A 114,094-nucleotide genomic window follows, 5' to 3' on the forward strand; every position below is an offset into this window, starting at 1 on the left:
CCAAAAGCCAAAACGGAGCGAGACCTCGCGACCAAATCGCTCCGCGAGCCTGTCCTCGCTAACTGCGCAACAGGCCCCTTGCGGGAGAAGGGGAAATGCGCTCTCTACTCCGGCACGTTCCGCACCGCGCCCTTGTCGGCGCTGGTGGCGAAGGCGGCGTAGGCGCGGAGCGCCGTCGTCACCTTTCGCTTGCGCTTTTCGGCCGGCTTCCAGGCGTCGGCGCCCCTGGCGTTCATCGCAGCCCGCCGGGCATCGAGCTCGGCATCGCTGATGGCGAGGCGGATGGCGCGGTTGGGAATGTCGATCTCGATCGTATCGCCTTCCTGGACCAGGCCGATCGCGCCGCCTTCGGCGGCCTCGGGCGAGACATGGCCGATCGACAGGCCGGACGTGCCGCCGGAGAAGCGGCCGTCGGTGATCAGCGCGCAAGCTTTGCCGAGGCCCTTCGACTTAAGATAGCTCGTCGGGTAGAGCATTTCCTGCATGCCGGGGCCGCCGCGCGGTCCTTCATAGCGGATGACGACGATGTCGCCGGCCTTGATCTCGTTGCCGAGGATCGCCTTGACGGATGCGTCCTGGCTCTCGAAGACGCGGGCCGGGCCAGTGAATTTCAGGATCGACTCGTCGACGCCAGCGGTCTTCACGATGCAGCCGTCGAGCGCCAGATTGCCCTTCAGCACGGCAAGGCCGCCATCCTTGGAGAAGGGCGTCTTGGCCGAGCGGATGACGCCCTTTTCACGGTCGGTGTCGAGCTCGTCCCAGCGGCGGTCCTGGCTGAAGGCCACCTGCGTCGGCACGCCGCCCGGAGCGGCACGGAAGAAGTTACGGACATTCTCGGCCGAGGTGCGCGCGATGTCCCAATGGTCGAGCGCCTCGCCGAGCGTGGCGGTATGCACGGTCGGCAGGTCGCGATTGATCAGGCCTGCCTGGTCGAGCTGGCCGAGGATGGCCATGATGCCGCCGGCGCGGTGGACGTCCTCCATATGCACGTCGGACTTGGCCGGCGCCACCTTGCAAAGCACAGGCACCTTGCGCGACAGCCGGTCGATGTCCTCCATGGTGAAATCGACCTCGCCCTCATGGGCGGCGGCAAGGATGTGCAGCACCGTGTTGGTCGAGCCGCCCATGGCGATATCGAGCGCCATCGCGTTCTCGAACGCGCCCTTGGAGGCGATGCTGCGCGGCAGTGCTGTTTCATCGTCCTGCTCGTAATAGCGCTGGGCGAGATCGACGACGAGATGGCCGGCCTCGACGAACAGGCGCTTGCGGTCGGCATGGGTGGCCAAGGTCGAGCCGTTGCCCGGCAGCGACAGGCCAAGCGCTTCCGTCAGGCAGTTCATCGAGTTGGCGGTGAACATGCCGGAGCACGAACCGCAGGTCGGGCAGGCCGAGCGCTCGATGATCTTGACGTCCTCGTCGGAGATCTTGTCGTCGGCGGCCGCCACCATGGCATCGACCAGATCGAGCGCCTGCGTCTTGCCGGCCAGCACCACCTTGCCGGCCTCCATCGGTCCGCCCGAGACGAAGACAGTCGGGATGTTGAGGCGAAGCGAGGCCATCAGCATGCCGGGCGTGATCTTGTCACAGTTGGAGATGCAGACCATGGCGTCGGCGCAATGCGCATTGACCATGTATTCGACGGAATCGGCGATCAGCTCGCGCGACGGCAGCGAATAGAGCATGCCGTCATGTCCCATGGCGATGCCGTCGTCGACGGCGATGGTGTTGAATTCCTTGGCGACGCCGCCAGCCTTCTCGATCTCGCGTGCGACAAGCTGGCCGAGGTCCTTCAGATGCACATGGCCCGGCACGAACTGGGTGAAGGAATTGACCACAGCAATGATCGGCTTGCCGAAATCACTGTCCTTCATGCCTGTGGCGCGCCAGAGGCCGCGGGCGCCGGCCATGTTGCGGCCATGGGTGGTGGTGCGGGAACGATAGGCAGGCATTGTATGGTCCTTGCTGGCTGGCCACGCCGATGCGCAGCGGGCGGCGCTCGAATTTAGTCGGCAGCGGTTATAGCGGCCATGATCCGGCCTTGCCACATTTTTGCGCTGCACCAGCACGCTTCGGGAAATTTGAGCTGTTCAGGAAATTTTCTCTGCCGCTGTCGGATGATACCTCGGCGAAGCGTCCTTGAGGCAGACGGCATCGAAACGGCACGAAATCGCCGGCGAACCGTTTGACAACAAAAGCCGACTTGAAGCCCGAGGAGCAAGGCATGCAGAAGATCACCACCTTCCTGTGGTTCGACAACCAAGCCGAGGAGGCCATGAACCACTACATCTCCATCTTCAAGAATTCGAAGGTGCTGAGCGTGACGCGCTGGCCCAAGGGCCATCCCCAGGAAGGCCAGGTACTGGTGGCCTCGTTCGAGCTCGACGGCGTGCAGTTCCAAGCTCTCAACGGCGGGCCGCAATACAAGTTCACCGAAGCGATCTCGCTGTCGATCGACTGCAAGACGCAGGAAGAGGTGGATCATTTCTGGACCAGGCTCACCGAAGGCGGCGGCGAACCGGGACGCTGCAGCTGGCTGAAGGACAAGTTCGGCGTTTCCTGGCAGGTCGTGCCGGAGCAACTGCCGCGCCTGCTTCAGGATCCGGACCGGGCCAAGGCTGGTCGTGTGATGTCGGCGATGATGCAGATGGGTAAGATCGAAATCGACAAGCTGGAGGCGGCGGCAAAGGGGTGAGCGCGACTTTCCCTTCTCCCCTTGTGTGGGAGAAGGTGGATTGGCGCGTCAGCGCCAAGACGGATGAGGGGTGCTCCAGCGAAGTGAGACGTTGGCTTTCCCTGGAACACCCCTCATCCGTCCTCGCTTCGCGAGGCCACCTTCCCCCACAAGGGGGGAAGGGAAAAACAGGTTACGCCGCTTTGTCGCGCACCTGGTAATCCTTGACCGCAGCGAAGCGGATCGCTTTCCAGCGCTCGGCTTCGTAGTTCAGCGAGAAGGCGTGCTGGGCCAGGAACACCGGATCGTTGTCGAGGTCGCGGGCGATGTCGCCGCGATGCGATTGGATGAAACGCTGCACCTCCGCCTTGTCGTCGGCCGAGATCCAGCGGCAGATCGAGAAACGCGACATCTCGAAATCAACCGGCAGCGTGTATTCGACGTTCAGCCGCTCCTTGAGCACGTCGAGCTGCAGCGCGCCGACGACACCGACGATGGCCGGCGAGCCATCCTCCGGCGAGAACAGCTGCACGACGCCTTCCTCGGCCATCTGGTGCAGCGCTTCCTTTAGCTTCTTCGCCTTCATGGCGTCGCCGAGACGCACGCGGCGCAGGATTTCCGGGGCGAAATTCGGCACGCCGCGGAACAAGATCTCCTCGCCTTCGGTCAGTGTGTCGCCGATGCGCAGCGTGCCGTGGTTGGGGATGCCGACGACATCGCCGGCGAAGGCCTCGTCGGCTGTGACGCGGGTGCGGGCGAAGAAGAACTGCGGCGCCGACAGGCTCATCGGCTTGCCGGTGCGCACCAGCTTGGCCTTCATGCCGCGCTCCAGCTTGCCTGAGCAGACGCGCACGAAAGCGATGCGGTCGCGGTGGTTTGGATCCATGTTGGCCTGGATCTTGAAGACGAAGGAGGTCATTTTGTCCTCCGTCGCCTCGACCAGACGTTCGTCGGCTTCCTGGGCGCGCGGCGGCGGGCCATAGGCGCCGAGCGCCTCGATCAGGTCGCGCACGCCGTAATTGCGCAGCGCCGAGCCGAAATAGACGGGCGTCAGATGACCTTCGCGAAAAGCTTCCACGTCGAGGGGACGGCAGGCCTCGCGCGCAAGTTCCAGTTCCTCGATGAAGGCTTCGCGCTCATTGTCCGGCAACAATCCCGCGACGCGGTTAGAATCTGGGCCGTTGACCGGCGTGCGCTCCTTCTCGTCGTCATTGCGGCGCACCGCGTTCTGCGCCAGGTGGTAGGTGCCCGAGAAGGTCCTGCCGCGGCCGATCGGCCAGGTGACGGGCGCGGTGTCGAGCGCCAGCTTCTGCTCGATCTCGTCGAGGATCTCGAATGGATCGCGGCTCTCGCGGTCCATCTTGTTGACGAAGGTAATGATCGGAATATCGCGCAGCCGGCAGACCTCGAACAGTTTCAGCGTGCGCGGCTCGATGCCCTTGGCGGCGTCTATGACCATGACGGCCGAATCCACCGCCGAGAGTGTGCGATAGGTGTCGTCCGCGAAATCCTCGTGGCCGGGCGTGTCGAGCAGGTTAAAGACGTTGTCGTCATATTCGAAGGTCATCACCGAGGTGACGACCGAGATGCCGCGCTCGCGCTCGATCTTCATCCAGTCGGACCGCGTCTGGATGCGGTCCTTCTTGGCCTTGACCTCGCCGGCGAGCTGAATGGCGCCGCCGAACAAAAGCAGCTTTTCGGTGAGCGTGGTCTTGCCGGCGTCGGGGTGGGCGATGATCGCGAAGGTGCGGCGGCGCGATACCGCCTGTTCGATGTCTTCTGCCAATTTTTGGAATCCTGTCTGTGGCGCGGGCTTCTAGCAGCGCATTGCCAACCTGTCGACGGTTTTGGACAGACCGGTTCGACCGGCGCAGCAGAGAGACGTGCCGTCGGCAAAGACCGTGGTCCTCAATTCCACATACCGTCGCGATCGGTCTTGCCGCCAAACCGGGTAACCGACGAGATTTCGGAGCGTTTGATACCGATGTCGCGCAACAGGTAGTCCGGCAACTCGTCCAGCCAGGCGCAATCCCTGCGGATGCGGATGATCCGCGCGACGATGCGCAGGCCGGAACGGCATATTTCGACCGCTGTCGCGATCAAACGCTCGTTAACGGATGGGCGGGCGACGGGCTTCATTCCGATGCGAAGGGTTGGCATGATCATCTTCCTTTTGTTTGAACGAAGGGATCGGGAGGGCCGTGCAGGCCCTCCCGAAGACGCTGCGCGTGTCAGGACCGGTCGTGCTCGCAGCTCACATAAGGGTTCCAGTCGGCGAACATGCCGGCCGGGTTGTGCCGCCAGTGCCAGACATGGAGCTCGTAATACGGGTCCACCGGGTGGGCGCCCACCGTCGTCTTGCGCTGCAGGGTGCGGCCGAGGAACTCGGGTACGCCTTTGCCCTTCCAGTCTTTTTCGAAGACGATGTATTCCATGCCGACGAGCTGCATGGAGCCATCGGCCTCCGGCTCGTAGGTCAGCACGTCCGGCTCGCCGAGCACGAGCCTGCCGTCGCCGGCCCGCCCGGGATGGATGAAGTGGACGCCCATCGTGCCGTGCTCGTCATGCGTCGTGCATTCGAACAGCTGCCGGTAGCCATCCGCCTTGGCGACCTCGATGTCGAGATACTTGGCCGACATCTCCCGAGACCGGTTGAGCACCGGATCGGGCATGTCATGGGCGAGCGCGGTGCCGCAAAACAGCGCGGAGGCGCCGACGGCAAGGACAATTTCCGCAAAGCGCTTCACGATCGATCCTCCCCGTCAGGCTGCGGCGTAAGCCGTCGTCGGATCGATCAGGCGCTTGACCTGCGTGATCTTCGTCGCCGGGAAGCCGCTCATCTTGGCATGACGCTGGATGATCGCCTCGTCCTTGGCGAGATAGACGCAAAAGGTCTTGTCGTCCGCCACGAAGGATTCGACCCACTGGATGTCCGGGCCGAGCTCGGCCAGAACGGCGTTCGAGGCCTTGGAGGCGTCGCGAAGCTGCTCGCGCTCGAAGGTGCCGACGTTGGGAATCTCGCGTTCGATGATGTATTTCTGCATGTCACAATCTCCTTGATCTGGGTTCAAATGCCACCGGCGCCCGACCAGGTCGGTGCCCGTGACATCCCGGGGGCCGCTGAGCTAAACTGCAGCTTGGCCCGCCAGGCAGACGGAGAATTACGAAAGAGGCGGCCAACAGTCCTTATGCCGCCCTGATCTTATTCTGATCCTTTGCCTATTGCCGTTACAGGGATTGCTGCCGATGGGAATTTATTGCTTCGGCGACTTCGAACTCAATGAGGACTCGCGCGCCCTTCGCCTCGCCGGAAGCGAGATCGAGGTGCAGCCCCTGGTCTTCGATTTCCTCGCCGTCCTGCTGCGCCATCAGGAGCGCGCCTTGAGCAAGGACGAATTGCTTGAGACGCTGTGGCCCGACGTGACGGTGACCGAGGCTTCGCTGCAGCGCGTCGCGAGCCTTGCCCGCGGCATTCTTCGCCAGGGCGGCATGGAGACGGCGCTGCGCAACCTGCCCCGCTTCGGCTACCGGATTTGCCTGGATCAACCGGCCGCCTTGCAAACCAGGCCGGCGCCGGCCGATTTGGGCGGCAAGCCCTCGATCCCCGGCCTGCCAATTCTGTCGGCGCGGGCTGCCGTTGCAGCGAGAAAATGGCATGACGCCGCGGCCTCTTTCACGCAAGCGGATGCCGCCGACGAGCTGCTGACGGCCGATCTCGAGGAATGGGCGCTGGCGCTGGAATGCATGGGCCGGCCGGCCGAAGCCATCCCGCTTCTGGCGCGCGCGGTGACGGCTTATGGCGTGGCCGGCGAGCGACTGCGCGCGGCCTCCCCTGCAATCACCCTCGCCAGGATCCATCTCGAGAGAGGCGAGCTTGCCGTCGCCAAGGGCTGGCACAAGCGCGCCGCGCAGTTGATCGATGCCGCTTCCGACAGCAGAGAGCACGGTCTCTGGTGCTGGATGGGGGCGCGCATCATGGGCGCGGAAGCCGAGCCGGAACAGGCGCTTGCGCTGGCTGAACAGGCCTTCGCGGTCGGCAGGCACCTCGACGATCCGGTAGTGGAGTCGCTCGGCCTTATCTATCGCGGCTTCTTCAAACTGTGTCTCGGTGAAACCAAAGCCGGGCAGGAGGATCAGGACCTTGCTGCCGCCCTCGGCCTGTCCAGCGACGTCGACCCGGTCGTCGGCGGGATCCTCTACTGCAACATCCTATGGGCCTGCCGGAATTTCGGCGACTGGTCGCGCGCCAACCAATGGACGCTTGGCTACGAAGACTGGTGCAGGGGACACGGGCTGGAAGACCTTTCGGGCTCGTGCCGGCTGCATCGCGCCGAAGTGCTCGGCGTTCATGGCACGCTGAAGGAGGCGGAAGCGCTTGTGCGCGCGGCACTCGACCAGCTCGCGCTCGACGCGCCCTGGGCGACCGGCGACGCCTTGCGCGTGCTGGGCGACATTCACCTGGCGGCCGGAGAATTCACGGAAGCCGAAACGGCGTACCGCGCATCGCACGCGGCAGGCTGGGATCCGCAGCCCGGACTTGCGCTGCTGCAACTCGAGCAAGGACAGGCGGAGGCCGCTTTCAGCGCTCTCGAACGTTCCCTGGTGGGCAATGGCTGGCCGACCCTGCAGCGGCGAGGCATCGTCCTCGCCACGCTCGCCAAGGTGGCGGCGCGGACCAATCGGCGCGAGCGGGCGAAAGCGGTGATCGCCGAATTGGAGACCCAGCCGCAGCGCTGGCCGATGGCCTCCATCCAGGCGCTGACCGCGGAAGCCAAGGCGGAGCTTTTCATGCAGGAAGAGCGCCTCGCCGAGGCCGCGCGGGAGCTGCAGATCGCATGCTCGCGCTGGAACGAGATCGGCTCGCCTATTAATGTTGCCGACACCAGGCTGTCGCTCGCGGCGCTGCTCATCAGGATCGGCGATCGTTCCGGCGCTGAGCTGGAGCTCGGCACCGCGCTGGCGATTGCGAAGAAAGTCGACTCTTCACGGCTCATGCGGCGCTGCGACGAGCTGAAGGGCCTGATTGCCGGAGCGCAGGCGGTAGCGGTGGGCAGCGTCTAGCTCTCACTTGAGGTCTGGCCGGCGCGGTGGCATGAGAGGGAAATCTCTCTCAAAGGTCCGGCATGAGCAGCGCAAAGCAAGTCATCGTCATCGGCGCCGGCATCATCGGCGCCTCGATCGCCTGGCACCTGACGAAAGCCGGCGCGCGGGTGACGGTGGTTTCGGAAAGCGGCGCCGGCGGTGTCGCAACACCCAATTCCTTTGCCTGGATCAATGCGAGCTGGGGCAATCCGGAAACCTATTTCCGGCTGCGTGTCCGCGCCATGGCCGAATGGAAACGGCTGGCGAATGACCTGCCGGGCCTGCCGCTCGCCTGGTGCGGCGGCCTGTGCTGGGATCTGCCCGCGGACAGGCTCGAAGCCTATGCGGCCGAGCATTCGTCCTGGGGCTATGGCATCGAGCGAGTCGGGCCCGAACAGGCGGCCCGCATCGAACCCAATTTGGCGGAGCTTCCCGAGTTTGCACTTTATGTCGCGCATGAAGGCGTGGCCGAGCCTGTGGCGACCGCAAAGGCGCTGCTGACCGATGCCGAACGGCGCGGCGCGCGGATCGCTAAGGGAAGCGTCGACAGGCTGGCGCTGGTCAACGGCAAGATCACGGGCGTCGTCGCTGCGGGCGAGATCATCGCCGCCGACGAGGTGGTGATCGCGGCGGGCGCCGGCGCTCCGGCGATCGCCGCGACGGCAGGCATCAAGCTGCCGATCGAGACCCCGCCCGGCCTGATCGTGCATTCGCGTCCGCACCCAAAGCTGCTCACCGGGCTGGTGCTGGCCGACAGACTGCATATGCGCCAGACCGCTGAGGGCCGTATTATCGCCGGCTCGGATTTCGGCGGCGGCGATCCGGGCGAAAATCCGGAGGCCGCCGCGCACGCGCTGTTCGCCGCGACGAAAGCGATGCTGCGCGGCGCCAACGGACTGGAATTCGACTTCCACACGATCGGCTACCGTCCGACGCCGGTTGACGGTTTCCCGATCGTCAGCCGCGCGGAAGGCGTCGGCGGCCTCTACGTCGCCGTCACCCATTCCGGCATCACGCTGGCGCCGGCGGTCGGCCTGTTTGCGGCCGGCGAAATCCTCAACGACAAGCGCGATGCCTTGCTTGAACCCTACGCGCTGTCGCGTTTCGCTCAGTAGCCGGGAGGCCGGCGAAATCCTCCGGTGAGCGGCGCAATCGCGGCTGCAATGCCGAGCAGCCGCGCTTCCGACCATTTCCTGCCGGCTAATTGAAGGCCGATCGGCAAGCCGTCGAGGTCCTGCCCGCAAGGGAACGCGAGCGCCGGATGGCTGGAATAATTGAAGACCGCTCCATAGGCCGGCAGCATCCAGTAGCTTTCTTCCTTGCCGTCGACCTTGAGCGGGCTGCCCGGCTTGCAGTGCGGGAAGGCCGTGGTCATGGCGACCGGGCAGAGCAAGGCATCGCAGCTGTCAAAGAACCGCTCCCAGGCAAGGGTCGATCGGTCGCGGCGGGTAAGCGCGGCGAACCAGCGCGACACCGGCGTCGGGTGCTCCGGCGGTTCCGGCTGCACGGCTTCCAACATCATGCCGATCAGCTTGCCGCCCTCGGCGAGGTCGTCGTGCAAGTCGAGTTTCGGCAATTTCGCGTTCTCCACAACCGCGCCAGCCGAGGCGAGCTGCGCGGCCAGGCTTTCGACGGCGGCACGGACTTCGGTGGCAACCGGGAAGCCCGGGAAAGATTCGGCCACGGCGATGCGCAGCGACTTGAGTTCGAGCTTCGGCATCGGCTCAACCGGCACGGGCGCCAAGTCGGTGTCCGCCCGGTCCGATCCGGCAATGATCCGATAGATCAGCGCCAGATCCTCGAGGTTGCGAGCAAGCGGGCCAACACATGACATCAGCCGCACGCTGCGCGGCATACCGCCCGGATCGGGAAAGGCGCCGGCCAGCGACACGCGATGTTCAGTTGGCTTCAGGCCATAGACGCCGCAGAAAGCAGCGGGCAAGCGTATGGAATCTTGCATGTCGGTGCCGACTTCGAACGGAGTCATGCCTGTCGCGACTGCCGCGGCCGCGCCACCGCTTGAGCCGCCCGCCGTGCGCGACAGATCCCACGGATTGGAAGTGCGCCCGAACAGCGGGTTGTCGGACTGCCAATCGCCCAGCATAGCGGCGACGTTGGTCTTGCCGACCAGTATGGCGCCGGCTGCTTTCAGCCTTTCGACCACAGGGCTGTCCTGCCTAGCCATGTAGTCGGCGAACGGCGGAAAACCAACGGTGGTCCTGATACCCGCCGTCTCGTGCGCATCCTTCAGCGTGAATGGCACCCCGTGCAGTGGACCGAGCGTGTCGCCGCGAGCCTGCGCCGCATCGGCCAGCACGGCACGTGCCTGCGCCTGTTCCCGATCGAGGATGACGACAGCGTTGACCGCCCCGTTGTGCCGGTCGATCTGGGCAAGCTGCGCATCGAGCGCCTCGATCGCCGAAATTTTTCGCTGGGCAATGGCTGCCGCGAGCTCGGCAGTCGAGGAAAACCCGATATCCATGTACACACTCCGGCTGCTTGCCGCGCTTCGCCTTGAACATGGCGGATGAGGGCGCGGCTTCAAGCCGAATTCAGCATCCGAAGCTTACGGGCGCTTGATCGAAATTGCGCCAAGTGCCGATTTCCCTCACCCTGCCAGAGCCAACCGGACGGCCGCCGGCGCGAAAGGCTTGATGCTGGTGCTGTCGCGGGTCATGGTGACGAAACTCGACTGCGGAATCTCGTGCCAGGTGCGGCCGTCGCGATCGAACGGCTCGGAGACGATGCAACGGCCTACTCCCTTGGCGACAGCGCCGATATAGAGCGTCGGGGCATGCTCGTCGGTGGCGTAACGAACGGCGTGCAGCGCCCGACCGTCGCTGAAGGCGGCCGTCAGCTTCAGTGAAGGTTCGATGCCGGCCTGGCGCGCGGCCTCGATAACTCGACTGGTGGCGTGCGACACCGCACCTTGTGGATCCTGCGCCAGGCCTTCGCCGATCATAAGCTGAAAGAACAGTTCGGAATCCGTGCTGCCTTCGATCTGGTCGAACAACGTATCGGAGAGCGAATTCTCGAGCGCGCGACGGATCTTCTCGAAGCCGCCGATCTGGCCGTTATGCATGAACGACCAGCGGCCCGAAACGAAGGGATGGCAGTTCGCGCGGGTCGTGGCGCCGCCTGTCGAGGCGCGCACATGGGCCAGGAACAGGCCGGATTTTATCTGGCGTCCAAGGCTCCTGAGATTGGTATCGGACCAGGCCGGCAGGACATCGCGGTAAAGGCCGGGTTCCGGCCGGTCGCCATACCAGGCTACGCCGAAGCCGTCGGCATTGATCGGCGATTTCGCCTCCTTCGCGCCATGGCTCTGAACGATCAGCGAATGGGAGGGTGCGGCGATGACGTCCTCCAGGAAGATCGCGTCGCCGAGATAGGCTGCCCACCTGCACATTGTTTGATCCTCTGTCGATGCGTTCTGGGCGCGAATGGATTCGCGACCCGTCGAGTGCCACAGATGACAGTTAGGAAGCCTGGGCGTCCTTACGCCGCGCTTACGTTTTGCTGATCTCTGCCTGAATCGGGCAGCCTGGATCTTGCTTCAGCCGACCAGCGCCAGCGGGGCCGCCGCCGGCGCAAACGGCCGGATGCCAGTGCCGCCCCTCGTCATGGTGACGAAGCTCGATGGCGGGATCGTCTGCCAGTCGCCACCGTCGCGGTCGAAGGGCTCGGAGACGATGCAATGGCCGGCGCGTTTCGCAAAAGCTCCGGTATAGAGCGTCGGCGCATGGTCGTCGGTGGCGTAGCGCACGGCATAGAGCGCCTCGCCATCGGAAAAGGCCGCGGTCAGTTTCAACGCAGGTTCGATGCCGACGCGGCGCGAGGCCTCGATGACGCGACCGGTTGCCCGCGACACCGCGCCCTGCGGGTCGCTCGCCAGTCCCTGGTCGATCATCAAGAGGAAAAAGAGCTCGGAATCGGTGGTGCCCTCGCGCTGGTCGAAGACCTCGTCGGAGAGCGAGTTCTCCAGCGCGCGGCGGATCTTTTCGAAGCCGCCGATCTGGCCGTTGTGCATGAACGACCAGCGGCCGGAGACGAAAGGATGGCAGTTCATGCGGCTGGTGGCGCCGCCGGTCGAAGCGCGCACATGGGCGAGGAACAGGCCCGACTTGATCTGCCGGCAGAGGCTCTTGAGGTTGGGATCGGACCATGCCGGCAGGATGTCGCGGTAGAGTCCAGGCTCGGGCCGGTCGCGATACCAGGCCAGACCGAAGCCGTCGCCGTTGGTCGGCGACTTGGCTTCCTGGGCGCAGTGGCTTTGGGCGATCAGCGAATGGCAGGGCGCGGTGATGATGTCTTCGAGGAAGACTGCTTCACCAAGATAGGCCGCCCACCGGCACATCGCATTCCACCATCTATCAGGCGCGGTCCAGGAGAGCCTTTGGCTCCTTCGCCGCATGCGAACCTCTGTTGTGCGTGCGCTCATAGAGCTCGCGAACGATTCGGCTGGCCGTAGTCTCGAACAGAAATGGCAAGAAAGCGTGAACGAGCGCGGCGCCCGCCGCCATCGACAGGCGCGAGCAGAACCAGGCGGCGAAAGCCATATGGCCGAAATAGGTCTCGCCAACCTTCTCCGGGTGAGCCGTGAACAGTGCCGTAAACCGTGTCGTCATGGTGATCCCTCCTGCCGGGACGAGCCCCGATAATGAGTATCGTGCCATACGGCTTTGGTTCATTGGTCCCAAATGATCCTTGCTTTTTGCTATTTTGTGGGACATTCATCCCAACATGTCGACAGAAATCGATGAGATTGATCGAAGATTGCTGGCCGAGCTGCAACGCGACGGCACGCTTTCGGTCGACCAGCTGTCGGAGCGGGTGGCGCTGTCGCGCAACGCCTGCTGGCGGCGCGTCAAGCGGCTGGAGGAGGATAGCGTCATCACCGGCCGCGTCGCGCTGGTCGATGCCGACAAGCTCGGGCTCGGGCTGTCCGTCTTCATCCTGGTCCGCACCTCCAACCACGATCCGGACTGGCTGCAGAAATTCCGCGCGGCGGTGACCGGCTTTGCCGAGATCACCGGCGTCTACCGGATGTCGGGTGACCTCGACTACGTGCTGAGGGCCCGCGTCGCCGACGTCAAAGCCTACGACCGTCTCTACCAGCGGCTGATCGCCAAGGTGGCGCTGTCGGACGTCTCGGCCTCCTTCGTCATGGAGGAGATCAAGGAGACCACCGTGGTGCCGGTGGAACTGCGCTGACCGGAACTGCCTTGAAAGAAAGGCGTTGATAGCGTCACGGCCGGGTTGACTGAATCGGTACCCGCGCCGATAGGAGTGGGCTCATGCGCACGGCTGTCCATTCTTCCTCCGTCATCGGCCCCACCGTCGGTTTCGTCAGGCTTCCGCATGGCGAAGGCCTGCCTCTGCCGGTCTATGAGAGCGCGGGCGCCGCCGGCATGGATTTGCGCGCCGCGGTGCCGGAGGACCGGCCGCTGCTCATCCTGCCAGGAAAACGCGCTCTGGTGCCGACCGGGCTTGTCCTGGAAATCCCGGAAGGCATGGAAGGCCAGGTGCGGCCGCGCTCGGGTCTCGCCTTCAAGCATGGCCTTACCGTCCTCAACTCGCCCGGCACCGTCGACAGCGACTATCGCGGCGAGGTGAAAGTGCTGCTCGTCAATCTCGGCGACGAGGATTTCCCGGTGACGCGCGGCATGCGCATCGCCCAGATCGTCTTCGCCCCCGTCACCCAGGTTACGGTCGAGGAGCGCGCTCTCGCCGGCGGCACGACGCGCGGAGCCGGTGGGTTCGGATCGACCGGCACCGCTTAATGCCGGGCCGTATTTCAATCATATTGAACCATTCTGCCGGGTGAATTCGAGCCAAATCCTTCGCCCTTCGGACTTGGCCGTGCTACCAGCACGGCCTGCGCCGAAGGTCTCGGCCTTGCTCGAATCTCCACCGACAGAATTGCTTCAATATGACTGAAACTCGACCCCTTCCAAAGCTGGTCATCTTCGACTGCGACGGGGTTCTGGTCGACACCGAGAATCTTGCCAATCGGCGCCTTGCGGAATGGCTGACCGCCGCCGGTTTTGCGACCACATTCGAATATTGCCGCAAGCATTTCTCCGGCCGCAGCATGGTCTCGGTGCAGAAGGAGATCGAAGAGACGACCAAGGCCAGGCTCGGCGCCGACTTCGTGGAGCGCTGGAATGCCGGCCTGCCGGACCTCTTTTCGCACGGGTCGAAGCAATCCCCTATGTGCGCGACTTCATCGATAAGGTGCGGGCCTCGGGCATCGCCTATTGCGTCGCTTCCTCGGCGCGGGTTTCGAAGATGTACATCACGCTCGGCCAGACCGGGCTGTTGCCGCTGTTCGAGCATGCGATGTTCTCATCCACCATGGTCAGCCGAGGCAAACCGTTCCCGGATCTCTTTCTTCATGCGGCGAAGACGATGGATTACGCGCCGGCCGACTGCATCCTCATCGAGGACAGCGTCGCCGGGACCGAGGCCGGCATCGCCGCCGGCATGCGGGTGTTCTCCTATTACGCCGATCCGTTCTCCGATCGCGATGGCCTGGCGGCGGCCGGCGGCATATTGTTCGACGATATGCGTGAACTTGCCGGGCTCGTGCCGATCCGCTGATCGCACCCGGCTGCGCATCGCAACGCGCCGTGCTAGCGTGAGCGCATCCGAGGGGGCGCGGTCGGTGATTTCCACCTTATGCCGTTTCATATTTGCATGCCTGCTGCTGCCATGCGTGTGCGCGGCCGCGCTGGCCCAGGCCGTCAGCTTCCCGGAACTGAACAGCGCCATTCCCGGGCACCAGGACGTTGCCTATTTCGACCTCGCCAAAATGATCGTGCCTGATCTCAAGCCCGGCAACGACGGCTTCTACAAAGGCGGCGCGCCTATCGAGATGCGCGACATCCTCGGCGGCAATGATGGCGGATCGCCGCCCGAGATCATCAACCTGCCGAATGCGGCGGTGCTGGCCATCAAGGCCGGCGGCAAGGACCGGCTGGCGATGCTTCTCGATCTCGGCCAGTCGCAGGACAGCGCCGAAGGATTTGCCGTGCTGGCCCTTTACGACCTCACGGGTAAGCCGAAGCTGCTCGACGCGGTCAATGTCGGAACCGACCAGAGCACCTATTTTCGTGATCCAGGAAAACTCCCGATCAGTGCGGATGACGACGCGCTGATCACCATGAGCACGCATTTCAATTCGAACCAGGGCTATGTCGGCACGATCCTTATCCTCGTCCGGAATGACAGGTTCGAGGCGATCGACCAGATCAATACGTTCGACGAGAATGTTTGTGCCTACAAGCGCACGCAGGACCTGTCCTTCCAGACGCACGGTGGCGACAAGCCCTACGCGGCGATCGAAGTAACGGTGACCGATGCCACCAAGCCGAGCGGGGAAAGCTGCGAGGAACCGGCGGCCAAGGCCGCCTCGCACGACATTTCCGTCACCTATCGCTGGGACGATGTCAGGTCGCGCTATGTCAGGAATTCCGATGCCTTCGAGAAATTGTCAGCAGAGAACGAGAAACGCTTCTGAACGAAACGCATCATTTGCCCGGTCCCGGCCCGCGCGATAGATTTCTCCCCACAACCCGATCATGATTGAGGATCCATCATGGACAAAGGCAAGATTTTTCGCGATCTGCATGCCTCCACCTTCGTCATGCCCAACCCTTGGGACCTAGGCACGACCAAGCTTCTCGCTTCGTTCGGCTTCAAGGCGCTGGCGACGACCAGCGCCGGCTTCGCCTTCTCGCGCGGCCTGCCGGACGGCGCCGTGACCTTCGAGGCCATGATCCATCATTGCCGCGAGGTGACGGCGGCGACAGACCTGCCGGTTTCGGCCGATCTGGAGCGCGGCAAGGGCGACAGCCCCGAACAGGCCGCCGAGACCATCTTCGCGGCCGAAGCCGCCGGCCTTGCCGGCTGCTCGATCGAGGACTACACCGGCGACCCCTCCAATCCGATCTACGATTTCTCGCTGGCGGCCGAACGCGTCGCGGCCGCCGTCGAGGCGGCCCGGGCGCTCAAGCATGATTTCGTCTTCACCGCGCGGGCCGAGAATTTCCTGTGGGGCAAGAGCGACCTCGACGACACCATCAAGCGACTGCAGGCCTTCGAGAAAGCCGGCGCCGACGTGCTTTACGCGCCGGGCATCGGCCACGTCGAAATGGTGCGCACGATCTGCTCGTCGGTGAGCCGGCCGGTCAATGTGATGGCCCGACCCGGTTTCACCACCGCCGACCTTGCCATGGCCGGCGTCAAACGCATTTCGCTCGGACCGTGGCTGACCAATTTCGCCTATGGCATGCTGGAGACGGCAGCGCGCGAAATCCAGCAGGACGGCACCTTCGGCTTCACCCGCGCGGCGATGCCGTTCGGCAAGCTGCAGGCGCTGTTCCGTGGCGGCGACACCGACTAAACCAGCTCCTTCGCCGCAACCGCCTTGTGCAGGTGCACCATCATGGCAGCCGCGAAGAGCGGCGTCAGGAGGTTGAGCAGCGGTACGGCGAGGAACAGGGCGATGACCAGCCCGGCCAGGAACACCGTGCCGACATATTTGCGGCGCAGCGCCTTGGCCTCCGCCTCGGGGCGGAAACGCATGGCGGCGAACTCGAAGAATTCGCGACCGAGCAGATAGCCGTTGACGATGAAGAAAGCGGCAATGTTGATGCCCGGCACCAGAAGCAAGAGCAGCGCGATGATGTTGCCGAGGACGACCACGCCAAAGAATTTGATCGCCAGCACAAGCGAATGCAGAGCCGGCACGGCATGGCCGGGCCGTTCGTTGGGATAATCGGTGCGCTCGATCACTTCGGCGACATCGTCGAGGAACAGGCCGGCGATGATCGCCGTCACCGGCGCGATGAGCAATGCCAATCCCACGGCCAGAACGATGCCGGCGATGATGCTGCCCAGCCACCCGGCCCAGGACGGCAGGCCCGGGAACAGCGTTTGCAGCCAGGGCCAGGCCAGCCATTCGATCAGGCTTTCCAGGCCGACCCACAGCGCCAGCAGAGCGAGCAGCGTCAGCCCCAGCGTCTTCAGGAAGACGGAGCGGAATTCAGGCGAGAACAGCCGGCTGGCGGCGGCACGGGCGGCGTCTAGGATCACGGCAGGTCCAAGCCCTCATCGAGAAACGACGCCTCGCAGATAGGCCGGCTTGATCCTACGCGCAACTATTGGGCGAGCCGGGTCTGTCGAGCCGGAATCGTCATTGCCGCGACTCCGGCGACGACGAAGGCCATGCCGACCCAGGCCGTGGTCCCGAGGCTTTCGCCGAGGAAGACGGCGCCGATGCCGACGCCGATCGGCACGCGCAGATAGGCCTGCGAGGTGGTGCCGACCGAGCCCAGGGTGTGGATCAGGCGGAAATAGATGACGAAGGCCAGCGCCGTCGAGAAGACCGACAGGCCGAGCAGGGCCAGGATCGATGCGCCCGACGGCGCAAGCGTCCATGGCCGGTCGACGACCAGGCTCAGCGGCACAAGGATGACGGCGCCGCAAAGCATCGAGCCCGCGGCGGGTATCATGGGATCGAGGCCCTTGAAGCCGCGGCCAAAGATCGCCGCCCCGGCATAGGAGATCGTCGCGATGACGATCGCAAGCTGCGCCCACAATTGATGGCCAAGCCCGCCAAGCGCCTGCGTGCCGATGATGAGACAGATGCCGACGATGCCGGCGCCGACGCCGACCAGCTTGCGCGCCGTTACGGGCTCATGGCGCGTGATCAATGCCGTCAACAGGAAGGTGAAGATCGGCGACGTCGAATTGAGGATGGTGGCGAGACCGGCATCGACCGAGCGCTCGGCAGCGGCGATCAGCGTGAACGGCACGACGCTGTTGAGACAGGCCTGGAAGGCGAACCGGCGCCATGTGGCCGTATCGGCGGGCATGGCAAGGCCGCGCCAGCGGATGATCGTGAAGAGAATAGCCCCGGCGATCAGGGTCCGGGTGGCGATGAAGGTCACCGGCGGGATCGTCTCGACCCCGACCTTGATGAAGGTGTAGGAAGCGCCCCACAGCACCGCCAAGACGCCGAGCAGCGCGAGGTCGGTGGACATTTCGGTCTTTTCGGACATTTCTGCGCCTTCCGTTACGGAAACGATCCGCTTTGTTGTTACGCAATTCCGGACGGAGAGCCGCTCGCGCTTCTTCCTGGAATTGCTTCTAGCCCACGGCGACGCGGAAATGTTTCGATCGCCGTGAAACCATAGCGGCGAAGATCGCGGCCGATATGGGCCAGTTCGATGCGAACACTGCCGCAGCCGGCGAACAATCGGCGCCAAGGTCGGCCAGACGGAAGACGACGGCGATTTTCGGGGTAGGCAAAGCAATGCCAAGTCGCTAGACCCGCGCCCGGCCGGCATGCCAGATAGCCGGGTAGGTCCTTGGCGGAGACTTTGATGCCGGAATATGACGTGCTTTGCATCGGCAATGCCATTGTCGACATCATCGCGCAGTGCGACGAAGCCTTTCTCGAGACCAACGGCATCATCAAGGGCGCGATGAATCTCATCGACGCCAGGCGCGCCGAATTGCTTTACAGCCGCATGGGACCGGCGATCGAGGCTTCCGGCGGCAGCGCCGGCAACACCGCGGCCGGGGTCGCCAGTCTCGGCGGCCGCGCCGCCTTCTTCGGCAAGGTGTCGAACGACGCGCTGGGCGACATCTACACCCACGACATCCAGGCCCAGGGCGTCGCATTCGATACCAGGCCGCTCGAGGGCGCCCCCCCGACGGCGCGCTCGATGATCTTCGTCACGCCCGACGGCGAGCGTTCGATGAACACCTATCTCGGCGCCTGCGTCGAGCTTGGCCCGGAAGACGTCGAGGCCGATAAGGCGGCCGGCGCCAAGGTGACCTATTTCGAGGGTTATCTGTGGGATCCGCCGCGCGCCAAGGAAGCCATCCGCCAGACGGCGAAGCTGGCGCATGCGGCGGGCCGCGAAGTGTCGATGACGCTGTCGGATTCCTTCTGCGTCGACCGCTACCGCGACGAATTCCTCGAGCTGATGCGTTCGGGCACCGTCGACATCGTCTTTGCCAACAGCCATGAGATCAAGTCGCTCTACCAGACCGCTTCCTTCGAGGAGGCGCTCGCGGCCATCCGCAAGGATTGCAAAATAGCCGCCGTCACCCGTTCGGAAAAAGGCTCGGTGATCGTGCGCGGCGGCGAGACCGTCACCATCCAGGCCACGAGGATCAAGGAACTCGTCGACACGACAGGCGCCGGCGATCTCTATGCCGCCGGCTTCCTCTACGGCTACACGACCGGACGCAGCCTCAAGGATTGCGGCGACCTCGGCTCGCTGGCCGCCGGGTTGGTGATCCAGCAGATCGGCCCGCGTCCGCGCCAGAACCTGCGCCGCGAGGCCGAGCAAGTGGGGCTTCTTTAGAGCTGCCCAACAAGTACCGTTGCGTCACCGCCAATAGGGTCAAAACCGGCTTCCCTGTCGCGCCCCTGTCACAGAGCGCTCCTACACGCAATCTGGGCGTTCCGCGACTGACATTGCGGCACGCCAAACCAGGGATGTGAAGATGCAAGCCAGCAACCTGCCGGGCCGCGGGGCCCGATGCCGTCTCGATTTTTGCTTTCCGCAATAAGATTTTCAGCAATCGCCGGCGCCTGGGAGGAGCGCGGGCCGCAAGACAGATTGATGACCAGATTCCAGAACCCGTCCGACGGGATTTCACAAGAGGCATTGGCAGGCCTTATAACCGAAGCCGTGCACGAGGCGCTGACGCAGCATGGCGTCATGCTGGACGCCGAGGCGCTTGCTTCAGCAAGCAAGATCGCGGGCCATGTGGCTGCCGCCCTGCCCTTCCTGCCGCAAGCACAGCGCCTTGCCATCAGCTCCTTCAAGGGTGAGTGGACCGACCTTGCCTACGACTTCTTTCGTGTGATGACGAACAAGGCCGCGGGCGACGGTGCGGCCATGTCCGGCCGCGCTCTTGAGCGCTCGCCGCCGAAATCGGAGACAGAGAGGCCTGCGGCCCAGCCGATCGCCGAGCGCGCCGCGGAGCTCCAATCGATGCTGATCGAGGATTGGGCCGGCGAGGTCGCCGGCTCGACCTATCTGGAAGAGAAGCTCCGCATCCCGCGTTCCACGCTGCATCGCTGGCAAAGGCGCGGCGAGGTCGTTGCGCTGCGCAAGGGCGGCCGCAAACATGTCTTCCCATTGGCCCAGTTCGTCGACGGCAGGCCGGTTCCTGGGATCAGCGACGTGCTTTCGGCGATCGCCAATCCGAGGCTTGCCTGGTTTTGGCTGAGCCGGCCTTCGCCCGAGCTCAATGGCCGCGTCCCCATCGAGATGCTGAGGGAAGACATGGTCGAGGACGTCATCCGCGCCGCCCGCACCCTATCCTGACTCCTGTTTCGCTGAGTCGATTTTTCTATGTTTATCCGGATTTTTAAAAGTTTATCCGGCAAATCATTCGTCATAACTGTAACAATTGGCACATTTGGCACATTTCGAAGGTTGCCTTGGCGTTCCGACTGTACTTATTGTTCAGAATGTCCCATCATTGCATTTATATGACGTGATATTTGCGCAACAAGACTTCCATAAGAGTTCAAAAAGCCGCCCTTCCGACACAATCCCTGTTGTCTGAGGCCAACGATTGGGCCATGTCCAGGGCGAAGAAGCGGCGCCGGTGCGCGTGCTTTTTCAACGATGGGGACGGGGGTGGCAAAGCCGAACGGCACGTCAGGCCTGTCTTGAACCTTTGACTGGAGATTCAAGAAAATGAACATCAAGAGCCTTCTACTCGGCTCCGCTGCGGCTGTGATCGCAGTTTCGGGCGCCCGCGCCGCCGACGCGGTCACCGTCGCCGAGCCGGAACCGGCCGAATACGTGAAGATCTGCGACGTCTATGGCGCCGGCTATTTCTACATCCCCGGCACAGAGACCTGCCTGCGCATCGGCGGCTACCTGCGCTATGACATCGGCGTCGGCGATTCCGGCACGCTGGACGGCGTCAATAACGTGCCGGATCACCAGGACGGCCGCGACCACGACACCTATTACAAGAACATGCGTTTCACGCTGAGGACTTATACCGGCCAGGAAACCGAGCTCGGCACGCTGAAGACCTTCACCGAAACCCGCTTCCAGTTCGGCAACTCCTCGGGCGACTACGAATTTGGCGGCTCCGGCTGGCAGGCCGGCAACAAGACGACCACCCTCAACTTCGCCTGGATCCAACTCGGCGGGCTGCGCGTCGGTAAGGATGAAACGGCATATGACCAGTTCATCGGTTATGCTGGCAACGTCATCCAGGACACGATCATCCCTTACGGCATCAAGGACACCAACGTCGTCCAGTACAATTTCGACGCAGGCAACGGCATCACCGGCGTGGTCTCGCTTGAAGAGGGCACCGGCGTCAACACGATCGACAGCTATGTTCCGCATGTCGTCGGCGGCCTGAAGTACAAGGGCGACTGGGGTGCCATTACCGGCGTCGCCGCGTATGACAGCAACTACGAGGAAGTGACCGGCAAGGTTCGCTTGGACGTCAACGTCAGCAAGAAACTGACGCTGTTCTTCATGGGCGGCTACGGCACCACCGACAACAGTGACGACTTTGCTCCGAGCGGCCGTACCCAGTACAAGCCTTGGGGCGGCAACTGGGCTGTCTGGGGTGGCGGCACCTACAAGTTCAACGAGAAGACGGCGTTCAACGTTCAGGCTTCGGCCGACGACGACAAGAATTACGCTCTCGCCGCGAACGTCGCCTACACCATCGTGCCCGGTTTCACGGTCACGACCGAAGTCGACTGGGATCACTACGGCAACTTCGGCAATCCCTCCATCTACGGCAACTTCACCAAGGCCGACAAGAAAGACAGCATCGGCGGCATCGTTCGCTTCCAGCGCAACTTCTGATCGAGCGCAAAAATCATAAACGAAAGGCCCGCGGCACCGCCGCGGGCCTTTTGCTTTGGCTCAAATAAAGAAACAATCGCCGCTACCGCGTCAATTCCCCGCCGTATAGGCCGCGATCGCCGCCATGTTGACGATATCGCTGTCCTTGGCGTTGAGCGACACGATCTGCACGGGCTTGTTCAATCCCACCAGCAGCGGACCGATAACGGTCGAGCCGCCAAGCTCCTGCAGCATCTTGGTCGAGATCGAGGCCGAGTGGAAGGCGGGCATGACGAGCACATTGGCCGGGCCGGTCAGGCGAATGAAAGGATACTGCGCCATGACGCGCGGGTTCAGCGCCACGTCGGCCGCCATCTCGCCGTCATACTCGAAATCGACGCGGCGCTTGTCGAGGATGCGCACCGCCTCCTGCACGCGCTCGGAACGTTCGCCCTGCGGATGGCCGAAGGTCGAGTAGGCAAGCATGGCGAGCCTTGGCTCGTAACCCATGCGGCGGGCAAAACCGGCCGCCTCCTCGGCGATGTCGGCGATCTGCTCGGCGTTCGGCATGTCGTGTACGGCGGTGTCGGCGACCATCACCGTCCTGCCACGCGCCAGCACGATCGACACGCCGATGACGCGGTGGCCGGGCTTGGCGTCGATGATGCGGCGCACGTCGTCGAGCGCGGTGGAATAGTTGCGGGTCACACCCGTGACGATGCCGTCGGCGTCGCCCAGCGCCACCATGCAGGCGGCGAAATGGTTGCGGTCGTTGTTGATCAGCCGCTGGCAGTCGCGGAACAGGAAACCCTTCCGCTGCATGCGCTCGTAGAGATAGTCGGTGTAGATGCCGTTGCGGCGCGACAGCCTGGCATTGATGATCTCGAGGCCCGGCTTGTTCAAGTCGATGCCGGCGTTGCGAGCATTGTCCTTGATGACGTCGTCCCGGCCGAGCAGGATCGCCGTGCCGAGCCTCTGGTTCACATAGGAGACGGCGGCGCGCATCACCTGTTCCTCCTCGCCCTCGGCAAAGACGATGCGCTTGGGCTGGCGACGCACGCGGTCATAAATGCGCTGCAGGGTGGAAGCGATCGGGTCGCGGCGGGCGGACAGTTCCTGCGCGTAGCGGTCGAGATCGAGGATCGGCTTGCGGGCGACGCCGGATTCCATCGCGGCCTTGGCCACCGCCAGCGGGATCGCCGAGATCAGGCGCGGATCGAACGGCACCGGGATGATGTAGTTGGGGCCGAATTTCGGCCGGTTGCCCTGATAGGCGGCGGCGACATCGTCAGGCACGTCCTGGCGCGCCAGCTCGGCCAGCGCCCTGGCGGCCGCGATCTTCATCTCGTCATTGATGGTGGTGGCGCGCACATCCAGCGCGCCGCGGAAGATATAAGGGAAGCCCAGCACATTGTTGACCTGGTTCGGATAATCCGAGCGGCCGGTGGCCATGATGGCGTCGGTGCGGATCTCGGCCACTTCCTCCGGCGTGATCTCGGGATCTGGATTGGCCATGGCGAAGATGATCGGATTTTTCGCCATGGATTGCACCATGGCTGGCGTCAGCATGCCCTTGGCGGACAAACCAAGGAAGACGTCGGCGCCGTCCAGCGCTTCGGCGAGGCTGCGCAGATCGGTCTTGACCGCATGCGCCGACTTCCACTGGTTCATACCCTCGGTGCGGCCCTGGTAGACCACGCCCTTGGTATCGCACAGGATGACGTTTTCGGGCGGAAAGCCCATCGCCTTCATCAGTTCGATACAGGCGATGCCGGCGGCGCCCGCGCCATTGCAGACCATTTTGGTAGTCTTCATGTCGCGGCCGGTGATCTCCAGCGCGTTGATCAGTCCGGCGGCCGAGATGATGGCTGTGCCGTGCTGGTCGTCATGGAAGACGGGAATGTCCATCAGCTCGCGCAGGCGCTGCTCGATGATGAAGCATTCCGGCGCCTTGATGTCCTCGAGATTGATGCCGCCGAAGGAAGGGCCGAGGAAGCGCACGCAGTTGATGAACTCGTCGGCGTCCTCGGTTGCCACTTCGAGGTCGATCGAGTCGACATCGGCGAAGCGCTTGAACAGCACCGCCTTGCCTTCCATCACCGGCTTGGAGGCCAGCGCGCCGAGATTGCCGAGACCAAGAATGGCGGTGCCGTTGGAGATGACGGCGACCATGTTGCCGCGCGTCGTGTAGTCGAAAGCGCGGCTCGGATCCTCGGCGATAGCGCGCACCGGAACGGCGACGCCCGGCGAATAGGCGAGGCTCAGATCGCGTTGCGTCGCCATTGGCTTGGTGGCGACGATCTCCAGCTTGCCCGGCCGTCCCATGGCGTGGAATTCTAACGCCTCCTCGGGACTGACGGAGGGGCCGCTGCTTTCGGTTTTCCTGGCCATAATGCTTTTTGGTTTCCTCACCCTATGCGGGCACCGCTTGGATGGGTGCTTTCCTTTTGGAATTCCAGGACTAAGGCCACAGGCGGCGGCTGTAAACGGGCAAGCGCGGGAAAGCTGCTTCAACATGGACAGTGCCGGTCAGGGACGATGATACGTCCTCCAGGACCGAGCAATCTCGCGGGCGTGCTCGCGCACCATTGCCCGCTTTCCCCTGCTTTTCGAGCGGCCGGCATTATACCGGACTGCCACTTCTGCTAGCGTCCGGGCATGAACATGCACATGCCGAAAGACACCGACGCCCAGGAGACGCCAGCGCCCGCCACGGCCGGCGTCACGCCGATGATGGAGCAATATATCGAGATCAAGGCGGCGAACCCCGATTCGCTGCTGTTCTACCGCATGGGCGATTTTTACGAGCTGTTCTTCGACGATGCGGAGAAGGCAAGCCAGGCGCTCGGCATCGTTTTGACCAAGCGGGGCAAGCACCAGGGCAATGACATCCCGATGTGCGGCGTGCCGGTGCATGCGGCGGACGATTATCTGCAGAAGCTGATCGCGCAAGGTTTTCGCGTCGCCGTCTGCGAGCAGATCGAGGACCCGGCCGAAGCCAAGAAACGCGGCTCCAAATCGGTGGTGCGGCGCGACGTGGTGCGGCTGGTCACGCCCGGCACCATCACCGAGGACAAGCTGCTCGCGCCCTCGGAATCGAGCTTCCTGATGGCGCTCGGCCGCGTGAAGGGAGGCGCGACCAGCCAGGCCGGCTTTGCGCTGGCCTGGATCGACATTTCGACCGGCGCCTTCCGCGTTGCCGAGACGAGCGCCGAGTGGCTGCTTGCCGACATCTTCCGCGTCGACCCGCGCGAATTGATCGTCGCAGAGCCGGTTTTCCATGATCCGGAGCTCCGGCCGGTCTTCGACGTGCTGGGCCGGGTCGCCAACCCGCAGCCGCCTTCGCTGTTCGATTCGGCTTCGGCCACAAGTCGCATCGCGCGCTTCTTCCAGGTTGCGACGCCCGACAGTTTCGGCACCTTCTCACGCGCGGAACTATCGGCGATTTCCGGTGCCATTGCTTACGTCGAAAAGACGCAAAAAGCCGAACGCCCGCCGCTGTCGCGCCCCGAGCGCGAGGAGCAGGGCTCGACGCTGCTCATCGATCCGGCGACCCGCGCCAATCTGGAACTGCTGCGCACGCTGTCCGGCAGCCGCGACGGCTCGCTGTTCAAGGCTATCGACCGCACCGTCACGGGCGGCGGCGCGCGACTGCTCGCCGACCGACTGATGGCGCCGCTGACCGACCCGATGGCAATCGCGGCCAGGCTGGATTCGGTGTCGTTCTTCCGCTCCGAGACGCGGCTTTGCCAGGACCTGCGGGCGAGCCTCAAAAGCGTCGCCGACATGCCGCGCGCGCTGTCCCGGCTGGCGCTCAACCGCGGCGGACCGCGCGATCTGGGCGCGCTGCGCGCCGGCTTCGAGGCGGCCGCCGCAATCGCCGAATTGTTCGCGGCGGCCGATCTGCCCGCCGAACTCGCCGCGGCACTGGCCGCGATTCACGCCTTGCCCGTGGCGCTTGCCCGCCACCTCAGCGAAGCGCTTGACGACGAGCTGCCGCTGATCAGGCGCGACGGCGGCTTCGTGCGGTCGAGCTACAATGCCGAGCTCGACGAGATGCGGGCATTGCGCGACGAATCGCGAAAAGTGATCGCCGGGCTGGAGCGCTCGCTGATCGAGGAAACCGGCATCCGCTCGCTAAAAATCCGGCACAACAATGTGCTGGGCTATTATATCGAGGTTACGGCCAACCATCATTCGATCATGACCGGCAGCGACGCCGCCAAGGCGCGTTTCATCCATCGCCAGACCATGGCCAACGCCATGCGCTTCACCACGACGGAACTGGCGGAGCTGGAATCGAAGATCGCCAACGCCGCCGACCGGGCGCTGAGCATCGAGCTCGCCGCCTTCGACCGGCTGACGGCGGAAGTGGTGAGCGAGGCCGAACGGATCCGCGCCGGCGCCGACGCGCTTGCGGCTCTGGATGTTTCATCGGCCTTGGCATTGCTTTCCGAAAGCGAGGGCTGGTGCCGGCCGCTGGTGGACTCCAGCCTCGCCTTTGAAATTGCCGGCGGGCGTCACCCGGTGGTCGAACAGGCGCTCCGGCGTTCCGGCGAGGGCCCGTTCGTCGCCAATGATTGCGACCTGTCGCCCCAGGGCGGCGCCAAGGCCGGAGAGATCTGGCTGCTCACCGGCCCGAATATGGGCGGTAAGTCGACATTCCTCAGGCAAAACGCGTTGATCACCATCCTCGCCCAGACCGGCTCCTTCGTGCCGGCGCAAAGCGCCCATATCGGCGTGGTCGACCGGCTGTTCTCGCGCGTCGGCGCCTCGGACGACCTGGCGCGGGGCCGCTCGACCTTCATGGTCGAGATGGTCGAGACGGCGGCGATCCTCAACCAGGCCGGCGAGCGGGCGCTGGTGATCCTCGACGAGATCGGCCGCGGCACGGCAACTTTCGACGGGTTGTCGATCGCCTGGGCGGCGGTCGAATATCTGCATGAGAAGAACCGCTGCCGGGCAATCTTTGCCACGCATTTCCATGAGATGACGGCGCTGGCCGGCAAGCTCCCGCGGCTTCACAACGTCACCATGCGGGTGAAGGAATGGGAAGGCGACGTCGTCTTCCTGCACGAGGTCGGCAAGGGTGCCGCCGACCGCTCCTACGGCGTGCAGGTGGCGCGGCTCGCCGGACTGCCCGAGGAGGTCGTCGCCCGCGCCAAGGAAGTTCTGCATCAGCTTGAGGAAGGCGAGGTTTCGGGCAAGACCAACCGGCTCGTCGACGACTTGCCGCTGTTTTCGGTGGCGGTGAAGCGGGAAGCGCCAAAGCCGGTCAAGAGCGATGCGCTGGGCGACGCGCTCGGCGCGATCAATCCCGACGAGATGACGCCGCGCGAGGCGCTGGAGGCGCTCTACCGGCTGAAGGGGCTGGCAACGAAGCGGTAGAATCAGGCGTGGCCATTGACTCATTGTACCGATCGGTACAATGTCGGTTGTCGACGATCGGAACCGACAGGAGATTTTTCATGAGCCGTCCGCCATTGCCGCCCTTCACGGCCGAGACGGCGGCCCAAAAGGCGCGCCTCGCCGAGGATGCCTGGAACAGCCGCGACCCGGAACGGGTTTCGCTCGCCTATACCGAGGACAGCATCTGGCGCAACCGGGCCGAATTCATCTCGGGCCGCGGCGAGATCGTCGGCTTCCTCAAGCGCAAATGGGCGCGCGAGCTGGATTATCGCCTGATCAAGGAGGTCTGGACCTGGAACGACAACCGCATCGCGGTGCGCTTCGCCTATGAATGGCGCGACGACAGCGGCCACTGGTTCCGCTCCTACGGCAACGAGAACTGGGAATTCGACGAAGCCGGCCTGATGCGCCGGCGCGTGGCGAGCATCAACGACCTGCCGATCACAGAGCGCGAGAGGAAATATCATTGGCCACTCGGCCGCCGGCCGGACGATCATCCGGGCCTTTCGGAACTCGGGCTTTAGAGCATGATCCCAAAAAGTGTGTAGCGGTTTTTGGAAAAGATCATGCTCAAACAAGAACACTAAGCATGCGACGCATCGCTCCGGACCGCGACCGGTTGCTGGCGATCGTGGCCGAAGTCTTTCGCGGGCATGGCTATGAGGGCGCCAGCCTGGCCTTGATCGGCGAGGCGACGGGGCTCGGCAAGGGGAGCCTCTATCACTTCTTTCCGGGCGGCAAGGAAGAGATGGCGAGGGCCGTCATTGCCCATATCGACGGCTGGTTCGAAGACAATGTCTTTGCACCGCTGCGCGAGGGCGCCGATCCGTCGGCAGGGATCGAGCAGATGCTCGCGGCGACGGACAGCTATTTCCGCTCCGGGCGGCGCGTCTGCCTCATTGGAGCCTTCGCGCTGGATGACTCGCGCAACCTCTTCGCCGGCCAGATAAGCGACTATTTCGGCCGCTGGGTCACGCATCTGGCCGATGCGCTGGCGCGATCCGGGCAGCAACCGGACGAAGCCAGCGAACTGGCCGAGGAAGCCGTCGCCGCTATCCAGGGCGCACTCACGCTTGCCCGCGCCGCGGCCGAAACCGATCTGTTTTCCCGCGCGTTGCGAAGGATCCGCAAGCGGCTGGGCGTCCCGGTAAGCGGCTAGATCATTTCCAGGCCGCGCTTGCGCGTCGGCGGCGGGAAGGCGCGGTCGAGCTCGGCAAGATCTTCCGCCGTCAGAGCGATGTCGAGCGCGGCGGCGTTCTGGCGGACATGCTCCTGGCGACCGGCCTTCGGGATTGCGATGACGCCGTCCTGCATCATTATCCAGGCAAGCGCGATCTGCGCGGCCGTGGCGTTGTGTCGGGCGGCGACCGCCTCGAGCCGCGCATTGCGGGCCAGCGCGCCCTGCTCCACCGGCGAATAGGCCATCAGCGGTATGCGGCGCCGCCGGCTCCACGGCGCAAGGTCGAATTCGAGCCCGCGCCGCGACAGGTTGTAAAGCACCTGGTTGGTCTGGACATTGCCGCCGGACGGCAGACTGACAAGATTCTCCATCTCGTCCGTGTCGAAATTGCTGACACCCCAATGGCGGATCTTGCCTTGCGACTTCAGCGCCTCGAACGCCTCCACGGTTTCGGACAGCGGCACGCTGCCCGGCCAGTGCAGCAGATAGAGATCGATACGATCAGTGGCGACGCGCTTCAGGCTGGCCTCGCAGGCGCGCTTCACGCCGGCTCGCGAGGCGTTGGAGGGCAAAACCTTGGAGACGAGGAAGGTCTCGTCGCGGCGCCCCGCGATGGCCTCCGCCACCACTTCCTCGGCGCCGCCGCTCGCATACATTTCGGCGGTGTCGATCAGCGTGATGCCAAGGTCGAACCCGAGCTTCAGCGCCGCGACCTCGTCGGCGCGGCGGCGCCGGTCCTCACCCATCTTCCAGGTGCCTTGGCCCAGCACCGGAACGGCTTCGCCGGACGGCAGCTTGAGGGTTCTGACTGTTGACGGCATGGCTTTCTCCGCGTGGGGCCAGATCGCAGCACAGCCAAAATCGGAAATCCAGACCAAAGCCGCCTGGCTGCCTGGATTTCCCGGAGTGGGTTAGAGCGGTTCAGCGTTTCGCGGAATCGCCGAACCGCTCTAAGTATTTGTTTCTTCGCAATTTCCGGACGGAAAACCGCTACACACTTTTCCTGGAATTGCTCTAGTTCGCCGGGTGCTTGGCGAGCCAGTCCTGCATCTCCTTGATCTCGGCTTCCTGCGCCTTGACCACGCCTTCGGCGAGCTTGCGAATTTCGGGATCCTTGCCATTGGCGATCACCACCTTGGCCATGTCGATCGCGCCCTGATGATGCGGGATCATGCCGCGGACGAAGTCTACATCGGCATTGCCGGTGTATTTGATCGCCATGTCCTTGTGCATCTTCTTCATCGCCTTCTCGTAGCCGACGGTGGCCGGGCTCTGGGCGCCGATCGCCATCTTGGACATGTCATGCTTCATCTCCTCCGACGAGGCGGGCACGCTTTCGAGGAAGACGGCAAGCAGCATTCCGGCGGCCATCAGCAGCAGCACGACTTTCTTGGCCAGGGTCATTCAAGCTCTCCTTATGGTTGGGGTTCGTATCTGGGGGTTTTGCTCAGAGTTTCAACGTTCTCAGCCGCAAGGCATTGGCGATGACCGACACCGACGACAGGCTCATTGCCGCCGCGGCGATCATCGGCGACAGCAATGTGCCGGTGAGCGGATAGAGCACGCCGGCCGCGACCGGCACGCCGAGCACGTTGTAGAGGAAGGCGAAGAACAGGTTCTGGCGGATGTTGCGGATCGTCGCCTGGGCGAGCGTGCGCGCCCTGACGATGCCGTTCAAGTCGCCCTTGACCAGCGTGATGCCGGCGCTTTCGACGGCGACGTCGGCGCCGGTCCCCATGGCGATGCCGACATCGGCGGCGGCCAGCGCCGGCGCGTCGTTGACGCCGTCACCGGCCATGGCGACGACAGCGCCCTTGGCACGCAGTTCCTCGATCAGCGCGCCCTTCTCATCCGGCAGCAACCCGGCGCGGACCTCGTCGATGCCGAGCCTGCCGGCGATCGCTTTTGCCGTGCGCTTGTTGTCGCCAGTGGCCATGATGATCTTCAGGCCCTTGTCGTGCAGCGCCTTGATCGTCTCGGCCGTCGTTGCCTTTACGGGATCGGCGACAGCGACGATGCCGGCGAAGCTGCCGCCGACGGCCACGAACATGGCCGTCTTGCCGTCGGCCTGCAGTGCCTCGGCATCGGCCGCCGGCGTTTGGACGCCGAGATCAGCCATCATCGCTGCATTGCCGAGCGCGACCTTCCGGCCCGACACCATGCCAGAAACGCCCTTGCCGGTGACGGCTTCGAAACCGACGGCATCGGCCAGCTTCAAGCCGCGCGCGGCGGCCCCCTCGACGATCGCCTCGGCCAGCGGATGCTCCGAGCCCTTTTCAAGCGCGGCGGCGAGGCCCAGCAGCTCGTTCTCATCGATGCCGTCGGCCGCAACGACGTCGGTCAGCCGCGGCTTGCCCTCTGTCAGCGTGCCGGTCTTGTCGACGATCAGCGTGTCGACGGCGGCGAAGCGCTCGAGCGCCGCGGCTTCCTTGATCAGCACGCCGGCATGCGCGCCGCGCCCTGTCGCCGTCATGATCGACATCGGGGTGGCGAGGCCAAGCGCACAGGGACAGGCGATGATCAGCACCGACACCGCCGAGACGATGGCGAAGATCAGGCTGGGCTCGGGACCGAAGAGCGCCCAGGCGATGAAGGCAATGACGGCCACCAGCACGACAGCCGGGACGAAATAGAAGGACACGCGGTCGGCCAGCCCCTGGATCGGCGCGCGCGAGCGCTGCGCCTTGGCGACCAGCTCGACGATGCGCGACAGCGTGGTTTCCGCGCCGACCTTCTCCGCGCGCATGACCAGCGACCCGTTCTTGTTCAGCGTGCCGCCGGTGAGCGCGTCGCCTTCCGTCTTTTCGATCGGCAACGGTTCGCCGGTGATCATGGATTCATCGATCGCCGAGCGGCCTTCCAGCACGATGCCGTCGACCGGCACCGCATCGCCGGGGCGGACGCGCAACCGATCGCCCGACTTGACGCTGTCGAGCGGCACGTCCTTCTCTGAGCCGTCGGCGCCGATCAACCGCGCCGTCTTCGGCGCAAGGTCCAAAAGCGCGCGAATAGCCGAGCCGGTGCGCTCGCGAGCGCGCAGCTCCAGCACCTGTCCAAGGAAGACCAGCGCGACGATGACGGCGGCGGCCTCGAAATAGACCGGCACGGCGCCATCATGACCGCGGAACTGATGCGGGAAGACGTCCGGGAACAATGTCGCGACGAGGCTGAAGAGATAGGCCGCGCCGACGCCCAGCGAGATCAGCGTCCACATATTGGGGCTGCGGTTGAGGATCGATTCCCAGCCGCGATGGAAGAACGGAAACGCCGCCCACAGCACCACCGGGCTCGCCAGCGCCAGCTCCATCCAGGTCTTGCTGCGGCCATCGATGAGGGTTTCGAAGCTGAAGCCCAGCATCGGCGCCATTGCGACGATCAGGAGAGGCACGGAGAGCGCCGCACTGACCCAGAAGCGGCGCGTGAAATCGACGAGCTCGGGGTTAGGGCCTTCATCGCCTGTCGGCACGCCCATCGGCTCCAGCGCCATGCCGCAGATCGGGCAGGAACCTGGCTTGTCGCGGATGATCTCGGGATGCATCGGGCAGGTGTACTGCGTGCCCCTCGGCATCGGCTGCGGCTCGGGCCGGCCGGCGAGATATTTTGCCGGCTCCGCCTCGAACTTGGCCTTGCAACCGGCGGAGCAGAAATAGAAGCCCTGCCCTTCATGGCGAACGAAGTGCTTCGCGCTCGCGCGGTCGACGCTCATGCCGCAGACGGGGTCTGTGGCCGTCAGGTAGCCCTCGGGCTCGGCCTGGAATTTCGTGCGGCAGCGCTCGCTGCAGAAATGAAAGGTCCGGCCGCCATGCTCGGCCGTCGGCTTGCCGGCGGCCGGATCGACCGTCATGCCGCAGACAGGATCGCGAATCACCGGCTCGCCGGCAGGCGCGGTGTTCTTCGCGGAGCAGCAGGCGTCGCCATGCGCGTGATTGGGGTGATGGTCGGAATGGGTCATCAGCAATGCCTCGGAATTCTCGAATTGAGGCGGAGGTAGTCCTTCCAGTAACTGGAAGGTCAAGGGGCGGTTTCGACTTTTGCGAAAATCGGCCGGGGCGATTGCGGTACGCCTCGCCGCGCGATGGCAATCGTGGCCGCAGGCCCATACACAGCGCCGCGAAAACAGGCTATAGACGCCGCCGAATGGCAAAGATCTCCTTGAAACTCGACGAAATCATCGATGGCGACGCGCTGCGCCGCGACTTGACCGCGCTGACGGCGGCGAGCGCCGGCGACGGCTCGGGCCCGGCTGTTCGAACGGCCGTCCTCCAGCTGCTCAAGGCCAGGATGGCCGAAGGGCGAAAGATCGCCGAGGCCATGCTCAAGCAGGATGGCGGCGGCAATGCCTGCGCCGAGCGGCTCTCGCACCTGATGGATGATCTGATCCGGGCGCTCTACGATTTCGCCGCCACCCATGTCTACCGGGTCAAGAACCGGTCCGCGGCCGAGCGCATGGCGGTCGTTGCCGTCGGCGGCTATGGCCGCGGCACGCTGGCGCCGGGCTCCGACACCGACCTGCTTTTCCTGCTGCCCTACAAGCAGACCCCATGGGGCGAGCAGATCGTCGAATACATGCTCTACATGCTGTGGGACATGGGGCTGAAGGTCGGCCACGCCACCCGCAACATCGACGAGTGCCTGAGGCTGTCGCGCAGCGACATCACCATCCGCACATCGATCCTGGAAGCGCGTTTCCTGTGGGGCGAACGCAAGCTCTATGACGAGTTGCTAACCCGCTTCGACCACGAGGTGGTTCGAACGACCGGGCCGGAATATGTGCAGGCCAAGCTTGCCGAGCGCGACGAGCGCCATGCCAAGGCTGGCGAAAGCCGCTATCTGGTCGAGCCCAACGTCAAGGACGGCAAGGGCGGGTTGCGCGACCTGCAGACGCTGTTCTGGATCGGCAAATACTTCTATCGCGTGCGCACCGGCGAGGAACTGGTCGAGAAAGGCGTTTTCACCCAGGCCGAATATCGCGAGTTCCAGAAGGCCGAGGATTTCCTGTGGGCGGTGCGCTGCCACATGCATTTCCTCACCGGCAAGGCGGAAGAGCGGCTGCATTTCGACATCCAGCGCGAGATCGCCGAGCGGCTGGGCTATACGACGCATCCCGGCCTGTCGGCAGTCGAGCGCTTCATGAAGCACTATTTCCTCGTCGCCAAGGATGTCGGCGACCTCACCCGCATCTTCTGCGCGGCGCTCGAGGAAGAGCAGGCCAAGCATGTGCCGGGCTTCAACCGCATCTTCCTCACCTTCCAGCGGCGCAAGCGCAAACTTGCCGGCACGTCCGACTTCATCGTCGACAATCACCGCATCAATGTCGCCGACGACAGCGTCTTCGAGCGCGATCCGGTCAACCTGCTCAGGCTGTTCTGGTTCGCCGACAAGCATGGGCTGGAGTTCCACCCCGATGCACTGAAGCTGCTCACCCGTTCGCTCGGCCTGGTCAACAAATCGCTCCGGCGCGACGAGGAAGCAAACCGGCTGTTCCTCGACATATTGACCTCGGACCGCAACGCCGAACTCAATCTCAGGCGCATGAACGAGGCGGGACTGCTCGGCCGGCTGATCCCCGACTTCGGCAAGATCGTCGCCATGATGCAGTTCTCGATGTACCACCACTATACGGTGGACGAGCATCTGATCCGCTGCATCGGCGTGCTGGCCGAGATCGAGCGCGGCGACGGCGCCAAGGTGCATCCGCTGTCGCATACGCTGATGCCGGGTCTGAAGAAAAGCCGCGAGGCGCTTTATGTCGCGGTGCTCTTGCACGACATCGCCAAGGGCAGGCCCGAGGACCATTCGGAGGCCGGCGCCCGGATCGCCCGGCGCATCTGCCCGCATATGGGGTTGTCGGCGGCCGACACCGAGACCGTCGCCTGGCTGGTCGAGAACCACCTGGTGATGTCGATGACCGCGCAGACACGCGACCTCAACGACCGCAAGACGATCGAGGATTTCGCCTCGATCGTGCAGTCGGTCGAGCGGCTGAAGCTGCTCTTGATCCTCACGGTCTGCGACATACGCGGTGTTGGGCCCGGCGTGTGGAACGGCTGGAAAGGCCAGCTGCTGCGCACGCTTTATTTCGAAACCGAGCTGCTTCTGACCGGCGGTTTCTCCGAAGTGTCGCGCGCCGAGCGTACGGCGGCGGCGCGCGAGCGGCTGGCTGAGGCGCTGTCCGCCTGGCCGGCGAAGGAGCGCAAGCGCTATGTCGCCCAGCATTACGAGAACTATCTGCTGACCGTCGACCTGCCCGACCAGCTGCGCCATGCCGAATTCATCCGCGAGGCGGATGGGGCAGGCAAGAAGCTCGCCACCATGGTCAAGACGCATGAGTTCGAGGCGGTGACGGAGATCACCGTACTGGCGCCGGACCATCCGCGCCTGCTGTCGATCATCGCGGGAGCTTGCGCCGCGGCGGGCGGCAACATCGTCGACGCGCAGATCTTCACCACCTCGGACGGGCGCGCGCTGGACAGTATCCTGATCTCCCGCGAGTTCGACCGCGACGAGGACGAGCGCCGCCGCGCCGAGCGCGTCGGCCGGCTGATCGAGGACGTCCTTTCGGGCAAGAGCTGGCTGCCCGAGATGATCGAGAAGCGCACCAAGCCGAAGCGCGGCGCCAAGGCTTTCCGCATTCCGCCGCGCGCCGAAATCCGCAACACGCTGTCGAACCGCTTCTCGGTGGTCGAGGTCGAGGGGCTGGACCGGCCGGGGCTTTTGTCCGAGATCACCGGAACGATCTCCGACCTTTCGCTCGACATCGCCTCGGCGCATATCACCACTTTCGGCGAAAAGGTCATCGATACGTTCTACGTCACCGACCTGACCGGACAGAAGATCGACAGTCCGACGCGCACCGCCGCCATTCACAAGCGGCTGATCGATACGCTGGAAGGCAATTCGTCGGAACGCAACGGCAAGGCCAAGGCGGCGGCCGAGTGACCATCCATTTGACGCAATTTTTCTGGCAGTCATTCCCAGCATGAGCCTCGTCAAGAAATTTGCCACCGTCGCGTCCGGCACGCTGATGAGCCGCGCGCTGGGCTTTGGCCGTGAGATGCTGATGGCGGCGGCACTCGGCACCGGGCCGGTCGCCGATGCCTTCAACGCGGCCTTCCAGTTCCCCAACACCTTCCGCCGGCTGTTCGCCGAAGGCGCCTTCAACGCCGCTTTCGTGCCGCTCTTCGCCAAGGAGATCGAGCAGCACGGCACCGATGGCGCCAAGCGCTTTTCGGAGGAAGTGTTCGGCGTGCTGTTCTCGGCGCTTTTGGCGCTGACGATCGCCATGGAACTCGCGATGCCGCTCATCGTGCGCTACCTGGTGGCGCCGGGCTTTGCCGACATCCCGGGCAAGTTCGAGACCACCGTACGGCTCGCGACGATCATGTTCCCGTACCTGATCTGCATGTCGCTCGGCGCCATGATGGCGGGCATGCTGAATTCGCTGCGCCGCTATTTCGCGGCGGCGATCGCGCCCGCCTTCCTCAACATCATCCTGATCAGCGTACTCGCCTATGCCTGGTATCACGGGCTCGACGCGCATGATGTCGGCTTCGGCCTGTCGTGGGGCGTGCTGGCCGCGGGCATCGTGCAGTTGGCGATCGTCTGGATCGCGGTGCGCCATGCCGGCATCTCGATCGGCTTCCGTCGGCCGAAGATGACGCCCAACGTCAAGCGGCTGCTGATCCTGGCGCTGCCGGCGGCGATCACCGGCGGCATCACCCAGATCAACCAGCTGATCGGCACGGCGATCGCTTCGGCGCAGAACAGCGCCGTGTCCTCGCTCGCCTATGCCGACCGAATCTACCAGCTGCCGCTCGGCGTCGTCGGCGTGGCCGTTGCCATCGTGCTGTTGCCGGAACTGTCGCGGGCGCTGAAGTCGGGTAACCTGGTCGAGGCCGCCAATTTGCAGAACCGCTCGGTCGAGTTCACCTTGTTCATGACCTTGCCGGCGGCGGCGGCGCTCTGGGTGATGTCTGAGCCTATCGTGCGGTTGGTCTATGAGCGCGGCGCCTTCGCCGCCAACCATTCTACGCCGATCGTTGCCTCGATCCTGGCGATCTTCGGCCTCGGCCTGCCGGCCTTCGTGCTGATCAAGGCCTTCACGCCAGGCTATTTCGCGCGCGAGGATACGCGCACGCCGATGATCTTCGCCGCCATCTCGGTCGGCGTGAATGTCGCCACGGCGCTCACCCTGTTCCCGTCGATGGGCGCGCCTGGCATCGCGGTGGCTTCGGCCGTCGCGGGATGGGTCAACGCACTGATGCTGCTCGCCATGCTGATCAGGCGCGGCCATTGGGGCCGCGACGTCCCGCTCTTGAAGCGCATTCCGCGGCTGGTGCTCTCCGCCGTAATTATGGCCGTGGCGCTTTACTTCGCCGAGCACTACTTCGCCGCACGGCTCGGACCCGGCTCGCCGCTGGTGGTGAAGGCGACAACGGTGCTTGGGCTGGTTGGCGGAGGCGCCGCGCTTTACTTCATCGCCGCCTTCGGCACCGGCGGCGCCGACTTCGGCATGATCCGCAGGAACGTGAAACGGGGCTCGGGGAAATCTGCGCCGCGGGAATCGAATACTGGCCTGGACGAATAACTCGAGCTGGCTTGCAGCAACACCGGTCTTGATCCCCTCGCGCCCTTCGTCCATAAGCGCGCCGTCGCAAGACTTTCGCCGCGCGCGGTTTCCAGCCGCGTGATTGGCTCCAAAAAGTCTGCAACTTTTTGGAATCACGCTTATACGGCCCTCCACAAGCCCTGAGGAAATCATGTCCGCCTTCAAGCCACTCGTCTTTTCAGGCGTCCAGCCGACCGGCAATCTGCATCTCGGCAATTATCTCGGCGCCATCAAGAAATTCGTCGCCCTCCAGGAACAGTCCGACTGCATCTATTGCGTCGTCGACCTTCATTCGCTGACGGCGCAGCTCGTGCATCAGGACCTGGGCGACCAGACGCGCTCGATCACCGCGGCGTTCCTTGCCTCCGGCATCGACCCGAGGAAGCACATCGTCTTCAACCAGTCGCGGGTCATCCAGCATGCCGAGCTTGCCTGGATTTTCAACTGCGTGGCGCGCATCGGCTGGATGTACCGCATGACGCAGTTCAAGGATAAAGCCGGCAAGGACCGCGAGAACGCCTCGCTCGGCCTGCTCGCCTATCCGAGCCTGATGGCCGCCGACATCCTGCTCTACCGCGCCACCCATGTGCCGGTGGGCGAGGACCAGAAGCAGCATCTGGAGCTCACCCGCGACATCGCGCAGAAATTCAACAACGACTTCTCCGAGAAGATCGCAGCACTTGGCGTCGGCGTCGAAATGCGGGTCGGCGAAGAGACGGTGAACGGCTATTTCCCGATCACCGAACCGGTGATCGGCGGTCCGGCGGCGCGCATCATGAGCCTGCGCGACGGCTCCAAGAAAATGTCGAAGTCGGACCCGTCCGACCTGTCGCGCATCAACCTGACCGATGACGCCGACACCATCTCGAAGAAGATCCGCAAGGCCAAGACCGATCCGGAGGCCTTGCCGAGCGAGATCGACGGACTGGAAAGCCGGCCCGAGGCGGAAAACCTGGTCGGCATCTATGCCGGCCTCGCCGAGATCTCGAAGGAAGACGTGCTGAAGGAATATGGCGGCCAGCAGTTTTCCGTGTTCAAGCCGGCGCTTGCCGATCTGGCCGTGGAGAAGCTGGCGCCGATCGCTTCCGAGATGCGCCGGATCGAGGGTGACCGCGCCTATGTCGACGCCGTGCTCAAGGATGGCGGCGAGCGGGCCCGCGCAATCGCCGAGGGCACGATGAAGACGGTTCGCGACATCATCGGCCTGCTGCAGGACTGATCGAGCGGTCTTGCTGAGCCATCGCCATGCCGGCCGGCGGCTTGCCGCCGGCTCCTGGCGGTGGCAGATTGCGGCCGAACCATACCGAGCAGATAGAAATGGTCTCCAAACGCCTCAGCCGCGAAGCCGGCCATCGCCGCAAGTTCCTGGCGATCATCGACGACACGCCGGAATGCGAGCGCGCCGTCGCCTACGCCTCGAAGCGGGCGCAGCACACCGGCGGCGTGCTGGTGCTGCTCTATGTCATCGAGCCGGACGATTTCCAGCACTGGCTTGGCGTGGAAAAGATCATGCGCGAGGAAGCCAACGCGACGGCGCGCGGAGCGCTCGACGGCTACGCCAACAAGGTGCGTCAGAGCGTCGGCATCGAGCCGGAGCTGGTGGTGCGCGAGGGCAAGCCGACCGAAGAGATCCACAAGCTGATCGAGGAAGACCAGGACATTGCCATCCTGGTGCTGGCGGCCGGCGCCGGCAAGGAAGGTCCGGGACCGCTGGTCAGCGCGGTTGCCGGCCGCGGCGCGGCCTTTCCGATTCCGGTGACGGTCGTGCCGCAGAACCTGTCCGACGAAGAGATCGACAGCCTGGCCTGATTTGCGAAGGCCCTCCGGCCAGCGCTGGGCTTCTCACCCGCGGCGCATAATACCCAAGCCGACACAAGAATAACGCCACCCTTGGCCGGCGTTTGCGGCGCGCCATTTGGAATCATGTGCATTCCAATGGAGGGCCGATGACCGAAACAGAACAACGGGCAGGCCGACGCGAACAATCGAGGGCGAAAGCGACGGGCGCCGAACCACCAGCGCGGCCGCGCCCGCAATCGGCCCGAGCCCAGGAAAAAGCCCGGCAGACGCCTCGTGCGCAGCAAGAGCGCAAGCATCGGGTGCTTACCAAGGGCCACCCGGCGATGGTCGACAGCATCGCCGGAGCGATCACCGTCAAGAGCCTCGATCTGTATTACGTCATCGCCGCCGATGCGCAGATACCTGTAAGCGAAGGGCACGGCTTCGGGCTCTATTTTCATGACTGCCGCTTCATCGGCGGCTATCAGATGACCTTGGCCGGCCTGACGCCGATCGTCCTGGCCTCGACCGCCCAGAAAGGGTACGCGGCGCTCTTCGAGCTGACCAACCCCGACCTGCACTCCAAGGGTCGATTGATCCCCAAGGACGAACTCGGCATTCGCTGGGAACGCATTCTGGACGCCGAACAGACATGCGTCAGGGAAGTTTTGACCATCCAGAATCTGGGACATGAGGCGCACGAGTTTCCGCTGAGCTTGCAGTTCGGCGCCGGCTTCGAGGACATCTTCAACGTGCGAGGGCTGGTGCGGCAAAATCTCGGCAGGGCCGAACGGCCCGCCTGGCGGGATGGCAGGCTGCATTTCGCCTATCACGGCGCCGACCGGCTCCGCAGGATGGCGACGGTCGCATTCTCGCCCCGCCCTGACGCCACGCACAAGACGGCGGCCGAATTCCAGATCGACGTGCCGGCCGGAGCCACACGAACCATCGCGGTGACCATCGCCTTGGAGGAACAGCCGGAGGACGCCGAGGCCGGGCAACTGGATCAGCGTCCGGCGGCCACACTCGAGGGCGTTGCCGGCAAACTCCGGACGAATTCCGAAGAATGGCTGGAGCAGCATACGAAGCTCGACAGCGACAGCCTTCTGCTCAACAGCATCATGGAGAGATCCCTGCGCGATGTCGCGATGCTGCGCTCGGAGTTTGGGAGGCGTGAATATTTTGCCGCCGGCGTGCCATGGTTCGTTGCCCTGTTCGGGCGAGACAGCCTGATCGTCGCGCTGGAAATGCTGGCCTTCCAGCCGGAGATCGCCGCCCAGACGCTCCGCCTCCTGGCCAGCTATCAGGGAAGCCGTACGGATCGATGGCGGGAGGAGCAGCCCGGCAAGATCCTGCACGAACTGCGCGTCGGCGAGCTCGCGCGCGCCGGCGATGTCCCTCATGCCAGGTTCTATGGCACGGTGGACGCTACCCCGCTCTTCCTGTTGCTTCTCGGCCGTCATGCCGCCTGGACCGGCGATCTCGACCTGTTTCGCGAATTGCAGGCGCCCGTGGAAAAGGCGTTGGATTGGATCGCCAAGGCCGGAGACGACCATGGCGAGGGCTACCTTAAATACCGGAGCAGCTCCACCGAGGGTCTCGTCAACCAGGGTTGGAAGGACTCGGGCGACGCGATCGTGAGAGCCGATGGCAGCCTCGCCAGACCGCCGATCGCCCTCGTCGAGGTGCAGGGCTATGTCTTTGCCGCCAAACAGGCCATCGCCGACCTCTATGAGCGCAACGGCGAAGCTGACCGCGCAAGACAGCTTCGCCAAGAGGCCGACAGGCTTCGAATACGCTTCAACCGCGACTTCTGGTGCGAGGACCAAGGCATCTTCGCCCTCGCGCTGGAAGCAAGAAGCCGCCCGGTCGTGGTCGTTTCCTCGAACCCCGGACATGCGTTGTGGTGCGGTATCGCGAACCGCGACAAGGGCGGCCGTTCCGTGGCGCGGCTGATGCGGGACGACATGTTCAACGGCTGGGGCGTGCGCACGCTTGCCACCTCGGAAAGGCGCTACAATCCCGTCGGCTACCACCTCGGAACGGTCTGGCCGCACGACAATGCGCTGGTGGCGGCCGGCTGCCGGCAATATGGCGAGGACGACGCGGCCCTGCGGATCTTCACGGGCATCGCCGAGGCCGCGATGCACTTTCGTCATCATAGGCTGCCCGAAGCGATGGCGGGCTTTCCGCGGAACGATTTCCAAGTGCCGGTGCATTACCCGGTGGCTTGCCACCCGCAGGCCTGGGCGGCCGGAACAGCGCCCTTCCTGCTGACGGTGTGCCTTGGCCTGGAACCCGACGGTTTCGCGAACAAGCTGCGGATCGTGCGGCCGCGGATGCCCGGTTTCGTGAACCGTCTCGCGCTTCGCGGATTGCGTGTCGGCAAGGGCAGCGCCGATCTCGAATTCAGGCGAACGGATGACGGCGCCGAGGTCGATGTCCTGCAGACGAGTGGACAATTGACAGTCGAAGTCGGAGGATGAGGGCTGCCATGGTTCGGACATCCCGCCATGGCAAAACATTCCGCCAGCCAGCCGCTCCGGCGACGCGTTTCGCTTGAATGTCCCGCCGATAGAGCCTATTTAGAATTATTCCAAACTATCGGCCCGCGAAGGGCTTGGAGATACCCATGTTCATCCAGACCGAATCGACGCCGAACCCGGCGACGCTGAAATTCCTGCCGGGCAAGGAAGTGCTGCGCGAAGGCACCGCCGATTTCCGCAACGCCGAAGCCGCGGCGGAGGCCTCGCCGCTGGCCGGCCGTCTGTTCGAGATCCCGGGCGTCACCGGCGTTTTCTTCGGCTATGACTTCATCACCGTGACCAAGGACGGCCCTGACTGGCAGCATCTGAAGCCGGCGATCCTCGGCGCCATCATGGAGCATTTCATGTCCGGCGCGCCGGTCATGGCCTCGGCCGCTCCGGCGAGCGACGCCGGCGGCACCGCCGAGTTCTACGACAAGGCGGACGAAGAGCTGGTGCTGACCATCAAGGAACTGCTCGACACGCGCGTGCGCCCAGCTGTTGCCCAGGACGGCGGCGACATCACCTTCCGCGGTTTCGAGAACGGCACGGTGTTCCTGCATATGAAGGGCGCCTGCGCCGGCTGCCCGTCGTCGACGGCGACGCTGAAGCACGGCATCCAGAACCTGCTTCGCCATTTCGTTCCCGAAGTGCAGCAGGTCGAGCAAGTCGCCTGACGCATTCCCGGCCGGTTGCTGCGCAACCAGCCCTATCGCAAAAACAAAAAACCGGGCCCCAACAGCCCGGTTTTCTGTTTTCAGGACGTCTTGTTGTTGCCTAGACGGTCCGCCTGCGAAACTTTTTAGTTGACCATGATCTTTTCCGAAAACCGGTTCCCACTTTTCGGGATCATGGTCCTTACAACACGATGACCTTGGCGCCGACCGACGTGCGGTCGTAGAGGTCGATAATATCCTGGTTCATCAGCCGGATGCAGCCCGACGACATCGCCTTGCCGATCGAGAACCATTCCGGGCTGCCATGCAGGCGATAGCCCATGTCGCCGCCCTTGTTGAAGAGATACATGGCACGCGCGCCGAGCGGGTTCTTCAGGCCCGGCTCCATGCCGCCGGCGAATTTGGCGAGCTCGGGCTGGCGCTTGATCATCGGCGCTGGCGGCGTCCAGGTCGGCCATTCGCGCTTCAGCGCGATATGAGCGGTGCCGTGCCATTCAAAACCTTCGCGGCCGACGCCGATGCCATAGCGCATCGCCATGCCGTCGCCTTCGACAAAATAGAGGAACTTGTTCTGGGTATCGACGATGATGGTGCCCGGCTTCTCCGAAGTGTCATAGCGCACTTCCTGCCGATGATATTTGGCGGGCACCTTCTCGATCGGAATACGCGGCAGCTGATAGCCGGCATCGGTCATCGCGCCATAGTTGTTGGTGAAGATTTGCCCGCCGATGGTGCTGCACCCGCTGATCGCGGCCGACAGCGCAAGAGCGGCGAGGATTGCAAATGACTTCAAGCGCATGAATTGGTCCGATGCCCCGCCTGGATGCCAGCGGCACGAGTCGGCCGCTTTGTTGTCATCATTCATGCTGGCATTTCTTTTGCTTGCCAAGCGCGCACTGCCTATATGCAAGACCTTACGCGCCGGTAAGTGCCGAACTGCGGCATTTCCGCAACAGGCCTCACCGGATTGTGAAACAAAATCAATGAGGCGGTTCATAGAGCCGCCTGGGTTCGAGGAGAGCGTCATGAATGTCGGTGATGCCGCCGAGCGTTCCGGCCTGCCGGCCAAGACCATCCGCTACTATGAGGAGATCGGCCTGATCCGCCCGGCGCGGGCCGAGAACGGCTATCGCGATTACTCGGGCGAGGATATCCACCGGCTGGCCTTCCTGCGCCGCGCGCGCAATCTCGGCTTCTCAATCGACGATTGCAGGCAGCTTATGGCGCTCTATCAGGATCGCGACCGCGCCAGCCACGACGTGCGCGAGATCGCCGCCGCCCATGTCAGGGCGATCGAGGAGAAGGTGCGCGAATTGCAGTCGATGCGCTCGACGCTGCAGAAGCTGATCCATGCCTGCCACGGCGACGACCGGCCGGACTGCCCGATCCTGGACGACATGGCGGGAGCGGCCTGAGGCCCAAGGCCTGTCAGCGCTTCCAGAAATCGTGGTGCGGGGCGAGCATCTCGTCCGCGATTTCGGGAAAGGGGCCGAAGACCTCGATCTTCTTCTGGCCGGAGGCGAAGACGGTGCGCGAGGCGAGATTCATCGTCGGATTCTCCGCATGATCCCCGGTGAGCGCCAGAAGGCTGGTTTCCTCGACCCCGTAGACCAGGCGCCCGATATTCGCCCAGTACATCGTGCCGGCGCACATCGCGCATGGTTCGAAGGTCGAGACCAGTGTGCATTGCCACAGGAACTCCGGCTCATAGGCCGCCGCGGCGCGACGGGCCAACTCGGTCTCGGCATGGCGCACCGTGTCGAGATTGCCCTGCCGCATCAAAACGCGGTCGTCCGGCCCGACCAGCACGCACCCGAACGGATGATGCCCATGCGCCGCCGCCTCGCGCGCGACGGCATCGGCGGACCTAAGGTGGGCGAGCATCTGATCGCGGGTCATGGGGAAATCCTCTTACGGCGAGATTGCTGCCAAGGGATATGATTAGCAATAACTAATCTTCGCTCGACTACGGCTCGAGCGTCCTACTTGGCTTTGCGCTCCGCCTATTCTGATTTTGGTGCTATTCTGACGACCGCGCAACGAGATTGCCGGCCATGGGTTTCCAGGAGGACATCGAACGGGTTGAGCAGCATATCCGCGAGATCGAACAGCGGATCGAGCGCCAGCGCGCGGTCATCACCCAGGCGGAAGAAAACGGCCTGCCGACAGACGGCCCGAGCAATTTCCTGTGGTTCCTAAAAGAGGCATTGAGCCTGAGCCGCGACCACCTGGCCAGGCTTCTGGCAGATGGATTTCGAACTGGGGATTAGCAGTAGCGGGTCTCGCCGTAGACATTGGCTTTAACCGGCGACTTTTGCGCCGCCGACCATCGAAGGAACCGATAATCGCCGGCCTGACGGGCAATTATCTGGTTGACAAACCCAAGTCACTTCGTAGGGTAAACGGCATAGGAGTTAGCTATGTCCGTTCTGTCCCGCCCCGAGTTCCATGACGAAGCCAAGGCTTTCGAGCATGTGGAATCCATACTGTGGCCGAACGGTCCTGTTTGCCCGAAGTGCGGTAGCGTTGATCGCCACTACGCATTGAAGGGCGTTCGCACCAAGCCCTCCAAAAAGAACCCTAGCGGCATCGAGCGTCATGGCCTGTACAAGTGCAGCGCCTGCCGCTCGCAGTTCACCGTCCGCATGGGAACGATCTTCGAGGAAAGCCATCTGCCGCTCACCAAGTGGCTACAGGCCATCCACCTTATGTGCGCCTCTAAGAAGGGTATCAGCGCCCACCAGATGCACCGCATACTCGAATGCACCTATGAGGCCGCTTGGTTCCTGTGCCATCGCATTCGCCTTGCTATAGCCTCTGGCGAGCTTTCCCCGATGGGCGGCAACGGCAAGACCGTTGAGGCCGACGAGACGTATATCGGTCGTTTGCAGGGTTCGCCCGTCAAGCGCGGCGGCAGCGCTCATAAGAACACGGTCGTTACGCTTGTTGAGCGCGGCGGCAAGGCTCGCTCGTTCCATGTCGATACGGCTCGCATGGGCAACGCTATGCCTATCGTTCGCGCTAATATTGCCAAGGAAGCGCTCATGACCGACGAGAGCGGCATTTATCGCCGCGCCAGCCAGGATTTCGCCTCGCATGAATTCGTCACGCACTCCAAGGACGAATATGTTCGTAGCAACGCCCACACCAATACGGTCGAAGGCTTCTTTTCGATCTTCAAGCGCGGCATGAAGGGCGTCTATCAGCATTGCAGCGAACACCATCTGCACCGCTACTTTGCCGAATTCGATTTCCGGTATTCGAACCGCATCGCGCTTGGCGTGGATGACGGCACCCGCGCTTTCATCGCGTTGAATGGCGTGAAGGGCAAGCGCCTCACCTATCGCAGACCTGCTTGACGATAGGCGCAAGTATCACGGCAAACCGGTGCAGTTGGAATTGCCGCTCTGGCGACACGGGAGGCACCGCAAAAAGAAAAAAGCCGGGGATCTAGGTCCCCGGCAGTCAGGTTGATCGGACGGCTAGGGGCTACGCCGCTAGCGCCGTCTTATCGGCTGCGATAGTGGCCGCAAACGGATTCCGTGCGGCCGAAGCGGAAACGCAGGTAGGGGTTAACCCAAACCATACGGTCCTCCTTCAAAGCGAGGGGCCTTGAAAAGAGGCGGCAGAAGTGCGATTCTAAGGTGTATGCTAGTGATCGCGAGGCTCTACCGCCTCTCATTCGGTTGCTGGTCATCTCAGGGCCGCCTCTCCGCTGCAAACGGTTTGGCGGCCTTTCGTTTTCTCCTGCCCCTCCTGCGCCGATGGCCAGAACGGTGAGGGGCATCGCTATATTCTCATCATCTTCGCCTCCGCGACGCGTTTCTTAGATGCGCGCCCACCTAATATATGCCTTTTGATGTGGTTCAGGCAAGTAGCTGTAATTCCGTGTTTCCAGACAATGTGGTTAACGAGTCCTTTGTTGCGGTTTTCGCAACATCGTGATACCTCTTTGACACCCTACAGGAGGCAGAGATGGATATCGCCTACTCTAACGCTTTGAAAAGAAAGAAGGAAATCGAAACTGAACTGGCCAAAATTGACGCGTTTCTGGATATGTATAGACAATTCTCCGGATCAGAACAGGAACAAAGTGAACCCCATTCTGATGAATCACCACCCGCGGGAAACAGGGAAACTACCAGCGTTCGCAGGCCGCGCCGTCTGCGTCCCCACGAAATTGCGGACCTGTCCGAGAAGGTGATTCGGGACGCTGGACATCCTCTGACCCGCGCCGAGATCGTCTCAAGACTGGAAAGCGCAGGGATTGAATTGCACAGCGAGGACAAGCCACGATATGTTGGAACGATCCTCTGGCGGGAAAAAACGAGGTTCACCAATATCCCCGGCGCTGGCTACATCATGGCCGACATGGCCACGCCCGAGCAAAACGCTTTAGATCTTATCGATCGATCTGTTGGCGAGGAAACGCACGATGAAAAGGGAAAAGGCGCGTTTGAGTGAGAGCGCTAGCCAAATTGAAAAATTCCGCGAAGCCGCCCGAGTCCTAAAGAGTGTGGGGGACGAGGAGTATGATAACGCCGTTGCGAGGGTCGCGAAGGCCGAGAAGCTTACTCCCGAACAGATAAAGGAACTGGCGCGGCGCAAACGTGACGAAGCCAAGGACTAGCGCCGTGGACAATTCGCCTCGCAAGCCAAATCTCTTAGAACGGTTCCGGCTCATGATCCTTGACGCAAGCCTGGATCGTGACAAGAACTATAGTGAGCGCTGGCGCAACTACGAATTGGAGGGCTGGCTAAGAGCCGCCAGTCTTTTGGTGCTCTCGGGGATTTGCGTCGTCGCTTGGTTCTTGTTCAAAAGCACTCATTGAAATTGCCGGCCTGTCAGTGACTATATTCCTGTTTCACTTTAATCGCCTATCCTCTACAGATGGTGTGCGATTCACCCTTCGTTCACGATATTAGCGCACCCTAACGCAAGGTCATGCAGGTACAGCGTACATGCCTCAAGCCCTAGTGTTGATCGCCCTCAGCGCTAGGGCTTTCCGTCTCTGCGGGCGTTCCTAATTCAAATCGAATCTTCATCAGCTGGCGGCCAGTGCCGTCGCGGACCGTGTAGGCGAGATCGCGATAGCGGTATTCTCCCCCATTGCGGCGCATCACCTGAGGAATGACCTTGCGCAGCAATTCGAAGGCGCGGTCTTGCGCCTCCGTTAAGCCTGGCAGATTGGTCCCCTGAGCATCGTGATAGACCTCTCCACCGTCGCAGAGTTCGAAAAAGAATCTCGGCATAGTCCAATAACGGCTGGGAGGCGGGGAAACGTCCACTCACGTTTCATATATTAGTAACGACACACTCTCCGGACATGAGCTAGAACGTACTTGGCTTTAGCTGGAACTCTTGTACGCCGCTGGCGTCGTTCGGCTTTACAGTGTCGTAATGGACTCCGGCCTCATTGAGGGCCTTCTCCAAAGTGTGGGCGGCTTTGTCGTCCGGTGTGCGTAGGGTAAGGTTCTGCGCTGGATTTGGCGGGGCGATGCTTTTGGTGCCGACGCTCCACCCGCTATCGGTAAAGACGCTCTTCAGCTGATCCACGCGAGGGTCCGGCTTCGCCGTCTTGCCTCCAATGATATCGACCGATGAAGGATTTTCCGAAAGCTTGGTTTTTATCTCAGTCAGTTGCCGTTCGGAGAATTCTCGCTCCGCCTCCTTGACCCTGACCAAGCTTTCTATATTGGCGACTTCTTGGCCGCGCCAAGCCAAACCACCGCCGAATCCAGCCGCCAAACCAAATAGCAGCAACAAGACAAAGGAACCCGGCGCGCCCTTCATGACGTGCCATTCCGATTTGATGTGATCGATAAGCTTCCCCATGCGCTTTTCATATCAGCGCACCTCAGATGCGCCAATGGGTTTGTCAACCGGATAATCGCCGGCCTGACAGGGGTTCAAACCGTGAACAAAATCTGGCATGGTGCCTCCCATGCCACTCGTTTCCCCGATTCCTCTTAACCCGTTGATCGACGGCCGCCAGTCCGAGCGCGCCATGCTGGTGCGGCGCGGCGTGCAGCGGCTGCTTGCCGAAATGGGCGCGCATGTGATGCCGGAGCTTTCCCTGGCCACAGGGCGGCGCGCCGATCTCGTGGCGCTGACCAGGCAGGGCGACATCTGGATCATCGAGATCAAATCCTCGATCGAGGATTTCAGGGTCGACCGCAAATGGCCGGACTACCGGCTGCATTCCGACCGCTTCTTCTTCGCCACCCATCCCGGCGTTCCCCAGGACATCTTCCCCGAGGAATGCGGCTTCATCCTCTCCGACGGCTATGGCGCGGAGATCCTGCGCGATGCGCCTGAGCACCGCATGGCGGCTGCGACGCGCAAGGCGCTGATGCTGCGGATTGCCCGCGCAGGCGCCGCGCGGCTCCTGGCGGCCGAGCTTGCCGGCGTCGCCGTGCCGGCGCTGGAGGGAGAGAGCGAATAGGGCTGTTTCCTCGCCCCACGAAGTGGGGAGAGGTGTCCCGGCGCAGCCGGGACGGAGAGGGGTCAGCGCGACGCTCGGCGGTTGTTCGGATTGCGATTGGCCTTGTGCCTTGTTCTGCATCGGCTTTGGCTTGACGGAGGGCGCCCCCGCTCCGTCCCGGCTCCGCCGGGCCACCTCTCCCCCGCTTTCGCGGGGGCGAGGAAATGGCGTCGCGGCTTGCCTACTCCAGTTCTTCCTCAGCTCCACCCTTGGCCGCCGCCGTTAGCAGGACGGCGGCGCCGAGCAGCGCGGCAATCAGCGAGCCCGCCAGGATGCCGACCTTCACCGTGTCCTGGAGCGCCGGGTCGCGGGCGAAGGCGAGCAGGCCGATGAACAGGCTCATGGTGAAGCCGATGCCGCAAAGCAGCGAAATGCCCAGCATATGCAGCCAGCCGGCATTGATCGGCAAGTCGGCGAGGCCGAAGCGGATCGCCAGCGCCGAGGAGCCGAAAACGCCGACCAGCTTGCCGAGAACCAGGCCGGCGGCGACGCCCAGCGTCAGCGGCTCGACAAGGGCTGCAAAGCTCAGGCCACCGAGCGAGACGCCGGCATTGGCGAAGCCGAAGATCGGGATGACGAGAAACGGCACTAGCTTGTGCAGGCCGTGCTCCAGCCGGTGCAGCGGCGAATGTTCTGTTTCGTGGCCGATGCCGGGAGACCGCTCCAGCGGGATGGTGAGCGCCAGGGCGACGCCGGCCAGCGTGGCATGCACGCCCGATTTCAGCACCAGTACCCACAAGACGACGCCGAGCAGGAGATACGGCCACAGCTTCATGGCCTGCATGCGGTTGAGCACGACGAGCAAGGCGATGACGACGAAGGCGGCGGCCAGATAAGTGAGCGACAGGCCGCTGGTGTAGAACAGCGCGATGATGATGACGGCGCCGAGATCGTCGATGATGGCCAGAGCGGTGAGGAAGACCTTCAGCGAAGCGGGCACGCGGCTGCCGAGCAGCGACAGCACGCCGAGCGCGAAGGCGATGTCGGTGGCGGTGGGGATCGCCCAGCCGGAGAGCGCTGCCTGATTTTCGCGGTTGACCAAGACATAGACCAGCGCCGGCACCGCCATGCCGCCGGCAGCGGCAATGCCCGGCAGCACGCGGCGGGGCCAGGTCGAGAGCTGCCCGTCGAGCATCTCGCGCTTGATCTCCAGCCCGACCAGCAGGAAGAACACCGCCATCAGCCCGTCATTGATCCAGTGCGAGACGCTGAGCGGCCCGAGATAGGCGTGCAAGACGGCGAAATAGGTTTCGGCCAAAGGCGAGTTGGCGACGATCAGCGCAAGAGCTGCGGCCACCATCAGGATGATGCCGCCGGCGGCCTCACCATCGAGGAACTCGCGCAGGATCGATTTCGACCGTTCGTCTCGCATGGTCCCTCCGCCCGTCACCCCGACCTGACGGCCGGAAACCTATAACGTAATGATGCGCAGCCCGGCTGGCGAAGCAAGCCTGCTTCGGAAGTTGGCCGAAACGCCCGTCGCTTCGTCATCCACGGGCGAAGCAAGCGAAGCGACGCGGCGCAGACCCGAGGATCCATTCCGTAACGTCAGAGCGTTGCGACGGTGCAGAATTCGGCTCCGCTGCATTCTGCGGCCGGGGTCACGGAATGGATCCCAGGGTCTTCGCGACGGAGCTTCACTCCTGCTTCGCCCTAGGATGACGACGCTGGTTCAGCGCGGCGCCCGCTTTGCGAGAATCCGCTGCAGCGTGCGGCGGTGCATGTTGAGGCGGCGCGCCGTCTCGGAGACGTTGCGGTCGCACATTTCGTAGACGCGCTGGATGTGCTCCCAGCGCACGCGGTCGGCCGACATCGGATTTTCCGGGGGCGCCGCGCGTTCCCCGGAGGTGCGGGTGAGCGCGGCAAAAACGTCGTCGGCATCGGCGGGCTTCGACAGGTAATCGACGGCGCCAAGCTTCACGGCGGTCACCGCCGTGGCGATGTTGCCGTAGCCGGTCAAAATGATGGCGCGGGCGTCGCCGCGCTTCTCCCGGATGGCCGCGACGACGTCCAGGCCGTTGCCGTCGCCGAGCCGCATGTCGACAACCGCATAGGCCGGCGGATGGGCGCGCGCCTTGGCGACCGCCTCTTCCACGCTCTCCGCCGTCTCGACCACGAAGCCCCTTGTTTCCATGGCCCGGGCAAGCCGGGTGAGGAACGGCTTGTCGTCCTCGACGATGAGCAACGAGGTGTCCTCGCCCTCGACCATTGCGCCAGTCGTTTCGTCTCCGCTCATCTTATCGGCATCCTACCGATCCAAAGCGCGCCGCGCCGAGACCCATTCTGGCGAAGGCCCTTCAAATCCTTGTTTCCGGGCATGTCGACTTCCTGAAATCGCTGCACAGTTTTGGGCGACATGCCTCACTTTTACGCAGATACAGTCCTGCAGGGGCAATGTCCAATTTTTAGAGCCGGCAACAGAGCTGCCATGCGGTTGTTGCAGGGCTTGCGCACCATCCGACCAAGGTTACGCATTGTCGAACATGGTGGCCGAGGCCTGTTCCTGGTTGAGGAAGAGGTTGCGCGGCCAGGCGATCTGCACCACCGCACCCTCGCCGAGCCCGCTCGAATTGCGGAAGTCGATGGTGGCGCCGGAACGCTCCAGCAAGGTCTTGGCGATAAACAGCCCAAGCCCCAAGCCGCCGCCGGCCTCCGTGCCCTGGCGCGTCGACATATAGGGCTCGCCGATGCGGTCGATGATCTCGGCGGGGAATCCCGGCCCGTCATCGGTGATCGAGAAGATGACCTTCTCATTGTCCCAGCTCCAGCTGACGGTGACGGCGTTGCGGGCGAAATCAACGGCATTCTCGACCAGATTGCCGAGCCCGTAGATGACGCCGGGGCTGCGCTGGCCAACCGGCTCGGGACCGACGCGCTCGCCGGGCCGCAGCCGGATCGAGATGCCGAAATCGCGATGCGGCGCCGTCACCTCCTCGACCAGCGAAGTGAGCGGCATGCGCGACAGATGCGCTTCGCCTTCCGAGGAAAGGCTGGTCAGCCGCTTCAGGATCTCGCGGCAACGCTCGCTTTGCGAGCGCAAGAGCTTCACGTCCTCGCCATATTTCGGATCCTTGCCGAGGGCCTTTTCCATCTCCTTGGCAACGACGGTGATGGTGGCCAAAGGCGTGCCCAGCTCGTGTGCGGCCGCCGCCGCCAGCCCGTCCAGCGCCGAAAGATGCTGCTCGCGCTGCAGCACCAGTTCGGTGGCGGCCAGCGCATTGGCGAGCAGGCGCGCTTCCGCCGCGACGCGGAAGGCATAGATGGCGGTGAAGGCGATCGAGGCAAACACAGCCATCCACATGCCGGCGACATAGATGAAGGGCATCGGCAGCGGCGAGCCCTCATACCAGGGCAGCGGCAGGTGGAAGAACACCAGAAGCGTGGCCGCCAGTATGACCAACGCGCCAAGGATGGCCGTGAACCGCAGCGGCAGCGAAGCGGCGGAGATGACGACCGGCACCGACAGCAGCACGCAAAACGGATTGGTCAGGCCGCCCGTCATGTAGAGCAGGCCGGTGAGCTGGACGCCGTCGAAGGTGAGGATCACGAAGGCCGAAAGCGGGGTGAGCCGATGCGCCGCCGGATAGCGGAAGGTGAGCCACAGATTCATCCAGGCCGAGCAGGCGATCAGCGCAAAGCACATCGACACCGGAAGCGGGAATTTCAGGCCATAGGCGACGACCAGCACGGTCAGGCTCTGCCCGACGATCGCCAGCCAGCGCAGGCGGATCAGCGTGTTGAGCCGCAGCCGCTGGCTTTGCTGGGAATCGGGCGCGCGCAGGATATTGCTCATTGCCAAGGATTACAGCCGCAGGAGCGGAAACGATAGAGCATCGTCTTTGCCTGATGCATGTCGTTGTCCCAAAACCGCTGCGCACTTTTGGGCGACATGCATTACGTTCCACGCGGTTTGGCGCGGCTGGTGGCGGCGGCCAGCAGCGGGTTTTCCGGCCAGACATGTTTTGGATAGCGGCCGCGCATGTCGGCGCGCACGTCCGCCCAGGAGCCGCGCCAGAAGCCGGGGAGATCGCGCGTCGTCTGGATCGGCCGGTGCGCCGGCGAAAGCAATTCGAGCGTCAGCGGAACGGTTCCGTTTGCGATCGCCGGATGACGGTCGAGGCCGAACAGTTCCTGCACACGGATCGAAAGCACCGGCCACTCGCCGTCATAGCGGATCGGCACGTGGCTACCGGACGGCGCGTCGAAATGGGTCGGCGCCAGCGCGTCGACCTTGCGCTGCAGGTCGTGCGGGACCAGCGCCATCAGCGCCGACGACAGCGCCGCCGGCTTAATGGCGGCGAAAGAGGCGTCGCCGGAGAGAAACGGCAGGAGCCAATCATCGAGGCCCTCGATAAGCGCTTCGTCCGAAACATCGGGCCAGGGCGCTCCGAGGCCGCGATGCAGCCAGCGGAGCCGCTGGCGCAGCGCCTCCGCTTCCTTGCCCCAGTCGAGCAGCGACAGGCCGTGCTCTTTCAGAGCATCGAGAATGGCGCGGTCTGCATCGGCGCCTGACGGCGCCGGCAGCATGCGTTCGGAAAGCGTGATGGCACCGAGCCGTGCGGTCCCGCGCACGCGCAAGGCTCGGCGCTCGCGGTCGAAACTCGTCTCGCGCTTCGTCTCGATGCGATCGGCCAGGGCGGCGCGGATATCGGCTTCGCCGACCGGAGCGGCGGCGGTGATGCGGGCATTCTGCGCCTTGCCCTGCAGGTCGGCGACCACCAGCCAGGTTTCATTGGCGAGCGGATCCGCGGCATCGACCATGGCGCCTGAGCCGTTGGCCAGCACGAAGCGGCCGCGCTCGCCGCGCGCCCTTGCCACGCGATCCGGCCAGGCGTGGATCAGAAGGGCGCCTGCGGAGGCCGCCTCGCCGCCCTGGCCGCCACCGGCCTGCCTGGCCAAACGCTCGGCGAGCTGCCTGGCTGGGTTGGCGCGGGGGGATTTCTCGCCGCGAAACCGGATCAGACGCCGCTCCAGATCGGCGCTGTCGCCGCCCAGCCCACGCTCGGTCAAGAGCACGGCAAGCGTCGCTGCTTCGAGCGCGTGGCCGCTCTTCGCCGCTTCGGCCACCATATGCGCCAATCGCACGGGCAGTGCCAGCTTGCGCATGGCGGCGCCCGCCTCGGTCAACCTGCCGGCATCGTCGATGGCCTGCAACGCGCGTAGCAGCACCCTCGCCTCATTGAGAGCGGGCGCCGGCGGCGGATCGAGGAACGAAAGGCTCGACGGATCGGCGACGCCAAAGGCGGCACAGTCGAGCAGCAGGCCGGACAGATCGGCGTCGAGGATTTCGGGCGGCGTGAAGGCGGGAAGCGACGCGGTCTGCTCCGCGCGCCACAGGCGCACCGCCACGCCGGCTTGAGTGCGGCCGGCGCGGCCGGCGCGCTGGTCGGCCGAAGCCTTGCTGACACGCACGGTTTCCAGGCGGGTCAGACCGCTTGCCGGCTCATAGCGCGGCAGCCGCGACAGGCCGGAATCGATGACGACGCGCACGCCGTCGATGGTGATCGAGGTCTCGGCGATCGAGGTGGCCAGCACCACCTTGCGGCGGCCGGCCGGCGCCGGCCTGATCGCCTGATCCTGCGCCCTGTTGTCGAGCTGGCCGAAGAGCGGAACGATGTCGGTGTCGGCCGCGACATTGCCCGCGAGCCGCTCGGCGGTGCGCTCGATCTCGCGCTGTCCGGGCAGGAAGGCGAGCACGCTGCCCTGCTCGCCGGCCAAAGTCGCGCGCACGGCCTTGGCCATGGCGTCTTCGATCGCCGTGCCGGCCGGCCGCTCGTCGTAGCGGATCTCGACCGGATAGGCGCGGCCCTCGCTCTCGATCACCGGTGCGTCCGACAAAAGCCTCGCCACGCGCGCGCCGTCGAGCGTTGCCGACATGACCAGCAGACGCAGGTCCGGCCGCAGCGCGCCCTGCACGTCGAGCGCGAGCGCCAGACCAAAATCGCCGTCGAGCGAACGCTCGTGGAATTCGTCGAAGATCACCGCCGAGACGCCGGGCAGTTCCGGATCGTCGAGGATCATGCGCGAGAGCACGCCTTCGGTGACGACCAGGATCTTTGTCCGCGCCGAGGTGCGGTTCTCCATGCGCATGGCGTAGCCCACCGTGCCGCCGGGCTCCTCACCCAGCAGTTCGGCCATGCGGCGGGCAGCGGCGCGGGCGGCGAGCCGCCGCGGCTCGAGCAGCACGATCCGGCCCTCACCGAGCCAAGGCGCGTCCAGCAGCGCCAGCGGCACCAGCGTCGTCTTGCCGGCGCCCGGCGGCGCCACCAGCACGGCGTTGTTGCGCCGCGAGAGCGCTTCTCCGAGTGCCGGCAGCACGGCCGTGACCGGAAGCTCCGGCAAGGGTTTCGTCGTCATTTTGCCCGCATATCAGCGGTCGCGGTCGCCGTGCAACGTGTCGGGCCCATGCCGGTCAAAGCCGGGCACGCGTAAACGGGTTCCAGCGCACGGTGCCAAGCCGCACTTCCTCGCGCACCATGGTGAGGAGGCCTGAGGCGCCGACGACTGCAAGGCCGACCAGCGTCATCGCATCGGGATATTCCCTGAAGAACATCGCGCCGAGGATGACCGCCCAGACGATCTGCGAATAATGCGTCGGGGCGATGCGATTGGCCGGCGCGTATTTGGCCGCCAGGAGATGCAGCAATTGGCCGCCGGCGGTGAACAGGCCGCCCAGGACCAGCCAGCCCAGTTGCCACAGATTGGGAAGCGTAAATGACGTCGCGACCGCGCCGACCCCGTTGAAGAGCAGCCCATAGCCGATCAGCGAGCCCAACATGGTCGTACGCTTTTCCTGCTGGGCAAGCGACCGCATTAGGATGACGATGGTTGCCGCGACGAAGGCATTGGCGAAGGCGGCGAGATGGCCAAGATGCAATTCGCGGAAGCCCGGCCTCACCACCAGCATGACACCGGCGAAGCCGGCGATCACGGCAAGCCACCGCCAGGGACCGACCTCCTCCTTCAGGATGACGGTCGAAAGCACGGTGACGAGCAACGGGGCGAGGAAGAGCAGCGCGTAAACCTCCGCCAGCGGAATGGTGGTGAAGGCATAGACGCTGAGCACGCCCGACGCGATGCCGGCCCAAGCGCGTGCCTGTACGGCCCAGGGCCGCCCGGTGCGCCAGAAATCGCGCCAGCGCTCCTCCTTCGGCCGGGCGAAGAAGAGGAAACAACCGGCAAACAAGGTCATGAAGAAGCCGATCTCGAAGACGGTGAACTGCCCGCCCAGACCCTTGATGACGGCGTCGCTGAACGAATAGTTTGCGTAAGCGAGAAGAGCGAGCAGGATTCCGTTCGGCACGATTCCATTTCCGGGAGAGAGACGTGAAGATACTGGCGCTGGGGGCACATCCCGACGATATCGAGATATTCATGTTCGGTACGCTGGCCGCCTATGCCGCGCAAGGCGCAGGACTGACTTTCGCCATAGCCACCGATGGTGCCAGAGGTGGCATGGGCGACCCCAAGGCGCTTGCCCGCTTGCGGCGCAAGGAAGCGGCCAAGGCGGCGGGCCTCCTCGGCGTCGAGCCGCGCTTCCTCGACTTTCCCGACGGGGAGCTCGTCGCCGATGCCGCGTTCATTGCGGCGCTGAAGGCGCTGATCGGCGAGGTAAAGCCCGATCTCGCCATCACCCATGCGCCATACGATTACCATGGCGACCACCGCGCCTTGTCCGACGGCGTGCGGCTCGCCGCATCCTTCGCGGTGCCGGTGCTGCATGCCGACACGCTCGGCGGCACCGGTTTTTCGCCGACCCATTATGTCGAGATCTCGCATCATTGGGACATCAAGGCGAAAGCGATCCTCGCGCACCAGTCGCAAGGTCCGGAGCACTATCTGCACAGGGCGCGCCTCCAGAACGAGTTTCGCGCCGGACAGTGCAACGGCGCCTCCGGCGCGCTTGCCGAGGCCTTCCGCTTCGAGCCGACCTTCCCCTTCGCCGACATACGCGCGCTGCTGCCGCCCGCGCCGCCGATCCGGCCGCTGACGACAAGCCCGGGCCCCGCCAACGCGGCCAGCTGACGTCAGAGGGACACAGGTCCGGCGGCATTTCCCAACGATTTCAATGACACCTTTCGCCATGCTGCGGCGCAGCAACGAATTCGCTTGCGTTGTTTAGTAAAAAGAGCATCACTAAACAAATTACTAAACATCGGGCGGCGCATCGCCCGCCGTGTTTGGGCGCTCGGAGGAGCGAGGGTTGAGGGGTCTTGAAACCGTCATCCGGACGCGTTTCGCAAATGGGAGGTAAGGCATGAAATCGACCTTGAAACTGGCGTTGGGACTGGCCTCGGCGATCTTTGCGTCGACAGCCGTCTCGAACGTCGCGCATGCGGAAGACCTGACGCTGTGCTGGGCGGCCTGGGATCCGGCCAACGCGCTCGTGGAACTGTCGAAGGACTTCACCAAGGAAACCGGCATCGGCATGAAATTCGAGTTCGTGCCGTGGACCAATTATGCCGACCGCTTCCTCAACGAGCTCAACTCGCATGGCAAGCTCTGCGACCTGATCATCGGCGACAGCCAGTGGATCGGCGGCGCCGCCGAGAACGGCCATTACGTCAAGCTGAACGACTTCTTCGACAAGGAGAAGATCAGCATGGACGACTTCGTGCCGGCGACCGTGGTCGGCTATTCCGAATGGCCGAAGAACACGCCCAACTACTGGGCGCTGCCGGCCATGGGCGACGTCGTCGGCTGGACCTATCGCAAGGATTGGTTCTCGCGGCCCGAATTGCAGAAGGAATTCAAGGAGAAGTATGGCTGGGACCTCGCCCCGCCGACCACCTTCGACCAGCTGAAGCAGATCGCCGAATTCTTCCAGAAGCGGCAGATCGACGGCAAGACCGTCTACGGCGCCTCGATCTATACTGAGCGCGGCTCGGAGGGCATTACCATGGGCGCCATGGACGTGCTCTACAGCTACGGCTTCCAGTATGAGAACCCGAAGAAGCCCTATGAGATGGAAGGCTTCGTCAACTCCGAGAAATCGGTGAAGGGGCTGGAGTTCTACAAGGCGCTCTACGACTGCTGCACTCCGCCCGGCGCCTCCAACAGCTACATGGGTGAGGGCGTCGACGCCTTCAAATCCGGACAGGTGGCGATGCATATGAACTTCGCCTTCACCTGGCCCGGCCTGCAGAAGGACGAGAATGTCGGCGGCGACAAGATCGGCTACTTCGTCAACCCGAAGGGTCCCGACGGCGACCAGTTCGCGCAGCTCGGCGGCCAGGGCATTTCGGTGGTTTCCTATTCCGACAAGCAGGAATCGGCGCTGAAATACATCAAGTGGTTCGCCAACAAGGACGTGCAGGCCAAATGGTGGTCACTCGGCGGCTATTCCTGCCTGAACTCGGTGGTCAAGGATCCGAAATTCCCGTCCAGCCAGCCTTATGCGCAGGCCTTCCTCGACTCCATGGCGATCGTGAAGGACTTCTGGGCGGAACCCAGTTACGCGCCGCTGCTGCAGGCGTCGCAGAAGCGCTTCCACGACTATGTCGTCGCCGGCCAGGGCTCGGCCAAGGATGCGCTAGACGGCCTCGTCAAGGACTGGACGCAGGTCTTCCAGGACGACGGCAAGATGTAGTCGGGGCAAGATGTAAGGCTCCTCCCGAGCCCAACCGCAGCGTCCCGTGCCGCCCTTGGCACGGGACGCAGTTCAGATAAATTCCACAGGCGAGACTTACCCGTGACCGAAGCAGGACTTACCATGCTCGATCGGACTGCGGACAACGTTGCCCGGGCAACACCGGAACCGTTGGCCAAGAAGATCCGGGGCATCAGCGACAAGGGCCTCGCCTGGCTGTTCATCTCGCCGACGATCCTTTTGCTGTTGGCCATCAACATCTTCCCGCTGTTCTGGGCGATCTATCTCTCCTTCACCAATTTCCGCGCCAACCGGCCGAACGAGGTGGTGAAGAATCTGGGGCTCGCCAATTACCGGCGTATCCTCGGCGATCAGGACATCTGGATCGCAATGCAGACGACGGCGCATTTCGTGTTCTGGACGATCCTTCTACAGACGGTGATCGGCTTCACGCTGGCCTGGCTGATTGACCGAAAATTCCGCGGCCACGCCTTCTGGACCACCATCATCTTGGTGCCGATGATGCTGTCGCCGGCGGTGGTCGGCAATTTCTGGCGCTTCCTGTACGAGCCGCAGATCGGCCTGTTTTCCTACGTCGTCTCCTTCGTCACCGGCATTCCGCCGACGAATGTGCAGATGCTGTCCAATGTCGAGCTGGCGCCTTGGGCGATCATCATCGTCGACACCTGGATGTGGACGCCTTACGTCATGCTGATCTGCCTCGCCGGTCTGCGCTCCATTCCCGAATACATCTATGAAGCGGCGGAGGTCGACCGCGCCTCCAACTGGCGGCAATTCTGGTCGATCACGCTGCCGATGGCGCTGCCCTTCATCATGCTGGCGGTGCTGTTCCGCGGCATCGAGAATTTCAAGATGTTCGACATGGTCAACCTGCTCACCGGCGGCGGACCCGGCTCGACCACTGAGGTCGCCTCGATCACGCTGAAGCGGCAGGCTTTCGAGAGCTGGCGCACCGGCTATTCCTCGGCCTTCGCCATCATCCTGTTCGTCGCGGTGTTCGGGCTGGCCAACATCTACGTCAAGGCGCTCAACAAGGTGAAGCAGAGATGAGCCTGACCACCGCCCATTCCGTCGTCGCGCCCTCGTCCAACGCGAAGCTGATCGCCGGCACGATCATCATCGCCTATGCGCTGATCTCGATCGTGCCGCTGCTCTGGATCTTCGCCACCAGCTTCAAGACGCCGCCGGATTCGATCGCCTATCCGCCCAAGATCGTCTTCCAGCCGAGCATCGAGGGCTATTGCAACCTCTTCACCACACGCACAAGGCAGACGCCGGAATATATCAATTCGCTCGGACCGGCGACCGGCTTCTGCGACGAGACCGTGCGCAAGCGCAACATGGTGATTGCCGGCCCGTCGAACTTCCTGCCGCGCTTCGTCAACTCGCTGATCATCGCCTTCGGCTCGACCTTCTGCGCGGTGTTCCTCGGCACGCTCTCGGCCTATGGCTTTTCGCGCTTCAAGGTGCCTTTGGCCGACGACCTTCTGTTCTTCATCCTGTCGACGCGCTTCATGCCGCCGATCGCGGTGGCGATCCCGATCTACCTGATGTATCGCGAGCTCGGCCTGTCCGACACCGCGCTCGGCATGATCCTGCTCTACACCGCGGTCAACGTCTCGCTGGCTGTGTGGCTCTTGAAGGGCTTCATCGACGAGATCCCGCGCGAGTATGAGGAGGCCGCGATGATCGACGGCTACACCAGGCTGCAGGCCTTCTGGCGCACCGTGCTGCCGCAGGCCACGACCGGCATTGCCGCGACCGCCATCTTCTGTCTGATCTTTGCCTGGAACGAATATGCGTTCGCAGCGCTGCTCACTTCCGGCACCGCGCAGACCGCGCCGCCCTTCATCCCGACCATCATCGGCGAAGGCGGCCAGGACTGGCCGGCAGTGGCGGCGGGCACGACCATCTTCCTGGTGCCGATCCTCGTCTTCACCATCCTGCTCCGCAAGCAACTCCTGCGCGGCATCACCTTTGGCGCGGTGCGCAAATGATTAGTATGGGAACAAGTCGACCCCTACTCCGTCGAGCTTCGCTCGACACCTCTCCCCCGGTCGACGGGGGAGAGGAAGGGCGCGAACTTCATTCAGCCAGGCTCCCTTCCTCTCCCTCCGGAGGGGGGAGAGGTGGCGCTGCGAAGCAGCGACGGAGTGGGGGAACCACCTGGCAACCATCTCTCCCCTTGAACGGGAAGGAAGGGAGGAACGCATGAACCGCTCTGTTGCCTCCAAGCGCTCCTCTTGGCCGCGCTGGGCAAGGCGCGGCCTGATGGAAAACATCGCGACCGCGATCATCGCGATCGGCTTCCTGATGCTGTTCCAGCCTTTCGCGCTGTCGCTCTACACCTATTCCTTCGTCACCATGCTTGCCGGCGCGGTGATGTTCATCATTATCTCGAAATTCCCGGAATAACGATGGCCGAGATCCGTGTTCAGAACCTGAGGAAGGCCTTCGGCGCATTCGTCGCCGTGCAGGATTCCAATTTCGTCGTCGAGGACGGCGAGTTCTTCGTCATGCTCGGCCCGTCCGGCTGCGGCAAGACGACGACGCTGCGCATGATCGCCGGTCTCGAGCTGCCGACCGGCGGCAAGATCCTGCTCGGCGGCGAGGACGTCACCATGCGCCGGGCGCGCGAGCGCGACATCGCCTTCGTCTTCCAGCTCTTCGCGCTCTACCCGCACATGAATGTGCGCAAAAATATCGGCTTCCCGCTGCTGGCGCAGGGCATGCCCTCGGCCGAAATCCGCAGCCGCGTCGAAGAGACGGCGAAGCTGCTGCGCATCGACCATCTGCTCGACAAGTCCGTCTCCGGCCTTGCCGGCGGCGACCGGCAGCGCGTCGCGCTCGGCCGCGCCATCGTGCGGCGGCCGAAATGTTTTCTCATGGACGAGCCGCTCGGCACGCTCGATACCGAGTTCCGCGATCTGATGGTGCATGAACTGCGCGAGCTGCACAACCGCATCCATGCGACCACGGTCTATGTCACGCATGACCAGATGGAAGCGATGTCGATGGCCGACAAAATAGCGGTGATGAATCACGGCGTCATCGAACAGTTCGGCACGCCGCGCGAAATCTACGACCGGCCGGCAACCATGTTCGTCGCCGATTTCATCGGCTCGCCGCCGATGAATTTCCTGAAATTCGGCGGCGGGCTCGCCAGGGGCGCTAAGGAGATCGTCGTGCAGGGCGCCAAGGTGGCGGTGCCGGAGGTACGCGAGGATGTGGCACCCGCCGACATGGCGCTCGGCATCCGGCCCGAGCACATCCGCTTCGACGATGGCTCGAAGCTGCGCGGCGCGATCTACGGCACGGAATATCTGGGCACCACGCAGATCGTCGCCGTGGAGACGGCCGACGGCATCATCAAGGCGCGGGTGCCGGCGGGCATCCATCTCAGCCCCGGCGAACAGGTCGGGCTGACGCTAAGCAGCGGTCGGCTGTCGCTGTTCGAGAAGGGTTCCGGCCGCGCGGTCAGGACCGCCATGCATGATCAGGCAGCGGAGGCGCGCCATGGCTGATGTCCGTATCCAGGGCGTGACCAAGAGTTTTGGCGACACCGTTGCGATCAGCGATCTCGACCTCGTTATCAAGGACGGCGAATTCGTCGTGCTGCTCGGGCCGACCGGCGCCGGCAAGACGACGACGCTCAGGCTGATCGCCGGACTGGAACGACCGGACAGCGGCACGATCCACATCGGCGGCCATGACGCGACGGCGCTGTCGCCAGCAGAACGCGACACCGCCTTCGTCTTCCAGCAATATTCGCTCTATCCGCATCTTTCGGTGTTCGACAATCTCGCCTTCCCGCTGCGCTCGCCGGCGCGGCGGTTTCCCGAAGAGGCTGTGCGGCGGCGCGTCGAGGAAGTCGCGCGCATGGTGCGCATCGACCACAAGCTCGACAACCGCTCGACAAAACTGTCGGGCGGCGAGATGCAGCGCGTCGCCATCGGCCGCGCCCTGGTGAGGAAGCCCGCGATCTACCTGATGGACGAGCCGCTGTCCTCGCTCGACGCCAAGCTGCGCGCCAATCTCAGGCTCGAGCTCAAGCGCATCCAGTCCGAGCTCGGCGCCACGATGCTCTATGTCACGCACGACCAGATCGAGGCGATGACCATGGCCGACCGCATCGGCATCCTCGCCGATGGCATGTTGGTGCAGATCGGCACGCCGCGCGCGATCTATTCTGAGCCGGCTAATCTTCATGTGGCGGCGCGCCTTGGCCAGCCGGCGATCAACCTCTTGCCGGCCGGGCTGCTGCCCGACGGCGACGCGCCGGCCGGAACGACGACGATCGGCGCGCGCACCGAGCATCTCGCGATCGAGAAGGCGATGAACGGCCATGCCGACGGGGTCGTCGACTGGGTCGAGCATTTGGGCGACCAGAACCACCTGCATGTGACGGTTGGGCCGAAGAAGCTGGTGACGCTCACCGATCCGGACACACCTTTAGCCAAAGGGGATAAGGTGACGATCCGCTACATAGCGCCGCTCTATTTCGGCTCGGACGGGCAAAGATTGATGTAGCCGGCTCGCGCATAAATTTGCAAACCGATTGACGACCGCAGATACGGACTGGACGAAATTCATGAAGCACTTTTTCAACCGCAAGGACACGATCGTCACCGAGGCGCTGGACGGCTTCCTCGCCACGGCGGGATCTGGCACGCTGGCCCGCCTCGACGGCTATCCCGAGATCAAGGTCGTGCTGCGCGCCGAGTGGGACAAGACGAAGGTGGCGATCGTTTCGGGCGGCGGCGCGGGGCATGAACCCTCGCATGCCGGCTTCGTCGGCGCCGGCATGCTAACGGCGGCCGTCTCCGGCGAGATCTTCGCTTCGCCGAGCGTCGAGGCGGTGCTGGCCGCGATCCGCGCGACGACGGGGGCAGCCGGCTGCCTGCTGATCGTGAAGAACTACACCGGAGACCGGCTCAATTTCGGACTGGCCGCGGAGAAGGCGCGTGCCGAGGGCCTTGCGGTCGAGATGGTGATCGTCGGCGACGATATCGCGCTGCCCGACATCGCGCAGCCGCGCGGCGTTGCCGGCACGTTGTTCGTGCACAAGATCGCCGGGCACCTTTCCGAAACCGGCCGGAACCTTGCATCGGTCGCTGCCGCGGCGCGCGCGGCGGCCAAGGACATCTTTTCGCTCGGCATCTCGCTTTCCTCCTGTTCGATCCCCGGACAGGCGCATGAGGAGCGCTTCGGCGCTGACGATGGCGAGCTCGGCCTCGGCATCCATGGCGAGCCGGGCGTCGAGCGCATCGCGCTGCAGAGCGCCGGGGCATTCGTCGCTGTGATGGCCGAACGCCTTGCCGCGCGGCTCGATCCCGGCAGCCATTATGCCTTGCTGATCAACAATCTCGGCTCGGTGCCGCCGCTCGAAATGTCTTTGATCGCCAACGCCGTCTTGTCGTCGCCGCTCGCCAAGGCCGTGACGCTGACGATCGGCCCCGGTCATCTGATGACGGCGCTCAACATGAACGGCTTCTCGCTGTCGCTGCTCAAGCTGAACGCGGAACGCGAGGCGGCGCTGCTGGCTCCCGTCGGCCCGCATGCCTGGCTGCCGGCGAAGCCGGTCCGTCAGCCGATCGTTGTCGCGATGGCCAAGCCTGGCATAGGCACAGCCATAAAGCCCGCCAGCCGCGATGCGGCCGCGGAGCGGCTGATTAGGGCCGTCTGCCAGAAGCTGATCGCGCTCGAAGAGCCGCTCAACGCGCTCGATACCAAGGCCGGCGACGGCGACACCGGCTCGACCGTGGCGACGGGCGCGCGCAGCATCCTCGAGCGCATCGACACCCTGCCGCTTGCCGACAAGGCCGCAACCGCCGCCGCCATGGGCGATACGCTGGGCACCTCGATGGGCGGCTCCAGCGGCGTGCTTTTGTCGATCTTCTTCACCGCCGCCTCGCGGTCGCTCGGCACCGGCGCATCGCTCGGCAAGGCCTTGCTCGCGGGGCTCGACCGGATGACCTTCTATGGCGGCGCCAGGGTCGGCGACCGCACGATGGTCGATGCGCTGGAGCCGGCGCTGAAAGCCTTTGACGCAAGCGGGCTGGAAGCAGCGGCAGAAGCGGCGCGGCAAGGCGCCGAGGCAACCGCGGCGATGCGGAAGGCGAAGGCCGGCCGTTCCGCCTATATCGGCAGTCAGCTTGACGTGGCGGATCCCGGCGCCTTCGCGGTCGCCGAAGTTTTCGCTGCCCTGGCGGCTCTGTTCGCCCCGGCATGAAGGACAGACAATGGCCGCAGCCGATTTCTCCCGATTGATGGCGGCGGCGGCCGATACGATCGCGGCGCATGCCGAGGAATTGACCGCGCTCGACCAGGCGATCGGCGACGGCGATCACGGGCTGAACATGAAGCGCGGCTTCGAGGCGGTGCGCGCCGAGGCCGACGCCTTCGCGGCGAAACCGCTGCCCGACGCGCTGAAGGCGGTCGGCACCAAGCTGGTGATGACCGTGGGCGGTGCCTCCGGCCCCTTGTTCGGCACCTTGTTCATGGCGCTCGGCAAGGAGCTGCCCGCTGCCCCGGATCGCGACGGGCTGACGGCGGCGCTGGGCAAGGCGATCGAGGCGGTGGCGGCGCGCGGCAAATCGCAGCCGGGACAAAAAACCATGCTCGACGTGCTGCAGCCGGTGTATGAGGCACTGGCGCAAGGCAAGACGGCTGGCGAGATCGCCGACGCAGCCGACAAGGCCGCGGAGGCCACGGTGCCGATGAAGGCCCTGCGCGGGCGCGCCTCCTTCGTAGGAGAGCGCTCGATCGGGCATATGGATGCCGGGGCGCGCTCGACCGCGCTGCTGGTGCGCGCAGTCGCGGAAGCCATAGAGGGCAATTGATGAGCAATGTCGGGATCGTCATCGTGTCGCATTCGCCCCTGGTCGCCGAGGGCACGGCCGACATGGTGCGCCAGATGGTGGGCGACGAAGTGCCGCTTGCATGGTGCGGCGGAAACGGCCATGGCGGGCTCGGCACCAGCGTCGAGGCGATCATGGGCGCGATCGACAAGGCCTGGTCGGAAGCGGGCGTCGCCATACTGGTCGATCTCGGCGGCGCCGAGACCAACTCGGAGATGGCGGTCGAAATGATCGGCGAGCCGCGCTCCCAGAAGATCGTCGTCTGCAACGCGCCGATCGTCGAGGGCGCCGTGATGGCTGCAACCGAATCCTCCGGCGGCGCCTCGCTCAAGGAAGTGGTGGCGACCGCGCATGAATTGTCGCCGTCGTGAACGAACGGGAACCGACTGAATGTCCGCATCCGCCGAAGCAACGGTCCTGATCACCCACGCGGTGGGACTGCACGCGCGCCCTTCGGTGAAGTTCACCAAGCTCGCCAAGTCGTTCGCGGCCGAGGTGGAAGTGGCGGTGGCCGCCAACGGTCCCTGGTTCGACGCCAAGAGCATCGTCAAGGTGATGGCGGCCAAGGCGCCGAAGGGCACCATGCTGCATATCCGCGCTAAGGGCGAGGGCGCGGCCCAGGCGGTGAAAGCGCTGGTCGATCTGGTGCAGCGCGACTTCGACGAGGACGCGGATCATGCCCGGTCCGCTTGAGACCGATCTGCATGACGGCAGGCCCGCAAGGAATGCGAGCCATGCGGGCTGAGGGTATCCCTGCCTCTCCCGGTTACGCCGAAGGCCCGCTGTTCGACCTCGATCAGCCTCCGGCCAGCTACAAGGCCAAGGCCAGCGCCGAGAAAGAACAAGCCGCATTGGTGAGCGCAATCGGCAAGGCCGTCGGCCGGCTGGCGGCGCTGGTCGAAACCGCCGATGGCGACGCCGCCGGCATCCTCGAATTCCACATCGCCATGCTCGAGGACGACGCATTGAGCGGTCCGGCCTTGGCGGCGATCGGCTCCGGGCAGCCGGCGGATGTCGCCTGGCGGACCGCGCTGGACAGCGAGATCGCCGGCTACGAAGCGTCGGACCAGGACTATTTCCGTGCCCGCGCCGCGGATTTGCGTGACATCCGCGACCAGGTGCTGCGCGCGCTGAGTCAGGACAGCGAGGCCGTGGCACCCCCGGGGGCGATCCTCTACGGCGACGACATGGCGCCGACGCGCTTCCTCGAAACAGATTGGAGCGAGGGCGGCGGCATAGCGTTGAGGTCCGGCAGCACCGCCAGCCACGTCGCGATGTTGGCACGCTCGCGCGGCGTGCCCATGGTCGTCGGTCTCGGCGACGAGGCTGAAACGCTCACCGGTGTCGCGCTGCTCGACGCGGAACACGGCAGGATCATTTTCTCGCCGTCCCAGGCCGAGATCGAAGCCTTCCGGCAATCCGCCTCCTCCTTCGCCGACCGGCTGGGCGCGGCGAAGACATTCCTGACTGAGCCGGCGGTGACCAGGGCCGGCACCGCCGTGCGCGTCCAGGTCAACATCGCCTACCCTTCCGACGTCGACGGTATCGATATCGCCACCTGTGACGGCGTCGGCCTGATGCGGACCGAATTCCTGTTCGGCAAAACGCTGCCGGACGAGGAGACGCAATACCGTGCCTACCGCAAGGTGCTGGAATGGGCCGGCGACAAGCCGGTGACCATCCGCACCGTCGATGCCGGCGGGGATAAGCCGGTGCCGGGTTTCACCATCGAGGAAACCAACCCGTTTCTCGGCCTGCGCGGTATTCGGCTCTCGCTTAAGCGGCGCGACATTTTTCGCGTGCAGATACGGGCATTGCTGCGCGCCGCCATCCACGGCAATCTGAAGGTGATGTTCCCGATGATCGCCACGCCTGAGGAGTACAGCCAAGCCGCCGCGCTGTTCGCCGAAGAAGAAGCCGCGCTTGCCGCGCAGGGCGTGGCGCACCGGCTTCCGCCGCTCGGCATCATGGTCGAGGTGCCTTCGGTCGCGCTGGCGCCCGAAGATTTCGCCGATGTCGCCTTCTTCTCGGTCGGCTCCAACGACCTGACGCAATATGTGATGGCGGCCGCGCGAGACAACGCAGCCGTGGCGCATCTCAACACCGCGCGCCATCCGGCGGTGCTGCGGCTGATTGCTGCGATCACCGCCTTCGGACGAGCGAAAGGTATTCCGGTCAGCCTATGCGGCGACGCGGGCGGCGATCCGGCAGCCATCCCGGCGCTGATCGAGGCGGGCTTGCGCGACTTATCGGTCGCCCCTGCGCAACTCGCCATGGCCAAGGCGGCCATCGCCGACGTTGCGGTGTAGACGCGGCATGGCCAAGACCGAGAAGATATCGGAAACAGGCTCGGAAGAGGCGATCCGCGCCTATAAGACGATCCTGTCGCAGGTCATCGACCAGCGCCCGTCGGGCATGCGCCAGCGCCTTGCCGATGCGCTCGGCAAGCACCGCAGCTTCGTCACCCAGATCTCGAGCCCGGCCTATTCGATCCCGATCCCATCAAAGCATCTGCCTTCCATCTTTTCCGTCTGCCACTTCAGCCAGGCCGAGCGCGACCAGTTCATGGCCGCCTATCACCAGGCGCACCCCGGCAAAGCGCCCGCGGCCTCAGGGCCGCGCAAGACACGCCATGTCTCGCTCATCGTGCCGGATTTCGGCGACGACAGGCAGAACGCCGCGCTCGACCGGGCGATCAACGAATTCATCCAGAAGATAACCAGCATCGCCGGCAAGGGCAGCGGCTGAGCAAGAGCAAGTCCAGGAAGTATGTCGCGGTTTTCCGTTCGGGATTGCGTAAACTGAAGACAGTCGGGAGGACCGTCATGAAGAAATTCATCAATTCGGTGGACACGGTGCTGGCCGAAAGCCTCGATGGCTTTGCGGCGGCTCATGCCGATATCCTCGTGCTCGGAGACGACCGCAAATTCATCCGCCGCAGGGCGTTGAAGCCCGGCAAAGTGGCGCTGATCTCGGGCGGCGGCTCCGGCCACGAGCCGCTGCATGGAGGTTTTGTCGGCCACGGCATGCTGGACGCCGCCTGCCCCGGCCAGGTCTTCACCTCGCCGACGCCCGACCAGATGCTGGCGGCCGTTGAGGCCGTCGACACCGGCGCCGGCTGCCTGTTCATCGTCAAGAACTATGAGGGCGATGTGATGAATTTCGACATGGCGGCAGAAATGGCGGACGGCGTGCTGCAAGTGGTGACCAATGACGACGTCGCGGTCGAGAACTCGTCCTACACGACCGGACGGCGCGGGGTGGCCGGCACGCTGGTGGTGGAAAAGATCGTCGGCGCGGCGGCCGAGCAAGGCATGGCCCTGCCCGATCTCAAGGCGCTGGGCGAGCGCGTCAATGCCGCGACGCGCTCCATGGGCGTGGCGCTGACCAGCGGCACGGTGCCGGCCGCCGGCAAGCCGACCTTCGAGATCGGCGATGGCGAGATGGAATTCGGCGTCGGCATCCATGGCGAGCCCGGCCGGCGCCGCGACGCATTGAAGAGCGCCGATGCCATCGCCGAGGAGGTCTGCGCGGCGATCGCCGGAGACCTTGGCGACCGCGCCAAAGGACCGGCGCTGCTGTTCGTCAACGGCTTCGGCAGCACGCCGTCGATGGAGCTCTATCTGATGTACAACAGCGCCCGCAGGATGTTCGAGAAGCAGGGCGTGACGGTGGTCCGCTCGCTCGTCGGGTCCTATGTCACCTCGCTCGACATGGCGGGATGCTCGATCACGCTGACCATGCTGGACGACGAAACGTCAACATTATGGGACGCGCCGGTACACACAGCGGCGCTGCGCTGGGGCATTTAGAGGCGCAAGGAAAGCTGCGAACCTGGCTTAGGCAGGTGTTTTCGAGGCAACGGCTACTACAGTGGACAGCTTACCTGCCTTGCGCAGAACTGGCGCTTGATATTGCTTCTTGGTCATTTTCATGCCTCCGACTCCAGGTCGTGAGAATGCGGCAAGCTATTCACACTGTCAATTCATGCGTGAGCTTCGCCCTCTCGCTGCTGGCGTCCCTGATGCTTTTCTGCAACCATATCCGCCATATCTGTCTTCTATAACCAATCCCGACCAGATTTGATGCTGCCATCTCTTGCCCCCGCCGATGAAAAACTGCTGCTGACCTTCGCCGACCCCGAGGCACCGGCTGCTGTCGGCAGGGATGTTGCGGCTAAAACTCTGCTGGCGCTGCTCGTCAACGCCCAGTTTCACGGCGTGCTGCCGATCATGCTGCGCAAACTCAGGGAGATCGGTGGCGCTCGACTGCCGCAGGACCCAACCCTGCAGCGGAGACTGTCGGAGTTGCGCGACGAGGCGACGATGGCGACCGGCCAATCGATGCTGCTGCAATATCACGGCGACCGCATCATGAAGGCGCTGGCGGCAAAGGGCGTGCCGGCCCGGATCGTCAAGGGGCCGGTGTTCGCGCGCAAGCTCTATAGCCAGGTTGCGGACCGTCCCTTCACCGACATCGACATTCTCGTCGATCCCGCCAGCATCGAGGCGGCCAACCGGACGATCGGCGAATGCGGCTTCGAGCTCGGCAGCGACGAGCCCCGGTCGCATGAACTGCAGGAATTCAAATGGCTGGAGAAAGAGAACTCCAGCCTGCTGGTCGAATTGCATGGCAATCTGGTGCACGACACCGGCATGCGCAGACGCCTGTCGCTTGGCTTCCGCGAGTTGCAGGCAATCGACGGCAGCGAAACCGACACGCCGGCCGCGCTGCTCACCATTGCCATCGTCCATGCCGCCGGCGGCCACAAGTTCCACCGCCTGCAGCTGTGCGTCGACGTGCTGCAAGGCGTGCGGGCGCTGAAATCGCCCCAAGCGGAAGCGCGGCTGCTCGATGCCGCCCGGATGACCGGCATCGAGCTCGAGCTGGCCACGGTCCTCAACGTCACCGGACGCCTGTTCGCCGCGCCGCGCGCGATCGAGCTCGCCGACCGCATCAAGCCGGACCTCTCGATCCGACTGGCCAAATGGCTGATCACCGGCAACATGCTGCTTCGGGTCAATTCTCGCGAGAAGCTGCGCTCGCGCCTCAGCCGCGATGCCTTCCGCTGGGTCCAGAGGCTGGCACGGCCGCGACCATATCCAGCCTGAGCTCGGCATGGAGAAACCGCTCTCGGCCGTATTCATCACCGAGGTTTCGTCCGTCACCGCGCCAATGCTTGCGCGCTGGGCAAATGACGGCCACCAAATCGCTGCCGTGGTCGTGCCGGGGCCACGTGCCGGCAAGCGCTTCAGCTTCAGTACCCTGCGCCGCCGCCTTCGGCGACGGTTTACGTTGATATCTCATTCCAGACACGCCACGCCACCGCTGATCGAATTCAGCCCGCCGCATGATTGGGATGCGCTCGGGCGGGAGCTCAGCGTGCTCGGCGCCGATCTTCTGATCTGTTTCGGATACGGCAAGCTGATCCCGCGAACCGCGCTGGAGCTGTTCCCAAAGGGTGGCCTCAACCTGCATCCCGCGCTTCTGCCGCACTATCGCGGCCCGCATCCGATTCACCGCCTAGTTATCGACCGGATGCATGAAGCCCATGGCGGCGTGACCTTGCACAAGATGACATCCGGCTTCGATGAGGGCGATATCCTGGCGCAGGTCGGTTTTGCAGCAGAGGATTGGCGTTCGGCCGCAACGGTGAACCGGGCCCTGGCCGACGCGATGGCCGTGCTCGCGGCGGATATCGCGCCCGAGTTTTGCCGGGGCAGGCTTGCCGGAATGCCTCAGCCGGATGGGGCATATGTCTGGGCACGCATCGAGCCCGGTCCGTTGATCGTCGGCACGCAATCGTCAAGCGACCATGTCGCGCGGCTGTGCCGGGTCGTCGGGTCGAGTGTTCCGGTCAGTGTGCTGATCAACGGAAGGCCGGTCCGGCTGGCTCAGCCGATCCGCCGCCTGGGACCACCCAGCGGCGAAGCGGCGAAATGCCGATGGGGACTGGTGGAGTTCGACTGCGCCGACGCGCGCGTCGTCCATCTGGCTTACAACAAGCTGTCCAAGCTGTTGCTGCGACGGCAGTCGAAACCCCGCCATGGCCGGTGGAAGCAGCGATCCTTCGACATCCGGCGTTTCGGCGCGAAGGACTGAGCGCGCGTCAACTTGGCAGCGCAGCCTGGATCAACGCAGCCGCATCCGCGGGACTTGCCCCGACTTCCAGCGTGAAGGTCGGCACCGCCTTCACCAGGGCCGCGATGGTCGCCATGCGCCTTTTCTGCAGCGACAGCAGGCCGGTCATGCCGGTGCGCACGTTGTCGGTAGCCAAAGCCACCATGGCGTCGGTCCTGGCCATCGGCAGCAGCCGGGTCTCGGCGTCTGCCGAGCGCGCAAGGTGCAGGAGCGCAGCGACGGGCCTGGCGCGCACATCCTCGACACGAATGATTTCGCCGAGGCGGTCCAGCGAAACGGATTGCTCGCCCTCGGGGTCCCATTTTTCGCCGAGGCAAGGGGCAACGAAGGGCAGCATCGCCGCCGTGTTGCGATGGACCTTCACCCTGCGCGGCATGCCCCAGGCCATAATGCTCTGCGTCCTTGCATTGAGGATCATGACGTCGTCAGAGCAGAGGCCGAAGCCCCGCGACGCAAGTGCCAGCGACGTCGTCGACTTGCCGATGCCGCTTGGCGCATGGATGAGAACAAGGCCGTCCTTTCCAGGCAAAGTAAGACCCGCGGTGTGCAGCATGTGCTGGCCGTCCGCATCGAGCGCCGCATCCAGCACCATCACCAGCAGCGTCCACTTGATCTTGCTGTCCGGACGAAGACGGATTTCGGCCCGGCGCTCGCCGTCGCGGATCGACACCGTCTGCTGGCCCGGAAAGACGAGGTGGAAGACGCTTCCGGCGTCAATCATGCGGCAATGGCCGTCCAGCGGAACCTCGCCTTCGAAAGCCAGTTTTCCTTCGGGGTTTTCCGGCAACTCAAGCGTTTCGACGATGTCGACGAGAAAACCGGGCGGGACGGGCTCGTTCACGCGCAGGGTGCCGAGCATCAGGTCGAAGCTCGGCCACAGATCGGCACGCGCGGCGGTGATGCCAATGACCTGGCCGTTGAGGTCGTAGCGGAAAGTCTGATCGGTCAAGCGGCTGGCGCCTTCATCCTGGCCGGGTGGCGGTAGATCTCCACCATGCCGGGCTGGCTGTCGCTGACCACCGGCTTGCCGTCGAGGCAGACCCAGCAATGCGCCGACAGGCGAGGCTCGTGCATCGAGCTGGCATCGACGCCGAAACGCAGTTCCGGGTCGAGGCCGGCCATGCGCAGAAAACGAAAACCGAGCAGGCCTTCCCGAAGGCATCTGCGGTCGCGCATCAGCCAAGGGCGCCGCACCGTTCGTTTGACGCGATGGACGATGTAGGCCCAGGGCAAGTCGCGATAGGGCGCAGGCGACTGCAGCGGCGCCAGTTTCAACACGCTTTCGAAATCGCGCCGGCCCACCAGCACCGGCATCAGCCGGGCGCTGAGCCACAAATGGGCGCGAAACAGGACGCGCAGGACCAGCCCGTCGGCCATCACGCGCCCGGGTCGGCGAGGATGCCTTCGGCCACCAGCTCGGCGGCCAATTCGGCCATGTCCTGGTCGAGCGTCGCCTTGTCGATCTCGAATTCGTCCGACAGCAGGTCGACGATCTGGTTGAGGTTACGCGCGCCGTTCACCTTGTCGAGAAAAGCCTCGGTCGTGTCGTTGCAGGTGTAAAGCTGGCCGCTTCGCGCCAAAAGCACGACGGCGCCATCGCCGACATGCTGCACGGAGGCGTCGTCCGCCATCCGCAGCACCGTTTCAGAGCCAATCTCAGCCAAGCGCCCGCTCCCCTTCGCCCGGGAGGAAATAGCGCGCCAACCTTGCGCTGTCTATCATCTCGCGCCGAAGTTGCGCAGTTGCGGCGGCCGTCTTGCGGCGAATGGCCGAAGCGTCAGCCGATCGGACCGCTTGCGAGCGCCATGACATGCGACAGCTTCTCGCGCTTGATCAGCACCGGCTTTTCGTAAGTTTTCTTCATGAGAATCCCCCAAGGAACAATCCACGGCATCAGCATGACGGGTAACCTCGCCCACTGTCAAGCCGGCGGCCAGGCCGCCAGGGTTGCCTTCCTGCCGTTGGGTAAGCTATGAGTCCGCCGGCTTTGGGGAGTGATCTGTATGCGTTACAATTGGGAACGGGCTCCGACGGCGTTCGAGCGTCATCGGAAGGCGCTTGCGGCGGCCATCCTGATCGCGGGCGGTGTCGGGCTGATGCTGGCGGCGCTGCCGCTTTAAGCCGGCTGATATAGCGGACCGTGACGGCGGTCGCCTCGAGATAGGCGCCGGACGGAGCCGTTTACTGGCGATGTCGACCAAAATGCAGGAAGACATGGCCGGCAAGAACGACTTGAAGCGTTTCGCCCTTCACAGAACGGCGAACCGCTCCATCTCCTTGTTTTTACGCATTCCGGACGGAAACCGCTTCACACTTTTTCCTGGAATTGCTCTAGGCTATTCCCAGACGCAGAATGTCCCTGAGAGGAATGTCTATGGCCTCACGCTACCATGAAGTCTATGAGGGTTGGAAACGCGACCCCATAGGATTCTGGGCCGGGGCGGCGAAGGCGATCGACTGGTATAGGCCGGCCGACAAGGTCTTCGATCCGACAGAAGGCGTCTATGGCCGCTGGTTCGTCGGCGCCACCTGCAACACCTGCTCCAATGCAATCGACCGCCATGTCGCGGGCGGCCGCGCCGACCAGCTGGCGCTGATCCATGACAGCGCGATCACCGGCACGACCCGAAAATTCACCTATGCCGAATTGAAGCGCGAGGTCGTCGCGCTGGCTTCGGTGCTGAGGCATCGCGGCATCGGCAAGGGCGACCGCGTCATCATCTACATGCCGATGGTGGCGGAAGCGGCCATCGCCATGCTCGCCTCAGCGAGGCTGGGCGCAGTGCATTCGGTGGTATTCGGCGGCTTCGCCTCGCATGAGCTCGCCACCCGCATCGACGACGCCAAGCCGAAGCTGATCATCACCGCCTCTTGCGGCCTGGAGCCCGGACGCACGGTCGCCTACAAGCCCTTGCTCGACAAGGCGATCGAGATGTCGAAGCACAAGCCCGACGCCTGCCTGATCCTGCAGCGCGAGCAACTGCGCTGCGAGATGAAGGACAATTACGATTTCGACTATGCGGACGCGGTGGCGCGTGAACGTGCGGCCGGCGCCAATGTCGACTGCGTGCCGGTGCTGGCCACCGACCCGCTCTACATCATCTACACCTCCGGCACCACCGGCCAGCCGAAAGGCATCGTGCGCGACAATGGCGGCCACATGGTCGCGCTGAAATGGACCATGGACAATGAATTCGGTGTCAAGCCGGGCGAAGTGTTCTGGGCGGCTTCCGACGTCGGCTGGGTGGTCGGCCATTCCTACATCGTCTACGGGCCGCTTCTGCATGGCTGCACCAGCGTGCTGTTCGAAGGCAAGCCGATCGGCACGCCGGACGCCGGCACCTACTGGCGAGTGATCTCTGAGCATAGCGTGGTGGCGCTGTTCACCGCGCCGACCGCGTTCCGCGCCATCAAGGGGCAGGATCCCAAGGGCGAGTTCGTGCCGAAATACGACTTGTCGAAATTCCGCACTTTGTTCCTGGCCGGCGAGCGCGCCGATCCCGAAACCATCAAATGGGCGGAGCAGAAGCTCGACCGTCCGGTCATCGACCATTGGTGGCAGACCGAAACCGGCTCGCCGATGACGATCAATCCGGCGGGCCTCGGGCTTCTGCCGGTGAAATACGGCTCGCCCGGTGTGCCGATGCCGGGCTACGACATCCGCATCCTCGACGATGCCGGACACGAGGTGGCGCGCGGCACGCTCGGCAATGTAGTGGTCAAGCTGCCGCTGCCAGCCGGCTGCCTGCCGACGCTGTGGAATGCCGATGCCCGCTTCCGCCAGGCATACCTCGAAGAGTTCCCCGGCTGCTACAAGACGGCCGATGCCGGCATGATGGACGAGGACGGCTATCTCTATGTGATGGCCCGCACCGACGACATCATCAACGTCGCCGGCCACCGTTTGTCTACCGGCGCCATGGAAGAGGTGCTGGCGGCCCACCCCGACGTCGCCGAATGCGCGGTCATCGGCATTGCCGATGCCATGAAGGGCCAGGTGCCTCTCGGCTTCGTCGTGCTCAATGCCGGCGTGTCGCGCGATACCGCAGCGATCGAAAGCGAAGTGGTGGGGCTGGTGCGCGAGCGGATCGGCCCGGTTGCCGCCTTCAAGACCGTGGTGACGATCAAGCGGCTGCCCAAGACCCGTTCCGGCAAGATCCTGCGCGGCACAATGCAGAAGATCGCCGACAAGGAGGAATGGACGATGCCGGCGACCATCGACGATCCGGCGATCCTCGACGAGATCGCTGCGGCGCTAAAAGGACGCGGCATCGGCCTGTAGCCGCCCGGCGGACGGCCGCGTTAAGGAAGAGTTCACGAATTTATCCCGCACTGCAATCGCTTGTTGTGCAACGCAGCAATAGACTTTAAGTTTGCATTGGGGGGCCATACCGAAGGCACGGCATGGCTCAGCACAAGACGACATTCGGCGGCGTCGACATACTGCGATTCCTGGCTGCCGTCATGGTGATGTTTTATCATTGGCTTCTGGGTGTGGGCCTTCCCCGACGGCATTTCGGCCCGCGCCACCGGGGGTATCCCGCCCCATCCCGAAATGGTTTTTGCCGGCTCCGGCTGGGTCGGCGTGCAGGTGTTCTTCGTCATCAGCGGTTTCGTCATCGCCTTCAGTGCCGAGAACGCGACGCCGCTGAAATTCTTCGAGGCGCGCTTCAGGCGGCTGGTGCCAGCGGTCTGGATCTGTACGCCGATCTCCGCGATTGTCCTGCTCACGGTCGGCCTCTCCTGGCCAACGGACGCCGTGATCCGCCTCGTCCGCACCGGGCTGTTCGTGCCCTTCGAGCCGTGGGTGGACAGCGTCTATTGGACGCTCGGCATCGAGATCGCGTTCTATGCCATCGTCTGGGCCCTGCTGCGGCTCGGCCGTTTCGACCTGATGGAACGGGTAGCCATCGTCATCGGCCTGGCGAGTACGCTGTTCTGGTGTGCGTATTTCGCCTTCGGCTGGACCGATCTCGCCGAGACGCGCTGGCTGCAGCTGGCGCTGGTGCATCACGGCGCGTTCTTCGCCGTCGGCGTGCTTTTGTGGCTGATGCGCTTCAAGGCAACGACCCTGCCGCGCCTTGCTTTCACGACCCTCTTCCTGTTCGCTGGCGCGCTGCAGATCGCGAGTTCGGTCGACGTGCACGCCCTCAAAGTCGAGGCCGTCATGCCTTACGCGGCGCCGATCATTATCTTCCTGACGGCTGTCGCGCTGATGGCGTGGTCGCTGCGCCTCGACCTTTCCTGGCCCGGCTGGCGGCGGATCGGGCTGATGACCTATCCGCTTTATCTCATCCATGATGTCGTCGGCGCGGCGATGCTCGGCGCCCTGGTGAGCGCCGGCGTGCCCTATCTGGCCGCTATTCCCGTCGTCGGCGCCGCCATGATCGCGGTGAGCTGGCTGATTGCGGCGGAGGCCGAGCCGCGCATCCGGCTGCTCTTCGACCACACGCTGTTCCGCTACCGGTTGAAGGCCGCCTGACGACGCGACTGCCGATCGCGCGCCGGTGTGGAATTGTTTGCATTCGGCATGATATCGAGGCGCAGATCAGTGCAAGTAGCCGAGCCTCAATCCGTGAATCTTTTCCAACGATCGAGACGCCCTCGACCCGCGCCACGCGAGCGCCTCGTCATGGACATGCGCGACACGGTCGTCTACGCGATCGGCGACGTGCATGGCTGCCATGACGAGCTGCGCACGCTGGAGCAAAATATCCAGATCGATGCGCAGCGCTTCCGCGGCCGCAAGATCATCATCATGCTGGGCGACTATGTCGACCGCGGGCCGCATTCGCGGCGCGTGATCGACCATCTGATGGCGCCGCCGCCGAAGGGCTTCCAGCGCATCTGCCTCGTGGGAAACCATGAAGTCGCGCTGCTCCTCTATCTGGACGGTCACCTCTCACGTGAAACCTGGCTCGGCTATGGCGGCCGCGAAACCCTGTTCTCCTATGGCCTCGACCCTGACCGGTTGATGAGCGTCTACGGTTCGAGCGAGCAGGCGGATGCGCGCATACGCGAGGCCATTCCAGCCAGCCATGTCGATTTCCTGCGCACGTTGCCGGCGATGGTCTGCTCCGACCAATTCGTCTTCGTGCATGCCGGCATCCGGCCCGGCATCGCGCTCGAGGCGCAGGACGAGGGCGATCTCCTCAACATCCGCGAGGAGTTCTTCCAGACGGCGCATCGCCTCGACCGCTGGGTGGTGCACGGTCACACGATCGTCGACGCTCCGACGCTCGACGGACGCCGGCTCGACATCGATACCGGCGCCTTTCAAACGGGACGGCTGACCGCGCTCAGGATCGTCGGCAAGTACGGACGGCTGCTATCTTCAAGAGATTAGACTAGGGACAAGCGCCTCAAGCAGCTTGCTTCGCGCGCATCTCCGACTTCTCCAGATAGTAGCTCGAATAGCGGTCGAAGAACCTTTCCGAACCGCCGAGCGAACCGTATTTGGCCAGCTTTTTCAGATCGACCTTGTTGAGCACCGCGCCGATCACCTTGTTGGCGATATAGGGCTCGGATTCCAGCATCGAGCGCACCATGTTGCGGGGCGTGCGGCCCCATTCGGTGACCAGCACGAAGCCGTCGACCAGCGGCGCGAAGGCCTTGGCGTCGACGACCGGGCCGAGCGGCGGCAGGTCGACGATGATGTATTCGAACGTCTCCTTGGCGTTCTCGATGAAGCGCCGCATGCCGGCCGAGCCCAGAAGCTCGCTGGTGTGCGAGAACTGGCCGCGCAGCACGGCGGGAATGATCGCTAGCTTGGTCTGGCGGTCGACCTTGCCGACCGACTGCCAGGTCTGGCCGTTGACCACCGCTTCCATCAGGCCCTGCTCGGCCTCCATGCCGAGGCTGCGGCTCAAGCCCGGATTGCGCAGGTCGCCGTCGATGAGCAAGGTCTTGGCGCCGTTCGCAGCGAGCAGGCCGGCGAGATTCGCGGCCACCGTCGACTTACCCTCCCCGGGCAGCACCGAAATGACGCCGATCACCCGGCTGCCGCGGTCTTCCATCACCACGTCGAACGCGATCTTGGCGTTGCGCAGCGTCTCGGCGAACATCGAGGCCGGAGCGTCGATGCTGACACGCATGCGCGCCCGCCTCTCAGCCGCGGAGAGACTGGCCACCTTGCCGTCGGCCGGCAGGTCGTCGGCTTTGGTATCCTTGGCCTTGCCGCCGCCGATCGTCGGCAGATAGCCGAGGAATTTCAGGCGGACGCGGTCACGAATGTCCTCGCCCGTCCTGAAGAAACGCTCGTTGAACTCGTTGAGGCCACCGAAGCCGGCGCCAAGCATCAGGCCGAGCACCAGCGACAGCGCCAGCACGCGCAAGGTGCGCGGGCTGGAGGCCGCGAGCGGCATCGACGCGTCGGAAATGATGCGGACCTTGCCGACCGGGAAGGACTGCTGCTGCGAGGCTTCCTCATAGCGGCTGAGGAAGGTCTGGTATAGCGTGGTCAGTGCCTGCGCCTGCTGGTCGAGCTCCTTCAGCTTCACCTGCGACTGGTTGTCGATCGAGCTCTTGCCGGCGGCGGTGGAAATCTTGTCGCGCAATGCCTTCTCGCGCGCCTGCGCCACTTCGAAATCGTTGCGGTAGCTTTCGGTGAGCTGCTTCAGCTGGCCGAAGATCTGCGCCGAGACGTCGGCTTTTTCCTTGGCCAGCGCGACCGCCTGCGGGTGATCCTTGCCGAAATTCGTCTCGACGTCCTGCAGGCGCTTGGCGATGGCCAGATAGCGGGTCTTGAGCGCGATGATGACCGAGCTGCTCGGCTGATCCGAACCGATGGCCGAATCGTTGAAGGCACTTTCGGAGCCGCTGTCGACGATCGCCTTGTATTGCTGGTAGCGGGCGCTGGCCCTGGCAGTATCGGCCTGGGCGACGATGAGCTGCGCGTTGAGATCGGCGAGCTGCTTGTCGCTCAGCAACTGGCCGTCGCTGTTGGCGGAGAGCCCATGTTCGGCCCTGAACTTCTCGACCGCCATCGCAGCTCGCTGGGAACTTTCGCGCAACTCGGTGAGCCGGCCCTGCAGCCACAAGGCCGCGCGCTCGGTAGCGTCGAAGCTGGCGTTGAGCTGGTCCGCCAGATAGGCATCGGCATAAGCCTTGGTGATGGCCGTGGCCAGAGCTGGATCCGGCGCCTGGTAGCCGATCGAAATCACGTAGCTGCGGCCGTTGCGCTGCGCCAGCACCTCGCTCTGCAGCTTCAGCACGGCATAGTCGTGCTGCGCCGTCTTGATCATGGCCTGGCGCGTCGCCTCGTCGACATTCTCAATGCCGGGAATGTCGTTCGCCGAGCTGCTGCGGAAATATCCGACCACGCCGCGCAGGAAGCTGACGCCCTTGGCCAGAGCCGACTGAGGCGGGTTCATGAACGCATCATTTTGGTCGAGCTTCAACTTGTCGACCACCACCGACGCCAGGCGCGCGGAGGTCAGGATTTCGATCTGGCTGAGCAGCGAAGCGTCGGTCTGCATGGTTTGCGACGCCGCCGAAATGTCGTCGACGACCTTGTTCAGGCCCTCGTCGATCAGGACGCTCGCCACGGACATATATTGCTTGGGCGTCGTCTGCAGATAGATCACGCCCAGAAACAGGCCGATGGCGGCGCAGACCGCCACGACCTTGGCCTGTCGGGCGGCCATGCCAAGCAGACGCTCGACATCGATGAAGTCTTCACCCTTTTCCGATTCGGTGCTGGGCAACGGCGTTCTCTTGTCGAGAGGGAAGTTGGCATAGTTCATAGTCGGTCCAATTCCAGGTTGCAGGCGCTATCGGCCTTGGTAGATCGGCGTCGTGACCAGAAAAGACCGCGCAACGTTGTTGCCAGGATGCGCCGGGCCGGAAGGCCCGGGCGCTGGTGTGGCTGTCGCGCCATCGCGAAACCGCATATGCACCCGAAAGATGGGCATTATGCGGCTACTTCCCGGCGCTCATGCGACCGGACAAATTGCTGCAGCATCTCGAAGACAGGGTCCTTCATGTCGTCGCGCGCCAGGGCGAAGGCGATGGTGGCCTCGATGAAGCCCTCCTTGGAGCCGCAGTCGAACATGCGGCCATAGAAAGGCTGGGCATAGAAAGGCTGGCTCTGAGCCAGGCGCACCATGGCGTCGGTGAGCTGGATTTCGTTGCCGGCGCCGCGCTGCTGGTTGCCAAGCAGGGCGAAGATCTCCGGCTGCAGCACATAGCGGCCGTTGATGTAGAAATTCGACGGCGCCTTGGCTGGCGCCGGCTTTTCAACCATTGCCGTGATCTCGAAGCCGGAGCCGACCTCGTCGCCGCGGCCGACAATGCCGTATTTGCTGGTTTCGGCGGGGTCGCAGCGCTCGACGGCGATCACATTGCCGCCGGTCCGCTGATAGAGATCGACCGTCTCGGCGAGGCAGCCGCGCGCGCCGAAGGAAACCATGTCGGGAAGCAGCAGCGCGAAAGGCTCATTGCCGATCACGTCGCGCGCGCACCATACGGCGTGGCCGAGGCCCTGCGGCGACTGCTGTCGGATGAAGGAGGTGGCGCCGGCCTCCGGCAGCAGGCTTTCCAGCGATTCGAGTTGCGCCTTCTTGCCGGTCTGCTCCAGCGTGCCGATCAGTTCAGGATGCAGGTCGAAATAGTCCTCGATGACCGCCTTGTTGCGGCCGGTGACGAAGACGATGTGCTCGATGCCGGCCTCGAACGCCTCGTCGACGGCATATTGCACGACAGGCTTGTCGACGACGGGCAGCATCTCCTTCGGCAACGACTTGGTCGCCGGCAGGAACCGCGTTCCGAGCCCCGCCACCGGAATGACTGCCTTCCTGACTTTCTGCATCTGATATTCCTTCTGACAGAAAAGATTTCTACCTAATCGCTGGCTATAAAAACGCCCGCATGCTTCGTCTCCCCGCCCCGACGGCAAAGCTGTGCCGCAACTCTTCTGATCCGGACCGCGATAGGCATGCTCATATGCCTGATCGCGGCCGGATCCCTGAGCGCCGCGCCGATCGCCTTGAGCGGCGCACGCGCCTTGATGTGTTGAACAAGGGACAGGAACGACGACGCCTTGCGCAGGCTGCGGCCACGCCTGGCGAAGGCCGCCTTTGCGCTGCTGTCCATGGGAAATGCCGCCGCGAAGGCAGCGTCGGCGCGCGTCATCGCCTCGACGTGATGCAATTCGAGCACCCGTGAGATCGAGCCGGTGCGAATGTGATAGACATAGCCGACGGTCGGCTCGACCACGCAGCGGCCGCCGCTGGCCAGCGCGCTCGCCAGAAGAATGTAGTCCTCGCCGATGCGCAGCTTCTCGTCGTAGCGCAACCTGTTGTCGTCGAGGAAGCGGCGCTGGAAGATCGGCTTGAGATAGCCGAAATTGAAGCGCGACTCGAAGACCAGATTGCCGGCGATGTAGTCGGCCAGCGAGATTTCGCGCAGGCCCTCGAGATAGCTGGTTGGGAACATGATGTCGTCGGGCGTGCCGTCCTCGCGCACGACCTGCACATTGTCGACCGCAATCTGGGCGCCAGCCGCTTCGGCGCGGGAGATCATCGTGGCCAGGCGGTCGGGAAGAACCGCATCGTCGGAATCGAGCACCGCCACCCAACGGCCGCGCGCTAGGTCGAGGCCGGCATTGCGGGCGCCGCCCGGACCACGATTGGCGGGCAGCGCCACCACCTTGACGATATCTTGCGGATAGGCGCGCGCCACATCCAGCGTGCCGTCGCGCGACTGGTCGTCGACGACGATGACCTCGACGGTCACGCCGAGTTGCGCGATCGCGCCGGCGATGGCGCGGTCGAGAGTCGCTTCCGCGTTATAGGCGGCGATGACGAAGCTGACGTCAGGCTGCACGCTTGTTCCCTTGTTCTGGCGACGTGAGGCCGTATTGGCGGATTTCACGGACGCCGACCAAACCGCTGACGACACCAAGGTGCATAATGCCGCGCAGCACGCTGCGGTTCCGCCGCACCGGGCTGATCGCGGTCAAAATCGCCATGCCGAAGCAGTAAGCGGCCTTGGCGGAAGCCAGCCCGACCTGGCCGGCGCGGCGCAACCCGCCGGCGCCGCGCCCGATCAGATGCCCATGCGTCTGCCCAAAGCGGAAGCGGCGGCGGCGCAGCCAGTCGAACGCGGCCCTGGCGCGCGGCACGACCTCTTCGACGAAGGCTTGCGGAGCGAAGGCGATGCGGCCGCCGGCCTTGACCATGGCGTCGAAGAACTCGGTATCCTCGCCGCCGGTCTGGCCGCGTGCCAGGCTGAAGCGCCGGCCGCGCAGGCTCGCATCGGTCATTCTAAGCAGGACGTTGCAGGTGTAACCGGTGCGAATCTCGCCGCGCACCCAGACCGGCAAGGTGGAATGGAAGTCGCCCTTTTGCATCCAGTCCGGCGCATCGGGGCGGTAATGCGCCCGCACCGGACCGAGCACCGCCGCGGCGCCTGTGGCGTCGGCTGCCGCCATCAATTCGACCAGCCAGGAGAGCGACGCCGTCTCGTCGTCGTCGATGAAGGCGACGAAGTCCGAAACGCTGGCGTCGAGGCAGGCGTTGCGCGCGATCGAGATGTTGCGCGCCGGCGCGTGGCGATAGCGGATCGGCAGCTTCAGCTCCTCGGCCAAAGCCTTCACCAGTTTCTGCGCGCTGGGCTCGTCATCATTGTCGGCAATGACGATTCCGATGTCCAAACCCTTGGGCCTCTCGAGCGCGGCGACGGAGCGCAGCGTGTCGGCCAGCTCCGGCCGACGGAAAGTGCAGATGCAGATGTCGATCGAGCGCCCGGCCATCACGCCGCCTTGCGCTGCGAGCGGGACGTCAAAATTTGCTGCCAGAACCCGACGGACCAGCCGAAATGCATGACCATCGCAGAGACGCCGGCGAGCGCTATGCCGGCGTTGCGCTGGCGTATCGCCGTCACCAGGCCGTAACCGAGGCACACCGTCGCCCATAAGAGGAACGGCACCGCCGCCAGCCAATGGGCGAAGGAAAACAGGGCGAGCAGCACCACTGGCGCTACCAGCAACGGGATCATCTGCCGGACCTTCGGCACCATGCGGTGCTTCAGCACGTTCCTGGCGCGACCGCGGCCATAGCCGAGATACTGGAAATAGAGGCTCTTCAGCGTCGAGCGCGGATAATAGACCATCTGCGTCCTGCCGCTCATCCAGATGCGGTAGCCGGCCTGGCGCAGGCGGTAGTCGAGCTCGGCGTCCTCATTGTGGCTGAAGCTCTCGTCATAGCCGCCGACATGCCGGAAGGCGGCGATGCGCATCAGCGCGTGATGGCCGTGGTCGACCCATTCGCCCTCGGATATGTGCCGGTGCTTCGAGCCGCCAGTGCCGAGCTTGGAGTTTTGCGCCGCCGCCACGGCCTTCTGCACGGCGCCGGTGCCGGCAGTCAGCATCGAAACGACGATGGAATCGGCGCCGGTGGCAAGGGCTTCCTCAACCAGCCGGTCGCAATAGTCGTCCGGATAGCCGCCATGCGCATCGATGCGGATAAGGTAGTCGACGCCTTCGCCGAGACTCGCTACAGCGAGATTGATGGCGGCGCTCTGGAGGCGCTTCGGATTGGCGAGCAGGACGACCCGGGGATCCTTCGCCACGATGTTTTCGACGATGGCTTGCGTGCCATCCGTGCTGCCGCCGTCGGCGACGACGATGCGGCCGCCCAGCCGTGCCGCCGCGGGCTGCAATTGGTCGAGCAGGCCGCCGATATGGGCCGCCTCGTTGAGGCAGGGAATGACGATCAGGATCGATGGGGTCGCCTGCGCCATCGGTTCTTGTGCGCCCTCTGCCATCACGCCGCCGCCTCCGTCACAAAAGTTGATGGCAGGGCGGCGAGGCCGCGCAGCTTTTCGACGAAAGCCGCGCAGTCGCTGCGGTCGTAGCTCCAGGTGCGCGGATTGCGCGCCAGCACCCGCGACTTCAGGCCGTGATATCGATCCTGATCCATCTGGCCGAGCATCGCTTCGATGCCCTCGGGCGTGGCTTCGGACAGAAGCACGCCAATATCCTGCTGCTTCAGGAACCGGCCGGTTTCGGTGCCCGCCATCGAGATCGGCACGGCGCCGAAGCGGCAGCCCTCATAGAGACGGTTGGGAAGCAGCCATTCGGAATTCTGGCCGGCCTCGAAGAAATCGATCGCCCAGGAGAAATGCACCTGCCCGTAGATGGCCGCCATATCTTCCGGATTGCGGTAAGGGCCGCCGAACGAAAGCCACGGCTCGGCCTCGACGAAGCCGTGAAAGTCCGGAAATTCGGACAGCGCCGGACGTCCCCTGAGCACGACCTCGAAACGCCCCCCCTGCCGGCGGGTGAAGTCGGCGAGCAGCTCCAGCGAGCGGCGGCAGCGCAGCGCGCCGAACCAGCCGATGCGCCAGGGCGGCGCCGTCGGACCGTCGTCCTCGGAAGACTGCGCGGCGACGACGGATGCCATCTCGAAATATTTGTTCTCGATCAGCTCGACGGGTGCGACGATCTGCCCGAAAGGCTCGAAATAATTGGCGACGAAGGCTGGCGAGCTCGTCACCAGAAGCTTCACGTCGCGGGCGAGATGACGTTCGGCGCCGCGCAGCGTCCTGCCGACGAAATCGTCGCGCAGCACCAGGCGGTGGATATCGAGGCACTCATAAACGATCGGCACGTTTGTCCCGAGGGCGGCGTTGGCGCGGCGGGCCAGCGCCAGCATTTCAAGGTTACGCGGAATGATCAGATCGGGCCTGGGCATGGCGCCCAGCTTCGCGCCGATCGACATGGCTGCCTTGGCGACAGCACTCAGGCGCTGCGCGAATCGGCCGTCGCGCGTTGCGCCGAGGTCGACAGGCTCGATGCCTTCGATCTCAGCGACCGGGCTGGTGGTGCGGCGGAAGCCCGCCAGGGTGACCCTGGCGCCGCCTGCCTTGAGCATCTGTACCCTCCGGCGCACCGCCGGGTCGGAGACGTCATGCACAAGGTACAAGACATGCAGCATGTAACTCGACCGCTGTTGGCCCACCCATCGGGGATGCTAGTACAGCTTTTGCTGCATCGCAACAATTTTGGTGCGGCGTAGCAAACCGCCGCACATTTTTTGTTGCACTGCAAAAACGTCTTAAGGTAGCTTATAGATGGCGGTGGGCGCCGGTCACGGCGATGTCGGGCCGGTCGCAAGATCAGGGATCCTGAATTTGGAAACCAGTGCATTCGATCCGCCTGAGGGCTCTCTGCGCAAATCGGTCGGACGCGGCGCGGCCGTCACAGCGATCGCGCAGGGCGTGCGGGTGGCGACGCAGATCATCTCCGTCATCGTGCTGTCGCGGCTTTTGTCGCCGCAGGATTTCGGTGTCGTGGCGATGTGCGCGCCGGTGCTTGCCTTCATCGCGCTGTTCCAGGATTTCGGCCTGACCCAGGCGACGATCCAGAAGACCGGTATCCGTCACGAAGAGGTCAATTACCTGTTCTGGATCAACGTGGCCGTAAGCACCCTGCTTGCCTGTGTGCTTGCGGCTTCGGCGCCCGTGGTCGCCGCTTTCTATGGCGAGCCGCGCGTGACCGGCCTCGTCGCCGCCTTCGGCCTGCAGATCATCGCCTATGGCCTGGGAGCCCAGCATGTGGCGCTGCTGACCCGCCGCATGGAGTTCACGCGGCTGGCCATCATCGACATCGCCAGCGCCGTCCTCGGCGTCGCCGTCTCGATCCTCTGGACCTTCATCGATCGCTCCTACTGGGCGCTTTTCGCCGGCACGCTGGCAAGCGCCGTGCTGCCGACCCTGTGCTACTGGTACTCCTCGCGCTGGCGCCCGGGCCTGCCGCGCAAGGTCGACGGCATCGGCGCGCTGATCAATTTCGGCGCCGGCATCACCGGCTTCAACTTTGCCAATTTCTTTGCCCGTAACCTCGACAATGTGCTGATCGGCAAATACTGGGGCGAAGCGCAGCTCGGCCTCTATGACCGCGCCTACAAGCTTTTGCTTTTTCCGCTCAGTCAGATCACCAACCCGCTGGCGAAGGTGATGGTGCCGGCGCTGTCGCGGCTGAAGGATGAGCCGGACCGCTACCGCAGCGCCTATCTGCGCGTCATGCCGCTGATCCTGCTGGTGGCGCTTCCGGGCGTCGCCTTCGCCGCCGCCATGTCCGACACGCTCATTCCCTTCGTGCTCGGCGAGCAGTGGCGGGGAAGCGCGCCGATCTTCCTGGCGCTGGGCTTTGCCGGATTGCTGCAGCCGCTCAACAACCCCGCTGGATGGCTGTTCGTAAGCCAGGGCCGCTCGGGCGACTTCATGCGCTGGGGCATCGTCACCGCCGTGACCTCGGTGCTGGCCTTCGCCATCGGCCTTCCTTACGGGGCGCTGGGTGTGGCCGTCGCCTACGCGATCAGCGAATACATGCGCACGCCCTTCCTGTGGCTCTATGTCGGCAGACACGGACCGCTCAAGGCCAGCCATGTGTTTCGTGCGGCATTGCCTTTCGTGCTTGGCGCGCATCTGGCGTTCGGCGCGGTCTGGCTCGCCAAGCCGATGCTGCAGGCGCCGCCCGTCGTCGCGCTGGCCGCTGCCGCGGCGCTCTCCTATGTGGCCACCATCGTTGTCGCGCTGGCATTTAGCGCCGGCCGTGAAGCACTTCGCGAAGCGTTGCGGCTAATCCCGGCGCGGGGCTTCCTCGCCGCCCCGAGCGGGGCGAAATGAGCCCGCGCGACAGGCCGATCTCAGGACAGGGATGACCGCATGAACTATCGATCGATTTCAGACATGAACGACGCGATCGTGCGCAACCTGCACCGGTTGCCGCGCGACATCGACCTGGTCGTCGGCGTGCCGAGGAGCGGCATCCTCGCCGCGACGCTGGTCAGCCTGACGGCGAACATCCCGATGACCGATCTCGACAGTTTCCTTGCCGGCAGGATCTATACGTCTGGCATCACGAAACGCTGGGCGGGCCTCGACCGGCAGGCTTCCGAGATGCGCAAGATCCTGGTGATCGACGACAGCATCATCGGCGGCACCGCCATGCGCGATGCGCGCGAAAAGATTGCGGCCAGCGGCATCGAGGGCGACTTCATCTTCGCGGCCGTGTTCGGGCTGTCGCTGCAACATGAGGAAACCGACATCGTCTTCGAGGCCGTGCCGCATCCCAGGATGTTCCAGTGGAATTTCATGCATCACATGTTCCTCGAACAGTGCTGCGTCGACATTGACGGCGTGCTCTGCCTCGATCCGACCGAGGAAGAAAACGACGATGGCCCGGCTTACGAGAAATTCCTGGCCGAGGCGCGGCCGCTGCTCGGGCCGACCCGCAAGATCGGCTGGCTGGTGACGAGCCGCCTGGAAAAATACCGCAAGCTGACGGAGGCGTGGCTCGCCAGCCGCGACATCAAATATGATCATCTCATCATGCTCGACCTGCCGAACAAGGCCGAGCGGCAGCGGCTCGGCGCGCATGGCAGCTTCAAGGCCGAGTTCTACCGCAAGTCGGACGCCATCCTGTTCATCGAGAGCGAGCACGAGCAAGCGCTGAGGATCGCCAAGCTCTCGGGCAAGCCGGTGCTGTGCGTCGAAACCAACATCGTGAGCCTGCCCGACCCGATCTCGCTGCCGGCGCTGCAGCAGGCAGCGCGCAACCTGCCGGCGCGGCTCAGGCAGATGAATTCGTCCGACGGGCGAAAGCAGGCCGTCAAGGCGACGGCGCGGGCCTTGCTCGGTGAGCGCGGCTATGAGGCGCTGAAGAACCGGGTGAAGCGCCCGGCGTAGAGCTATGCGGCGCGGCGGACGCCCTGCCGGGCCGCCCTTTCGAGCAGATCGAGAAATATCACCAGCTGCCGCGCGGGGTCGAGCTCCGGGCGTTTGGAGAAGGCGAGAGCTGCAGCCGAAAGCCGCTCGTATTCCTGGCGATCGTTCCACAGGCGCCTCACCGCCGCGGCCCAGTCGGCGAGCGGGGCGTCGTAGTCGAGCACCACGCCGCCGGGACCGATGGCTTCGGGCAGGCCGCCGCGCCTCGAGCCGACGACAGGGATGCCGCTGCAGTGCGCCTCGGACGCCACGCGTCCCCAGGCTTCTTCCCATTTGCTCGGAGCAAGCAGTATCCTGGTGCGGCCATAGACCGTCTTCATGTCATCGGTGCGGTTCTCGAGCGTGACGTTCGACAGCGGCGCGATGGTCTTTTCGACGCGGGCGCGATGCTCTTCGTCCAGCTTCCAGCTTTCCACGAACAGGAACGGAATCTCCGGGCAGGCGGCCGCAATCCTCACCGCCAGATCGAACCCTTTCTCCTCATAGGGGTTGATCATGGTGACGAATTCGCCGGTCGTATGCGTGCAGTAGAGAGCGTCGTTGATGGTCGGCGGAAGAACGATGGACTCGATGCCGAACTTTTCCTTGTAGGTGCGCGCGGTGAATTCCGAATTGGCGATGTACAAAGCTGAATTGAGCTCGCGCGGATCGCCGGCGAGCTCGTGGAATTCGACATTGTGCAGATAGACGACCAGCGGCACGCCTTCGGCCAGAAGCGCCTTTCCGAGCAGGACGGACTTGTGGCACTGCACGACGGCGACGTCTGGCGTGGTCTTCTCGACGGCGAAGCCGGCCGCCTCCCAGGGGAACCAGGCACGCATCACCGGATAGCCGGGAAAATTGTCGATGACCGCGGGCTGCCGCAACAACTTCATCTTGGCGCGCGCCTTCAAGCCGAACACGCCATCGCCGAACAATGAGGCGAGGACAGACGCCTGATGGCCGTGCTCGATCAGCTGTTCGACCAGGTGGTGGGTGTTGGATTGCACGCCGCCGGAGAACTCGGGAATGTACCCGTTGCCGCTTGCGAAAAGCACTTTCATCGTTCTGCTCCTAATTCGGCGCGGGCGAGTATCCGCAAGCCACGGCCCATCAGCTTGCGCTGCGCGCCAAGGGAAGCTTCGACGTCATCGCCTGACACAGCCTGCCGAGCGAGGCGGAAAGCGACAATGTCGAATACTCCCGCAACAGCTTCGATGCCGGGATCACTTTTCCTGCCTTCAAGTCCCGCGCCAGGTAGTGCGGGAAGGAATGCATGTATTCCCTGACGATATCGGCCTTGAGAGGCCCCGACTTCCATGCCTTCACCGCCGAGACGAATGCGTCGGCGGGGGCGGATGCCAGGCCCGTGTCATAGGCTTCGAAGGTGCGCCGCACGATGGCGCGTTCCTTGTCGCTGAGCGACGTCTTTCCGGCTCGCTCGGCAAGCTGGGCATAGCGGCGGATGTCCGCGGCCGCGTGGTGCCATAGGCCCTTCCTGGCCATGATGCTCGAGCGCTGCAGCAGCGCCTGCATCTCGAGATCGGCCGTCTTCGGCAAGGCCTGTTCCGAGCGATCGAGATATTCGTGCAGATCGACCGACTTGTAGATCTCTTCCATGATCACGCGGTCATACGAGCCCCAGGCTTTTATCCGGTCGGTATAGGAAATGACGACTTTGGTGCTGCCGCGAACCATGTCGTGCTGGCGCTGGAAGAACATCAGGCCGTCGACCCTGACGCCCTTGAACCGGCGCGCGAGCCTCAGCATCATCTCATAGTCCTGCGACCGCACCAGGGTTTCGTTGAAGCCACCCACCTCGTCATAGCATTTGCGGCGCACCAACAGGCCCGGCTGGTGGACGTGGCAATATTCGAGATGGGACGGGAAGAAATTGTCCTGGCTGACATGGCCGAAGGCGACGATCTCGTAATCCTGCTCCTCGATCTGGGCCGAGCGCTGGAAACGCGCATATTCGCCGAAAGCGAAATCGGCATCCGGTTCCCGCTCGAAGGCGGCGAGAAACCGTTCCAGCGCCGTCGGGTGCGCGACATCGTCGTCGTCGAATATCCAGACGAAATCCCCTGTGCAGTGCTTCAGGGCGAAGTTCAGCGCCGTCGACTTGCCGCCATTCTCCTTGCGGTAATATTCGACCGGCGCCGGGAAAGAGGCCGCCACCGCGCCGGTATTGTCCGTCGACCCGTCATCCACGATCAGGATCTGATCCGGCAGCACGGTCTGCCGCAGCAGGCTGCCGATGGATTCGGGCAGGAATTTTTCGCGGTTGAAGGTAGGGACGATGACGGTGACCGTCGGTTTGCGCTGTGCAGCCATTGGCGACCTCATTCTATCTTCTGTTGCGCCTGCCTTACGCACTCTGCGGCTCCAGATTGGCGAAGGGATTGGTACATGGGTGCCAGCCGGTGAAGCGGATCGGATCGTCGGGCGAGCTGCGCCAGGCATAATCGGTCAGCATATGGAACTCGGCGACGACCCAGCGGTCGAAGTGGCGCAGATCGCGCCGTTTGTCCTGGGGCAGCAGCTCGCGCGCCTTGCCGAGCTTCACCGTTTCGGCCAGCGTCACCACGTCCGCCACCTTGGCGCCCGGGAATATCCAAGGGTTGCGGTTCCGGAATTCGAGCACGAATTGCTGCAGGTGCTCGACGCGAATATTGAGCGGACCAAAATATTTTTCCAGCGTGACGCGAACCAGGTCCTCGTCCGAGAAGGACGAGACGGCGGCGGCGGCGATGCCGGTGGAGGCAATCCCGCCGGCGACGATGGCCAGTGCGGTGCGGCGCGTGATCTTCATCGGTCCTTCCCTCATGCCGCCAGCCGGCCCGCCGCCCGCAAGGACAGGGCAGCCGCCGTCAGGCTTGGATTGGCGCAGGAACAGCTCGGATAGGTGCTGGTGCCGACGACCACGAGGTTCCTGAGCTGGTGATGGATCATGTCGCGGTCGACCACGGAGTCGGCCGGGCCGGTGCCCATGCGCAGCGTGCCCTGCACATGCGATTCGGTCGGCCTTATGCCGCGATCGAAAATCTGCTCGACCGGCAGCGGCTTGAGCAGTTCCGGCAGCCTTTCCAGCGCTTTCGCCATGCCCTTGATCGCGTAGTCCGACGCGCCCTTGAAGCTCACGAAGGCGTCGTCGTCCTTGTCGAGGACGACGCGGTTTTCCGGATCGAGCAGGTCCTCGGTGACGACGACCAGTGGCAGCACCTGCCGCAGCCTGCCCTTCTCGGCGCGCATGCCGTGCTGCCAGCGATTCTCGAAATAGACGAGCGCCGCCGCATGCTCGGCCCGGTGCGGTCCGTCATAGAGGCCGAAATTCAGGCCGGTGGTGATGGTGCTGCCGTCGAAGTTGTCGACGCCGCCGAGATAGGCCTCGTAGTTCCAGCCATAGGATTCGTGCAGGCCCAGACCGACGAATTCGCCGCCAAGTCCTGAGCGCAGCATGATCGCCGGGCTCTGTATGGCATTGGCGCCGAGGATGAAGAGATCGCCGCTGACCGAATAGTCCTTGCCGTCCCGGACGAATGCGACGGAGCGGACCGCAGCGCCGGCATGGTCGAACCGGCGCACCTCGGCTCCGAGGCAGACGGAGACGTCCGGATGCTGGAAGACATGCATCAGGCCGTTGTTGACGGTGAACTTGGCATCCGCCGGACACAGCCAGCATCTGAGATTGGCGCAGCACGAGCCGCGCTGCGACGTCGCCACGCGCGCCCGGGCGGTCGGCATGACGAAGTGCTGATCCGGCTGCGCGGCCTTCATCATGCGGTCAGGCGTCGACATGCGATGCGGCGGCTGCGGAAACGGCCGCGAGCGCGGCAGCATCCGCGCCATGTCGGGATCGCCGGAGATCGCCATGATCTCCTCGGCGTCGCCGTAGAACGGCTCGAGCTCATCATAGCTGATCGGCCAGTCGTTGCCGATGCCGTAGGTGCTCTTCAGCCTGAAGTCGTTGGGATGGAAACGCGGCGTCTGCGCGAACCAGCAATTGGTGCCGCCGCCAAGACCGATCGTGTAGTTCCACGGCTTGTCGGCATTGTCGGTCCCGTAGGTGCTTTCGTCGTCTATGTCGGTGTTGACGTTCTGGCTGAGCTGCCACTCATGCGTGTTGTGGCGGCCCCACTCCAGCACCAGGACACGGGCTTTGCGCCGCTTCAGGAACTCGTGCAGGAAGAAGGACGATCCGAAGCCGGATCCGATGACGACAAGATCGAAATGCTCGCTGGCAATTTGTTCGGGCCGAACGTCGAGCACCATCAGATCGAGCCCTCGTGCTTCACGCGCATGGTCATTGTCGGCCCCGCTGTCGTTCGCGGCTGCAGTTCTTCTTGAGGCAAGCGGCCATCGTCATGCCGCCATCCTGCCGATCGAGAAATATTCGATGCCGTAGCGCGCGATCACCTTGGGATCGTAGAGATTGCGGCCGTCGAAGATGACCGGCGTCGTCAGCGCATCCTTGAGCGCGTCGAAGGACGGCGCGCGGAAGCTCTTCCATTCGGTGCAGATCAAAAGAGCGTCGGCGCCGCGCAGCGCCGCTTCCTTGGTGCCGCACAAAAGCAGATCCTCACGCAGGCCGTAGATCGCCTGGCATTCCTGCATCGCCTCGGGATCGTAGGCCTGCACCTTGGCGCCGGCCGCCCACAGCGCTTCCATCAGCGTGCGCGATGGCGCCTCGCGCATGTCGTCGGTGTTGGGCTTGAAGGCCAGCCCCCAGACGGCGAAGGTCTTGCCCCTGAGCGCGCCCTTGAAATAGTGGTTGACCTTGTCGAACAGGACCGACTTCTGCGCATTGTTGCGCTCCTCGACGGCGCGCAGCAATTTGGCGTCGAACTTGACGCCCTCGGCGGTCTTGATCAGCGCGCGCACATCCTTCGGGAAGCAGGAGCCGCCATAGCCGAGGCCGGGATAGATGAAGTGGTAACCGATGCGCGGATCCGAGCCGATGCCCTTGCGCACCTCCTCAATGTCGGCGCCCAGCTGCTCGGCGAGATTGGCCATCTCGTTCATGAAGCTGATCTTGGTCGCCAGCATGCAATTGGCGGCGTATTTGGTGAATTCGGCGCTGCGCACATCCATCACGATCATCTTCTCGTGGTTGCGGTTGAACGGCGCGTAGAGCTCGCGCATCACCATCTCGGTGTCCTCGCTGGAGGTGCCGACGATGATGCGGTCCGGCTTCATGCAATCGGCGACCGCCGAGCCCTCCTTGAGGAATTCGGGATTCGAGGCGACGTCGAAGGCGAGATCCTCGCGGCCGCGCTTCTTCAGCGTTTCGGCGATCCTAGCCTTCACCTTTTCGCAAGTGCCGACCGGCACGGTCGACTTGCCGACGACGATCTTGGCGCTGTCCATCTCACGACCGATGGTCTCGGCGACGGCCAGCACATATTTCAGATCGGCCGAGCCATCCTCGCCGGGCGGCGTGCCGACCGCGATCATCTGGATCTGGCCATGCCTGACCGCCGCGGCCGCATCCGTGGTGAAGCGGATGCGCCCGGCAGCGTGGTTCTCTTTGACGAGGGTCTCGAGGCCCGGTTCGAAAATCGGGATCAGGCCCTGATTGAGCCGCTCCACCTTCTTCTCGTCGATATCGACGCACACCACCTCGTGGCCGACCTCGGCAAGCACCGCGGCCTGAACCAGACCGACATAGCCAATCCCAAACACCGTCAAATTCATTTGGTTCTATTCCTGTCAAAGGCCGGGCCGCAAAAGCGGTCCGGCCGGTTCAGATGTCCCCCAGGCCCAGCGGCCTAGTTGGAATTACTTATGCTGCATGCCAACGATTCCGGAAACTGACATGGCTGGCCCAGAGCGGTGAAAGCGACGCGCTTGACCTGCATGGTCACCTTGCTGCCGGGATCGGTGAAGGCGCCCATCCAATTGGTCAGCTTGTCGCTGCCCCAGAGGCTGAAGAAGATTTTCTGCGAATGCTTCGGCAGCTCGTCCGGGTTGGTTACCTCATGGACCAGCTTGCCGTTGACATACCAGCGCAGCCGGTCCTTCTCCCAGACGAAGCCATAGTCGTTGAAGCCCTTGTCGGCGCCGCCCTCGACGTCGACCAGCTTGCCGTTCTTCGGCTTGCCCTGGATGTAGCTGTTGACCTGGACTTTCGAGGGATCCTTGGTGAGGACCTCGAAGTCGATCTCGTCCCACGGCTGTTTGTCCTGCGGGCCGATATAGGAGAAGAAGGCGGCGTTGAGGCCGGAGCCGGTGCCTGTCTTCATGCGCGCCTCGTACACGCCGTAGCCGTAGCGCTGCTTGGTCTGGATTTCGGCGCAGGCGAACTCGCGGTCCTTCAGCTTGCGCTTTTCGAAGCCCAGCGACAGCACGCCGTCGGAAAGCCGCACAAGATCCTTCGACCAGGTGCAGTTCTGATGAGCGCCATTGGTCCAGCCGTCCGAGACGAACCAGCGGGACTGGTTGAAATTCGAGAAATTGTCGACGAAGGAGGGCGCGCTTTGCAGCTCTTGCTGCGCCTCTTGCGCGTGCGCGGGATGCAGGCTCGCAAGGATTGCTGCGACGGCCGCAAACAGCGCGCCGACTACGCCGAGCCGCGGGCTGGTTAATCGGCTCCCTGGCGCATGCGCCATCGCGCAAGCCGCCTCGGTGGAGGTGTTGTCCGGATCTGCGTTCATAACAAACTCACCTTGTGTTGTCCGCCCAACCCAAAGTCATCCTCGGTTCGCATGAGCGAGCCGCTTTTTAACCTTCGCCCTTTGAACTCCTCTAACGTCTTGTACCGATGACGGCGCCTGAAGACGCCGTCAGCCTCTCGCCGTGGCCTGCGCAGCAGGCCGATCGGAACCTTCCTCGACGATCGCGTCGAGCGAATGACGCAGTTCCTTCATCAAACCTTTCTGGCGAGCGAGCTCCGCAATGCGCCGCTCGCAGTTGAGGATCGAGTTGGTCATCGCGCTGACGTCCGATCCCTTGCTGGCCGACGCCGAACCGTTCTCCATCGCCTCGACAAGAAAAGCCGCGTTGGCGGCCGTCGACTTGTAACGATTCTCCAGCCCGGTTTTCTCCGCCTCGATCTCCGCCGCGATCTGGTCGAACATCTTCGCCAGCCGGTCGAAACGCTGCAGATCGGTCTGCCGGTCGCGCGCCGGATCCCGGGATCTGAAGCCAAAAATCGAAGCCATCTTATCGGCCTTTCGAAATTGCTGCATTGCAACAAGACTGCCATTACAGCAGCGACTAGGCAACATCATAGTTTTCGGAATGCGGATTTTTTGAGGGGCGGCAGCTTCCGGGACAATGCGGGATCACCCTCTTGCGGCGCTGGTTGCCGCCATCAGGAAGCGCGTGGGCGGCATTTGCTGCGGCGCAACAATCCCGGTGCGACGGAACAGCGCGTCGAGCTTGTCGGTGGCAACGCCGCGCACGATCGGGATCAGATTCGACTGGCTTGCGAAGGCGTAGGCCGCGGCCGATGCCAGCCCACGCTCGGCTTTCACGTCAAGGAAGTTGCGCAGCCGGTATTTGTCGCGGACATGGCGCTCATGGCGCCGCAACGCGGCCTTCGAGCGCTCCGGAAGGCTGTCGATCTGGAGCAGCGCCAGATCGGCATCTGCAAGACGCTTCAAATCCTGCGTCCTGTGGCGGCCGCTCAGCGAATCGGCGCGCACGATCGCGCCATAGCCGCAGGACTTGATGATCTTGAACCGGGCTCCGTAAGCGACAGCGCGCGCGTAGAGCTCGTAATCCTCGCCAAGCCTGAGGTTCTCGTCGTAGCTCAATCCATGCCGATCGAGGAAAGCCCGGCTGATCACCGGCTTGAGGAAGCCCAGCTCGCCGCGCCGCACATGACGGCGCGAGATGTTGCCGTCGATGAAGCGCTCGAAATCGAGAAATTCCGGCTCGGCCGCGAAAGGCGGCGCTGCGACCTTGGCGACGTCGGTCGCGGCGTCGTCGCGGATCAGCATGATGTTGTCGGCGGCGAAATCCCAGTCGGCGCTGGCGAAAAGCCGGCGAAAGCGCCCTTCGAGGAAGAAATCGTCGGCGTCGAGAATGCTGATGAAGGGCGATTTGGAGGCCTGGATGGCGGCGTTGCGCGCGGCGGAAGGACCGCGATTGACGTCGAAGCGGATAACGGCAAGCCGGCCGCTGCCGTCGTCGGCGGCCAAAGCCACATCCTTGGTGTCGTCGGTGGAGGCGTCGTCGACCACGATGACTTCGGCGACTTCGGCTTCGCGCAGCGCCGAAGCGATGGCGCCGGGAATGGTGCGCGCCGCATTGCGCGCGGCGATGATGACGCAGACCCCGGAGGGCGTTATTGGCGTCGTCACGGGCATGGGTTCACCTTTCGCTTGCATGCTTGGCCGCCCCGCCGACGTTTCTGATCATTTCGCTCCGCGCTCGGCTCGGCCGTGGCCGGGCGCTCGAAGATACGCCGGCTGAGGTCGGCGGAGGCCGCCCAGCCGGCTTCAGCTAGGTAACGGACCGGCTCGCGGCCGCAGAGTTCCCACAGCACATGGCGGCGCTGCGGCCAGCGCAGAGACGCTAGCCAGGGCGCCATGACCATGTGGAAGAGGTCGGCATTGTCGATGCGGGCCAGAATGCGGGTGGCGCGATCCGAAAGCAGCGTGTTTGTGGCGCCGAGCAGCACGTCAGCCGCGCGCAGGCCGAGGAGTAACGTGTCCGCCAAGCCCTGTCCCGCGGCGTGATCGAGCACCCTCTGCTGCTCGGCTTCGTTCAGGCGGCTGGCGCTGGCCCTGACGTCGCAGACATAGCCGGCGCAGGGCTCGCGGTTGAAAAAGGCCTTGGCGACGCTGATCGAGGACAAAAGCAGCGTGTCGGCCGCCGAGATTACCGGCATAACGGCTCCGGCCACCTCGACTTCGCGCTTGCGGCGCAGGAAGCCGTCGATGTCGCGCGGGCTCGGCGAGCCCGGTTGCTGCAGCCGGTGATGGAGGTCGACCGTCGAGGCCTTCGCGCCATCTTCGCGAACCATGTGCTGCTCGCCGAGGAAGCGGACCCACCAGACGGAACGGGATTTGCCGGCCACCTCGTAGCCGATCGCCCGCAACGCCTCGCGGGCTTGGCCAAAGCGCGCCGGCGGAACCAGTATGTCGACATCGCCGGAAGGCTTCATGAAATGGTCGCCATAGAGCAGATGCTGCTGGAGCGGGCCCTTGAGGAAGACGAAATCGACCTGCCTGTCGCGCAGCGCGCGATCGATGGCCATCGAGTCGCCGATGCAGGCGGCGTTCATCGACATCGTGCGCCGACGGTAGCCATCGAGCCATTCAGACAATTGCGCAGGCGCAGCGCCGGCGGGCGCACGCTTGAGCGCCTTGAGCAGGAACACGGCGACTTTGTTCAGTCTGGCAATGTCGGCGATATTGGCGGCCGAGATTGAGGCCGCAGTGATCGGGGCGGCCGTGATCGGCGTGGCCGAGACCGTCGGCGCGGGCCCATCGACCCGGCCATCCGTGATGTCGGCTCCTGGCGCGAAAAACAGCCTCAGGCAGGCTTGCACATAGGCGACTTCGTCGGCGCAGCCGGTGACGCGCAGCCTTTCATAGGAGCCATCCTGCACCGTCATGCCCGATGTCGTTCTCCGCAAAATGCCGCCCGAAGGGTTTATACCGCACCTGCGAAGAAAAGCATCGGAAAAATTGGCGTTACTATGCCAAAACCGGCTGAGGTCGCCTCCTGACCGCAACCTAAGCGTTTAAAATCGCTACACGCTCAATCACTTTTGAAGACAACTCCTGGGGGCGGTTCGGCAGGCCGGAAAACGACGATTTTTTGCGGCAATTTCTTCGCAATTGCGAGATGTCTTTTTCGCCTGAAAAATTATTGCATATGAATCAATCGCTTACTTAACCGGCAAGGACCTATGGTTGAATTCCTGGATGGGTGAGGTTTAGGATGACGGTGCCTACGCCTTGATTAACAACGGATGCGCGTGCAACCAAGAATTGATTAATGCCTGGTAAATCAGGCTTGACTCATAGATGTTGCCGTGCAGCAATCGCAGTGCAGCATAGCCATATGCTGGCGGCATTCTGCAGCCGCTTCCAGGTCCTTAATTGGAGAGTAGAATGGAACAGAATGTTGAAAAGCATGAGTACGAGACCCCCAGCCTGACGGTTCACGGTTCGATTGAAACGATCACGCAGGGCGGTGCTGGCACGACGGCGCTTGACGCGAGCTTTCCCGCGCACACGCCGGTCGGCGAGCTGACCTTCTCTTAAAGCTTACAGGCATCCGGATGTCTAAGTTGGGGCTCCGGATGCTCTCCAACAGGTGAGCCGGGGGGCTTTTTGTCCCCCGGCTTCCTGCCGGGGATCGCCGGCAACCGATCCGCGGCGAAGAGCCCAAGGGCGCGGTGGCCAGCAACGAGGTTTTAGGATGGAGTGGAACCCCTCGGATCATGACCGCGTGATCGCGACCGGCGAGGCGGTCGCATGTGAATTCGGCGCCGGATTGGCGCTGCTCCACCTCAGATCCAACGTCTATTACAGCCTGAACAGCGTCGGCGCCTTCATCTGGGAGCAGATCCAGGAGCCGCGATCGATCCTCGATATCCGCAGCGCCGTGCTTGCGCGCTACAATGTCGATGCCGAGCGCTGCAAGGCCGATGTCGAGGGCTTGCTCAAGGGGCTGACCGAAGCAGGACTTGCGAGGCTCCACCATGAGGAACTGGTCTAGGCTCCGGTCGCTGAGCGGCCGGGAGATGCTGTTTCTGGCGCACTGCCTGACGGTGGTGAGCGCGGTGCGGCTGGCGCTGACGCTGTCTTCCTACAATCGTGTCCGCAGCCTGGTGACACGGCTTGACGCCAGGCGCGACCCCGGCATCGCCGACCTGCGGCGTGTCGCATGGGGCGTTGCCGCCGCGGCACGGCTCGTGCCGGGCGCCACTTGCCTCACCCAGGCGCTGTCGGGGCAATATCTGCTCGCCCGTCAGGGCAACGCCTCGAAGGTCAGCATCGGCATCGAGAAAGGAACCGGCAGCGAGCTCAAGGCGCATGCCTGGCTGATTAGCGGCAACCACATCGTGCTTGGCGGCTCGATCAATGGATTTGCCCATCTGGTCGACCATGGGTCGTGAGCGATGAGCGGCGTCGCCGGAATCGTGTTCAGCGACAGTGGCCGGCCGGCCGGGGCCGGCGATATCCAAGAGATGCTTTCGCACATGCGCCACCGCGCCAGCGACGGCAGTTCCTGGTGGACCGAGGGCAGCGTGGCGCTCGGCCACGCCTGGCTCGACACGACCGGTGAGGACGGGCCCGGCCCGCTGACGATGGCCGGCGGTAAGCTCGCCATCACCGCCGACTGCCGGCTGGACAACCGCGACGAGCTTCTGGCGCGGCTCGGCCTGCGCGAGCGGTCGATGGCCGACGCGATGCTCATCATGCGCGCCTACCTCAAATGGGGCGAGGCCTGTCCGACCTATCTGCAGGGCGATTTCGTCTTCGCGATATGGGACGGCGAGCGCCAGACGCTGTTTTGCGCGCGCGATCATTTCGGCGTCAAACCCTTCTACTATCATTCGACCGGCAGGCGCTTCGCCTTCGCCTCGGAGATCGGGCCGATCCTGGCGCTGGACGGCGTCGGCAGGCGGCTCAGCGAACACCAGATTTCCGGCTTCCTTGCCGGCTTGCCGGACGATCCGCAGGCCACGCCCTATGCCGAGATCTTCCGCCTGCCGGCGCGGCACAGCATGACGGTCGCGGACCGCCAGGTGGTGCTGCGGCGCTACTGGCAGATCCAGCCGTCGCAGCGGCCGCCACGCCCGGACGCGGCCGAGGAATTCCGGCATCTCTTCGCGCAATCGGTGGAGAACCGCATGCGCGGCACGCCGGCCGTCGGCGCCATGCTGAGCGGCGGGCTCGATTCCTCCTCGATCGCTTGCGTTGCCGGTCTTCGCGCGGCGGCTAAGCGCAACCCGAAGCTCAAGACCTTCTCGCTAGTCTTCGACAAGGGCTCGTCCATGGACGAGAAGCCGTTCATCGATGCGGTGCTCGACAACAATCCGCTCGACGCCACGTTGATTGCGGTGAGCAATTACGCGCCCTTCGCCGAATTCGAGCGCATCCTGGAGGAGCAGGAAGGCACGTTCCTGGCGCCCGGCCTGTCGCTGACCCGCGACCTTTACCGAACGGCAGGCGCCAAGGGCGTCAAAGTGCTTCTCGACGGGCATGGCGGCGACGAGGTCGTCTCGCAGGGCCATGGATACCTTCACGAACTCGCCAATGCCGGCCGATGGCTGGAGCTGTGGCGCGAATTGCACAGCGCCGCCAACACCTATGGCGAGGGCATGTTTTCCCTCTATTTCAAGTTCCTGACCATCTACGGGCCGGCCTGGCGGATCGCGCGGATGAGGTCGATGGCCAGACGCGTCGTCGGCAAGGTGCGGCGCAGACCGGCGCAAGCCGCACGCGGCTGGACGGGCCTGGTCAACCCGGAGCTTGCCCGGCGCACCGACCTTGCCGAGCGTTTCCATCGTAGCGGCTACATGCCCGCCTCCGTCACCGCCAGCGAAGCGCTGACGCATCGCTGGCTGCTGTCCTCCGGACTGGTGCCGCACGCCTTCGAAGTGCTGGACAAAGCCGCCGCCAATTTCGGCGTCGAGCCGCGCTATCCGTTCTGGGACAAGCCGCTGGTCGAATTCTGCCTGGCGCTGCCCGGCGAGGACAAGCTCAAGGACGGCTTTGGCCGCCATGTGCTGCGCCGGGCCATGCAAGGCGTCCTGCCGCCGGCGGTGCAATGGCGGCGCGACAAGATCGACTTCACCGCCAACCTGGTCAAGGGCATGCTCGGCAACCATCGCGAGCTTCTGGACAGGCTGCTGATATCGGACAGCGAGCGGATCGCGCCCTATGTCAACCTGCCCGAAGTGAACGCGGTCTATGAGCGCCTGCTCAGCCAGCCCGAGCAGGCGACGCTGCCCGACGTCCAGCATGTCTGGCGCTCGGTTTCGCTGTCGCTGTGGCTGCGGCAAATCCAAGGAAGCCCGGCATGAATCTCCCGATTGCTTCCCTCGCGCAACCCGAGCCCGCCAACGCGACCACGGCGCCGGGCGGACGCGTCCGCCATTTCTACAAGGCGTACGGGCTGGTCGTCAGCTCGGAGGTGGCCTTGCCGGAACTGGAGCCGGCAGCACCGGCGACGCCGGACCTGGAGATCGCTGTCGGACCGGTCGATTTTCCCGAGACCGCATCGCACCGCGCCACGGCGTTCCTATTTGAGGCGACGCGCCAATATCTTTCCTGGCAGGCAGTCGGCACCTTCATGATCAGCGGCAGGCGGATCGAGGTCGATCCGGCGCCTAGGGTCGACGACCCGCTGCTTGCCTTTCCGCTGCTCGGGCCGGTGATGGCGCTCGCCCTGCATCAGCGCGGGCTGCTCGTGCTGCATGCCAGCGCCATTGCCGTCGGCGGCAGGAGCGTGATCTTCATGGGCGACAAGGGCGCCGGCAAATCGACGACGGCGGGCGCGATGATCCGCGCCGGCCATCGGCTGCTCACCGACGACGTCGTGGCGCTGGATTTGTCCGATCCGGAGCGGCCGATGATCCTGCCCGGATTTCCGCAGCTCAAGCTCGCCGCGGACGCGGCCGGCGCCATTCGCCTCGAGCAGGCGGAGGTGCGTCCGCAGGTGCATCCGCAAATCGACAAGGCGCAGCACCGCTTGCATGACGGATTTGCCGCAGAAGCAGTGCCGGTATCGCGCATCTATGTGCTCGAGCGCGGCGCGCGGGCGGCGATCTCACCGCTGACCGGGGCCGCCGCGCTGCCGGCGATCATCAAATTCTCCTACATCACGCGGTTCGGGCGGCAGGCGCTGCCCGGCGATTTTGCCGCCGCGCATCTGCGCCAATGCGCACATGTCGCCGGCCGGGTCGGCGTCAGCCGCCTCGAAGTGCCGGCCGGACTGGCCAGGATCGACGAAGCGGTCGCCGCGATCGAAACCGACCTGGCGTCCGGGACACGATGAGCCAGGGCATGGGCTGGTCCGCAAAACTCCGCCTGTCGTTTTTCCGGGATGTTGCCGGCTTCGGCGCCATGATGGCGCATGTCGGCGGGCGGCGCACGGCGACGGCGCTTGCCTTCCTGATCCTGGGGAGTCTCACCGAAGGCATCTCCATCCTGCTGCTCGTTCCGCTGCTGCGCCTGATCGGCAAACCCGACCAGGACTATGCGGTGCGGGTTCCGGAGGCCTTGCATCGGCTGGTGCCCGGCGGAACGCTGTCGCTCGCGACCGTGCTTTCACTGCTTGTCGCGTTGGTGGCGCTGCAAGCAATTTTCAACCGCTTCAAGTCGGTCTACATGGCGCGGCTGCTCTATGACTTTGTCAACCGCGTGCGAATGAACCTGTTCGAGAGCGTCGGCAGGGCGCGCTGGGGCGTTTTCACCCGGATCCGCAGCTCCGATCTCGACCATGCGCTCAACGGCGACGTCGACCGCGTGCAGGTGGCGGCCTTCTCGCTGCTGATGCTGACCCAGGCGACGCTGCTTCTCACCGGCTATCTCGTTGTCTCGCTGTTGATCTCGCCGGTGATGACGTGCTTCGCCGTCCTTGTCGGGCTGGTGCTGCTGGTCGCCCTGCAACCGTTCAGGGCGCGCGCCAGCGCCTATGGTCGCACGCTGACCGGCAACCGCCAGGACCAGTACCGCACAGTCTCCGAGTTTCTCGGCGGCATCAAGGTGGCCAAGAGCCTGAACGTCGAGGCAAGCTACTTTGCCGAGCTCGGCGCGACGTTGGACAGGATGAAGGCCGACAACATCGCTTTCGTGCGCAACAGCTCGCTCGGCACCGCGCTGTTCCAGGTTACGAGCGTGATCGGGCTCAGCCTGTTCATCTATATCGCGTTGGTCGGCTTCCACCTGTTGCTGGCCGAGATCGTCGTGCTGCTCCTGGTCTTCATGCGCGTCGCGCCGCGCTTCATGGATATGCAGCTCCAGACGCAGCAGGTGCTGATCAACCTGCCGGCCTATGCTTCGATGCAAAATCTCCAGGCCCGCTTCGATGCCGAGCGGGAGACGGAAGAGAACGCGGCCGAACAAGGAGCGAAACTCTCGCTCGAGACCGGCCTCAACATCCGCGATGTGTCCTTCGCCTATGGCGAAGGCGATGGGAAACCGGTGGTCAGCGATATCACCTTCGGCCTGCCGGCGGGCAAGGTGACGGCGCTGATCGGCCCTTCCGGCTCGGGCAAGAGCACGATCGCCGACATGCTGCTTGGGCTGCTCGAACCAACCAGCGGCCAGATCCTCGCCGACGGCGTGGAAATCACCGCCCGGAACCGCAGGGCCTGGCGCGATCGGGTGGCCTATGTGCCTCAGGATGTGTTCCTGCTGCACGACACGATCGCCGCCAACCTGCGCCTTGCCGCGCCGGAGGCCAGCGACGAAGAATTATGGGCGGCCCTGCGAAATGCCCATGCGGCCGATTTCGTGGAGCGGCTGGCATTACGGCTCGAGACGATGGTGGGCGACCGCGGTGTCAGGCTCTCCGGCGGCGAGCGGCAGCGCATCGCCCTGGCGCGGGCGCTGCTGCGCAAACCGTTGCTGCTCATTCTCGACGAGGCGACGAGCGCGCTCGACTGGCAGAATCAGTCGCTGATCGCCCAATCGATCGAGGCGTTGCGCGGAAGGATGACGATCCTGACCATCGCGCACCGGCCGTCGATGATCGCCTTTGCCGACTGGGTCGTGGCTATAGAGAACGGACGCATCGTCGAAGTCGGACAATATCGGCGGCTGAAGGCGAAAGCCGGCAGTCGCCTTGCCAGGATGCTGTCCGGCGAGCAGGCCGAGCGCGACGGCGCGCCATCGGTCGAGACGGAACTGGTGCCGGCGCCGGTCGAACGTTCAGTGGAGGCCGCGCCTAGCGCTTAGCTTTTCGCCGTCGGCGACGTTGTTCAGGACCATGCCGCGGTCGGCCTCCCGGGCCTTGTCGGCCGATGTCGGCGTGGTTCTGCCGATCATGGCGAAGACCAGGAGGAAATAGCCGGCCTGGATGATCACGGCGCAGACTACCGCGCGAAGGAGGATGGTGCCCGCCGAGGCGCCATCGAAATAGGACCAGCCGATGACGATCGCCAGTGCGAACATCATTCCTATGATGAATTTTGGCAGAGACATGTTCGCCGGTTCCTCAACCGATACGAGCATGCAGAAGCTGCGACTTACCCACCCGCGTAACTCCCCGTTGCGCCAAAGAGCTCTTTATGGCTGCCCAATCCGGCCGGTTGCTTCCGGCCTTCCTTACCCATGCAGACTATGACAGGAACAATTTGCGACTCTATTAAGGCGGGTCGGTCGGAGCAAGGCCGTGCAGGTATGGTTTCCAATGATTTTACGAGATCGACTCTGCCATGCTGCGTCGCACACTCTGGCTCCGGCAGCTAATCAATGAGCCGCCTGTCGGTTCAGTAAAACTTGCCACTTTGATTAGTATTTTACCCGAATAACTTACCCTGACGAGTGCTTCCAGCGTCCTGCAACCGCATTTCTTCTGCAGCAAAGAATGCACTGCCCAAAAATGGCCCGAAAGGCGGGCTACATTTTCCTGGTTTGCTCTCACCTTGTCATAAACGTGCCACAAAGGTGAAAATTTGGGCATGACAGGTTTATTATTTAGTCAATTCATGACGTGAACATTTCAAGAAGATGGGAAATTGTGTGTTGCGCTGCAGCATTTTTTTGGTATCTTGCCGTAAACCATCCGTTCAACGTATGGAGCTTCTGCATGAGGGACGTCGCCAAGTCGGCTAATGCGGGTTTTGCGCAGGTCGGCGTTGATTTTCCACCCCCCATCGGCGGTCTGATCAAACGCAGCTTCGATATCGTCGGTGCCTTGGCAGGGCTGGCCCTGCTCAGCCCGCTTTTCCTGATGATCGCCCTGCTGGTCAAGCTTTCGGACAACGGTCCGATCTTTTATGGCCATAAGCGGATCGGCCGCGGCGGCAGGATCTTCTCCTGCCTCAAATTCCGCACCATGGTTCCGGACGGCGAGCGCGTGCTCGCCGCGTATCTGGCGGCCAATCCGGAAGCCAATGCCGAATGGATCGCGACGCGCAAGCTGAAGAACGATCCGCGCGTCACCCGCGTCGGCCAGGTGCTTCGCAAGCTCAGCCTGGACGAGCTGCCGCAGATCCTCAACATCCTGCAGGGCGACATGAGCCTTGTCGGCCCGCGCCCGGTCGTGCGCGACGAATTGGAGATCTATGGCAGCGCCGCGGTCTACTACCTGAAGTCGCGCCCGGGTCTCACCGGACTGTGGCAGGTGAGCGGCCGCAACGACGTGTCCTACGACACGCGCGTCGCCTTCGATCGCCATTATGTCGAGAACTGGTCGTTGTTTCAGGATATTCGCATCATCTTCAAGACGGTTCCTGCCGTGTGGATGTCGCGCGGCAGCTATTGACCGACGGGGCCTGCTCCGCCGAACTCGGGGGCAGGCATCCGGCAGTGATCTCATCGGGCGGATGGGCCAAAGCGGATCGGAAACGTTCATTTGACAAAATACCTCCTCAGACTGTCTTTCGCCTGCAGTCTCATATCCCGGACGCCAGCCCGCTTCGCGGGCGTCTTGCTTGCGGCGTCGCTGGCCATGCCGCAGTTCGCCGCCGCCGGCGATTATCAGCTTGGCCCCTTGGACAAGCTCAACATCCGCGTCGCCGAATGGCAGACGGTCGACGGCACGTTCCGCGACTGGTCGGCCATCAATGGCGAGTATTCGATCGGCCCGGGCGGGACGCTGTCGGTGCCGTTCGTCGGCAACCTGCAGGCCGCCGGCAAGACGACGGCGGAGATCGCTTCGGCGATCGGGCTCGCGCTGCAGCGTAAGCTGGCGCTACCCGACAAGCCGGAAGCGTCCGTCGAGATGGCGCAGTTCCGGCCGTTCTACATTTCGGGCGAGGTCCAGAATCCCGGCCAGTTTCCCTTCGTGCCCGATCTGACCGTGCTCAAGGCAATCAGCATTGCCGGCGGCATAAGGCGCAACGCCGACTATGGTCCGCAACTCGGAAAAGATCTGGTCACCGCCAAGGGCAGCTTCGACATCTATGATGACCAACGTATCCGCCTGCTGGTCAAGCGGGCCAGGATCGATGCCGACCTTGCCGGTAAGACGAGTTTCGAGGTGCCGAAGGAGATCGAGGGCGATCCGAGACTGGCGACCATCGTCGCCGACGAAATGGCGATCCTGGTCTCCGACCAGAAATCGCTGAAGCTGAAGCTCGATGCTCTCGACGACCTGAAAGGCGTTCTGCAAGCGGAAATCGAATCGCTGCAGAAGAAGATTACCAACCAGCAGAAGCAGGTCGACCTGGCCGAGAAGCAGGCCGACAGCATCGGTCCGCTGGCGCAGAAAGGCCTGGTCGCGAATGCGCGCCTGCTTTCCTCGCAACAGTCGGTCACCGACCTGCAGGGCAAGATCCTCGACTATGAGACGGCCATCCTCACCGCCAAGCAGTCGATCAGCAAGGCTGAGCAGGATGCCATCGACGCCAAGAACTCGCTCAACTCCGCCCTTACCACCAGCCGTCAGCAGACCGAGGCCGACCTGAACGAGGCGACATTGAAGGCCGGCATGCAGAAGGGCCTGATCGCGCAGGCATCGGACCCCGCGACGGCGGCCAGCGTCACCGGCGACCAGGAGCCGGCCCTGCTCTATTCGCTGGTGCGGATTGCCGATGGCAAGACGAGCGAGGTCGAGGCCAAGGAAGACACGCCTGTCCTGCCGGGCGATGTGATCAAGGTCAAGCTGGCGCCGACGGCCAGCCAGTAGCGCCGCCGGCCCGGGATCGTCCAGGCGAAGCCGGGAACGGATGCGGGCCAGGCTCGTTCGCGCGCAGCGCGGGCGAGCGATCTGTTTGGACCGCTTGAAGGCATAACATGCAGCCCGCAGCCCCGCGTCATGTGTATCTCAATCTCGACGCCATCCGCGGCGTGGCGGCGATCAGCGTCATGCTCTACCACTTCTCGCCATTCCTGGCCGACGGCAAGGTGCTGCCGTCGAGCTATCTGGCGGTCGATCTGTTCTTCCTGCTCAGCGGCTTCGTCATCGCGCATGCCTATGACCGCAAGATCGAGAACGGCATGGGCTTCGGCGCGTTCGTGGCCGTCCGCCTGATCCGGCTCTATCCGCTCTATCTGGCCGGCACGCTGCTCGGCTTCTTTTACCTGCTGGTCAAGAACAGGCTGATGCCCGCCGAATACATGCCGTTGTCCGAAATCGGCATGCAACTGACGACCGGCATGTTCTTCATCCCGCTGGTCAGCGACGCCTATCACACGATCTTCCCGCTCAATCCGGCGTCGTGGTCGCTGTTCTTCGAGCTCATCGTCAACATCGCCTATGTCGCGGTCTTCGTGCTCTTGTCGCGGCGCGTGCTGACGGGAATCGTCGCCGTCAGCCTCGTGCTGCTCGTCGTCGCTTCGATCCTCGCCGGCACGCTGGATTTCGGCATGACCGGCAACACCATCCTCAGCGGCCTGCCGCGGGTGACATTCTCCTTCTTCCTGGGCGTGCTGCTCTGCCGGTCGATGACGCGCTGGCAGGGCGGCCTCGGCTTCCTGCGGCACGGCTTGTGGGTCGAAGGCGCGATCCTGCTCACGCTCGCCGTCTTCGCCATCGCTCCGGCGGGCGGCGCGCGCGTTGTCTACGACCTCGCGGCAATCGTCATCGCCTTCCCGATCATGGTGATGACCGGCGCGGTGGCCCCGACCGCGCCGCTTCTGTCAGGCTTCTATGGCTGGCTCGGGCGGATTTCCTATCCGATCTACATCATCCACACGCCGATGCTGATGATCATCGCCGGGGCCGGCAAAGCCTTCTCGATCGATCCGTTCGCGCATCATCCCTGGTTCGGCATCGTGATGGCGGCCTCGGTCGTCGTCATCGCCGATATCGCCACGCGCGCCTATGACGAGCCGGTGCGGCGTTTCCTGCAGCGGCAGATGCAGCGCGCCCGGGCCGTGGCGTAGGAAAGGGCTCAACGGACAAAATCCGGCATGAAGATTCCGAAATCCATTCTGATCGATCCCGATCGCAACGAGACCTACGGCACCTTCGCCGTCGCGGTTTCCATGGTCGCTTTCGCCTACTCGCCCAATTTCGGCCAGATCCTGATCCTCGCCTATTACGCGGTCTGGCTGCCGCTGCTGTTCGTCGATTACCGGCGCTTCACCTGGAGGCTATCCAGCGCCTGGCTGCCCATTCTGCTTGCGGCCTATGTCTGCTTCTCGGTGTTCTGGTCCCAGGCGGCGGGCATCAGCGCGCGCGCAGCGGTGCAATATTCCTCGCATATCGTCTGCGCCTATGTCGCGGCGCGCACAATCAGCGTGCGCACGCTGGTGGTGGGCTCGCTCATCGGCACTTTCATCGTTCTGCTGTATTCACTCGGAGTCGGCGGTTACGCGCTCGACACGATCGACGGCACGGTCAATTTCGTCGGCGCCTTCGGTTCCAAGAACCAGATCGGCTTCTTCTCGTCGCTCGGCATCTTCTTCTGCCTGGCATTCCTTGTCTTCTACCGGCGCAATTGGCTGGGCTTCGTCTGGACCGCGCCGGTCATGCTTTTGTCGGTCTATATGCTGGCCATCGCCCATTCGGCGACGTCGGTGGCTTCGCTGCCGGCGGTGGTCGGCATCGTGATGCTGCTCAGCATGACCAAGGTGTTGTCGCTGCGCTATCGCCGCGTGCTGTTCATCATCGGCGCCGGGGCGCTGGTGACGGGCGTCGCGGCAGCGCTCAACCTTGGCCTGCTGGATTTCGTGCTCGGCATCTTCGGCAAGGATTCGACACTCACCGGCCGCACCTATCTCTGGGAGCAGGGCTGGGCAGCGGCGCAGGAGCATCCGCTGCTCGGTTACGGCTATGCCGCCTATTGGGTGCAGGGTTTTGCCGATCCGGAGCGGTTGTGGGCGGAATTCTATATCTCTACGCGCTCCGGCTTCCATTTCCACAACACCTATGTCGAGACGCTGGTCGAGATCGGCTTCGTCGGCGTCACCTTGCTGGCGCTGGTCATCCTGCGCTCTTTCTACGGTCATGTGTCGAAAGTGGTGTTCGGGGAATGGAGCGCCGATTCGGTGGTGCTTGCCGGCGCGACCGGGCTGATGCTGATCCGCTCCTTCTTCGAGGTCGAGATGCTCGGCCCCTATTTCATGGCGTCCTTCATCGTCTATTACGGCCTGTTCACGCTGACTCCGTTGCCGGCTTTCCGGCGCCGCAGAGTGGCCCTTCCAGCCGAGGACGAGAGTCCTGCCAATGGCCGTATGCCGGCCCCGGTCTGATTGGGGCAACTCCTGGAAGTGGGCGGCGGCGTAAATTCCGGGCGGAGGGTTACGCCGATGGCGCCACCTGACCGCTCACACTTTTCCTGGAATTGCTCTAATCGTGCAACTCCTTGGAAATCGGCGGACCAACCACAAAATCGGAAAAGGTCGCCTCGAAACCTTCGCGTTGCGGCGAGCAGCACATCATGCCGACATCGACCGATTTCGAGATCGGGAAGTAGGCCAGCCGCACCGGTTTCCAGTGGCCATCCGAGGCGTCCAGATATTGGATGCGGATCGCCTCGGCGTGACGGGTCATGCGGATCCTGACGCCATCCTTGCCGGCGGCGATGGCGACCAGCGACCAGTCGGAGGTGTCGTGGGTGACGACGACGGAGAAGTAAGCCAGCCCGTCGGTGTATTCGATGCCGGCCTTGATCCAGTGCGTTTCGCTCAGGCGCAGCATCAACCCCGCCTGATCGTAGAGCACTTTGTAGTCGCCCTTGACGGTGACCTCGGCGCTGAAGTCACGCTCGACGGGACGGTAGAGGAAATGGCCGTCGTCGCGCCAGAAGCCGTAGAAGGTCTCGCGCCAGAAGTCGGTGTCCTTGCCTGTTCGGACGGTGAGCGTCCCCTCGCCGACCGTGTGGTGCGGCGGCGGGTTGAGCCATATCATGTCGGCCACGCTCATCGATCTGCTCCCGGATTGGATCAGCCGGCGAATGTATAGGCGGTTTTCACCGTGGTGTAGAACTCCATCGCGTAACGGCCCTGCTCGCGCGGACCGTAGCTGGAGGCCTTGCGACCGCCGAACGGCACGTGGAAGTCGACGCCGGCCGTCGGCAAATTGACCATCACCATGCCGGCCTCGGAATTGCGCTTGAAATGCGTCGCGTGCTTCAGGCTGGTCGTGCAGATGCCGGAGGTGAGGCCGAACGGCGTGTCGTTGGCGACGCTGAGCGCCTCGTCATAGTCCTTGACGCGGATGACGTTGGCGACCGGGCCGAAAATCTCCTCGCGCGAGATGCGCATTTCGTTGGTAGAGCCGAGGAACAGTGCCGGCCTCAAATAGAAGCCGGGCGTCTCGCGCTCCAACCGCTCGCCGCCGAAGGCGAGCTCGGCGCCTTCCTGGCGGCCGATGGCGATATAGTCCTCGTCCTGCTTGAGCTGGGTCTGATCGACGACCGGGCCGATTTGGGTCTTGGCATCGAGCGCGTCGCCGATGACGAGCTTGTCCAACCGCTCCTTCACCGCATCGACGAAACGGTCGTGGATGCCCTCGGTGACGATCAGGCGTGAGGACGCGGTGCAGCGCTGGCCGGTCGAGAAATAGGCGCCGTTGATCGCGCAATCGACGGCCACCGCGAGGTCGGCGTCATCGAGCACGACAAGGGGGTTCTTGCCGCCCATTTCGAGCTGGAACTTGCGCATATGCTCGACGCTCGCCGCGGCGACACGCTTGCCTGTGCCGACAGAGCCGGTGAAGGAGATGGCATTGACGTCGGGGCTATCGAGCATCGCCTGGCCGACCACCGAGCCTTTGCCCATGACGAGATTGAGCACGCCCTTGGGCAGGCCGGCGCGATGCAGGATATCGACGACGGTCCAGGCGCTTTCGGGAACGAGTTCCGCCGGCTTGAACACGATCGTGTTGCCGTAGGCCAACGCCGGAGCGATCTTCCAGGCGGGAATGGCGATCGGGAAATTCCACGGCGTGATGATGCCGACGACGCCGACGCCCTCGCGCGTCATCTCGACGCCGACGCCCGGCCTGACGCTCGGCACCATCTCGCCCGACAGGCGCAGCGTCTCACCGGCGAAGAAATCGAATATCTGGGCGGCGCGGATCGTCTCGCCGACGCCCTCCGCCAGCGTCTTGCCTTCCTCGCGGGCGAGCGATCGGCCGATCTCGTCTTTGCGCGCCATGATCTCGTCGGAAGTCTTCTTCAGCACGGCGTGACGGGCAAGAGGCCCGGAACGCGACCAGGCAGGGAAGGCCGCCTTAGCGGCGGCGATGGCCTGTTTTGCCTCCTCCGGGCCGGCCGAAGCGTATTCGCCGACGACATCGTTGGTGTTCGAGGGATTGATGTTGCGCGAGCCGGCCTCGCCAAGCCACTCGCCGTCGATCAGGTTCTTGCGCAGCACGGTCATGTTGTTTTCCTTGAGTTTTGGTCCCAACAGCCATCGGCCGGGTCAATTGTCAGACAAAAGATATAGCCATTGCCTGGCAGGAGGTCTACCCGCCTATGCGACAAAGCTAGGACTCAGGTCGAGAACGACCAGAACAGGCAGGCGAGCGTGACCGCGCCGAAGATGACGAAGAACAGGCTTCTGAGCAGGACGTTGCGGCGAAGCTCGTTCATGGTGAGATGCGCCGCTACGATTGCTGCCACGAACAGGAAGCGCCAGTTGAAGAGCCCCCAAAGCACCTCATGCTGGCCGAAGGCCCATCTGGCGGCCAGCGAGCCGACGATGGTCGCGAACAGCATGATCGTCGCCCAGAAGACCGCATCGGCGGCATGCGTCAGCACGATGCCGGCGGCGCGGATCGGCAGGATCATCATCAGCATCGCGCCGAAAAAATAGACGGCGGCGATCGCAAGGAAGGAGCCGGCGTCGGCAATACCGTCGAGACGCTTCACGCCGAACGCGCCATAGGGGTAGCCGTGCCTCGCCACGGCCAATGACAGCGCCATCAGCAAGGCGCTCAGAACCGTGATCAGTGCGAATGTGCCGAGGGCCTTGCTCATGCCTTTTCCTGTCGAGACGAATCAACAGGTGCGATTTTAGCCCAGGGCCTTTCGCCCCGCATCGACGACAGTCTAGCCGATCCGATTTCCGCTCTTCGGATCGAACAGATGCAGCGCAGCCGGATCGGCGGCGAGGCGGATCGTGTCGCCCGGCCTCACATCGCTGCGGCCCATGACGAAGACGCAGACCTGCTGGTTGGACAGCCTGACATAGAACTGCGTCGACAGGCCGAGCGGCTCGACCACCTCGACCTCGGCCTTCAGCGCGCCGTCATCCACGAGCTTGATGTGCTCTGGCCGCAGTCCGATGGTGAGGTCGTCGCCATCGCTCAGCGGCAGGCCATCCGGCAGCCGCAGCTTCTGGCTATCGGCGAGCACGGCATCCGCCTTGCCACCCTTGGCGACCTTAGCCGGCAAGAAATTCATGCCCGGCGAGCCGATGAAGCCGGCGACGAAGGTGTTGACCGGACGGTCGTAAAGCTCCAGCGGGCGGCCGACCTGCTGCACATAGCCGTCATGCATGACGACGATGCGGTCGGCCATGGTCATCGCCTCGACCTGGTCGTGGGTGACATAGACCGAAGTGGTCTTGAGCTGCTGATGCAGCGCCTTGATCTCGGCGCGCATATGGACGCGCAATTTGGCGTCGAGGTTGGAGAGCGGCTCGTCGAACAGGAACACCTTGGGGTCGCGCACGATGGCGCGGCCCATGGCGACGCGCTGGCGCTGGCCACCGGAAAGCTGGCGCGGCAGTCGGCCGAGATAGGCGTCGAGGCCGAGCCGCCTGGCGGCAGCACCTACCCTGCCGTCGATCGTCGTTTTCTCGGCCTTCTTCAAAAGCAGGCTGAAGCCCATGTTGGAGGAGACATCCATATGCGGGTAGAGCGCATAGGACTGGAACACCATGGCGATGTCCCGGTCCTTCGGCGCGACATCGTTGACCAGCCGCTCGCCGATATGGATCTCGCCGCCGGTGACTTCCTCCAGGCCGGCGATCATGCGCAGCAGCGTGGACTTGCCGCAGCCGGACGGGCCGACCAGCACGACGAACTCGCCATCGGCGATCTCGAGATCAACGCCGTGCAGGATGCGCAGCGCGCCGTAATCCTTCTCGACGTTTTGCAGCGTGACGGAAGCCATCTTTTATCCTTTGACCGCGCCGGCGGTGAGGCCGGTGACGAGATAGCGTTGCAGGAAAGCGAAGAAGACGCAGACCGGGATCAGCGCCAGGATGGAGGCCGCCATCATCTGCCCCCAGTCGACGGCGAACTTGCCGATGAAGGTGAGCAGGCCGACGGCAAAGGTCTTCTGCTCGTCGCTGGAGATCAACATCAGCGCGAACAGCAACTCGCTCCAGGCGGCGGTGAAGACGAAGCCCAGCGTCGCGCCCATGCCGGGCAAGGTCAGCGGCACGATCACCCGGCGCATCGCCTGCGCGCGGGTGCAGCCGTCAATCATCGCCGCTTCCTCCAGGTCTTTCGGGATGCCGTCGAAGAAGGACTGCATCAGGAAGGTTGCGAAGGCGGTGTTGAAGGCGGTGTAGATGATGATCAGGCCGATCAGGCTGTTGGTGAGGCCGAGATCGCCCATGATGCGGTAGATCGGCGGAATGACCATGACCAGCGGGAAGGTCTGGGTGAGCAGCAACAGGATCGCCAAAGTCGCCTTGCCGCGGAAAGTGAAGCGCGACATGGCATAGCCGGCAAGCGTGGCGATGACGGTGACAAAGGCGGCCGTCGACACCGAGACGATGACGCTGTTGAGGAAATAGCGCGGAAAGTCTGAGGCCTCGAGCACGGTGGCGAAGTTCTGAAAAGTCGTCTGCGACGGCCAGAAGGTGATGCCTTCGGAATAGAGCAGGCGTTCGGGCGTCACCGAGATCTTCAGCGTCCAGAAGATCGGAAACAGCGCGAAGATCACGTAAGCCGCGATAGCGCCGTAGAGACCGATGCCGCCGAAGATGCGCGAGGAGGTGGAGCGACCGGCGATCATCAGACGTGCCTCACCAGGGTACGGCGGATGGCGATCAGGCCGATGGCGTAGGCGATCAGCAGCACCAGAAGCAGCACCGCAACCGCCGAGGCGTAGCCTTTGTCCAGCGACTTGAAGGCGCTGACATAGATGTAGACCGGCACCGTGCTGGTCGAGCCCGCCGGCCCGCCCTCGGTCATGACGAAGATCAGGTCGGCGAAGGTGGCGATCCAGATGGTGCGCAGCATGACGGTGATGACGATGGTCGGCGCCAGGAAGGGCAGCGTCACCTTGGTGAAGCGCTGCCAGGGCGAAGCGCCGTCGATGGCCGCCGCTTCATGCAACTCGGAGGGGATCGACTTTAGCGCCGCCAGCAGCGTGATGGCGAAAAACGGGATGCCGAACCAGATGTTGGCGACGATCGGCCCCCACATGGCTGTGGCGGGATCGGACAACACGTTCGTCGGCTCCGCCTTCAGGCCAAGCGCGAACAACCAATGCGGCAGTGGTCCGATGATCGGGT

107 protein-coding genes and 1 pseudogene (1 of these 108 cut by a window edge) are annotated in these 114,094 nt (G+C 64.0%); 58 read left to right on the plus strand and 50 right to left on the minus strand.

All coding sequences use genetic code 11. The features are described 5' to 3' along the window. Positions 1–104: 104 nt before the first annotated feature. A complete protein-coding gene (ilvD, locus tag LB553_RS05820; RefSeq protein ID WP_224511483.1) occupies positions 105–1,949 on the minus strand; it encodes a dihydroxy-acid dehydratase in 1,845 nt (614 codons plus the stop codon). Positions 1,950–2,221: 272 nt separating this feature from the next. On the opposite strand from ilvD, the gene LB553_RS05825 reads away from it, so the two are divergent. Then, positions 2,222–2,692, plus strand: a complete 471-nt coding sequence (locus LB553_RS05825; protein ID WP_224511484.1) for a VOC family protein — start codon at positions 2,222–2,224, stop codon at positions 2,690–2,692. 172 nt (positions 2,693–2,864) lie between these two features. Here LB553_RS05825 and LB553_RS05830 read toward each other — a convergent pair whose 3' ends face one another. The 4 genes from LB553_RS05830 to LB553_RS05845 form a co-directional block, all read right to left on the minus strand. After that, a complete protein-coding gene (locus LB553_RS05830) occupies positions 2,865–4,457 on the minus strand; it encodes a peptide chain release factor 3 (protein WP_224511485.1) in 1,593 nt (530 codons plus the stop codon). A 122-nt stretch (positions 4,458–4,579) separates the two neighbouring features. Continuing rightward, positions 4,580–4,837, minus strand: coding sequence for a DUF1127 domain-containing protein (locus LB553_RS05835; protein WP_224511486.1), 258 nt, complete (start codon positions 4,835–4,837; stop codon positions 4,580–4,582). Positions 4,838–4,902: 65 nt separating this feature from the next. Next, the gene (locus LB553_RS05840; protein WP_224511487.1) at positions 4,903–5,418 is read right to left on the minus strand and encodes a hypothetical protein; all 516 of its coding nucleotides are present in this window, start codon (positions 5,416–5,418) and stop codon (positions 4,903–4,905) included. 15 nt (positions 5,419–5,433) lie between these two features. Next, positions 5,434–5,715 (minus strand): DUF4242 domain-containing protein, encoded by a 282-nt coding sequence (locus tag LB553_RS05845; RefSeq protein ID WP_224511489.1) that lies wholly within the window; start codon positions 5,713–5,715, stop codon positions 5,434–5,436. A gap of 202 nt (positions 5,716–5,917) precedes the next feature. On the opposite strand from LB553_RS05845, the gene LB553_RS05850 reads away from it, so the two are divergent. Both LB553_RS05850 and LB553_RS05855 read left to right on the plus strand, forming a co-directional pair. Next, the gene (locus LB553_RS05850; RefSeq protein ID WP_224511490.1) at positions 5,918–7,732 is read left to right on the plus strand and encodes a winged helix-turn-helix domain-containing protein; all 1,815 of its coding nucleotides are present in this window, start codon (positions 5,918–5,920) and stop codon (positions 7,730–7,732) included. A 62-nt stretch (positions 7,733–7,794) separates the two neighbouring features. Next, on the plus strand, positions 7,795–8,868 hold the full coding sequence (locus LB553_RS05855) for an NAD(P)/FAD-dependent oxidoreductase (RefSeq protein WP_224511491.1): 1,074 nt from the start codon (positions 7,795–7,797) through the stop codon (positions 8,866–8,868). Here LB553_RS05855 and LB553_RS05860 read toward each other — a convergent pair. From LB553_RS05860 to LB553_RS05875, 4 genes are all read right to left on the minus strand, one after another. Continuing rightward, positions 8,862–10,235: an amidase gene (locus LB553_RS05860; RefSeq protein WP_224511492.1), complete on the minus strand. Its 1,374-nt coding sequence runs from the start codon at positions 10,233–10,235 to the stop codon at positions 8,862–8,864. The genes LB553_RS05855 and LB553_RS05860 overlap by 7 nt on opposite strands. Positions 10,236–10,361: 126 nt before the next feature. After that, positions 10,362–11,162, minus strand: coding sequence for a class II glutamine amidotransferase (locus LB553_RS05865; protein ID WP_224511493.1), 801 nt, complete (start codon positions 11,160–11,162; stop codon positions 10,362–10,364). A gap of 147 nt (positions 11,163–11,309) precedes the next feature. Further along, positions 11,310–12,110 carry a class II glutamine amidotransferase gene (locus LB553_RS05870; protein ID WP_224511494.1) on the minus strand — a complete coding sequence of 267 codons (801 nt, stop codon included), beginning with the start codon at positions 12,108–12,110 and terminating at the stop codon, positions 11,310–11,312. 16 nt (positions 12,111–12,126) lie between these two features. After that, positions 12,127–12,381 (minus strand): DUF6356 family protein, encoded by a 255-nt coding sequence (locus LB553_RS05875; protein ID WP_224511495.1) that lies wholly within the window; start codon positions 12,379–12,381, stop codon positions 12,127–12,129. A gap of 115 nt (positions 12,382–12,496) precedes the next feature. Between LB553_RS05875 and LB553_RS05880 the strand changes: the two genes are divergently transcribed. From LB553_RS05880 to LB553_RS05905, 5 genes and pseudogenes are all read left to right on the plus strand, one after another. Continuing rightward, positions 12,497–12,967, plus strand: a complete 471-nt coding sequence (locus tag LB553_RS05880; RefSeq protein WP_224511496.1) for an Lrp/AsnC family transcriptional regulator — start codon at positions 12,497–12,499, stop codon at positions 12,965–12,967. Between the two features lie 83 nt (positions 12,968–13,050). After that, complete coding sequence (gene dut, locus LB553_RS05885; RefSeq protein ID WP_224511497.1) at positions 13,051–13,536, plus strand: dUTP diphosphatase; 486 nt, start codon at positions 13,051–13,053, stop codon at positions 13,534–13,536. A gap of 149 nt (positions 13,537–13,685) precedes the next feature. Then, positions 13,686–14,356 (plus strand): annotated as a pseudogene (locus tag LB553_RS05895) (HAD family hydrolase). 115 nt (positions 14,357–14,471) lie between these two features. After that, complete coding sequence (locus LB553_RS05900; RefSeq protein ID WP_224511498.1) at positions 14,472–15,275, plus strand: hypothetical protein; 804 nt, start codon at positions 14,472–14,474, stop codon at positions 15,273–15,275. A 78-nt stretch (positions 15,276–15,353) separates the two neighbouring features. Beyond that, a complete protein-coding gene (locus tag LB553_RS05905) occupies positions 15,354–16,160 on the plus strand; it encodes an isocitrate lyase/PEP mutase family protein (protein WP_224511500.1) in 807 nt (268 codons plus the stop codon). Here LB553_RS05905 and LB553_RS05910 read toward each other — a convergent pair. Together LB553_RS05910 and LB553_RS05915 are read right to left on the minus strand one after the other, a co-directional pair. Next, positions 16,157–16,852 carry a sulfate transporter family protein gene (locus LB553_RS05910; protein ID WP_224511502.1) on the minus strand — a complete coding sequence of 232 codons (696 nt, stop codon included), beginning with the start codon at positions 16,850–16,852 and terminating at the stop codon, positions 16,157–16,159. The genes LB553_RS05905 and LB553_RS05910 overlap by 4 nt on opposite strands. Before the next feature lie 65 nt (positions 16,853–16,917). Beyond that, positions 16,918–17,820, minus strand: a complete 903-nt coding sequence (locus LB553_RS05915) for a DMT family transporter (RefSeq protein WP_224511504.1) — start codon at positions 17,818–17,820, stop codon at positions 16,918–16,920. A gap of 324 nt (positions 17,821–18,144) precedes the next feature. On the opposite strand from LB553_RS05915, the gene LB553_RS05920 reads away from it, so the two are divergent. The 3 genes from LB553_RS05920 to LB553_RS05930 all read left to right on the plus strand — a co-directional run bounded on the left by LB553_RS05920 (position 18,145) and on the right by LB553_RS05930 (position 21,630). Beyond that, positions 18,145–19,137 (plus strand): adenosine kinase, encoded by a 993-nt coding sequence (locus tag LB553_RS05920; protein ID WP_224511506.1) that lies wholly within the window; start codon positions 18,145–18,147, stop codon positions 19,135–19,137. Positions 19,138–19,398: 261 nt separating this feature from the next. Continuing rightward, a complete protein-coding gene (locus LB553_RS05925) occupies positions 19,399–20,109 on the plus strand; it encodes an antitoxin Xre/MbcA/ParS toxin-binding domain-containing protein (protein ID WP_224511508.1) in 711 nt (236 codons plus the stop codon). Positions 20,110–20,487: 378 nt separating this feature from the next. After that, the gene (locus LB553_RS05930; protein WP_224511510.1) at positions 20,488–21,630 is read left to right on the plus strand and encodes a porin; all 1,143 of its coding nucleotides are present in this window, start codon (positions 20,488–20,490) and stop codon (positions 21,628–21,630) included. A gap of 90 nt (positions 21,631–21,720) precedes the next feature. Here LB553_RS05930 and LB553_RS05935 read toward each other — a convergent pair whose 3' ends face one another. Continuing rightward, on the minus strand, positions 21,721–24,000 hold the full coding sequence (locus LB553_RS05935; RefSeq protein ID WP_224511512.1) for an NADP-dependent malic enzyme: 2,280 nt from the start codon (positions 23,998–24,000) through the stop codon (positions 21,721–21,723). A gap of 267 nt (positions 24,001–24,267) precedes the next feature. On the opposite strand from LB553_RS05935, the gene mutS reads away from it, so the two are divergent. The 3 genes from mutS (at position 24,268) to LB553_RS05950 (ending at position 28,177) form a co-directional block, all read left to right on the plus strand. Beyond that, the gene (gene mutS, locus LB553_RS05940) at positions 24,268–26,997 is read left to right on the plus strand and encodes a DNA mismatch repair protein MutS (RefSeq protein ID WP_224511513.1); all 2,730 of its coding nucleotides are present in this window, start codon (positions 24,268–24,270) and stop codon (positions 26,995–26,997) included. Between the two features lie 80 nt (positions 26,998–27,077). Next, positions 27,078–27,542 (plus strand): DUF1348 family protein, encoded by a 465-nt coding sequence (locus LB553_RS05945; RefSeq protein ID WP_224511516.1) that lies wholly within the window; start codon positions 27,078–27,080, stop codon positions 27,540–27,542. 65 nt (positions 27,543–27,607) lie between these two features. Next, positions 27,608–28,177, plus strand: coding sequence for a TetR/AcrR family transcriptional regulator (locus LB553_RS05950; protein WP_224511518.1), 570 nt, complete (start codon positions 27,608–27,610; stop codon positions 28,175–28,177). On the opposite strand, the gene LB553_RS05955 is transcribed toward LB553_RS05950, so the two are convergent. From LB553_RS05955 to LB553_RS05965, 3 genes are all read right to left on the minus strand, one after another. Further along, on the minus strand, positions 28,174–29,019 hold the full coding sequence (locus LB553_RS05955; protein ID WP_224511520.1) for an aldo/keto reductase: 846 nt from the start codon (positions 29,017–29,019) through the stop codon (positions 28,174–28,176). The two genes, LB553_RS05950 and LB553_RS05955, sit on opposite strands and share 4 nt — an antisense overlap. 193 nt (positions 29,020–29,212) lie before the next feature. Beyond that, positions 29,213–29,602, minus strand: a complete 390-nt coding sequence (locus LB553_RS05960) for a DUF305 domain-containing protein (protein ID WP_224511522.1) — start codon at positions 29,600–29,602, stop codon at positions 29,213–29,215. 43 nt (positions 29,603–29,645) lie between these two features. Continuing rightward, positions 29,646–32,150 carry a heavy metal translocating P-type ATPase gene (locus LB553_RS05965; protein ID WP_224511525.1) on the minus strand — a complete coding sequence of 835 codons (2,505 nt, stop codon included), beginning with the start codon at positions 32,148–32,150 and terminating at the stop codon, positions 29,646–29,648. Between the two features lie 185 nt (positions 32,151–32,335). Between LB553_RS05965 and LB553_RS05970 the strand changes: the two genes are divergently transcribed. The 6 genes from LB553_RS05970 (at position 32,336) to LB553_RS05995 (ending at position 41,787) form a co-directional block, all read left to right on the plus strand. Next, entirely contained in the window at positions 32,336–35,137 is a 2,802-nt protein-coding gene (locus LB553_RS05970; RefSeq protein ID WP_224511527.1) for a [protein-PII] uridylyltransferase, read from the plus strand. Positions 35,138–35,177: 40 nt separating this feature from the next. Then, complete coding sequence (murJ, locus tag LB553_RS05975) at positions 35,178–36,785, plus strand: murein biosynthesis integral membrane protein MurJ (protein ID WP_224511529.1); 1,608 nt, start codon at positions 35,178–35,180, stop codon at positions 36,783–36,785. A gap of 172 nt (positions 36,786–36,957) precedes the next feature. Beyond that, positions 36,958–38,025 (plus strand): tryptophan--tRNA ligase, encoded by a 1,068-nt coding sequence (gene trpS / locus LB553_RS05980; RefSeq protein ID WP_224511531.1) that lies wholly within the window; start codon positions 36,958–36,960, stop codon positions 38,023–38,025. A gap of 98 nt (positions 38,026–38,123) precedes the next feature. Beyond that, a complete protein-coding gene (locus tag LB553_RS05985; RefSeq protein WP_224511534.1) occupies positions 38,124–38,615 on the plus strand; it encodes a universal stress protein in 492 nt (163 codons plus the stop codon). A 290-nt stretch (positions 38,616–38,905) separates the two neighbouring features. Beyond that, positions 38,906–41,071, plus strand: a complete 2,166-nt coding sequence (locus LB553_RS05990) for a glycogen debranching N-terminal domain-containing protein (protein WP_224511535.1) — start codon at positions 38,906–38,908, stop codon at positions 41,069–41,071. 146 nt (positions 41,072–41,217) lie between these two features. Next, entirely contained in the window at positions 41,218–41,787 is a 570-nt protein-coding gene (locus tag LB553_RS05995) for a NifU family protein (protein WP_224511537.1), read from the plus strand. A gap of 181 nt (positions 41,788–41,968) precedes the next feature. Here the strand turns inward: LB553_RS05995 and LB553_RS06000 are convergent, their stop codons facing one another. Next, complete coding sequence (locus LB553_RS06000; RefSeq protein WP_224511539.1) at positions 41,969–42,586, minus strand: L,D-transpeptidase; 618 nt, start codon at positions 42,584–42,586, stop codon at positions 41,969–41,971. Positions 42,587–42,812: 226 nt separating this feature from the next. On the opposite strand from LB553_RS06000, the gene cueR reads away from it, so the two are divergent. Further along, the gene (cueR, locus tag LB553_RS06005) at positions 42,813–43,202 is read left to right on the plus strand and encodes a Cu(I)-responsive transcriptional regulator (RefSeq protein ID WP_224511540.1); all 390 of its coding nucleotides are present in this window, start codon (positions 42,813–42,815) and stop codon (positions 43,200–43,202) included. Between the two features lie 13 nt (positions 43,203–43,215). Here the strand turns inward: cueR and LB553_RS06010 are convergent, their stop codons facing one another. Then, the gene (locus tag LB553_RS06010) at positions 43,216–43,686 is read right to left on the minus strand and encodes a nucleoside deaminase (RefSeq protein WP_224511542.1); all 471 of its coding nucleotides are present in this window, start codon (positions 43,684–43,686) and stop codon (positions 43,216–43,218) included. Positions 43,687–43,841: 155 nt separating this feature from the next. Here LB553_RS06010 and LB553_RS06015 point away from each other — a divergent pair, with 155 nt between their 5' ends. From LB553_RS06015 to LB553_RS06030, 4 genes are all read left to right on the plus strand, one after another. Beyond that, on the plus strand, positions 43,842–44,057 hold the full coding sequence (locus LB553_RS06015) for a hypothetical protein (protein WP_224511544.1): 216 nt from the start codon (positions 43,842–43,844) through the stop codon (positions 44,055–44,057). A gap of 150 nt (positions 44,058–44,207) precedes the next feature. After that, a complete protein-coding gene (locus tag LB553_RS06020) occupies positions 44,208–45,146 on the plus strand; it encodes an IS1595 family transposase (RefSeq protein WP_224511547.1) in 939 nt (312 codons plus the stop codon). A 616-nt stretch (positions 45,147–45,762) separates the two neighbouring features. Further along, the gene (locus LB553_RS06025) at positions 45,763–46,251 is read left to right on the plus strand and encodes a hypothetical protein (RefSeq protein WP_224511549.1); all 489 of its coding nucleotides are present in this window, start codon (positions 45,763–45,765) and stop codon (positions 46,249–46,251) included. Then, positions 46,223–46,417 carry a hypothetical protein gene (locus tag LB553_RS06030; protein ID WP_224511551.1) on the plus strand — a complete coding sequence of 65 codons (195 nt, stop codon included), beginning with the start codon at positions 46,223–46,225 and terminating at the stop codon, positions 46,415–46,417. Before LB553_RS06025 ends, LB553_RS06030 begins: the two co-directional genes overlap by 29 nt. 344 nt (positions 46,418–46,761) lie before the next feature. On the opposite strand, the gene LB553_RS06035 is transcribed toward LB553_RS06030, so the two are convergent. Then, complete coding sequence (locus tag LB553_RS06035; protein ID WP_224511553.1) at positions 46,762–47,076, minus strand: DUF6894 family protein; 315 nt, start codon at positions 47,074–47,076, stop codon at positions 46,762–46,764. A 43-nt stretch (positions 47,077–47,119) separates the two neighbouring features. Further along, on the minus strand, positions 47,120–47,623 hold the full coding sequence (locus tag LB553_RS06040) for a hypothetical protein (protein ID WP_224511554.1): 504 nt from the start codon (positions 47,621–47,623) through the stop codon (positions 47,120–47,122). Positions 47,624–47,732: 109 nt separating this feature from the next. On the opposite strand from LB553_RS06040, the gene LB553_RS06045 reads away from it, so the two are divergent. Continuing rightward, complete coding sequence (locus LB553_RS06045; RefSeq protein WP_224511555.1) at positions 47,733–48,233, plus strand: MmcB family DNA repair protein; 501 nt, start codon at positions 47,733–47,735, stop codon at positions 48,231–48,233. Between the two features lie 220 nt (positions 48,234–48,453). On the opposite strand, the gene nhaA is transcribed toward LB553_RS06045, so the two are convergent. The 5 genes from nhaA to LB553_RS06070 form a co-directional block, all read right to left on the minus strand. Continuing rightward, on the minus strand, positions 48,454–49,644 hold the full coding sequence (gene nhaA, locus LB553_RS06050; protein ID WP_224511556.1) for a Na+/H+ antiporter NhaA: 1,191 nt from the start codon (positions 49,642–49,644) through the stop codon (positions 48,454–48,456). 300 nt (positions 49,645–49,944) lie between these two features. Beyond that, on the minus strand, positions 49,945–50,508 hold the full coding sequence (locus LB553_RS06055) for an ActR/PrrA/RegA family redox response regulator transcription factor (protein WP_224511557.1): 564 nt from the start codon (positions 50,506–50,508) through the stop codon (positions 49,945–49,947). 231 nt (positions 50,509–50,739) lie between these two features. Then, a complete protein-coding gene (locus LB553_RS06060; protein WP_224511558.1) occupies positions 50,740–52,065 on the minus strand; it encodes an ActS/PrrB/RegB family redox-sensitive histidine kinase in 1,326 nt (441 codons plus the stop codon). Between the two features lie 101 nt (positions 52,066–52,166). Continuing rightward, on the minus strand, positions 52,167–54,629 hold the full coding sequence (gene hrpB, locus LB553_RS06065; RefSeq protein ID WP_224511559.1) for an ATP-dependent helicase HrpB: 2,463 nt from the start codon (positions 54,627–54,629) through the stop codon (positions 52,167–52,169). A 55-nt stretch (positions 54,630–54,684) separates the two neighbouring features. Continuing rightward, complete coding sequence (locus tag LB553_RS06070; RefSeq protein WP_224511560.1) at positions 54,685–55,575, minus strand: DMT family transporter; 891 nt, start codon at positions 55,573–55,575, stop codon at positions 54,685–54,687. 23 nt (positions 55,576–55,598) lie between these two features. Here LB553_RS06070 and LB553_RS06075 point away from each other — a divergent pair, with 23 nt between their 5' ends. The 16 genes from LB553_RS06075 (at position 55,599) to LB553_RS06150 (ending at position 70,844) form a co-directional block, all read left to right on the plus strand. Then, positions 55,599–56,297, plus strand: coding sequence for a PIG-L deacetylase family protein (locus LB553_RS06075; RefSeq protein WP_224511562.1), 699 nt, complete (start codon positions 55,599–55,601; stop codon positions 56,295–56,297). Positions 56,298–56,529: 232 nt separating this feature from the next. Continuing rightward, a complete protein-coding gene (locus tag LB553_RS06080; RefSeq protein WP_041001246.1) occupies positions 56,530–57,861 on the plus strand; it encodes an ABC transporter substrate-binding protein in 1,332 nt (443 codons plus the stop codon). A 123-nt stretch (positions 57,862–57,984) separates the two neighbouring features. Further along, positions 57,985–58,932: a carbohydrate ABC transporter permease gene (locus tag LB553_RS06085; protein WP_140846721.1), complete on the plus strand. Its 948-nt coding sequence runs from the start codon at positions 57,985–57,987 to the stop codon at positions 58,930–58,932. Continuing rightward, complete coding sequence (locus LB553_RS06090) at positions 58,929–59,879, plus strand: carbohydrate ABC transporter permease (protein WP_041001244.1); 951 nt, start codon at positions 58,929–58,931, stop codon at positions 59,877–59,879. Before LB553_RS06085 ends, LB553_RS06090 begins: the two co-directional genes overlap by 4 nt. A 214-nt stretch (positions 59,880–60,093) precedes the next feature. Next, entirely contained in the window at positions 60,094–60,297 is a 204-nt protein-coding gene (locus tag LB553_RS06095; RefSeq protein ID WP_224511564.1) for a hypothetical protein, read from the plus strand. Between the two features lie 2 nt (positions 60,298–60,299). Further along, on the plus strand, positions 60,300–61,406 hold the full coding sequence (locus LB553_RS06100; RefSeq protein WP_224511565.1) for an ABC transporter ATP-binding protein: 1,107 nt from the start codon (positions 60,300–60,302) through the stop codon (positions 61,404–61,406). After that, the gene (locus LB553_RS06105; RefSeq protein ID WP_224511566.1) at positions 61,399–62,412 is read left to right on the plus strand and encodes an ABC transporter ATP-binding protein; all 1,014 of its coding nucleotides are present in this window, start codon (positions 61,399–61,401) and stop codon (positions 62,410–62,412) included. Before LB553_RS06100 ends, LB553_RS06105 begins: the two co-directional genes overlap by 8 nt. A 61-nt stretch (positions 62,413–62,473) precedes the next feature. Further along, positions 62,474–64,114, plus strand: a complete 1,641-nt coding sequence (locus tag LB553_RS06110; protein WP_224511567.1) for a dihydroxyacetone kinase subunit DhaK — start codon at positions 62,474–62,476, stop codon at positions 64,112–64,114. A gap of 10 nt (positions 64,115–64,124) precedes the next feature. Next, a complete protein-coding gene (dhaL, locus tag LB553_RS06115; protein WP_224511568.1) occupies positions 64,125–64,724 on the plus strand; it encodes a dihydroxyacetone kinase subunit DhaL in 600 nt (199 codons plus the stop codon). Next, positions 64,724–65,113 carry a dihydroxyacetone kinase phosphoryl donor subunit DhaM gene (gene dhaM / locus LB553_RS06120; protein ID WP_224511569.1) on the plus strand — a complete coding sequence of 130 codons (390 nt, stop codon included), beginning with the start codon at positions 64,724–64,726 and terminating at the stop codon, positions 65,111–65,113. The genes dhaL and dhaM overlap by 1 nt, the downstream gene beginning before the upstream one ends. Positions 65,114–65,132: 19 nt before the next feature. Beyond that, the gene (locus tag LB553_RS06125; protein WP_224511570.1) at positions 65,133–65,435 is read left to right on the plus strand and encodes an HPr family phosphocarrier protein; all 303 of its coding nucleotides are present in this window, start codon (positions 65,133–65,135) and stop codon (positions 65,433–65,435) included. Positions 65,436–65,476: 41 nt separating this feature from the next. After that, positions 65,477–67,051, plus strand: coding sequence for a phosphoenolpyruvate--protein phosphotransferase (ptsP, locus tag LB553_RS06130; protein WP_224511571.1), 1,575 nt, complete (start codon positions 65,477–65,479; stop codon positions 67,049–67,051). Between the two features lie 7 nt (positions 67,052–67,058). Then, positions 67,059–67,490, plus strand: a complete 432-nt coding sequence (locus LB553_RS06135; RefSeq protein WP_224511572.1) for a hypothetical protein — start codon at positions 67,059–67,061, stop codon at positions 67,488–67,490. Between the two features lie 77 nt (positions 67,491–67,567). Then, positions 67,568–68,554 (plus strand): dihydroxyacetone kinase subunit DhaK, encoded by a 987-nt coding sequence (gene dhaK, locus LB553_RS06140; RefSeq protein ID WP_224511573.1) that lies wholly within the window; start codon positions 67,568–67,570, stop codon positions 68,552–68,554. Between the two features lie 273 nt (positions 68,555–68,827). Next, complete coding sequence (locus LB553_RS06145; RefSeq protein ID WP_224511575.1) at positions 68,828–69,853, plus strand: nucleotidyltransferase family protein; 1,026 nt, start codon at positions 68,828–68,830, stop codon at positions 69,851–69,853. Between the two features lie 7 nt (positions 69,854–69,860). Continuing rightward, entirely contained in the window at positions 69,861–70,844 is a 984-nt protein-coding gene (locus tag LB553_RS06150; protein WP_224511576.1) for a formyltransferase family protein, read from the plus strand. A 7-nt stretch (positions 70,845–70,851) separates the two neighbouring features. Here LB553_RS06150 and LB553_RS06155 read toward each other — a convergent pair whose 3' ends face one another. From LB553_RS06155 to LB553_RS06170, 4 genes are all read right to left on the minus strand, one after another. After that, a complete protein-coding gene (locus tag LB553_RS06155) occupies positions 70,852–71,832 on the minus strand; it encodes a serine kinase (protein WP_224511577.1) in 981 nt (326 codons plus the stop codon). Beyond that, complete coding sequence (locus LB553_RS06160; protein WP_224511578.1) at positions 71,829–72,260, minus strand: lasso peptide biosynthesis B2 protein; 432 nt, start codon at positions 72,258–72,260, stop codon at positions 71,829–71,831. Before LB553_RS06160 ends, LB553_RS06155 begins: the two co-directional genes overlap by 4 nt. Beyond that, the gene (locus LB553_RS06165) at positions 72,260–72,547 is read right to left on the minus strand and encodes a PqqD family protein (RefSeq protein WP_071036424.1); all 288 of its coding nucleotides are present in this window, start codon (positions 72,545–72,547) and stop codon (positions 72,260–72,262) included. The genes LB553_RS06160 and LB553_RS06165 overlap by 1 nt, the downstream gene beginning before the upstream one ends. Before the next feature lie 113 nt (positions 72,548–72,660). Further along, a complete protein-coding gene (locus LB553_RS06170) occupies positions 72,661–72,783 on the minus strand; it encodes a putative RiPP precursor (RefSeq protein ID WP_224511579.1) in 123 nt (40 codons plus the stop codon). Positions 72,784–73,073: 290 nt separating this feature from the next. On the opposite strand from LB553_RS06170, the gene LB553_RS06175 reads away from it, so the two are divergent. The 4 genes from LB553_RS06175 to LB553_RS06190 all read left to right on the plus strand — a co-directional run bounded on the left by LB553_RS06175 (position 73,074) and on the right by LB553_RS06190 (position 77,229). Beyond that, positions 73,074–73,277, plus strand: coding sequence for a hypothetical protein (locus tag LB553_RS06175; protein WP_224511580.1), 204 nt, complete (start codon positions 73,074–73,076; stop codon positions 73,275–73,277). Next, positions 73,258–75,165 carry a propionyl-CoA synthetase gene (locus LB553_RS06180; RefSeq protein ID WP_224511581.1) on the plus strand — a complete coding sequence of 636 codons (1,908 nt, stop codon included), beginning with the start codon at positions 73,258–73,260 and terminating at the stop codon, positions 75,163–75,165. Before LB553_RS06175 ends, LB553_RS06180 begins: the two co-directional genes overlap by 20 nt. Positions 75,166–75,375: 210 nt before the next feature. Beyond that, positions 75,376–76,365 carry an acyltransferase family protein gene (locus tag LB553_RS06185; protein WP_224511582.1) on the plus strand — a complete coding sequence of 330 codons (990 nt, stop codon included), beginning with the start codon at positions 75,376–75,378 and terminating at the stop codon, positions 76,363–76,365. 150 nt (positions 76,366–76,515) lie between these two features. Beyond that, complete coding sequence (locus LB553_RS06190; RefSeq protein WP_224511583.1) at positions 76,516–77,229, plus strand: metallophosphoesterase; 714 nt, start codon at positions 76,516–76,518, stop codon at positions 77,227–77,229. A gap of 16 nt (positions 77,230–77,245) precedes the next feature. Here the strand turns inward: LB553_RS06190 and LB553_RS06195 are convergent, their stop codons facing one another. The 6 genes from LB553_RS06195 to LB553_RS06220 form a co-directional block, all read right to left on the minus strand. Then, the gene (locus LB553_RS06195; protein WP_224511585.1) at positions 77,246–79,627 is read right to left on the minus strand and encodes a polysaccharide biosynthesis tyrosine autokinase; all 2,382 of its coding nucleotides are present in this window, start codon (positions 79,625–79,627) and stop codon (positions 77,246–77,248) included. A gap of 167 nt (positions 79,628–79,794) precedes the next feature. Next, on the minus strand, positions 79,795–80,691 hold the full coding sequence (galU, locus tag LB553_RS06200; protein ID WP_224511587.1) for a UTP--glucose-1-phosphate uridylyltransferase GalU: 897 nt from the start codon (positions 80,689–80,691) through the stop codon (positions 79,795–79,797). A 32-nt stretch (positions 80,692–80,723) separates the two neighbouring features. Continuing rightward, on the minus strand, positions 80,724–81,707 hold the full coding sequence (locus LB553_RS06205) for a glycosyltransferase family 2 protein (protein WP_412033271.1): 984 nt from the start codon (positions 81,705–81,707) through the stop codon (positions 80,724–80,726). Further along, entirely contained in the window at positions 81,697–82,635 is a 939-nt protein-coding gene (locus LB553_RS06210; protein WP_224511588.1) for a glycosyltransferase, read from the minus strand. The genes LB553_RS06205 and LB553_RS06210 overlap by 11 nt, the downstream gene beginning before the upstream one ends. Continuing rightward, positions 82,635–83,624, minus strand: a complete 990-nt coding sequence (locus LB553_RS06215; protein WP_224511862.1) for a glycosyltransferase family 2 protein — start codon at positions 83,622–83,624, stop codon at positions 82,635–82,637. The genes LB553_RS06210 and LB553_RS06215 overlap by 1 nt, the downstream gene beginning before the upstream one ends. A gap of 23 nt (positions 83,625–83,647) precedes the next feature. After that, a complete protein-coding gene (locus LB553_RS06220) occupies positions 83,648–84,820 on the minus strand; it encodes a glycosyl transferase family 1 (protein ID WP_224511589.1) in 1,173 nt (390 codons plus the stop codon). A gap of 196 nt (positions 84,821–85,016) precedes the next feature. Between LB553_RS06220 and LB553_RS06225 the strand changes: the two genes are divergently transcribed. Together LB553_RS06225 and LB553_RS06230 are read left to right on the plus strand one after the other, a co-directional pair. After that, entirely contained in the window at positions 85,017–86,513 is a 1,497-nt protein-coding gene (locus LB553_RS06225) for a lipopolysaccharide biosynthesis protein (RefSeq protein ID WP_224511590.1), read from the plus strand. A 39-nt stretch (positions 86,514–86,552) separates the two neighbouring features. Further along, a complete protein-coding gene (locus tag LB553_RS06230) occupies positions 86,553–87,575 on the plus strand; it encodes a phosphoribosyltransferase (RefSeq protein ID WP_224511591.1) in 1,023 nt (340 codons plus the stop codon). Positions 87,576–87,577: 2 nt separating this feature from the next. On the opposite strand, the gene LB553_RS06235 is transcribed toward LB553_RS06230, so the two are convergent. The 9 genes from LB553_RS06235 to LB553_RS06275 form a co-directional block, all read right to left on the minus strand. Continuing rightward, the gene (locus tag LB553_RS06235) at positions 87,578–88,657 is read right to left on the minus strand and encodes a glycosyltransferase (RefSeq protein ID WP_224511592.1); all 1,080 of its coding nucleotides are present in this window, start codon (positions 88,655–88,657) and stop codon (positions 87,578–87,580) included. A 49-nt stretch (positions 88,658–88,706) separates the two neighbouring features. After that, positions 88,707–89,927 carry a glycosyltransferase family 2 protein gene (locus LB553_RS06240; protein WP_224511593.1) on the minus strand — a complete coding sequence of 407 codons (1,221 nt, stop codon included), beginning with the start codon at positions 89,925–89,927 and terminating at the stop codon, positions 88,707–88,709. A gap of 34 nt (positions 89,928–89,961) precedes the next feature. Continuing rightward, positions 89,962–90,405, minus strand: a complete 444-nt coding sequence (locus LB553_RS06245; protein ID WP_224511594.1) for a hypothetical protein — start codon at positions 90,403–90,405, stop codon at positions 89,962–89,964. Positions 90,406–90,416: 11 nt separating this feature from the next. Next, positions 90,417–91,865: a GMC oxidoreductase gene (locus LB553_RS06250; RefSeq protein ID WP_224511595.1), complete on the minus strand. Its 1,449-nt coding sequence runs from the start codon at positions 91,863–91,865 to the stop codon at positions 90,417–90,419. A gap of 90 nt (positions 91,866–91,955) precedes the next feature. Further along, positions 91,956–93,287, minus strand: coding sequence for a UDP-glucose dehydrogenase family protein (locus LB553_RS06255; protein WP_224511596.1), 1,332 nt, complete (start codon positions 93,285–93,287; stop codon positions 91,956–91,958). 74 nt (positions 93,288–93,361) lie between these two features. Then, a complete protein-coding gene (locus LB553_RS06260; protein ID WP_224511597.1) occupies positions 93,362–94,246 on the minus strand; it encodes a glycoside hydrolase family 16 protein in 885 nt (294 codons plus the stop codon). A 129-nt stretch (positions 94,247–94,375) separates the two neighbouring features. After that, on the minus strand, positions 94,376–94,753 hold the full coding sequence (locus LB553_RS06265) for a hypothetical protein (RefSeq protein WP_224511598.1): 378 nt from the start codon (positions 94,751–94,753) through the stop codon (positions 94,376–94,378). A 123-nt stretch (positions 94,754–94,876) separates the two neighbouring features. Continuing rightward, positions 94,877–95,887, minus strand: a complete 1,011-nt coding sequence (locus tag LB553_RS06270) for a glycosyltransferase family 2 protein (protein WP_224511864.1) — start codon at positions 95,885–95,887, stop codon at positions 94,877–94,879. A gap of 8 nt (positions 95,888–95,895) precedes the next feature. Then, positions 95,896–97,158: a nucleotidyltransferase family protein gene (locus LB553_RS06275; RefSeq protein WP_224511600.1), complete on the minus strand. Its 1,263-nt coding sequence runs from the start codon at positions 97,156–97,158 to the stop codon at positions 95,896–95,898. A 502-nt stretch (positions 97,159–97,660) separates the two neighbouring features. On the opposite strand from LB553_RS06275, the gene LB553_RS06280 reads away from it, so the two are divergent. The 6 genes from LB553_RS06280 to LB553_RS06305 all read left to right on the plus strand — a co-directional run bounded on the left by LB553_RS06280 (position 97,661) and on the right by LB553_RS06305 (position 103,462). Continuing rightward, entirely contained in the window at positions 97,661–97,813 is a 153-nt protein-coding gene (locus LB553_RS06280; protein WP_095769314.1) for a lasso RiPP family leader peptide-containing protein, read from the plus strand. Between the two features lie 157 nt (positions 97,814–97,970). Further along, positions 97,971–98,270, plus strand: a complete 300-nt coding sequence (locus LB553_RS06285; RefSeq protein ID WP_224511602.1) for a PqqD family protein — start codon at positions 97,971–97,973, stop codon at positions 98,268–98,270. After that, positions 98,254–98,670, plus strand: a complete 417-nt coding sequence (locus tag LB553_RS06290) for a lasso peptide biosynthesis B2 protein (RefSeq protein WP_224511605.1) — start codon at positions 98,254–98,256, stop codon at positions 98,668–98,670. The genes LB553_RS06285 and LB553_RS06290 overlap by 17 nt, the downstream gene beginning before the upstream one ends. Positions 98,671–98,673: 3 nt before the next feature. Next, positions 98,674–100,584 carry a lasso peptide isopeptide bond-forming cyclase gene (locus LB553_RS06295; protein WP_224511606.1) on the plus strand — a complete coding sequence of 637 codons (1,911 nt, stop codon included), beginning with the start codon at positions 98,674–98,676 and terminating at the stop codon, positions 100,582–100,584. Further along, positions 100,581–101,558, plus strand: a complete 978-nt coding sequence (locus LB553_RS06300; RefSeq protein WP_224511607.1) for an HPr kinase/phosphorylase — start codon at positions 100,581–100,583, stop codon at positions 101,556–101,558. Before LB553_RS06295 ends, LB553_RS06300 begins: the two co-directional genes overlap by 4 nt. An 8-nt stretch (positions 101,559–101,566) precedes the next feature. Beyond that, positions 101,567–103,462, plus strand: a complete 1,896-nt coding sequence (locus tag LB553_RS06305) for an ABC transporter ATP-binding protein (protein WP_224511610.1) — start codon at positions 101,567–101,569, stop codon at positions 103,460–103,462. On the opposite strand, the gene LB553_RS06310 is transcribed toward LB553_RS06305, so the two are convergent. Beyond that, a complete protein-coding gene (locus LB553_RS06310; RefSeq protein ID WP_224511612.1) occupies positions 103,436–103,708 on the minus strand; it encodes an exopolysaccharide production repressor exox in 273 nt (90 codons plus the stop codon). The two genes, LB553_RS06305 and LB553_RS06310, sit on opposite strands and share 27 nt — an antisense overlap. Positions 103,709–104,315: 607 nt before the next feature. Here LB553_RS06310 and LB553_RS06315 point away from each other — a divergent pair. The 4 genes from LB553_RS06315 to LB553_RS06330 all read left to right on the plus strand — a co-directional run bounded on the left by LB553_RS06315 (position 104,316) and on the right by LB553_RS06330 (position 108,868). Then, the gene (locus LB553_RS06315; RefSeq protein ID WP_224511615.1) at positions 104,316–104,993 is read left to right on the plus strand and encodes a sugar transferase; all 678 of its coding nucleotides are present in this window, start codon (positions 104,316–104,318) and stop codon (positions 104,991–104,993) included. 186 nt (positions 104,994–105,179) lie between these two features. Further along, the gene (locus tag LB553_RS06320) at positions 105,180–106,358 is read left to right on the plus strand and encodes a polysaccharide biosynthesis/export family protein (RefSeq protein ID WP_224511617.1); all 1,179 of its coding nucleotides are present in this window, start codon (positions 105,180–105,182) and stop codon (positions 106,356–106,358) included. A gap of 107 nt (positions 106,359–106,465) precedes the next feature. Further along, entirely contained in the window at positions 106,466–107,557 is a 1,092-nt protein-coding gene (locus tag LB553_RS06325) for an acyltransferase family protein (RefSeq protein WP_224511618.1), read from the plus strand. Between the two features lie 27 nt (positions 107,558–107,584). Next, a complete protein-coding gene (locus tag LB553_RS06330; RefSeq protein WP_224511620.1) occupies positions 107,585–108,868 on the plus strand; it encodes an O-antigen ligase family protein in 1,284 nt (427 codons plus the stop codon). Positions 108,869–108,965: 97 nt separating this feature from the next. Here LB553_RS06330 and LB553_RS06335 read toward each other — a convergent pair whose 3' ends face one another. The 6 genes from LB553_RS06335 to LB553_RS06360 all read right to left on the minus strand — a co-directional run. Beyond that, positions 108,966–109,541, minus strand: coding sequence for a DUF1349 domain-containing protein (locus tag LB553_RS06335; RefSeq protein WP_224511623.1), 576 nt, complete (start codon positions 109,539–109,541; stop codon positions 108,966–108,968). 20 nt (positions 109,542–109,561) lie between these two features. After that, positions 109,562–111,001 carry an aldehyde dehydrogenase family protein gene (locus tag LB553_RS06340; protein WP_224511625.1) on the minus strand — a complete coding sequence of 480 codons (1,440 nt, stop codon included), beginning with the start codon at positions 110,999–111,001 and terminating at the stop codon, positions 109,562–109,564. 113 nt (positions 111,002–111,114) lie between these two features. Further along, the gene (locus LB553_RS06345) at positions 111,115–111,600 is read right to left on the minus strand and encodes a hypothetical protein (protein WP_224511627.1); all 486 of its coding nucleotides are present in this window, start codon (positions 111,598–111,600) and stop codon (positions 111,115–111,117) included. Positions 111,601–111,672: 72 nt separating this feature from the next. Continuing rightward, positions 111,673–112,740 (minus strand): ABC transporter ATP-binding protein, encoded by a 1,068-nt coding sequence (locus LB553_RS06350; RefSeq protein ID WP_224511628.1) that lies wholly within the window; start codon positions 112,738–112,740, stop codon positions 111,673–111,675. Positions 112,741–112,743: 3 nt separating this feature from the next. Then, a complete protein-coding gene (locus tag LB553_RS06355) occupies positions 112,744–113,592 on the minus strand; it encodes a carbohydrate ABC transporter permease (RefSeq protein WP_095769336.1) in 849 nt (282 codons plus the stop codon). After that, positions 113,592–114,094, minus strand: the 3' portion of a protein-coding gene (locus LB553_RS06360) for a carbohydrate ABC transporter permease (protein WP_224511630.1). Its footprint extends 421 nt past the window's final position; the window shows 503 of its 924 coding nt (coding positions 422–924); the start codon falls outside the window, past its right edge — the gene reads right to left on this strand; it ends in the stop codon at positions 113,592–113,594. The genes LB553_RS06355 and LB553_RS06360 overlap by 1 nt, the downstream gene beginning before the upstream one ends.

Origin of the sequence: Mesorhizobium sp. CA8, assembly GCF_020164955.1 — a bacterium.
Taxonomy (GTDB): domain Bacteria; phylum Pseudomonadota; class Alphaproteobacteria; order Rhizobiales; family Rhizobiaceae; genus Mesorhizobium.

Excerpts from the sequence above, each read along its gene's own strand:
- LB553_RS06080 (WP_041001246.1), top strand. The coding sequence starts at position 56,530 with ATGAAATCGACCTTGAAACTGGCGTTGGGACTGGCCTCGGCGATCTTT.
- LB553_RS05880 (WP_224511496.1), top strand. The coding sequence starts at position 12,497 with ATGTCGACAGAAATCGATGAGATTGATCGAAGATTGCTGGCCGAGCTG.
- LB553_RS06325 (WP_224511618.1), top strand. The coding sequence starts at position 106,466 with ATGCAGCCCGCAGCCCCGCGTCATGTGTATCTCAATCTCGACGCCATC.
- LB553_RS06290 (WP_224511605.1), top strand. The coding sequence starts at position 98,254 with ATGAGGAACTGGTCTAGGCTCCGGTCGCTGAGCGGCCGGGAGATGCTG.
- LB553_RS06310 (WP_224511612.1), bottom strand. The coding sequence starts at position 103,708 with ATGTCTCTGCCAAAATTCATCATAGGAATGATGTTCGCACTGGCGATC.
- LB553_RS06145 (WP_224511575.1), top strand. The coding sequence starts at position 68,828 with ATGCTGCCATCTCTTGCCCCCGCCGATGAAAAACTGCTGCTGACCTTC.
- LB553_RS06280 (WP_095769314.1), top strand. The coding sequence starts at position 97,661 with ATGGAACAGAATGTTGAAAAGCATGAGTACGAGACCCCCAGCCTGACG.
- LB553_RS05985 (WP_224511534.1), top strand. The coding sequence starts at position 38,124 with ATGGTCTCCAAACGCCTCAGCCGCGAAGCCGGCCATCGCCGCAAGTTC.
- LB553_RS05930 (WP_224511510.1), top strand. The coding sequence starts at position 20,488 with ATGAACATCAAGAGCCTTCTACTCGGCTCCGCTGCGGCTGTGATCGCA.
- LB553_RS06095 (WP_224511564.1), top strand. The coding sequence starts at position 60,094 with ATGAACCGCTCTGTTGCCTCCAAGCGCTCCTCTTGGCCGCGCTGGGCA.
- LB553_RS06055 (WP_224511557.1), bottom strand. The coding sequence starts at position 50,508 with ATGAGCGGAGACGAAACGACTGGCGCAATGGTCGAGGGCGAGGACACC.
- LB553_RS06330 (WP_224511620.1), top strand. The coding sequence starts at position 107,585 with ATGAAGATTCCGAAATCCATTCTGATCGATCCCGATCGCAACGAGACC.
- LB553_RS06135 (WP_224511572.1), top strand. The coding sequence starts at position 67,059 with ATGGCCAAGACCGAGAAGATATCGGAAACAGGCTCGGAAGAGGCGATC.
- LB553_RS05905 (WP_224511500.1), top strand. The coding sequence starts at position 15,354 with ATGGACAAAGGCAAGATTTTTCGCGATCTGCATGCCTCCACCTTCGTC.
- LB553_RS06215 (WP_224511862.1), bottom strand. The coding sequence starts at position 83,624 with ATGGCGCAGGCGACCCCATCGATCCTGATCGTCATTCCCTGCCTCAAC.
- nhaA (WP_224511556.1), bottom strand. The coding sequence starts at position 49,644 with ATGCGAGACGAACGGTCGAAATCGATCCTGCGCGAGTTCCTCGATGGT.
- LB553_RS05835 (WP_224511486.1), bottom strand. The coding sequence starts at position 4,837 with ATGATCATGCCAACCCTTCGCATCGGAATGAAGCCCGTCGCCCGCCCA.
- LB553_RS06355 (WP_095769336.1), bottom strand. The coding sequence starts at position 113,592 with ATGATCGCCGGTCGCTCCACCTCCTCGCGCATCTTCGGCGGCATCGGT.
- LB553_RS06295 (WP_224511606.1), top strand. The coding sequence starts at position 98,674 with ATGAGCGGCGTCGCCGGAATCGTGTTCAGCGACAGTGGCCGGCCGGCC.
- LB553_RS06060 (WP_224511558.1), bottom strand. The coding sequence starts at position 52,065 with ATGAGCAATATCCTGCGCGCGCCCGATTCCCAGCAAAGCCAGCGGCTG.
- LB553_RS05970 (WP_224511527.1), top strand. The coding sequence starts at position 32,336 with ATGGCAAAGATCTCCTTGAAACTCGACGAAATCATCGATGGCGACGCG.
- LB553_RS06160 (WP_224511578.1), bottom strand. The coding sequence starts at position 72,260 with ATGGCCGACGGGCTGGTCCTGCGCGTCCTGTTTCGCGCCCATTTGTGG.
- ptsP (WP_224511571.1), top strand. The coding sequence starts at position 65,477 with ATGCGGGCTGAGGGTATCCCTGCCTCTCCCGGTTACGCCGAAGGCCCG.
- LB553_RS06315 (WP_224511615.1), top strand. The coding sequence starts at position 104,316 with ATGAGGGACGTCGCCAAGTCGGCTAATGCGGGTTTTGCGCAGGTCGGC.
- LB553_RS06190 (WP_224511583.1), top strand. The coding sequence starts at position 76,516 with ATGGACATGCGCGACACGGTCGTCTACGCGATCGGCGACGTGCATGGC.
- LB553_RS06345 (WP_224511627.1), bottom strand. The coding sequence starts at position 111,600 with ATGAGCAAGGCCCTCGGCACATTCGCACTGATCACGGTTCTGAGCGCC.
- LB553_RS06300 (WP_224511607.1), top strand. The coding sequence starts at position 100,581 with ATGAATCTCCCGATTGCTTCCCTCGCGCAACCCGAGCCCGCCAACGCG.
- LB553_RS06250 (WP_224511595.1), bottom strand. The coding sequence starts at position 91,865 with ATGGTGCTCGACGTTCGGCCCGAACAAATTGCCAGCGAGCATTTCGAT.
- LB553_RS05950 (WP_224511518.1), top strand. The coding sequence starts at position 27,608 with ATGCGACGCATCGCTCCGGACCGCGACCGGTTGCTGGCGATCGTGGCC.
- LB553_RS06085 (WP_140846721.1), top strand. The coding sequence starts at position 57,985 with ATGCTCGATCGGACTGCGGACAACGTTGCCCGGGCAACACCGGAACCG.
- LB553_RS05855 (WP_224511491.1), top strand. The coding sequence starts at position 7,795 with ATGAGCAGCGCAAAGCAAGTCATCGTCATCGGCGCCGGCATCATCGGC.
- LB553_RS06025 (WP_224511549.1), top strand. The coding sequence starts at position 45,763 with ATGGATATCGCCTACTCTAACGCTTTGAAAAGAAAGAAGGAAATCGAA.
- LB553_RS05965 (WP_224511525.1), bottom strand. The coding sequence starts at position 32,150 with ATGACCCATTCCGACCATCACCCCAATCACGCGCATGGCGACGCCTGC.
- LB553_RS05865 (WP_224511493.1), bottom strand. The coding sequence starts at position 11,162 with ATGTGCAGGTGGGCAGCCTATCTCGGCGACGCGATCTTCCTGGAGGAC.
- hrpB (WP_224511559.1), bottom strand. The coding sequence starts at position 54,629 with ATGACGACGAAACCCTTGCCGGAGCTTCCGGTCACGGCCGTGCTGCCG.
- LB553_RS06125 (WP_224511570.1), top strand. The coding sequence starts at position 65,133 with ATGTCCGCATCCGCCGAAGCAACGGTCCTGATCACCCACGCGGTGGGA.
- LB553_RS06180 (WP_224511581.1), top strand. The coding sequence starts at position 73,258 with ATGGCCTCACGCTACCATGAAGTCTATGAGGGTTGGAAACGCGACCCC.
- LB553_RS06100 (WP_224511565.1), top strand. The coding sequence starts at position 60,300 with ATGGCCGAGATCCGTGTTCAGAACCTGAGGAAGGCCTTCGGCGCATTC.
- dhaK (WP_224511573.1), top strand. The coding sequence starts at position 67,568 with ATGAAGAAATTCATCAATTCGGTGGACACGGTGCTGGCCGAAAGCCTC.
- LB553_RS05850 (WP_224511490.1), top strand. The coding sequence starts at position 5,918 with ATGGGAATTTATTGCTTCGGCGACTTCGAACTCAATGAGGACTCGCGC.
- cueR (WP_224511540.1), top strand. The coding sequence starts at position 42,813 with ATGAATGTCGGTGATGCCGCCGAGCGTTCCGGCCTGCCGGCCAAGACC.
- LB553_RS06090 (WP_041001244.1), top strand. The coding sequence starts at position 58,929 with ATGAGCCTGACCACCGCCCATTCCGTCGTCGCGCCCTCGTCCAACGCG.
- LB553_RS06170 (WP_224511579.1), bottom strand. The coding sequence starts at position 72,783 with ATGCTGATGCCGTGGATTGTTCCTTGGGGGATTCTCATGAAGAAAACT.
- LB553_RS06320 (WP_224511617.1), top strand. The coding sequence starts at position 105,180 with ATGCCGCAGTTCGCCGCCGCCGGCGATTATCAGCTTGGCCCCTTGGAC.
- LB553_RS06245 (WP_224511594.1), bottom strand. The coding sequence starts at position 90,405 with ATGAAGATCACGCGCCGCACCGCACTGGCCATCGTCGCCGGCGGGATT.
- LB553_RS06010 (WP_224511542.1), bottom strand. The coding sequence starts at position 43,686 with ATGACCCGCGATCAGATGCTCGCCCACCTTAGGTCCGCCGATGCCGTC.
- LB553_RS05935 (WP_224511512.1), bottom strand. The coding sequence starts at position 24,000 with ATGGCCAGGAAAACCGAAAGCAGCGGCCCCTCCGTCAGTCCCGAGGAG.
- dut (WP_224511497.1), top strand. The coding sequence starts at position 13,051 with ATGCGCACGGCTGTCCATTCTTCCTCCGTCATCGGCCCCACCGTCGGT.
- LB553_RS05920 (WP_224511506.1), top strand. The coding sequence starts at position 18,145 with ATGCCGGAATATGACGTGCTTTGCATCGGCAATGCCATTGTCGACATC.
- LB553_RS06220 (WP_224511589.1), bottom strand. The coding sequence starts at position 84,820 with ATGCTGCATGTCTTGTACCTTGTGCATGACGTCTCCGACCCGGCGGTG.
- LB553_RS05955 (WP_224511520.1), bottom strand. The coding sequence starts at position 29,019 with ATGCCGTCAACAGTCAGAACCCTCAAGCTGCCGTCCGGCGAAGCCGTT.
- LB553_RS06195 (WP_224511585.1), bottom strand. The coding sequence starts at position 79,627 with ATGAACTATGCCAACTTCCCTCTCGACAAGAGAACGCCGTTGCCCAGC.
- LB553_RS05960 (WP_224511522.1), bottom strand. The coding sequence starts at position 29,602 with ATGACCCTGGCCAAGAAAGTCGTGCTGCTGCTGATGGCCGCCGGAATG.
- LB553_RS06275 (WP_224511600.1), bottom strand. The coding sequence starts at position 97,158 with ATGACGGTGCAGGATGGCTCCTATGAAAGGCTGCGCGTCACCGGCTGC.
- LB553_RS06175 (WP_224511580.1), top strand. The coding sequence starts at position 73,074 with ATGTCGACCAAAATGCAGGAAGACATGGCCGGCAAGAACGACTTGAAG.
- LB553_RS06150 (WP_224511576.1), top strand. The coding sequence starts at position 69,861 with ATGGAGAAACCGCTCTCGGCCGTATTCATCACCGAGGTTTCGTCCGTC.
- ilvD (WP_224511483.1), bottom strand. The coding sequence starts at position 1,949 with ATGCCTGCCTATCGTTCCCGCACCACCACCCATGGCCGCAACATGGCC.
- LB553_RS06105 (WP_224511566.1), top strand. The coding sequence starts at position 61,399 with ATGGCTGATGTCCGTATCCAGGGCGTGACCAAGAGTTTTGGCGACACC.
- LB553_RS06240 (WP_224511593.1), bottom strand. The coding sequence starts at position 89,927 with ATGGCTGCACAGCGCAAACCGACGGTCACCGTCATCGTCCCTACCTTC.
- LB553_RS06305 (WP_224511610.1), top strand. The coding sequence starts at position 101,567 with ATGGGCTGGTCCGCAAAACTCCGCCTGTCGTTTTTCCGGGATGTTGCC.
- LB553_RS05945 (WP_224511516.1), top strand. The coding sequence starts at position 27,078 with ATGAGCCGTCCGCCATTGCCGCCCTTCACGGCCGAGACGGCGGCCCAA.
- LB553_RS06235 (WP_224511592.1), bottom strand. The coding sequence starts at position 88,657 with ATGAAAGTGCTTTTCGCAAGCGGCAACGGGTACATTCCCGAGTTCTCC.
- LB553_RS06335 (WP_224511623.1), bottom strand. The coding sequence starts at position 109,541 with ATGAGCGTGGCCGACATGATATGGCTCAACCCGCCGCCGCACCACACG.
- murJ (WP_224511529.1), top strand. The coding sequence starts at position 35,178 with ATGAGCCTCGTCAAGAAATTTGCCACCGTCGCGTCCGGCACGCTGATG.
- LB553_RS06210 (WP_224511588.1), bottom strand. The coding sequence starts at position 82,635 with ATGGCCGGGCGCTCGATCGACATCTGCATCTGCACTTTCCGTCGGCCG.
- LB553_RS06110 (WP_224511567.1), top strand. The coding sequence starts at position 62,474 with ATGAAGCACTTTTTCAACCGCAAGGACACGATCGTCACCGAGGCGCTG.
- LB553_RS06230 (WP_224511591.1), top strand. The coding sequence starts at position 86,553 with ATGAACTATCGATCGATTTCAGACATGAACGACGCGATCGTGCGCAAC.
- LB553_RS06350 (WP_224511628.1), bottom strand. The coding sequence starts at position 112,740 with ATGGCTTCCGTCACGCTGCAAAACGTCGAGAAGGATTACGGCGCGCTG.
- LB553_RS06285 (WP_224511602.1), top strand. The coding sequence starts at position 97,971 with ATGGAGTGGAACCCCTCGGATCATGACCGCGTGATCGCGACCGGCGAG.
- LB553_RS06040 (WP_224511554.1), bottom strand. The coding sequence starts at position 47,623 with ATGGGGAAGCTTATCGATCACATCAAATCGGAATGGCACGTCATGAAG.
- LB553_RS06265 (WP_224511598.1), bottom strand. The coding sequence starts at position 94,753 with ATGGCTTCGATTTTTGGCTTCAGATCCCGGGATCCGGCGCGCGACCGG.
- LB553_RS05870 (WP_224511494.1), bottom strand. The coding sequence starts at position 12,110 with ATGTGCCGGTGGGCGGCCTATCTTGGTGAAGCAGTCTTCCTCGAAGAC.
- galU (WP_224511587.1), bottom strand. The coding sequence starts at position 80,691 with ATGCAGAAAGTCAGGAAGGCAGTCATTCCGGTGGCGGGGCTCGGAACG.
- LB553_RS05875 (WP_224511495.1), bottom strand. The coding sequence starts at position 12,381 with ATGACGACACGGTTTACGGCACTGTTCACGGCTCACCCGGAGAAGGTT.
- LB553_RS05845 (WP_224511489.1), bottom strand. The coding sequence starts at position 5,715 with ATGCAGAAATACATCATCGAACGCGAGATTCCCAACGTCGGCACCTTC.
- mutS (WP_224511513.1), top strand. The coding sequence starts at position 24,268 with ATGAACATGCACATGCCGAAAGACACCGACGCCCAGGAGACGCCAGCG.
- LB553_RS06030 (WP_224511551.1), top strand. The coding sequence starts at position 46,223 with ATGAAAAGGGAAAAGGCGCGTTTGAGTGAGAGCGCTAGCCAAATTGAA.
- LB553_RS06015 (WP_224511544.1), top strand. The coding sequence starts at position 43,842 with ATGGGTTTCCAGGAGGACATCGAACGGGTTGAGCAGCATATCCGCGAG.
- dhaL (WP_224511568.1), top strand. The coding sequence starts at position 64,125 with ATGGCCGCAGCCGATTTCTCCCGATTGATGGCGGCGGCGGCCGATACG.
- LB553_RS06255 (WP_224511596.1), bottom strand. The coding sequence starts at position 93,287 with ATGAATTTGACGGTGTTTGGGATTGGCTATGTCGGTCTGGTTCAGGCC.
- LB553_RS05860 (WP_224511492.1), bottom strand. The coding sequence starts at position 10,235 with ATGGATATCGGGTTTTCCTCGACTGCCGAGCTCGCGGCAGCCATTGCC.
- LB553_RS06260 (WP_224511597.1), bottom strand. The coding sequence starts at position 94,246 with ATGAACGCAGATCCGGACAACACCTCCACCGAGGCGGCTTGCGCGATG.
- LB553_RS06000 (WP_224511539.1), bottom strand. The coding sequence starts at position 42,586 with ATGCGCTTGAAGTCATTTGCAATCCTCGCCGCTCTTGCGCTGTCGGCC.
- LB553_RS05825 (WP_224511484.1), top strand. The coding sequence starts at position 2,222 with ATGCAGAAGATCACCACCTTCCTGTGGTTCGACAACCAAGCCGAGGAG.
- LB553_RS05925 (WP_224511508.1), top strand. The coding sequence starts at position 19,399 with ATGACCAGATTCCAGAACCCGTCCGACGGGATTTCACAAGAGGCATTG.
- LB553_RS06340 (WP_224511625.1), bottom strand. The coding sequence starts at position 111,001 with ATGACCGTGCTGCGCAAGAACCTGATCGACGGCGAGTGGCTTGGCGAG.
- LB553_RS06020 (WP_224511547.1), top strand. The coding sequence starts at position 44,208 with ATGTCCGTTCTGTCCCGCCCCGAGTTCCATGACGAAGCCAAGGCTTTC.
- LB553_RS05915 (WP_224511504.1), bottom strand. The coding sequence starts at position 17,820 with ATGTCCGAAAAGACCGAAATGTCCACCGACCTCGCGCTGCTCGGCGTC.
- dhaM (WP_224511569.1), top strand. The coding sequence starts at position 64,724 with ATGAGCAATGTCGGGATCGTCATCGTGTCGCATTCGCCCCTGGTCGCC.
- trpS (WP_224511531.1), top strand. The coding sequence starts at position 36,958 with ATGTCCGCCTTCAAGCCACTCGTCTTTTCAGGCGTCCAGCCGACCGGC.
- LB553_RS05995 (WP_224511537.1), top strand. The coding sequence starts at position 41,218 with ATGTTCATCCAGACCGAATCGACGCCGAACCCGGCGACGCTGAAATTC.
- LB553_RS06045 (WP_224511555.1), top strand. The coding sequence starts at position 47,733 with ATGCCACTCGTTTCCCCGATTCCTCTTAACCCGTTGATCGACGGCCGC.